The organism is Acidimicrobiales bacterium (assembly GCA_040219085.1).
Taxonomy (GTDB): Bacteria; Actinomycetota; Acidimicrobiia; order Acidimicrobiales; family JAVJTC01; genus JAVJTC01.
The window spans coordinates 1-111716 of the sequence record JAVJTC010000021.1; the positions used below are offsets into that span (position 1 = coordinate 1).

Annotated in this window: 83 protein-coding genes and 1 pseudogene; 32 read left to right on the forward strand and 52 right to left on the reverse strand. The window is 67.2% G+C overall.

Annotated features, from left to right (window positions below; translation table 11 throughout):
- Positions 1-134: 134 nt before the first annotated feature.
- Positions 135-1196 (reverse strand): patatin-like phospholipase family protein, encoded by a 1062-nt coding sequence (locus tag RIE08_08835; protein ID MEQ8717702.1) that lies wholly within the window; start codon positions 1194-1196, stop codon positions 135-137.
- 160 nt (positions 1197-1356) lie between these two features.
- Here RIE08_08835 and RIE08_08840 point away from each other — a divergent pair, with 160 nt between their 5' ends.
- Complete coding sequence (locus RIE08_08840; protein MEQ8717703.1) at positions 1357-1686, forward strand: hypothetical protein; 330 nt, start codon at positions 1357-1359, stop codon at positions 1684-1686.
- Positions 1687-1709: 23 nt separating this feature from the next.
- Here RIE08_08840 and RIE08_08845 read toward each other — a convergent pair whose 3' ends face one another.
- The 10 genes from RIE08_08845 to RIE08_08890 form a co-directional block, all read right to left on the reverse strand.
- Positions 1710-3113, reverse strand: coding sequence for an ADP-ribosylglycohydrolase family protein (locus RIE08_08845; GenBank protein ID MEQ8717704.1), 1404 nt, complete (start codon positions 3111-3113; stop codon positions 1710-1712).
- Between the two features lie 96 nt (positions 3114-3209).
- The gene (locus tag RIE08_08850) at positions 3210-4589 is read right to left on the reverse strand and encodes a hypothetical protein (GenBank protein MEQ8717705.1); all 1380 of its coding nucleotides are present in this window, start codon (positions 4587-4589) and stop codon (positions 3210-3212) included.
- A 243-nt stretch (positions 4590-4832) separates the two neighbouring features.
- Positions 4833-7418: an SEC-C metal-binding domain-containing protein gene (locus RIE08_08855; GenBank protein MEQ8717706.1), complete on the reverse strand. Its 2586-nt coding sequence runs from the start codon at positions 7416-7418 to the stop codon at positions 4833-4835.
- A 271-nt stretch (positions 7419-7689) separates the two neighbouring features.
- Entirely contained in the window at positions 7690-8826 is a 1137-nt protein-coding gene (locus tag RIE08_08860) for a Fic family protein (protein MEQ8717707.1), read from the reverse strand.
- Between the two features lie 126 nt (positions 8827-8952).
- Positions 8953-9870 (reverse strand): hypothetical protein, encoded by a 918-nt coding sequence (locus RIE08_08865; protein MEQ8717708.1) that lies wholly within the window; start codon positions 9868-9870, stop codon positions 8953-8955.
- A 50-nt stretch (positions 9871-9920) separates the two neighbouring features.
- Complete coding sequence (locus RIE08_08870; protein MEQ8717709.1) at positions 9921-10376, reverse strand: hypothetical protein; 456 nt, start codon at positions 10374-10376, stop codon at positions 9921-9923.
- Positions 10377-10415: 39 nt separating this feature from the next.
- Positions 10416-10724: a hypothetical protein gene (locus RIE08_08875; GenBank protein MEQ8717710.1), complete on the reverse strand. Its 309-nt coding sequence runs from the start codon at positions 10722-10724 to the stop codon at positions 10416-10418.
- 103 nt (positions 10725-10827) lie between these two features.
- Positions 10828-13668, reverse strand: coding sequence for an SMC family ATPase (locus tag RIE08_08880; GenBank protein ID MEQ8717711.1), 2841 nt, complete (start codon positions 13666-13668; stop codon positions 10828-10830).
- Positions 13669-13685: 17 nt separating this feature from the next.
- Complete coding sequence (locus RIE08_08885; protein ID MEQ8717712.1) at positions 13686-14870, reverse strand: exonuclease SbcCD subunit D; 1185 nt, start codon at positions 14868-14870, stop codon at positions 13686-13688.
- 6 nt (positions 14871-14876) lie between these two features.
- Positions 14877-16637, reverse strand: coding sequence for an ATP-binding protein (locus RIE08_08890; GenBank protein ID MEQ8717713.1), 1761 nt, complete (start codon positions 16635-16637; stop codon positions 14877-14879).
- 152 nt (positions 16638-16789) lie between these two features.
- On the opposite strand from RIE08_08890, the gene RIE08_08895 reads away from it, so the two are divergent.
- Positions 16790-18070 (forward strand): Fic family protein, encoded by a 1281-nt coding sequence (locus RIE08_08895; protein MEQ8717714.1) that lies wholly within the window; start codon positions 16790-16792, stop codon positions 18068-18070.
- 646 nt (positions 18071-18716) lie between these two features.
- On the forward strand, positions 18717-19766 hold the full coding sequence (locus RIE08_08900) for a hypothetical protein (protein MEQ8717715.1): 1050 nt from the start codon (positions 18717-18719) through the stop codon (positions 19764-19766).
- 19 nt (positions 19767-19785) lie between these two features.
- Here the strand turns inward: RIE08_08900 and RIE08_08905 are convergent, their stop codons facing one another.
- Positions 19786-20073 (reverse strand): dual specificity protein phosphatase family protein, encoded by a 288-nt coding sequence (locus RIE08_08905; protein ID MEQ8717716.1) that lies wholly within the window; start codon positions 20071-20073, stop codon positions 19786-19788.
- A gap of 63 nt (positions 20074-20136) precedes the next feature.
- Between RIE08_08905 and RIE08_08910 the strand changes: the two genes are divergently transcribed.
- Positions 20137-20946, forward strand: coding sequence for a histidine phosphatase family protein (locus RIE08_08910; protein ID MEQ8717717.1), 810 nt, complete (start codon positions 20137-20139; stop codon positions 20944-20946).
- A 72-nt stretch (positions 20947-21018) separates the two neighbouring features.
- Entirely contained in the window at positions 21019-22116 is a 1098-nt protein-coding gene (locus RIE08_08915) for a hypothetical protein (protein ID MEQ8717718.1), read from the forward strand.
- Here RIE08_08915 and RIE08_08920 read toward each other — a convergent pair whose 3' ends face one another.
- Positions 22117-23094, reverse strand: coding sequence for a metallophosphoesterase (locus RIE08_08920; GenBank protein MEQ8717719.1), 978 nt, complete (start codon positions 23092-23094; stop codon positions 22117-22119). It lies immediately after the preceding gene.
- The gene (locus RIE08_08925) at positions 23091-23768 is read right to left on the reverse strand and encodes a hypothetical protein (protein ID MEQ8717720.1); all 678 of its coding nucleotides are present in this window, start codon (positions 23766-23768) and stop codon (positions 23091-23093) included. Before RIE08_08925 ends, RIE08_08920 begins: the two co-directional genes overlap by 4 nt.
- A 183-nt stretch (positions 23769-23951) precedes the next feature.
- Here RIE08_08925 and RIE08_08930 point away from each other — a divergent pair, with 183 nt between their 5' ends.
- The 3 genes from RIE08_08930 (at position 23952) to RIE08_08940 (ending at position 32039) form a co-directional block, all read left to right on the forward strand.
- Positions 23952-24626, forward strand: coding sequence for a MarR family winged helix-turn-helix transcriptional regulator (locus RIE08_08930; GenBank protein MEQ8717721.1), 675 nt, complete (start codon positions 23952-23954; stop codon positions 24624-24626).
- A gap of 609 nt (positions 24627-25235) precedes the next feature.
- The gene (locus tag RIE08_08935) at positions 25236-26840 is read left to right on the forward strand and encodes a DEAD/DEAH box helicase (GenBank protein ID MEQ8717722.1); all 1605 of its coding nucleotides are present in this window, start codon (positions 25236-25238) and stop codon (positions 26838-26840) included.
- Between the two features lie 111 nt (positions 26841-26951).
- Positions 26952-32039: an AAA domain-containing protein gene (locus RIE08_08940; GenBank protein ID MEQ8717723.1), complete on the forward strand. Its 5088-nt coding sequence runs from the start codon at positions 26952-26954 to the stop codon at positions 32037-32039.
- Here the strand turns inward: RIE08_08940 and RIE08_08945 are convergent.
- The 3 genes from RIE08_08945 to RIE08_08955 form a co-directional block, all read right to left on the reverse strand.
- Entirely contained in the window at positions 32036-32713 is a 678-nt protein-coding gene (locus tag RIE08_08945; GenBank protein MEQ8717724.1) for a hypothetical protein, read from the reverse strand. The two genes, RIE08_08940 and RIE08_08945, sit on opposite strands and share 4 nt — an antisense overlap.
- A 431-nt stretch (positions 32714-33144) precedes the next feature.
- A complete protein-coding gene (locus RIE08_08950) occupies positions 33145-34401 on the reverse strand; it encodes an endonuclease NucS (GenBank protein ID MEQ8717725.1) in 1257 nt (418 codons plus the stop codon).
- Between the two features lie 80 nt (positions 34402-34481).
- Positions 34482-35189, reverse strand: coding sequence for an endonuclease/exonuclease/phosphatase family protein (locus tag RIE08_08955; GenBank protein MEQ8717726.1), 708 nt, complete (start codon positions 35187-35189; stop codon positions 34482-34484).
- Between the two features lie 87 nt (positions 35190-35276).
- Between RIE08_08955 and RIE08_08960 the strand changes: the two genes are divergently transcribed.
- Complete coding sequence (locus tag RIE08_08960; protein MEQ8717727.1) at positions 35277-37625, forward strand: AAA family ATPase; 2349 nt, start codon at positions 35277-35279, stop codon at positions 37623-37625.
- Complete coding sequence (locus RIE08_08965; protein ID MEQ8717728.1) at positions 37600-38823, forward strand: hypothetical protein; 1224 nt, start codon at positions 37600-37602, stop codon at positions 38821-38823. Before RIE08_08960 ends, RIE08_08965 begins: the two co-directional genes overlap by 26 nt.
- On the opposite strand, the gene RIE08_08970 is transcribed toward RIE08_08965, so the two are convergent.
- From RIE08_08970 to RIE08_09005, 8 genes are read right to left on the reverse strand one after another with little or no spacing between them, the layout of a single operon-like run.
- A complete protein-coding gene (locus RIE08_08970) occupies positions 38804-39799 on the reverse strand; it encodes a hypothetical protein (protein MEQ8717729.1) in 996 nt (331 codons plus the stop codon). The genes RIE08_08965 and RIE08_08970 overlap by 20 nt on opposite strands.
- A 9-nt stretch (positions 39800-39808) precedes the next feature.
- Complete coding sequence (locus RIE08_08975; GenBank protein MEQ8717730.1) at positions 39809-40624, reverse strand: hypothetical protein; 816 nt, start codon at positions 40622-40624, stop codon at positions 39809-39811.
- Complete coding sequence (locus RIE08_08980) at positions 40621-42747, reverse strand: AAA family ATPase (GenBank protein ID MEQ8717731.1); 2127 nt, start codon at positions 42745-42747, stop codon at positions 40621-40623. Before RIE08_08980 ends, RIE08_08975 begins: the two co-directional genes overlap by 4 nt.
- Positions 42747-48974 (reverse strand): DEAD/DEAH box helicase, encoded by a 6228-nt coding sequence (locus RIE08_08985; GenBank protein MEQ8717732.1) that lies wholly within the window; start codon positions 48972-48974, stop codon positions 42747-42749. Before RIE08_08985 ends, RIE08_08980 begins: the two co-directional genes overlap by 1 nt.
- Entirely contained in the window at positions 48971-49144 is a 174-nt protein-coding gene (locus tag RIE08_08990; protein ID MEQ8717733.1) for a hypothetical protein, read from the reverse strand. The genes RIE08_08985 and RIE08_08990 overlap by 4 nt, the downstream gene beginning before the upstream one ends.
- On the reverse strand, positions 49144-53898 hold the full coding sequence (locus RIE08_08995) for a hypothetical protein (protein ID MEQ8717734.1): 4755 nt from the start codon (positions 53896-53898) through the stop codon (positions 49144-49146). The genes RIE08_08990 and RIE08_08995 overlap by 1 nt, the downstream gene beginning before the upstream one ends.
- Positions 53895-55931, reverse strand: coding sequence for a helicase-related protein (locus RIE08_09000; protein ID MEQ8717735.1), 2037 nt, complete (start codon positions 55929-55931; stop codon positions 53895-53897). Before RIE08_09000 ends, RIE08_08995 begins: the two co-directional genes overlap by 4 nt.
- Entirely contained in the window at positions 55832-56737 is a 906-nt protein-coding gene (locus RIE08_09005; protein MEQ8717736.1) for a DEAD/DEAH box helicase, read from the reverse strand. Before RIE08_09005 ends, RIE08_09000 begins: the two co-directional genes overlap by 100 nt.
- Before the next feature lie 259 nt (positions 56738-56996).
- Here RIE08_09005 and RIE08_09010 point away from each other — a divergent pair, with 259 nt between their 5' ends.
- Positions 56997-60263, forward strand: coding sequence for a hypothetical protein (locus tag RIE08_09010; GenBank protein ID MEQ8717737.1), 3267 nt, complete (start codon positions 56997-56999; stop codon positions 60261-60263).
- Positions 60260-65287 carry a DEAD/DEAH box helicase gene (locus RIE08_09015; GenBank protein MEQ8717738.1) on the forward strand — a complete coding sequence of 1676 codons (5028 nt, stop codon included), beginning with the start codon at positions 60260-60262 and terminating at the stop codon, positions 65285-65287. The genes RIE08_09010 and RIE08_09015 overlap by 4 nt, the downstream gene beginning before the upstream one ends.
- A 23-nt stretch (positions 65288-65310) precedes the next feature.
- Here RIE08_09015 and RIE08_09020 read toward each other — a convergent pair whose 3' ends face one another.
- Positions 65311-65517, reverse strand: coding sequence for a hypothetical protein (locus RIE08_09020; GenBank protein ID MEQ8717739.1), 207 nt, complete (start codon positions 65515-65517; stop codon positions 65311-65313).
- A gap of 131 nt (positions 65518-65648) precedes the next feature.
- On the opposite strand from RIE08_09020, the gene RIE08_09025 reads away from it, so the two are divergent.
- The 4 genes from RIE08_09025 to RIE08_09040 all read left to right on the forward strand — a co-directional run bounded on the left by RIE08_09025 (position 65649) and on the right by RIE08_09040 (position 69965).
- Entirely contained in the window at positions 65649-67973 is a 2325-nt protein-coding gene (locus tag RIE08_09025; protein ID MEQ8717740.1) for a hypothetical protein, read from the forward strand.
- A gap of 152 nt (positions 67974-68125) precedes the next feature.
- Positions 68126-68941: a hypothetical protein gene (locus RIE08_09030; GenBank protein ID MEQ8717741.1), complete on the forward strand. Its 816-nt coding sequence runs from the start codon at positions 68126-68128 to the stop codon at positions 68939-68941.
- 380 nt (positions 68942-69321) lie between these two features.
- A complete protein-coding gene (locus RIE08_09035; GenBank protein ID MEQ8717742.1) occupies positions 69322-69570 on the forward strand; it encodes an AbrB/MazE/SpoVT family DNA-binding domain-containing protein in 249 nt (82 codons plus the stop codon).
- Complete coding sequence (locus RIE08_09040) at positions 69567-69965, forward strand: PIN domain-containing protein (protein ID MEQ8717743.1); 399 nt, start codon at positions 69567-69569, stop codon at positions 69963-69965. Before RIE08_09035 ends, RIE08_09040 begins: the two co-directional genes overlap by 4 nt.
- Before the next feature lie 143 nt (positions 69966-70108).
- On the opposite strand, the gene RIE08_09045 is transcribed toward RIE08_09040, so the two are convergent.
- The 6 genes from RIE08_09045 to RIE08_09070 form a co-directional block, all read right to left on the reverse strand.
- Positions 70109-70399, reverse strand: coding sequence for a hypothetical protein (locus tag RIE08_09045; protein MEQ8717744.1), 291 nt, complete (start codon positions 70397-70399; stop codon positions 70109-70111).
- 103 nt (positions 70400-70502) lie between these two features.
- Positions 70503-71483, reverse strand: a complete 981-nt coding sequence (locus tag RIE08_09050) for a hypothetical protein (protein MEQ8717745.1) — start codon at positions 71481-71483, stop codon at positions 70503-70505.
- Positions 71484-71585: 102 nt separating this feature from the next.
- Entirely contained in the window at positions 71586-71786 is a 201-nt protein-coding gene (locus RIE08_09055) for an AbrB/MazE/SpoVT family DNA-binding domain-containing protein (GenBank protein ID MEQ8717746.1), read from the reverse strand.
- 214 nt (positions 71787-72000) lie between these two features.
- Complete coding sequence (locus tag RIE08_09060) at positions 72001-72351, reverse strand: DUF5615 family PIN-like protein (protein ID MEQ8717747.1); 351 nt, start codon at positions 72349-72351, stop codon at positions 72001-72003.
- Complete coding sequence (locus tag RIE08_09065) at positions 72348-72770, reverse strand: hypothetical protein (protein ID MEQ8717748.1); 423 nt, start codon at positions 72768-72770, stop codon at positions 72348-72350. Before RIE08_09065 ends, RIE08_09060 begins: the two co-directional genes overlap by 4 nt.
- Positions 72771-72866: 96 nt before the next feature.
- Positions 72867-74285 carry a hypothetical protein gene (locus RIE08_09070; GenBank protein ID MEQ8717749.1) on the reverse strand — a complete coding sequence of 473 codons (1419 nt, stop codon included), beginning with the start codon at positions 74283-74285 and terminating at the stop codon, positions 72867-72869.
- 405 nt (positions 74286-74690) lie between these two features.
- On the opposite strand from RIE08_09070, the gene RIE08_09075 reads away from it, so the two are divergent.
- Positions 74691-78131 carry a TM0106 family RecB-like putative nuclease gene (locus RIE08_09075; GenBank protein MEQ8717750.1) on the forward strand — a complete coding sequence of 1147 codons (3441 nt, stop codon included), beginning with the start codon at positions 74691-74693 and terminating at the stop codon, positions 78129-78131.
- A gap of 8 nt (positions 78132-78139) precedes the next feature.
- Positions 78140-78421 (forward strand): DUF1971 domain-containing protein, encoded by a 282-nt coding sequence (locus RIE08_09080; protein MEQ8717751.1) that lies wholly within the window; start codon positions 78140-78142, stop codon positions 78419-78421.
- A gap of 32 nt (positions 78422-78453) precedes the next feature.
- On the opposite strand, the gene RIE08_09085 is transcribed toward RIE08_09080, so the two are convergent.
- Positions 78454-78963: a nuclear transport factor 2 family protein gene (locus tag RIE08_09085; protein MEQ8717752.1), complete on the reverse strand. Its 510-nt coding sequence runs from the start codon at positions 78961-78963 to the stop codon at positions 78454-78456.
- Positions 78963-79853 (reverse strand): MBL fold metallo-hydrolase, encoded by an 891-nt coding sequence (locus RIE08_09090; GenBank protein MEQ8717753.1) that lies wholly within the window; start codon positions 79851-79853, stop codon positions 78963-78965. Before RIE08_09090 ends, RIE08_09085 begins: the two co-directional genes overlap by 1 nt.
- A 97-nt stretch (positions 79854-79950) precedes the next feature.
- On the opposite strand from RIE08_09090, the gene RIE08_09095 reads away from it, so the two are divergent.
- Entirely contained in the window at positions 79951-81207 is a 1257-nt protein-coding gene (locus RIE08_09095; protein ID MEQ8717754.1) for a YncE family protein, read from the forward strand.
- A gap of 112 nt (positions 81208-81319) precedes the next feature.
- On the opposite strand, the gene RIE08_09100 is transcribed toward RIE08_09095, so the two are convergent.
- On the reverse strand, positions 81320-82348 hold the full coding sequence (locus tag RIE08_09100; GenBank protein MEQ8717755.1) for a zinc-dependent alcohol dehydrogenase: 1029 nt from the start codon (positions 82346-82348) through the stop codon (positions 81320-81322).
- Between the two features lie 253 nt (positions 82349-82601).
- Between RIE08_09100 and RIE08_09105 the strand changes: the two genes are divergently transcribed.
- The 6 genes from RIE08_09105 (at position 82602) to RIE08_09130 (ending at position 88203) form a co-directional block, all read left to right on the forward strand.
- The gene (locus tag RIE08_09105) at positions 82602-83282 is read left to right on the forward strand and encodes a flavin reductase family protein (GenBank protein MEQ8717756.1); all 681 of its coding nucleotides are present in this window, start codon (positions 82602-82604) and stop codon (positions 83280-83282) included.
- A gap of 65 nt (positions 83283-83347) precedes the next feature.
- Positions 83348-85429, forward strand: coding sequence for a DEAD/DEAH box helicase (locus tag RIE08_09110; protein ID MEQ8717757.1), 2082 nt, complete (start codon positions 83348-83350; stop codon positions 85427-85429).
- Positions 85426-86451 carry a DNA-processing protein DprA gene (locus tag RIE08_09115; GenBank protein ID MEQ8717758.1) on the forward strand — a complete coding sequence of 342 codons (1026 nt, stop codon included), beginning with the start codon at positions 85426-85428 and terminating at the stop codon, positions 86449-86451. Before RIE08_09110 ends, RIE08_09115 begins: the two co-directional genes overlap by 4 nt.
- Before the next feature lie 60 nt (positions 86452-86511).
- The gene (locus RIE08_09120; GenBank protein ID MEQ8717759.1) at positions 86512-86730 is read left to right on the forward strand and encodes a ribbon-helix-helix domain-containing protein; all 219 of its coding nucleotides are present in this window, start codon (positions 86512-86514) and stop codon (positions 86728-86730) included.
- Complete coding sequence (locus tag RIE08_09125; GenBank protein MEQ8717760.1) at positions 86730-87077, forward strand: type II toxin-antitoxin system PemK/MazF family toxin; 348 nt, start codon at positions 86730-86732, stop codon at positions 87075-87077. Before RIE08_09120 ends, RIE08_09125 begins: the two co-directional genes overlap by 1 nt.
- 55 nt (positions 87078-87132) lie before the next feature.
- Positions 87133-88203 carry an ADP-ribosylglycohydrolase family protein gene (locus RIE08_09130; protein MEQ8717761.1) on the forward strand — a complete coding sequence of 357 codons (1071 nt, stop codon included), beginning with the start codon at positions 87133-87135 and terminating at the stop codon, positions 88201-88203.
- A 32-nt stretch (positions 88204-88235) separates the two neighbouring features.
- Here RIE08_09130 and RIE08_09135 read toward each other — a convergent pair whose 3' ends face one another.
- The gene (locus RIE08_09135) at positions 88236-88541 is read right to left on the reverse strand and encodes a hypothetical protein (GenBank protein ID MEQ8717762.1); all 306 of its coding nucleotides are present in this window, start codon (positions 88539-88541) and stop codon (positions 88236-88238) included.
- 152 nt (positions 88542-88693) lie between these two features.
- Here RIE08_09135 and RIE08_09140 point away from each other — a divergent pair, with 152 nt between their 5' ends.
- Together RIE08_09140 and RIE08_09145 are read left to right on the forward strand one after the other, a co-directional pair.
- The gene (locus tag RIE08_09140) at positions 88694-89656 is read left to right on the forward strand and encodes a hypothetical protein (GenBank protein ID MEQ8717763.1); all 963 of its coding nucleotides are present in this window, start codon (positions 88694-88696) and stop codon (positions 89654-89656) included.
- Complete coding sequence (locus RIE08_09145) at positions 89657-90565, forward strand: HNH endonuclease (GenBank protein MEQ8717764.1); 909 nt, start codon at positions 89657-89659, stop codon at positions 90563-90565.
- Positions 90566-90614: 49 nt separating this feature from the next.
- Here RIE08_09145 and RIE08_09150 read toward each other — a convergent pair whose 3' ends face one another.
- A complete protein-coding gene (locus RIE08_09150; GenBank protein ID MEQ8717765.1) occupies positions 90615-90983 on the reverse strand; it encodes an antibiotic biosynthesis monooxygenase in 369 nt (122 codons plus the stop codon).
- Between the two features lie 238 nt (positions 90984-91221).
- Between RIE08_09150 and RIE08_09155 the strand changes: the two genes are divergently transcribed.
- Positions 91222-94323, forward strand: a complete 3102-nt coding sequence (locus RIE08_09155) for a DUF3427 domain-containing protein (GenBank protein ID MEQ8717766.1) — start codon at positions 91222-91224, stop codon at positions 94321-94323.
- Here RIE08_09155 and RIE08_09160 read toward each other — a convergent pair whose 3' ends face one another.
- The 3 genes from RIE08_09160 to RIE08_09170 form a co-directional block, all read right to left on the reverse strand.
- Positions 94324-94734: a type II toxin-antitoxin system PemK/MazF family toxin gene (locus RIE08_09160; protein ID MEQ8717767.1), complete on the reverse strand. Its 411-nt coding sequence runs from the start codon at positions 94732-94734 to the stop codon at positions 94324-94326.
- A 210-nt stretch (positions 94735-94944) separates the two neighbouring features.
- A complete protein-coding gene (locus RIE08_09165; protein MEQ8717768.1) occupies positions 94945-95664 on the reverse strand; it encodes an FxLYD domain-containing protein in 720 nt (239 codons plus the stop codon).
- On the reverse strand, positions 95661-96311 hold the full coding sequence (locus RIE08_09170) for a VWA domain-containing protein (GenBank protein ID MEQ8717769.1): 651 nt from the start codon (positions 96309-96311) through the stop codon (positions 95661-95663). The genes RIE08_09165 and RIE08_09170 overlap by 4 nt, the downstream gene beginning before the upstream one ends.
- A gap of 249 nt (positions 96312-96560) precedes the next feature.
- Between RIE08_09170 and RIE08_09175 the strand changes: the two genes are divergently transcribed.
- Together RIE08_09175 and RIE08_09180 are read left to right on the forward strand one after the other, a co-directional pair.
- Positions 96561-96851, forward strand: coding sequence for a transposase (locus RIE08_09175; GenBank protein MEQ8717770.1), 291 nt, complete (start codon positions 96561-96563; stop codon positions 96849-96851).
- Positions 96848-97720 carry an IS3 family transposase gene (locus RIE08_09180; GenBank protein MEQ8717771.1) on the forward strand — a complete coding sequence of 291 codons (873 nt, stop codon included), beginning with the start codon at positions 96848-96850 and terminating at the stop codon, positions 97718-97720. The genes RIE08_09175 and RIE08_09180 overlap by 4 nt, the downstream gene beginning before the upstream one ends.
- A gap of 148 nt (positions 97721-97868) precedes the next feature.
- Here the strand turns inward: RIE08_09180 and RIE08_09185 are convergent.
- Positions 97869-98888, reverse strand: a pseudogene (locus tag RIE08_09185) (IS110 family transposase).
- A gap of 293 nt (positions 98889-99181) precedes the next feature.
- Between RIE08_09185 and RIE08_09190 the strand changes: the two are divergent.
- Both RIE08_09190 and RIE08_09195 read left to right on the forward strand, forming a co-directional pair.
- Positions 99182-99805, forward strand: a complete 624-nt coding sequence (locus RIE08_09190) for a hypothetical protein (GenBank protein ID MEQ8717772.1) — start codon at positions 99182-99184, stop codon at positions 99803-99805.
- Between the two features lie 5 nt (positions 99806-99810).
- The gene (locus RIE08_09195; protein ID MEQ8717773.1) at positions 99811-100005 is read left to right on the forward strand and encodes a hypothetical protein; all 195 of its coding nucleotides are present in this window, start codon (positions 99811-99813) and stop codon (positions 100003-100005) included.
- Here RIE08_09195 and RIE08_09200 read toward each other — a convergent pair.
- The 11 genes from RIE08_09200 to RIE08_09250 all read right to left on the reverse strand — a co-directional run bounded on the left by RIE08_09200 (position 99992) and on the right by RIE08_09250 (position 111598).
- Positions 99992-100207 carry a hypothetical protein gene (locus RIE08_09200; GenBank protein ID MEQ8717774.1) on the reverse strand — a complete coding sequence of 72 codons (216 nt, stop codon included), beginning with the start codon at positions 100205-100207 and terminating at the stop codon, positions 99992-99994. The two genes, RIE08_09195 and RIE08_09200, sit on opposite strands and share 14 nt — an antisense overlap.
- A gap of 5 nt (positions 100208-100212) precedes the next feature.
- Entirely contained in the window at positions 100213-100692 is a 480-nt protein-coding gene (locus tag RIE08_09205; GenBank protein MEQ8717775.1) for an STAS domain-containing protein, read from the reverse strand.
- 233 nt (positions 100693-100925) lie between these two features.
- A complete protein-coding gene (locus tag RIE08_09210) occupies positions 100926-102005 on the reverse strand; it encodes an NAD(P)-dependent alcohol dehydrogenase (GenBank protein ID MEQ8717776.1) in 1080 nt (359 codons plus the stop codon).
- 59 nt (positions 102006-102064) lie between these two features.
- Positions 102065-104515 (reverse strand): CoA transferase, encoded by a 2451-nt coding sequence (locus RIE08_09215; GenBank protein MEQ8717777.1) that lies wholly within the window; start codon positions 104513-104515, stop codon positions 102065-102067.
- On the reverse strand, positions 104515-105261 hold the full coding sequence (locus RIE08_09220; protein MEQ8717778.1) for a maleylpyruvate isomerase family mycothiol-dependent enzyme: 747 nt from the start codon (positions 105259-105261) through the stop codon (positions 104515-104517). Before RIE08_09220 ends, RIE08_09215 begins: the two co-directional genes overlap by 1 nt.
- A 14-nt stretch (positions 105262-105275) precedes the next feature.
- The gene (locus RIE08_09225) at positions 105276-106052 is read right to left on the reverse strand and encodes an SDR family oxidoreductase (protein ID MEQ8717779.1); all 777 of its coding nucleotides are present in this window, start codon (positions 106050-106052) and stop codon (positions 105276-105278) included.
- Between the two features lie 96 nt (positions 106053-106148).
- On the reverse strand, positions 106149-107354 hold the full coding sequence (locus RIE08_09230) for an acyl-CoA dehydrogenase family protein (protein ID MEQ8717780.1): 1206 nt from the start codon (positions 107352-107354) through the stop codon (positions 106149-106151).
- A 4-nt stretch (positions 107355-107358) separates the two neighbouring features.
- Entirely contained in the window at positions 107359-108471 is a 1113-nt protein-coding gene (locus RIE08_09235; protein ID MEQ8717781.1) for an acyl-CoA dehydrogenase family protein, read from the reverse strand.
- On the reverse strand, positions 108459-109496 hold the full coding sequence (locus RIE08_09240; protein MEQ8717782.1) for an LLM class F420-dependent oxidoreductase: 1038 nt from the start codon (positions 109494-109496) through the stop codon (positions 108459-108461). Before RIE08_09240 ends, RIE08_09235 begins: the two co-directional genes overlap by 13 nt.
- Positions 109493-111055, reverse strand: coding sequence for an acyl-CoA synthetase (locus RIE08_09245; protein MEQ8717783.1), 1563 nt, complete (start codon positions 111053-111055; stop codon positions 109493-109495). The genes RIE08_09240 and RIE08_09245 overlap by 4 nt, the downstream gene beginning before the upstream one ends.
- Before the next feature lie 60 nt (positions 111056-111115).
- A complete protein-coding gene (locus RIE08_09250) occupies positions 111116-111598 on the reverse strand; it encodes an acetate--CoA ligase family protein (protein ID MEQ8717784.1) in 483 nt (160 codons plus the stop codon).
- Positions 111599-111716 lie beyond the last annotated feature (118 nt).

Here is a 111716-nt window from a genome sequence, read left to right on the forward strand (position 1 = left end):
ATCGACGAGTGGACCTCACACTGGAACGAGGACCCGCGACCGTTCGTGTGGACCAAGCCGGCCAACGACATCATCACCAAAGTCCGACGAGGCCGCGCCGCCCTGACCCACCAGACCAATTCCGCGACGGACCACTAGCAGCCATCGTCGTCTTCGGGCAGGACCGGTCCGGGGCTCTCGTCGAACAGCGATGAGGGCCGCCACGAGGAACGCTCGCCCAGGTCGTCGAAGTGCTGGCCCAACCAGTGCTCCGCTGCCCGCCGGCCGATGTCGTGGAGGTACCGCAGGAACGCCCACTCGGAGTTGAGCTTGCTGGACACGCTCAACTCCAGCATCTTCTCGTCGCACTGGACCATGTGCAGGCGCCGATCGCGGTACGCCTGGAACTCGGGCCCCTGGTCGACCATCCGCCGCAGCAGCGACACGGCCCGCAGCTCCTTGATCAGGCTGGCGTTGAAGGTGATCTCGTTGAGCCGGTTGGTGATCTCGTAGGCCGTCCGGGGGACCTCGGACCGGGTGATCGGGTTGATCTGGACGATGACGATGTCGAGGGCCTCTGTCTCGTCGATGAGAGGGAAGATCGGCGGATTGCCCGTGTAGCCGCCGTCCCAGTACGCCTCGCCGTCGATCTCGACCGCCTGGAACAGGAACGGCAGACACGCCGACGCCATGGTGGTGTCGACCGAGAGTGACGGTTGGCGGAACACCTTGGGACGCCCGGTCCGCACGTTGGTGGCGGACAGGAACAGCCTCGGCCGCGTGGCCCGGTTCACGACGTCGAAGTCGAACGACTCGGCGACGACGTCGCGCAGGGGGTTGATGTTCAACGGGTTGAGCTCGTAGGGCGAGAACGTCCGGGTGAGGCTCTCGAAGAGATGGAAGCCGGGCGAGAGGTCCAGGCTCCAACGCCCCGTGAGAACGTCGAAGATCGACCGCTGGACCGGGCTCACCCGTCCGAGGTCGCTCACCTTCTTCCAGAAGGCCGAGAGGAGCTCCTGGGCCTCTCGCCGTCCGCCTGCCGCGAGGCCCTGGGCCAGGGCGACCGCGTTCATCGCCCCTGCGCTGGTCCCGCTGATCCCGTCGATCTCGATGCGCTCGTCGTCGAGGAGGCGGTCCAGCACGCCCCAGGTGAAGGCGCCGTGAGCGCCGCCGCCCTGGAGTGCGAGATCGATCCTCTTGACGCCGCTGTCCTTCACCGTTCGCCTCCGTCCAGAGCGCCCCGTCGGCTCCCAGCGTCGACGATACGGGCCTTCACGATGCGGGTGTGCCTCACATGGGTCGTCGCGACCCTGTCACGGCGAGGCCGTACAGGAGGGCGGTAGGTTCGCGACGCGACTGTGGTCGAACGGAGGTCCCATGGCGGAACCGGATGAGATGCTCGAGGCGGGTTCCGGAACGCCCGCCGGTGACCTCCCGTGGCCGACCGGCGAGGACCGTGTTCTCTACTCCCCGGGTGATCCGTGTCCACGGTGCGGGTCCGACCGGGTCGTCGAGGTGGTCTACGGGATGCCCGGTCCCGATGTGGCCGAGGCATCCAGGCGGGGCGAGGTGGCGCTCGGCGGGTGCTGTATCGGCTTCGACGACCCGACACATCGCTGCCTCGACTGCGAGGCGGACCTGTGGGACCGACCCGACCGCATGGCTGACATCACGCCCACGCCGTCCGCAGAGGACCTCCGACCCTGATCCCGACGATCAGGCTCTGAGGTTCAGGACCGGGCCGACAGGAACCCGCTGAAGCTGGCGTTCCACTCCCCCAGGTGGGGCCAGCGCTCGCGCAGGTGGTCGGTGGCGGTGGCTTCGTCCCAGCCGTTGGTCCCCATGAGCCAGGCGCGCAGCACGAGCCCGGTGCGGCTCGCCCCGCCGTGGCAGTGCACCACCACCTGACGGCCCTCGGCCCTGAACGCGTCGAGGGTTGCGACCGCGTCGGCGACGACGTGACCCAATCCGATGTTGTGGTCCCCCTCCTTGTCGATCAGGTAGACCGCGCGGCGTACGGGGTGGTGGGCGAATGTGTCGCCGACCCGGCACAGCGAGATGACGGCCCAGTCCTCTGGAACGGTCGCTGCTCCGGCCAGGTCTGCCGCGTGGATGCCGGGCGCGATCTCGGTCGGTCCGAGCGGTAGGCCCGGCTCCTGGGCCGGCACCGGGTCTGCTCCGATCAGCCGCAGCGTGAGGTCCTGGAGGTCGGCGAGGCGCCAGGTCCGCGGACCGTCGGGGGTGCTCACGTGGCCGTGGAGGTAGGTGGTCCACCGGCTCGGGATGGACTGGATGCCGTAGATGGCCCCGGCGAGACCGCCGGTGACGGCGGCGACGGTGTCGGTGTCGTCACCGAGGTCGATGGCGGCGGTTACCGCCTCCGCGAACGTGCTGCTGCCACGCACCGCCCACACAGCGGACGCCAGGCAGCCCCAGACACTGCCGTTGCCGACCTCGGCCGACTCCGGCTGCCACGACGGGGCGAGCATCCGCCGGTAGCGGTCCTGGTCGGCGGGGAGCATCTTGAGGCCCTCGGCGAGCGCGGCCTCGTGGTCCTCGCCGCGCACCGCGGCGCCGACCATCAGGTGGAAGAGCGCGGTCCCCCAGCCGGCCGCCGGGTCGCCGTGGGTGACCGCCGAGGTGGCGCGGGCGGCGTCGACGGTTTCGGCGATGGTGGCCGTGGCGTAGTGGACCGCCGTCGGCGTGGACCGCATCAGCGATCCGTTGCCCGCTGCGCCGCGGGGGTTGCGTTCGTAGTGGGCCGCCGCGGCCGTCTCCCACCCGGCGGCGGAGTTCAGGACGCTTCGGGTCTGAACGCCCACATCGGACGCATCGCGTGCCCATGTGCCGAACCGTTCGAACAGGTCCGCCCCGTCGACACCGCCGCGGTCGAGCAGGGACTCGGCCTGGACGACGGCCATCTGCGTGTCATCGGTGAACTCACCGGGCGCCCACGAGTAGCCCCCGCCGCCGACCATCTCGCCGATTCCGCCGAGCACGGGTTGGGGGAAGCGGCGCGAGTACTCCCCCGCCGGGCCGAACTCGAAGGGCGCGCCGAGCGCGTCACCCACCGCCGATCCGATGACCGCCCCCAACGCCCGCTGGCGCGCCGCCCTGTCTCGACTGATGTCCATACGAAAAAGGTAGGCGGCGCCTGTGACACGCGTACCGGGGGCGCCCCCCGTGAGGAGCGCCCCCGCAATCATCGGCTCGGGATCCCCGGCGAGCGGTCAGCCCACGCGGGTCCAGGTGCCGCAGCGGCTGGATTCGAAGCCGACGTCGCCGGCTGCGATCGTGACCACGGCGGGCCCGTCGCCGATGTTGTTGGTGATGATGTCGTCGAAGTCACCCGAGAAGCCCGAGAGCCGAGCCCAGTAGCAGCTCTCGCCGCCGTTGGTCCGCCAGGTTCCCGGTGTCATCTGCCGGCCGACGATCCAGATGCCCTCGCCGATCGCGGGGTTGGCGGGCGCCTGGGAGACGGGGCGCCACGTTCCGCAGCGGCTGGTCTCGAAGCCGACGTCGCCCCCGGCGATGGCGACCACACGCTGGCCGCTGCCGAAGTCGTTGGCGATGATGTCGTCGAAGTCACCCGAGAAGCCCGACAGCCGAGCCCAATAGCAGCCGTCGGTGCCCGTGGCGAAGTAGGTGCCGGGGGTGACGTCGACGCCGACCGAGAAGGTGCCGGATCCGCCGATGGTGGGTCCGGTGGCGGGCGGTGCGGGAGCGGGCGAGGGGCTCGGAGCGGGCGCCGGGGCGGGGCCGGGTGCAGCCGGCGAACCGCCGGATGCGACGACGACGTCCGCGCAGCCGAGAAGCGGGTTGTTCCCGTCCTGACCACCGGTGGCGTCGAGGCCGAGGATGAACACGCACATCTCACGCAACCCGGGCGATGCCGGCACCGTCCAACCGAACCCGTGGTTGCCGGACACGCCCAGCGCGGCGTTCACGTCGGGGCGGGCGCCGGCGGCGGTGCGACCGTCGGCGTAGGCACCGTCCACGTAGACGTGGACGGCCACGCTCTTAGCGGGGGCGTCACGATCCAGAGCCCAACCTGCGATGGCGACACCGCCGTTGACGCCGTCGGCGCGGTCGAGCCAACCCTGCGGTGAGTTCGTGCCCGGCGGCGCGGTTGGGCTGGGGGGCGCCGACGGGGACGGGGCCGACGGGGCCGCTCCCCCGCCGAGATTCGCGCAACCCAGCAGCGGGTTGTCGCCGTTCTCGTTGCCGGCGGCGTCGAGTCCGAGCGCGAACACGCACACCTCACGGGCGCCGGGTCCGGCCGGGACGATCCAGCCGAAGCCGTGGTTGCCGGACACGCCGCGTGCGGCGTTCACGTCGGGCCGGGCACCGCTCGCCGCTCGACCGGCGGCGTAGGCGCCGTCCACGTAGACGTGGACGTTCACGCTCTCGGCCGGGGCGTCACGGTCCAGGGCCCAACCTGCGATGGCGACTCCGCCGCCGACGGCCTCGGCCCTGTCGAGCCAACCCTCCGGTGAGACGCCGGACTGCGCCGACGCGGGGGACGACCCCAGTGCGAGGACGCCCGCCAGGACGGCAAGGGTCGCCAGGGTCGCCAGGACCCGGGAATGGATACGTCTGCTCGTGCTCATCTGCGCCTCCGGATGTCGACGGTGCCGACATGTGCTCGGTGTCTTCTGCTTCGGAGACCCGGTAGGGGGCGGCTGTGACATCGGTCCGACGCACGGGCACGCGGCCGAGCACGATGATCGCTGAGCCGGTCGATGTCCTGGACCTGTGTCGGCGCCAACGTCGTAGCGAATCGCAGCTGGAGCCGGCGGTAGCTGCCGCACGGCGCGGGCGCCGCGAGCACCGTCGGCGCCGCGGCAGGCGCGTCAGGACCCGACGTCGATGCCGAGCAGCGCCTCAATGCGGTCGGCCGACATGGCGACGCCCCCGGCGCCTTGCGCTCTCTCTCGGCGCCTCATGTCGCGCAACAGCGCGAACAGGTCTTCGCGCCGGGTCGGGTCGTCGAGGGCTTCTCGGGGCGTCGATCCGCCTAGCGCGGGGATGGGCTCGTCGACCCAGCGTCGTTCGTGGTCCTCGATGTAGGCGAGCAGCGCTTCGCGGATCTCCGGTGGGGCGTCCTCGGGCGCGATCAGACCCGACGGCGCTCCGTCGGCACCCGACGCATCACCAGTCCCTTCGGCCGCTCCGTCGGCTCGACGTCGGGCAACCGCCTCCATCGCCGGCTGGCGCTCGTCGTCGACGACCCACGCGTCGAGGATCTCCTCGAACATCGAGACGAGCCGGTCCTGGCGTTCCTCGGAGTTGGACTCCACCACGAGCGACGTGCCGTCGAGACGGATCGTCCCGCCGATGACCGTCTCGCCTCCGACGTCCACGGACTCGTGCCAGGTGGTCTCCTCCCCGTCGCGGGTGAACAGCGCGTCGAAGGCGAGCGCGACCGCCCCGGGTTCCTCGTCGGTCTCGAGCTCCGTGCGGCACAGCACCATGTCGTGCCCCTCACGGTTGGTGAGCGTGGGCAGTCTGTACAGCGATCCGTACCACTCCGCGAAGGTTGCGGCGTCAGGCGTCGCCTCGAGCAGGGCGAGGACCCGCTCACGCTCACCGAGGGGCACGATGATCGGCACGCCCGCCATCACCGAGTCGTCGCCGACGTGGACGACCCGGAGCATCACCAGCTCGCCGGCCTCGCGGCCTTCGGTGCCGGACCGCTCGGCGACGTCGACAGTCTCGCCGGTGGCGGTGTCACGCAGGACGAGGGCTTCGCCGGGGCGCACCTCGGTGATCTCCCACAGCCTGCGCGGCTCGTCGAGGATCGAGACCACGAGCCGCCGTTCGTCGTCGGGCAACAGGTCACCTCGTTCGGCGAGGTAGGCCAGCGCGAGGCCGCCCTCGTGGACGGCCACGTCGATGACGAACCCGTCGTCGCGGAACCGGTCGAGTCCGTCGAGGGCGACGTCACCTGAGGCGCCGACGGCGGTCACAGCGAGCGTGAAGACCCCCACCTCGTGGTCGGGGTGGGTGGCGAACCGCACGATGCGGCCCTGGACGAAGGGCATCCGGTCCAGCAGCGACGGCGCGCCGCCCCTTCCGCAGCACTGCTTGAACTTGCGGCCCGACCCGCACGGGCACGGCTCGTTGCGACCCGCCCGTGGTCGAAGGCCGGCGCGGCGGTCGCGTTCGCCCGCGAGCCAGTCGACCCGCGCCTCGTCGTCGTCATCGCGCACCGCCAGCGCGTGGGCCCGCGAGATGTCGCCCCGGTCGGCGGCGAGCTCGGCGAGCTCGCCGGCGGCCACGGCGCATGCGGGGTCTTTGCCGAGCGCGCGGCCGAAGGCCGCCTCGGCGTCGAGCGCGTTTCCGGTCCACCGGTGTGCGAGACCGGCGAGAGCATGAGCGTTGGCGCTGTTGCGGCCCCCGGCGGCCGCGATGGTGTCGGCGAACTCGACGATGGCCGGGGCGTACCCCCGCTGGAGGTTGACGAAAGCCCGCGCCACGTCGCCGTGGCCGAGATCTCGCGCCACCGCCGCCAGGTCGACATCGCCGCCTTCGCCCTCGCGGAACTGCAGTTCCTCGAACGCGGCCCGGACCCGTTCGAGGGCGCGCGTGCAGCAGGTGTCGAACCCGTAGGAGGACATCGTGTAGGCCTCGTTGAGGTCGCGTCGCTCCTGAACCGTCGACCAGAGCTCGTCAGCCCATCCCCACTCGTGGCCACGGCGTTCGAGGCCGGCAGCCTCGAGGAGCTCGCCGACGGGCGGTACCGGCTGGGAGAAGAGCAGCTCGTCGTGCGCGATCGCCTCCATCACGATCGGCGTCTCCTCGCTGCCGCGCCCGTCGCCGACCCAACCCGTGGCGTACTCGCGCAACGCGTCCACCTCGGCGGCGCCGTCGCCGAGGGCTTCCACTGGGTACACGTCGACGTCGATGTCGACCCGGTCGAAGGCGATCAGGTCGCCGGGTTCGAACCCGTCGAGCCATCCGGGGGGTCCCCACACGACGGTCGGGCCCCACGGTCGGTCGGGGTCGGTCGACTCGGCCGGGCCGGTTCGCAGCCTCCCCCCGCCGCGCAACCGGAGCTCGTCGTAGGCGTTCCATTCGAGCACGGCGAGGTTGGGGCTCTCGACGACCTCGCCCGACGCGATCTCCTCGGCGCTCAGGCGGTGGGTGAAGACGACGCCCTCGGCGAGACGGGCGGTGATCGACACGACCATGTCGTCGTCGCGCACCCACGTGTCGTCGCTGGTCGTGACGATCTCGTCGACGAGGTCCCACGCACCGTCGACGTCCGCATCGTGGTCGCCCGTAGGCGTGTAGAGCCCCGAGTCGACGAGCTGTTCGGCCAGATCACCCGCGTCCCGGGGCCCGACCTCGAGCCATGACATGACCGCATCACGGACGCGCTCGAAGGTCTCGTCGCCGATCTCCCCGTCGGGGTTCCCAGCAGTGTCATCAGCCATGGGACGGACGCTAGTCCGACCCGGTGACAGGGCGGACCGCCGTGAGCTGTGCGCGCGGCTGACGCGGGTGGCAGACAGATCCTCGGCACGGCGACGACGATCAGGTGGACGTGTGTTCGGCGGCTCAGCGCTCTGCATGAGCCCGGCCGTGGGTGGGTGCGAGGCGAGGGTCTCGGCGATGAACGGTTCCTCTCGGGCGAGCAGGTGGTTGTGGGCTGCCTGCGCGGTCTTGGGGGCGTCGTGACCGTGCGCCCGTGGCTCAGCCGCAGGCTCACTCGCCGTCGAACGCTATTCGCGCCTCCGGGTCCAACACGTGGAAGACGTCTCCTGCCACCCACCGCTTAGAGCGCCCAGGGAGTCCCTGAGCCTCGCTGACGATCCCTTCCGCCTCGAGACGCCGGACGTGGTTGAGCGCGCTCTGGAGCGTGACTCCGAGCTCCTCGGCGATCCTCGTAGTCACGAGGACGGGGTTGCGAAATACAAGGTCGACGACCTCGATGGCCCGCGATCGATCACCTGTGAGTCGGCCCCTGAAGTCTTCGCGAAGGTCGGCCAACGCCTCGGCCCTCTTCACCGCATCCGTTGCCTGCTCGGCGACCCCGACCAGGAAGAAGACAAGCCACTCCTCGAGTTCGCCACGCTCCCGCACCGCCTGTAGCCGGTCGTAGTAGTCACCACGGCGGCGCTCGAAGTAGGCACTCAGATAGAGCAGGGGTTGTGGGAGCAGTCCGTGCTCGACGAGCAGGAACGCGATGAGCAGTCTGCCCAACCGTCCGTTGCCGTCGAGGAACGGGTGGATCGTCTCGAACTGGTAGTGGACGAGTGCGATCTGGATGAGTGGCGGAACCTGCGCTTCGGCGTGCAGGTACTGCTCGAGTTCGTCGAAGCACCTGATCATGACGTCGACCGGGGGAGGGACGAAGACGGCCGTGTCGGGCCGGTTGTCGGGTGAACCGATCCAGTTCTGGGATCGCCGTATCTCACCCGGTCGACGTTCGCGGCCACGGACGTCATCGAGCAGTATCGAATGCACTTCGCACAGGAGCCGCTTCGAGACGGGTAGCGAGGCGATCCGCGAGAGGCCGTGCTCCAAGGCGCGAATGTAGTTGGTGACCTCGCGTACCGGTCCTTCGGCAGTCGCCCGCGCCTGCGCGTCGAAGACATCCGAGAGCGAGGCCTGGGTTCCCTCGATCCGACTGCTCGCGAGGGCCTCACGTGTCACGTAGGGCTGAAGGAGAAGATGCGGGTTGGGCAGGAGCCGGCCGGCTCCCGCGAGTCGTCCAAGAGCCCGGTCGGCTTCCGACAGAAGCATCACAGTCCGGGGCTGGAGCGGGAGTGACCGAGGTACAGGTTCAGGGTGGTACGCCCAGTAGCCGTGGTGCCCCGGCGTCTTGACCGGCCTGCCCATCTGCGGAGCTACAAAGGTATTTGGGTCCACCGGGACAACCTACAACGATTTCGCTAAAACTTTGATGCTTGGCCGCGAAGCCCCAAAGCGCTTTGGAGCTTGCTCCCACTGCGGTGAGACCGCTGTTCACGACGCCGCGGCGAGCCGTAGCGATCTCTCGAGCAGCAGTGCGTCACCGAGGCGGTGACGGAGGCGGTGTTCGAGCCCGGCGATCGGGTAGAGGTTCTGGGGCGCCCGGGACTCCTTGTGCGCCTCGGACGCGAACCGGGGCAGCGCCGCCGACACGACCTCGGCCCGCTCGACCGCATCGGCCACCGTCCCCACGCCGGGCAACTCCAACCGCACGATTCCCGACAACGGCTGGTTCCTCGGACCGGGCAGGCGCAGATACCAGCTGTAGCGGGTGAAACCCCGGCCGCTCACGAGGAACAGGGGCGTGCGTTGGCCGTCGTCGAGCGCTGCGAGGATCGGCGCGACCGGTTCGGGCAGGTACTGGACGTGTTGGGTCTTGACGTAGCCGACGCCGTGAGGGTCGTTGCGGCCCCGCAGTGGCCCGTCGAACACGACGAGTTCGCAGTCGTGGCCGGCCGAAACCCCGAGCTCCAGCGACGTCATGCGTTCGTGGATGGCCAGGTAGGAGGCCTCAGGCGTCTCATCGGCAGTCGGGGCGAACGCATAGGTTGCGTGGCGGGTGACGACGGGCCCCGCCCCTGACGTCGCCGCGGCGAACAGCCCCCGCCCCACCTCGACAGCCGTCACCTCAGCCGTGGCGCCCCGGCACGTCACCGCGCCGGCCGCGTAGGAGGCGCACACCCCGGCGTGGGAGCCGTCGTCGTGGTGGATCCACACCCGGGCGTCGATGCGGCGCACCCCGTCGATGAACATGATCGAGTCGGGCACCGACTCCGGCGACGGCACGATCGGCGCCCAGTCCCCGACGTCACGCTCGAGCTCCACCTCGACGCGTTCGGACACGTCCTCGAGCTGGTCGGCGTCCGCGCCGATCCCGTACTCGGGCGCCCACGTCTCGACGCTGAAGCGCATCAGCGTCTCCGGTCCGGCTGGTTCATCGAGCGGGCGGTCACGGCATCGCGTCAGCGGACCCGGCTTGCCAGGTCCCCCAGCGCCGTCGTGAAGGACTCGATGTTCGAACGGTCGGTGATCGCTGCGACGTGTCGGAGCCACTGCTCCCCCAACATGAACAGCAGCCACCGTCGGTCGGGGCCGACCTCGCGCTGGTCCCACCACTCGAGACGGATCGAATCGATCGGCGCTTCCACCACGAGCTTCTTCGGCCTGACGCCGATCACCCCACCGACGCCGGCGAACATCAGCCGGAGGTCGGTCACGATCACGATCATCTGCGTGTAACCCTGGCCGACCTGGGCGGCTGGGTCGAGACCACGCTGGTCGATGTACTCGTCGAGAGCGCGACTGGAGTGGCTCGAACCCGCGCTCGGGTAGCCGAGGATCGCCCAGTCGGTCAGGGACTCGCCGTCGCCGGTGACCCCGCCCAGCCAGTCGACGACACGGGATTCGGTCTTACTCATCGCTGAGGGCACCGGCCCACGTCGCACGTCGTCACGGGCTCAAAAACCTGCTTCACACGCACCGCGCGCATTGATCACCTGCCTGGCGACGCCCTCTGTGGCGAGGACCTCTTCGCCGTCGCCAACCGCCTCGAAGAAGTCGAAGAGCTCATTGGCTGTCACGTTCTCGAGCTTCGCGGCGACGCACTCGGCGTCCTCCTGCGGGGCGCCCAGGTCGACCATCACCGCGGTCAGCGCGTCGACGGAGGTGCTCTCGCCGTCGGCCGGCCCGTCGTCGCCACCCCCGCACCCGACCACCAGGGTCAGGGCCATGGCGGCGGCACACACGGTCAGAATTGCTCGCTTCAACGGAGATTCCTCCTCGGGACGGACCCGATGGTCGTCGTACGCCGCACACGATCCCACGCGGACCCCCCTGCCCGGCGGATCGTGCAGGCACCTGAACACTCCCTCACAGCACCACCCGTTCCACGGTGGACGCGCCGCCGCTCTTGGTCACCTCGAGGCGCACGGGCATCCGGTCGGCGAGCTCGCGGATGTGGGTGATGATCCCGACGAGGCGGCCGCTCGCGCCGAGGTCCTCGATGGCGGTGGCGACCGTGTCGAGCGTGTGGGCGTCGAGGGTGCCGAAGCCCTCGTCGAGGAAGATCGATTCGATCTGAGGCGCACCCTCGGGGGCCAACTCGGCGGTGGCGTCCGCGAGGGCCAGGGCGAGCGACAGCGACGCCAGGAACGTCTCGCCGCCCGACAGCGTCCGGGCCGAGCGGATCTCGTCCGCGTTGGCGTGGTCACGCACGACGAAGTTCGCGTCGTCCAACTCGAGCGAGTACTGGCCGCCGGACAGTTCGAACAGCCGCACGGTGGCCCGGCTGACGAGGTGCTCGAGCGCCTCGCGCATCAACCACCGTTCGAATCCGTCGGCCCGCAGCAACCGCCCGAGCGCCTCGGCGACCTGCCCGCGTTCGGTGAGGTCGTCGATCATCTCCTGCCGTTCGGCGAGGCGGTCACAGCGTTCGTCGAAGGACCGCAGACCGGCGCGCGTTTCGGCGACGGCGGCGGTGATCCGGTCGGCGATGTCGCTGAGGGGTGGCGCCTCGTCGGCCAGGTCCACGACCTCACGGACGCGGGCCACGAGCGCCGCTGTGCGGGTGTCGGCGGCTTCGACGGTCCCGGTCCGGGTGCGGTGCGCCTCCTCCCGGCGGGTCGTGGCCGCGGACCGTTCACCGGCTGCCCAGGTGGCGAGGGTCGCCCAGTCGGCGGCGACCTGTTCGCCGCCGAGCGCAGGCGGTTCGAGCGCGGCGACACGGTCACGGGCGGCCTGCAGCTCCGTGCGGGCTGTCGCGGCCGCGACCCGGGCGACCCCCAGCGCACCAACGGCCTCCTCGGCGGCCGTCTCGGCCTTCACGACCTCGTCGACCGCGGCCTTCGCCAAGGCCCGGAGCCGCTCGGCTTCGGCCGCTGCCCGCTGCAACGCCTCGACGTCGGGCACCCCGTCGAGTCGCCCGGCGAGGGCCTCGACGCGTTCACGCGTGGACGTCTCGGACTGCTCCACACGGATCCGAGTCGCCTTGGCTTCGTCCTCGGCCGAGAGGACGGCACGCACGTCGTCGCTACGGCGGTGCTCGTCGGCAGCGAGCCGGGCCCGCATCACCTCGGCGCGTGCGGCGGCGACCGCGGCGTCGGCCGCTTCGGTCTCGCTACGGCGACGGGCGATCTCGTCACCGGCGGGGACGGCCCCGACCCGCTCCGCGAGCCCCCGCAGCTCGTCGGCCGCGGCGTCACGGCGGGCCTCGGCCCGGTCGGCGTCACGCTTGGCCGCGTCACGGGCGGCGAGTACCTCGTCGCGTGACGCTCGTGCCTGCGTCTCGCGCTCGGCGGCTGCCTGCAGGTCGTCACCCAGGCGGTGTTCGGGCAGGGTCTGCACCGTCTGGTGACACAGCGGGCACTGCTCCCCCACGGCGAGCAGGTCGGCGTGTGCGGCGACGCCCTCCTCGCGGCGCAGACGCGCCAGCTCCCCCGACGCCGCCTCGAGCGCGGCTTCGGCATCGGTCACCGCGTTCTCGAGCGGTACGAGCGCGGCGGCCGCGTCGGCGTGGGCGGCCCCGGTGGACCTCTCCGCTTCGACAGCGGCGGCGTGGCGTTCCCACAGTTCGGCCCAGGCGTCGAGCTGTTCACTGCTCGTGACGGTCCCGGCTGTGGCCAGCGCGTCCTCCTCGACGGCCTGCGCGGCCGCGACGGCGTCGTCGCGGCGTTCCTGCTCGAGTCGCACTGCGTCCGCGGCTGCGACCGCTTCGTCCTCCGCCGTCCGGGCAACCTGGAGCTGCCCGCTCAGCTCGGCGAGCTTGCCGGACGCTTCGACGTGGTCGGCCCGCAGCCGCAGCTGGGCGGTGACCTCGGCGAGGTCGGGGCCCGCAGCGACGGCTTCGTCGGCGGTGCGGCGGGCATCTCGTGCGGCCTTCACGACCTCCGAGGCCGTCTCCGCCGCGTCCCGTGCCCGCCCGAGCCGCGCGTCGATCTCGGCGACGCCGTCGGGCACGTCGACGCCGCGCAGCTTCTCGAGCCGGGCGTCGAGCTCCGCTATCTCCGCCCCGAGCCTCTCGGCCGCAGCACGGGCCTGTTCGATCTCGACCCGCTGCGCGATGAACTCACCCTGCACCGTCTCCAGCGCCTCGATCCGCCCGGCGATCCCGGCCCGCTTCTCGTCGGTGAGCTCCTCGGCGTCGGTGGCCAGGTCCGCCTTCAGTACGACGGCCTGGTCCCGACACGTGGTGGCGATGGACCGGGCCTCGCCGCCGAGGCGGCGGTAGAGCTCGAGGCCGAGGAGGTTGCGCAGGGTGGCCTGGCGGTCCTTGGGGGTGTCGTGGAGGAAGTCGGCGAAGCGGCCCTGGGGCAGGACGACGGTGCGGTTGAACTGGTCGGCGTCGAGGCCGAGCAGCTCCTCGACGGCGGCGGTCATGGACCGGGCGTCGTCCGCGAGGATCCGCTCTCCCTGCTCGAGGCGGGCCTCACGAGTCGTCGCCCCCTTCGCCGTGCGCCGGACGACCCGCACGGCGGTGTGGGGCCGTCCGCCGATCTCGAAGTCGAACGCCACCCGGGCCTCTTGGGAGGTCTGGTTGATGACGGGGGCGACGGCGCGATTGTCCTGGTAGCGGGCGACCGAGCCGTAGAGGGCGAAGGTGAGCGCGTCGATGATCGTGGACTTGCCCGAGCCGGTGTCGCCGACGAGGGCGACGAGGTCGATGTCGGTGAAGTCGATGTCGGTCGGCTCTCGGAACGGACCGAACCCCTTCATCCGGATCCGCAGCGGCCTCACGGCGCCGCCTCGCCGGCACCGGCGCCCGAACCCGCCCCGGTCTCGTGGGCGTCGTCGAGCAGTTCGTCGAACAGCGCCGGGATCCGTTCGTCGGCGACGCCTTCGAGGGCGAGGTACTCGTCGAAGAGCTCCCGGGGCGAGCGGCTGCGCATGTCGACGCTGCGGCGGGTACGAGGGGCAGCGGTCGATTCGACCCGCACGTCCACCACACCCTCGCCGAGCATCTCGCGGACGTCGGCGGCGAGCCCGGCCCGACCGGCTTCGCGCACCACCACCCGCAGGAACGCGTCGTCGGGCACCTCGGCGGCTCGGAGCTGTTCGAGGCTGCCGGTGAGGGTGCGCAGCGGTCGGCCGGAGGTGAGCGGTACGGGCCGGACATCGGCGGGAGCGCCGGGTTCGAGGGTGACGACGTTGACCTGTTTGGCCTGGTCGGCTTCGCCGAAGTCGAGTTGCAGCGGGGAGCCGCAGTAGTGCAGCGGCGCGCCGGCGGGGATCTTCTGGGGCCGGTGGAGATGCCCGAGCGCGCCGTAGCTGATGGTGGCGGGGAACGACTGGGCGGTGACCGCGTACTCCTCGACCAGGTGCGCGGCCCGTTCACCGCCACCGCTCTGGGCCCCGAGGACGAAGGCGTGGGCCGCGAGGACGTTGACGGTGTCGGCCCGGAAGGACCCGGCGAGGACGTCGATGAGCATCCGCAGCCGGGCGCTGTACTCCTGGGCGTGGACGAAGGCGTCGCCGTCGATGAGGTGTTCGGCCCGCACGATCCCCCGCTTGGACACGAACGGCAGAGTCGCGATGAGGACCTCCGCCCCGTCTCGGGCCGTGAGCGAGATGACGCCACCCGCGTCGGGGCGGGTCGGTTCGGCGACGAGGTGGACGCGGCCGAGCTCGAGGATGGGGGCGACGGCACGCAGGCGTCGGGCGTTGTCGTGGTTGCCGGCGATGACGACGACATCTGCCTCGGTGGCGGCGAGATCGAGCAGGGCCCGGTAGACGATCTCCTCGGACTCCGGCGACGGCGACGCGGTGTCGAAGAGGTCTCCGGCCACGACGATCACGTCCACGTTCTCGTCCCGGGCTACCCGGGCGATCTCGGCGAGCACGGCGCGGTGTTCGTCCGCGCGCGAGATGCCGCGGATGGCCTTGCCGACGTGCCAGTCGGATGTGTGGAGCAGCTTCACCGTCGCTCAGGTGAGCCCGTCGAAGGGGTCGGCGGGCGCGCCGCCGTCGCCACCGGAGCCATCCCCCGCAGCCCCAGCCCCGTCGGAGCCGCCACGGCGGCCACCGCCGGAGAGGTCCGCTTCGGCGGAGCGGGTGGCCCAGGCGGGGAACGGGAACTCCAACAGCAGCGGCACCGGCAGGCGGGGCTGGGAGACGAACATCGTCCCGGGCTTCAAGATGGTGGCCCGCTGGCGTTGCGCGGCCGGCAGGAACCCGTACTGGTCCCGGCCGGCTTCGGCCGAGTCGAGGCGCCCGACGACACGGATGGCGGAGTTGGCGACGACGCGCCGCTCCACCTCGCTGGCGGTCTGTTGGGCGCCGATGAGGATCATGCCGAGGCTGCGGCCGCGCTCGGCGACGTCGAGGAGGATCTCCTTGATGGGGCTCGAGGAGTCCCGGGGCGCGTACTTGTTGAGCTCGTCGAGGACGACGAACTGGAGCGGCTCGGCGGTGCCGGAGGCCTCCTTCGCGTCGAAGGCCTGACGCAGGACAACACCGACGACGAAGCGCTTGGCCCGGTCGTGGAGCAGGTGCAGGTCTATGACGGTGACCTGTTGCGCGTCGAGGTCCACGGCGTGGGTGGCGGCGTCGGCGAGGTCGGCCCGCACGAGGTGACCGACGTGGCGACTGGCCGACGCGAGGCGGCGGACGAACGCGTTGATGGTGCCGGCGCCGATGGCACGGCCGCTCCAGCGGGGGTCGGTCGTGTCGTCGGGATCGTCGGGGATGAGCTTGGATTCGATGATGGCGACGAGCTGGTCGAAGGTGCGGGCGGTCTGGCCTTCGATGCGGACGGCGCCGTCGGAGGTGTCGTTGTCCCGGGCGCATTCAGCGAGGCGGGCGGCGACGGACTGCACGACGATCGTGTAGTGCTGGCGTTCGTCCTCGGCATCGGCGAAGAGGTAGGGCAACAGGCCCTGTTCGCAGAACTGGGCGATGGTCCAGTAGAGGGGGCGCACGCCGTGTTGGCGGGCGCCGGTGGCGGGGGTGCCGTTGGGGTCGCCTTTGCGGGGCGGGGCGAGGATGCGCACCGAGTTGAACGGCGCGGCGGCGAGGCCGAGCTGCGCGTAGCGGGCCCGCTGGTCGTCGTCGAGGCGGGTGTTGGCGTGGTCGAGGAACAACAGGTCCTCGCCCTTGACGTTGAAGATGAGGCCCTTCGTGTTGGCCGACGCGGCGCCGAGGACCCCGGAGTTGAACAGCGAGTAGAGAAGGAAGGTCGCGTAGCTGGTCTTGGTGGCGACGCCGGAGATACCCGAGATGTTGACGTGGGCGCCCTTGGTGCCGTCGATGAAGTCCAGGTCCAGGTTGACGGGTTCGCCGTCGCGGGACAGGCCGGCGGGGAGGCGCCGCTCCACGTCGGTGAGATCGAGGGCCTCGTCGCGTTCGGCGTCCACGGCGCGGCGCACCGCCGTGCCGGGCAGCGGCGGGACGAACGTCTCGGGGACCACGCGGGTGACCTGCACGAGGGCGGACTCGGCGACCTCGGCGGGCAGCACACCGCGGGCGACGAGGAAGACGTCGGTGTCGAAACGGGCGCCCTCGTGGCGGGCACGCACCTGGCCGACGATCCCGTAGATCGACACCTGCTCGCCGTTGGGCAGCGTCCGGTCCAGCGCCACGACGTCGTCGAGTTGGAGGTGGTGGCCCGGCTCGACCGCCACCCAGAACTCGAGCGGCGTCGAGTCCTCGGTGCCGAGCACCCGCCCGACGTTCGGCTGTTCAGACATCGGACGCCCCGGGCCGCTCTTGCACGCTCATCTGAAGCATTCCGCCATTGGTAGCAGGCGGCTGTGACGTGAGACCCGATCAGCTCCAAAGGTCCGTTGGCATCAACCCACTCTAAGTTACAGTTAGGCAGCAACCGATACTTAGAGGAGTCATGGCCTCACACTTGCGGAAGCGCCGGGAGGCGAACTTCCAGGGGATGAGTCGCCGCGATCGCCGCGGCTGCGATTACGACGCGTACCTCCCCGACCCGCTTGTCGGCTGGGACCCGTCGATCCCCGCCGACGTCGCCGCGGACATCGCCGACGCCGAAGCGGCCGTCCGTGCACTGAACGACGCCGGCACGACGCATGTGAGCCTCGAGGGTCTGGCCCGGTTTCTGCTCCGCGCCGAGTCTGTCGGTTCTTCCAAGATCGAAGGGCTGGAAGCCGCGGCCCACCGACTCGCCCGAGCCGAGGCCGCGATCGCGCTCGGCGGGGACGCCGACGATCGCGTCGCAGTCGAGGTGATCGGCAACATCGCCGCGATGGAGTCCGCAGTCGGACTTGCGGCGAGCACCGACCGGTTCGAACTCGACGATCTGCTGTCGGTCCACCGCACGCTCATGGACAACTCCCCCACCCCCGTGGTCGGCGGTGTCGTCCGACAAGAGCAGAACTGGATCGGCGGAAGCTCGTTCAACCCGTGCAGCGCAGCCTTCGTCCCACCACCTCCTGAGCACCTCCCAGACCTGCTGGCTGACCTGCTCGACTACGTCAACGGCGACGCCCACTCCCCCCTGGTGCAGGCCGCCATCGCCCACGCCCAGTTCGAAACCCTTCATCCTTTCGCCGACGGAAACGGGCGCACCGGCAGAGCGTTGATCCATGTCGTGCTGCGCCGGCGGGGCCTCGCCCCGTCCTTCGTGCCACCGATCAGCCTCGTGCTGGCCACCTGGTCCGACGACTACGTCGACGGATTGACGACGTTCCGCCACCTCGGCGAACCCGACAGCGCCGAGCGCTCCACCGCTGCGGTCGAGTGGCTTCGAATGTTCGCCACCGCCACCAGTCGCTCCTGTCGAGACGCCGAGGCATACAGCGACGACATCGACGAGATCACCGCGACCTGGCGCTCGAAGCTCGGCCGCGTCCGCGCCAACTCGAGCACCGAGTTGCTGCTGGGAGTCCTACCGGGGGCCCCGATCGTCACAGTCGGCTCAGCCAGCAAGCTGATCGGACGATCCAAGGCGCGCACGACTGACGCCGTCAACACCCTCGCCCGAGCAGGAGTGCTGCGACAGCGCAACGTCGGCCGGCAGCGGTATCGGGTCTTCGAGGCAACCGAAGTGCTCGATCTGTTCACCGGCCTCGAGCGGGCGCTTGCCAGCCCGACGGGCGACACGAGCAGTGACCGACCCGTCAGGCTCGTGCCCCAGCGACCCGAGAGGGACTGAGGACCGCCGGGCTCGACGCGAGGCGACGTCGATGCGGGGGCCTTCGACGAGGCGGGCACGATTGGAACAGGGTCACGTCTCGAGGAGGACCCGGCGGTCGTCGAACACGGCAGTGATCTCGACCTCGCCGCCGAGTTGGCGGACGATCGATTGGAGCATCTCGATCGAGAGGCCGATCTCGCCATGTTCGATCTGAGAGATCGCCGACTGCGACTTGCCGATCAGAAGCAGTCGCCGTCGGTTCCCAACACGACGAGGGGCCGCCCGACAGCATCCTGCTCAACTGCGCGCCGACCCGGTCTCGCACGCGCGAGAAACCTGCGAAGCCACTCCGCCACGGGTGTCACGCCAGGCCGATACAGGAGGGTGACGTGCCTCATCAGTTCCAGACCAGACGAGCCCTCGTGGCCGACCGCGACAACACCGAGACGGCGGTGCAGGTTCTTGAACAAGGGCTCGATGATGGTCGGAATGTCCGACGTCTCGGAAGGTGTCAGAGGTCCCTCGCCGGCGGTTTGGCACCCGTGAGACCTTTGGATGCTCACCGTGTTCACCGGGCGCCTCGAACCGCCATCGCGTGTCACGGTGTGGCGATATAGATCACTGGAAGACAACGGAGACGACGGCGGAGGGAAGGAATCGCGCTATGGCAGCGCTCGAAGATCTGACAGAACGGCTGGCGAAGGCTCTGGCGCGGTTGCCCGCCGAGTCACTCTTCACCATCTACTGCGAGCGGCCGGACGCCCACTCCTCCGACGAACAAACGGAACGGCACTTCCAATTCGCCCGGTACGACGGCGGCGATATCCGCGCCGAGACCATCGGGCCGGGGTATCTCGGCGACGGCGACGACTACACCGACGACGACCTGGCGACTCTCAGCAGGCTCGGCTGGATGGACCCCGACGGGGGCGGCAACTTCTGGCGTCGGTGGGAATCGTCGGTCCCATGCGACGGCCTGGCGGCGATGGTGCTGGCAACGGCCGAACAGGTCCACGGCGTCGCCGACCTGAGTCAACTCGCCTTCGGCGGGCCACCCGGCGTTCTCGACGCTCTCGGCGCGACTAGAAGGCCTTCCCAGGCCGCTAAAGGGGCCGAGCCGTCGAAGACGGAGACCCCGAGCCCGGAGGCCGCTGCGACGACACCATCGCCGGCTCCGGCGCAAAGCGCGGAGCCCGACCGAGTCGAGCCCAACGGGTGGTATGTCCACTCCAGTTTCGGCTCGGTCCTACGGACGTTCGGCAGCCCCATCGACCGGATCGAGGTGTTCCGGCGCGGTTCCTGGGTCCCGTGGAGCGGCGACTACTGGAAGTTCATGCAGAGCATGGACTACGACTCGATCTCCGAGGAGAAGGCTCGGGAGATGACCGGGGAGGGCAACAGCGACGACCGCGCCATGACCCCTGAGGACTACCTCAACGCGAGGACCGAGGACGATCTCTCCATCGAACTCGAACGGGGCATCATCACCGTCGAACAGGTCGTGGAAGAACTACGCACGTCGAACGATCTCTACGTCTACCCCGCCGCGGAGTACGACCCGGAGACCGCCACGATGGACGACGTCGAGAACGCGGCGAGCGGGTCGACCCTGCAGTCCGATCTGTTCAGCGCGGGGGCGACCGAGGAGCAGCGCGACGAGGTGGGACGCAACATCGTGCGACTCCGAAAGCTCGGCAAGATCATCAGACTCTGACGAATCAGGGTCTGAGGACTCAGGACCAGGACGCCAGGAACTCGCTGAACCCGTCGTTCCATTCCGCCAAGTGCGGCCACCGTTCGCGCAGGTACTCGGTGGCCGTGGCGACGTCCCACCCGTTGGTCCGCATCAGCCAGGCGCGCAGCACGAGCCCTGTGCGGCTCGCCCCGCCGTGGCAGTGCACGACGACCTGACGGTCCTCGGTCCGGAATGCCTCGATGGTCGCGACGACGTCGGCGACCACGTGATCGAGGCCGATGTTCTGGTCGCCGTCCTGATCGATGAGGAAGACCTCGCGGCGCACGGGGCGCCGACTGTGACATGTGCTCACGGGATCCGGAGTCGCTGAGAGTGCAAGAATCCCGAGATGCAGAAGCCGCAGACCGAAGGCATGCCCGAAGACCTGGTCCTCGTCCGCCACGGCCACTCAGAGGGCAACCGTGCGCTCGATGCGGCGAAGGGTGGAGACACCAGTCTCATGACCCCCGAGTTCCGGCGCAGGTCGACCGCAGAGTGGCGTCTCACCAACAAGGGGCGCACCCAGGCCGCCGCAGCGGGCGATTGGCTGAAGAACAACGGCCTCGAGCACTTCGACCGGTACTACTGCTCCACCTTCGCCAGGACAAGGGAGACAGCGGCGCTGCTCGGTCTCGCCGAAGCCCGCTGGCAACTCGAGCCGCTCGTGCGTGAGCGAGACTGGGGTCTGTGGGAGGGCCGCTCCAGGGACCTCACCACCGAGATGTTCCCCATTTCGTCAGAGCAGAAGCGACGCAACGCGTTCCTCTGGCGGCCCGAGTGCGGCGAAAGCATCCCCGACCTCGACCTCCGAGCTCGGGAGATGTTCGCCACCTTCGCCCGGGAACTGGCCGGAGGCAGAGTCATCTGCATCACGCACGAGGACGTCATGTGGGCGATGCGGTTCCGGCTGGAGAAGATGAAGGTGAAGGAGTGGATCGACCACGACGACAAGATTCCGAACTGCGGCATCCTGCACTACACGCGCCGCGCCGCGGACGGAACAGTCGGCCCGAAGTTCGAGCGGGTGCGGCTCGTCGACCCGACGGATCCGGAGACGTTCGAAGCCTGGCAGCCGATACAGCGGCCCCGCTTCTCGAACGAGGAGCTGATCGCTGACGTCAGGAAGATCGAGCCCCTCTGGACCGACAGCGCAAGCTGAGAGCGACGTAGCCCTTGGCAACCTCGGTCGCCGTGCCACACCTTCGCAAGCGAAAGGCAGAAACCGGTGGACTTGGATCGACTCGAGAGACTGTGCGCGAAGCTTCACGAGGAACCCTTCCTCCACCTCTCGCTTCACTCCAAGGAACTCTTCCATTCCAACTTCCTCGGCTGGCTCTGTGAGGCGTACCCAGGAGAGATGGCGGCCGAACTCGAACGATGGGTCCCCTGCCGTGACGGCAACGACACGAAGGTGCTTCGGGAGAAGGACCAGCTCGACCTCGCCGTTCAGCTGCCGGGACTCGCGCCGTTCATCGTCGAGAACAAGGTGTTCGCACCTCCCGACGAGATGCAGCTCGACAGGTACGCGGCTGGCAATCTGGCCGGGTTTCATGACCCGACGCTCATCCTGCTCAGCCTCACCGACCCAGGCTGGCGGGAGTACCACAGCTCGCCAAACGGACCCACCTGGCACTACCGGTCGTTCACGGACCTTGCGGACCTGATCCGCGCCGTAGCGGACCGGCTTCACGAAGGATCGGCGCCGAGCTACCAGCGAGATCTCGTCGACCACTACAGCGAGTTCCTCCGGATGCTGACGGAGCTGGTCGGCGTCGCAGGGCGGCTCAAGACCGACGATCCCATCAGCTTGCCCTCTGACGCCGCTGGGCTACTCCAAGAGATACGGCTGCACGACGGCATATCGAAACTTCGCGCACGATCTGCCATCGCGCTGGTGCAGGAGGCCGCCGAGGGTGCCAGGAACCCGGCGGTGGACTGGGAGGCGGGATTCACCAGGGGCAACCCTCTGCTGGCCGCGTTCGTGGAACTCGCCAACGGGGATCGTCTCGGCTGGCAATACCAGGCAGGACAGTGGCGGTTGGCAGTCATCTGCGGACGCGAGGAGCTCGTCGGCCGCACTGGGGATCAGGGCGATGCGCGGAAGAAGTACGTCCAGCGCAACTACGGGGACTGGTTCGATTTTGACCCGATCCCCGAACTCGTCGACCGACAGGTCAATGGCGTGCCGAAGCTCGAAACCGCCGGTGACTTCAACAGCTACAAGCCCGACTTCGTGTACCGCTACCGGAGGCTTCCAGACCTCACGACCACCGAGATCTGCAAGCTCTCGAACTACTACCTCGACAAGGCCCAGAGCTGGCCAAGCTGATCAGATAGGGCTCCTCGAACTCTCGAAGTTGTCCGAGTCGAGGTGGGTTTCGCCGCTCCACCGGTAGGCGACGAGTGCTTCGCCGTTACCTGCGGAGTAGTCGACGCAGGCCGTCTTCGGACTGGTGAGTTCGGGCACCCCGGTTTCCCAGTAGTGCCCGTAGATCACCGGAACTGCGTCGGTGTACGGGCGCATGGGGGGATCGATCGGATCGTCGGGCAGAGGCGGGTAGTCGCCCCCGTCGACAGTCTTGGTGCCGGAAGGGATGAGCGCGCCACGCCGGAGCGTGTCCGCGTCGGGACGCCACCACTGGAAGCGGGCGCGCTTTCGCTCCTTTCCGCCTTTGTCCTCGTAGGCGGGATCGATCGGGACCTCGGGCCCCTTGAGAAGATGCTCTATGGCACGCCATTCCGGGGTGCGTGATCCGTCATCCGCGCGGCCCTCGGTCGCCTTCACGACAAGCTCGGGAGTCAAGGTGTTGCCCGCTCCCAGGGTGGCGGAGTCGCGGAGCACGTCGATCGCATGCTGGTCCCAGGCCGCGTGGACGACACGCAGGCCATCGAGCTCGAGCCAAAGCGGCAGTGTCTGGAACCAGCCGATCCACTCGTCGTGTTCGGCGCTGGACAGACCCACCGCCGCCAGGAAGGCCTCGTGTTGATCGCGGTTCTTCTTGATGTGTGGCCGGCAGAACCCACCGCCCGGCCGGGGCGTGTGGAACGCGACAGCGTTGAACTCGTGGTTGCCGGCGATCGCGAGGGCGGCACCCGAGTCGACCATCGCACGCACGGTTTGGAGAACATCGATCTGATCGGTGCCACGGTCGATGAGGTCGCCGACGAAGATCGCCCGTCGGGTGGGGTGCGACCAGTGCCCGGCGTCATCCGTGTAGCCGAGCCGGGCCAACAGGGCGACGAGCTCGCCGTGGTGCCCGTGAATATCGCCGATGACGTCGAATCCGTCTGCTGCCGCCGCGTTCATGCGCTCGATTCTGACCCGAAAGGGCTCACTGGTGCCACCGCGCCTCGACTGGTCTCCTCTGGGGTCGGGTAGACGGCGATCAGGATCATCTCGCCGCAGTCCGGGCAGCTGACATCGAGGAGGTCGGTGTGCGGCTCCTCGTGGTCGCCGGCCCGGCCAGTCCAGCCACAGAGGGGACAGCTCACGGTGGCATCGGGGTCGTAGTCCGAGTACTCGACCCACGTCGGTCCCGAACGGTGATCCGGGTCTGTCTCGAAGCGTGCACCCACTGCGTCGAGAACCTCCGGCGGCCCATCGAAGCCGAGTTGGCCGGGGTGAATCGCACCGTGGACGCGCTCCAGGGTGGCCAGTGTCACCGATGCCACATCGTGGAAGTCGACCGGGACTTCCCAGTGGCGCCAGTAGTTGCCGCCTTCGTCGGGGTCCTGCCAGCCGAGTCCCCTCAGCACGGCAAGGTCGTCGGTGCTCAGCCCGTCGCCGGCGGTGAGGTACATGGGCCCGACGCTCTCGGCTCGGATGTTGCCGCCGAAGTGGGCGAACTGTACGAAGCGGTTCCGGCCCTCGTCGTCGACGTAGTTCTCCGAGCCTGGCCGAGAGATCGTCAGGTGCGTCTCGTCGGTCAACTGCCCGATGGCCGCTGCCAACCGTCCTGTCAGATCGTCCAGTCCTGCCATCGTCCGGCCCCTTTCATCCACCGCTTCGTATCGAACCAACCAGTGGCATGTACCGCCTCCCCGTGACAAGTGGCGATCACGGCAGAGGGCGATCGCGAGAAGGGCAGCCCATCCGTGCAGTTCAGGCCGCCTCAGCCCGCATGAACCACCCCGAGAATCACGCCGCGGGACTATCTTCTCCGCATGGCGGATGATCAGGCCGACTCACCGGCCCTGCTGTCGAATCACGCTCACGTGTTGCTGTCGATCGCGGCCGACCCCGAGATGCGGCTCCGCGACATCGCCGATGCGCTCGATGTCACCGAGCGCACGGTGGTCGGAATCGTCGGCGAACTCGAAGATGCCGGTTTCCTCACACGGCAGCGAGTCGGTAGGCGCAACCAGTACATCGTCCATCCGGAAGTAGCCCTGGTCGATCCACACCTGGGACACCATGTCGCCGGCGAACTGATCGGCGCGATGAGTCACCGGTCCGATACAGAACCGCCTCCCCGGCCACCGGTTCCGAGGCCCGGCCGGGTCAACCTCGACGTTGCCGACCCCGAGCGGTCGGCTGCCTTCTACGCAAGCTTCTTTGCCTTCGACGGCGACAGGAGAACCCTGCCCACCGGCGCCGTGGTCGTCACCAGCCAGGATGGCTTCGAACTCGCGTTGCGACCCGCGGGGCCATTTACGACACCCACGACCGGCGTCCAGCTCGGGTTGCCCTGCTCTTCACGCCGGGCAGCGGTGGATCTGATCGACTGGCTTCTCGGGGCCGGGGTCCCGGCGACGGACCGGCACGAATCCACAACCTCCGTGTCAGCGACGTTCACCGATCCCGACGGTCACGACGTCGGCGTGTACTGGCGCGAGTAGCTGAGGGCCCTGTCGCTGTCGGGTTCTGTGCGCATCGGCACCTAGGGCCTGAAATCGAGAGAGACCCCGTCGTGGTCGCTCATGCGAACGCCTCCTGCATCGTGCGGCGACGCGTCGACGGCCTCGACCGTCAGACCCCCGTGCGGAGGCTGGTTCATCGGCGTGAAGTGGGAGACGGACCAGTTCATGTCGATCTGCTCGCGCGGTTGGAGCTACGACGCCGAACTGAACTCGGTCGTCATGACACGGGGTGTCGGGACCTCTACGACGACCGCAATCGATCGCCCCAACACGAGGAAGCCACCACCCCCTCGGTCGGACTGGCCCGACCGCTCCAAGCTAGGCCCGGCCTGGCGTTGAGAACCTCGCTGACTTGACGCTGCCGATTCAAGAACCGAACCGCTGTGCCGATATTCCGGATTCAGGACGCGGACCAGGTTCGGGGTCGATTCGCCAATGGGAAACGAGTGGGAGCTGGCGCATGAAATCAGCGAGCTTCTCGACCGGAAGCGGTCGCTGACCGCCAAGGAGGTCGTGAGGCTCCTCCAACACAAGGGGCTGCAGCTCGAAAAGTCGCAGGTGAACTCAGCGTTGTATTCCAACGGCGACATGTTCGCGAACGACGGTCAGACCCCTCCGCGGTGGCGCTTGAAGGCAGCGGCCGCCACACCGGCTGTGAAGCGGGATGAACCACAGCGAGGGCCGGCCAGCGTCCCGTCACGTCGGTCTACGTCCCGGCGTCGACTCTACGCATGGCAAGCAGAGGCGCTCGCAGCCTGGCAGGCGGCGGAGCACCGAGGCGTTGTCGAAGCGGTGACAGGTACCGGCAAGACAGTCGTCGGAATGGCAGCCGCCCGTGCTTCGATCGAGGTAGGGGGCCATGTCCTCGTGGTCGTGCCGTCGATCGAGCTGCAGCGCCAATGGGCGGATCAGCTCCGGTGCGAGATTCCGCGAGCGCGGGTGGGACTACTCGGGAACGGGCGGTCAGCAACGTGGGCCCGTTCCGACATCATCGTCGCCGTCGTGAACTCCGCCCGATCCCGCGACCTCGGCGACCCAGGCCGCGGGGCTCTCCTCGTCGCCGATGAGTGCCACAGGTACGGCTCCGTGGAGAACGCCAAGGCGCTCGATGAACGCTTCGCATGGCGGCTCGGGCTCAGCGCGACGTATGCACGTTCAGACGACGGCAACGCCTCGCACCTCGATCCATATTTCGGGTCCACCTGCTTTGAGATGGGCTACGACAGGGCCATCGATGACGAAGTCACGGCCCATTTCAAAGTTGCGCTCGTTGCTGTTCCCTTCGCTGCGGGGGACCGGGAGGCGTACGAGGAGGCGAACGACGCGGCCAACGATGCTCAGTGGTGGCTGATCGACAAGGGGCACGCCCGGGCCGAGCCATTCGGTGAGTTCATGAAGGACGTCCAGGCCCTCTCGGAGGAGTGGCACGGGAACCAAACCCTCAAGGCCCGGATCTTCTTGAAGAACTTCGCGGAACGGCGCAGGATCCTTGCGGAGACGGCCACGAAGCGCGAGCACCTCGCACGCCTCGTCCAAAGCTTTCGTGAAGCTGACCGGTCGATCGTCTTCACCCAAACCGTCGACGCTGCCGACGATGCTGCCCGTGCCCTCAGGGAGCATGACATCAGGGCGGAGCCGATTCACTCGAAGCTCGATGCTCAGCGACGCCGACAGGTCCTAGAACAGTTCGCGAGTGGCGGGCTCCAGGTCATCACGGCACCGAAGGTGTTGGACGAAGGCATCGACGTGCCGGCCGCCGACCTCGCAGTGATCCTGGCCGCGAGCAGGTCACGGCGACAGATGATTCAGCGGATGGGCCGCGTCCTTCGGCGCAAGGACGATGGGCGCCTTGCTCGATTCGCAATCCTCTACATCCACGACACCTCCGAGGATCCGGGACGGGGCGCACACGGCGAGTTCCTCGATGAAGTCACAACGGTTGCCGACGACGTCCGAGACTTCTCTCTTACCGCTCCTCGAGAAGAGCTGTGCGACTACCTCAACCAGATGACGCCCGGCTCTCCGCAGCCGGCACCACTCCTCGCGACCGCCGACCATGCCTTCGTCATGCCGCCCCCACCCAGGCCGACGGATGGGACAGCTCAGAACCGCACGGGGGGAACGAAGACGGCAGGGCGCCTATTCGTCTCTCGCTCCGCTCCGCGCAGGCACAAGCCCCGGAAAGTCAGCTGATGCCGAGCTCGCAGTCCTCGCCGGACGAGGTGGGGCGTGTGTCACGGCTCCCCGGTACCGCGCGTTACGTCGGCTCCAACCCGGCTGTTCTACGGTGCAAGAAGTCAAGCGATGCAGATCGACTCGGAGTGGTGGGGCGTGGCAGAAGGAACGATTGAGGAGGGCCCGGATGGGCTCGACAACGTAGCCGCCCTCATCGACTTTCTCGAGGCCTACTACCGCCTTGCGCGACCTCCGATCCGAGACATCGCAGACTTCGGCGAGTTTCGAAGCCGTGAGTCCAATCTGCCCGACGGTCCAGGGGTGCATCTATCCCCGAGTGCAGACGCCTGGTTGACGGCAGAGCTCGTCCAACACCCATCCAGGCCCGAGATCCCAGATCATCTTCTTGGCTGGATCGACAAGTCGCAGCTCTCGCCGCACCAGCCACCAGACATCAGCCTGGACGACGACGCCACCGAAGAAGCGCTCGACGCCGCGATTGCGTTGGATACTTGGATCGACAACGAGTGGGAGCAGTGGTCCCGACGCTGGAAGCGGGTCGAGCGGTCTCGCGTCTTCTACAAGGACCTCTATGCCGTCAGGTCTCGCCTCGAGCGGGACCAGGACAGCTTCGAGCTCGTCTGGGGGTTCGGGCGACTCCGTTGGACAGTTGAGCAGGGCCGCATCGACCACCCACTGGTCACAGTCCCGGTCACCATCGACGTCGACTCGAACGGGCGCCTTCAGGTCTCGCCGGATGGCGCCCCGGTTATCGAGGCGACGTTCCTCTCGGACGTGAAGCTTGCCGACCACGCAGGGTTCCTGAAGGTCCGGACTGACCCAGCAACACTCGATGTCGATATCTGGGGTCCGGAGGAGCGCGGTGCGCTTCTTGACCACCTCCTCCGCCTCATCGACCACGATGGCGAGCGTGACCCGACGGGCCCGGCCGCCGGGTCAGCGATCGTCCACGACGAATGGGTCATCTACCTACGACGCCGCCAGGCCGACTACCTCGGCTTCCTCCAGGCTCAACGACAGCTCTATGAGTCGGGAGAGACCCCATCGCTCCCCTTCGCGTCACTCGTCACGGAGCGTCCGTCCGAGCTACCCATCGAGCTCTTCGAGTCGACATCCACATCCGCGACTCCACGCGACGACACCCTCTATCTACCCAAGGAGGCGAACAGCGAGCAGGAGCGCATCCTCAGGCTCGCCCGGGACCGGCCGGGCGTGACAGCCCAGGGCCCACCCGGAACGGGCAAGTCGCACACAATCGCGAATCTTGTCTGCCACTTCGTCGCTCAGGGGAAACGGGTCCTCGTAACGGCGGAGAAGGAACAGGCGCTCGCAGTTCTCAACGAAAAGCTTCCCCCGGCCGTGCGCGAGCTCTCGGTGACCATCGGCGGGGGCGGCACTGCAGCCAATACGGCGATGGAGCGTGCAATCAGCACGATTCAGGACAGGGTCTCGGCCTATGACGAGCGCGAGGTAGCTCGCGACATAGATACATACGCGACCGAAATACAGGAAATCGACGCCACCGTGGCCCTCGCAACCAATCAGCTACGTGAGGCGCGAGCGGCAGAGACACAGCGCCTCACCGGAGCCTTCCCGGTTGGCGATCCGGCAACGCCCAGCCGGGTAGCCGAGTGGGTTGCGGAACACCAGGGCGAGCTGTCGTTCATCCCGGACGTCCTCCCACTCGACCGACCATCGGTTCTGGACCCCGGCGAATGGGCGACCCTGTTGGATCTCTTGGCGCATCTGGATGTCGACGATGTCGCCGCATGCGCACTCGAGCGTCCGATACCCGCAGACCTCGCCTCCGGCGGCGAACTCGCCCGGCTTGCACAAGAACTTCGCGACCTGCGGTCCACCCTCGCAACGGTCGAAGATGGCATTGAGTCCTGGGAACAACTCGATGCCGGGCACGAGATGCTGACAGGGCTCCACGAGGACGTCACCGAATGTGCCGACTGGATGAGAAAGGTCAGTGGCACGTGGCTCGACAAGGTGCGCCAGGAGTCCGCTGCGGCCATCGGCCGCGGAGAGTGGCAGGAATTCGCCGACGGCATCAGCGCCGCTCGGGAAGCGGCCGTCACGTTTCGACGACAGACAGCTGCGCACGAGGTGGCCGTTCCTGGCGATCGAGACCCTGAGCTGGATGAGGGCCTACGGGATGCGCGGCAGCGGTATTCGGCCGGCAAGGGCGTGTCGTGGGTGCAGCGCACAGCATCACGTGCGCTCGACCAATGCACCGTCGACGGTCACCTTCCGAGGACGGCTGACGAGGTCGATCTTTGTGTCGCGGCACTCGACCGGCAGGACCGGCAGCGCGAACTCACACGGCGGTGGCACAACGGAACCAGCCGGGTCGGCGGGCCGGAGCTCGACGGCGGGCGCCCGGCTGAGGACGCTGTCCAAGAGCACCTCGACGGTCTCACCCGAGCGATCAACTGGATCCCGGACGAGTGGCCCGCCCTCTCCGAGCGAGTCCGCGCCATGGGAATCCAGTGTCCCGCAGACCCCGATGTCGAGGACCTCGACCGGCTGGCAGAGACGCTGGGCGTTGTGAGCCGGCGAGCCCGTGAACGCGCACTTACCGCCTACTTCGACGACCTGAGGCGATACCTCGCCAACAAGAGCGGCGGCGAAGTCTCACCACTTTGGAACGAGCTGCGCGAAGCCCTCGAAAGTGAGCGGTGGGAAACGTGGGACCAGACGGTAAGCGAGGCTGCGCGCCTCGCAGCGCTGGAAACCAGAGCGGAACGTCGCCGGCAGCTGAGCGATCGCTTGCACGAAGTTGCTCCGAAGTTCTTGAGACAGCTCGAGACGATGGGCCAGCCCGACCTTCCCCAGCCAAGCATCGTCGAACGCGCATGGACCTGGCGCCAACTCGAATGCTGGCTCGATTCGATTGCTGCACTTCCGTCGACTGGCGAACTCCAGCGGCAGTTGGAGCACTTGGCACGCCAACGCCGCACCGCCATGGAGCGGCTCGTTGCTGCGAAGGCATGGAGAGGGCTCGCTCGGAACTTCACAGACGCCAATCGCATGGCCCTGAACAAGTACCTCACGGCCGTGAAGCGCTACGGGAAGACAGGCGGCAAGTACGCAGCCCGGTGGCGGCGCGAGATGCGGGACGCGCTCAACGAGTCCAAAGATGCTGTTCCCGTCTGGATCATGCCCATCAGCCGGGCGCTGGAGAGCTTTCGCCCATCGTCGCCCACTCCCTTCGACGTCCTGATCGTCGATGAGGCGTCGCAGATCGGCCTCCTCGGGACTCCCGTTCTTGCTCTTGCGAACCGAGCGATCGTGGTCGGCGACGACCAGCAGACGAGTCCGGAGAACGTCGGACTCGAGCGGCAGGGAGTATTCAACCTGATCGATGCCCATCTGAACGAGGTGCGCGATTCGCGCACTCTCTTCGACGGCGACAACAGCCTCTATGACGTGTCGAAGCAGAAGTTCCCCGAGGTCGTCTCACTCCGCGAACACTTCAGATGCCTACCGGCGATCATCCGGTTCTCGAACGGTCGCTACTACGGCGACATGATCCCACTGCGGGACAGGGCACCTTCTCCGAGCTGGCAGCCGCTCGGCACTGTCTTCGTTCCCGATGGATTCCGGGACGGCGACGTCAACGAGCCCGAGGCACTCGCGACCGTCGACCTCATCGCGGAGCTCATCGCCGACAGAGACTACGACGGGATGACCTTCGGCGTCATCGCACTGCTCGGCAAGCGACAGTCGTTGAGGGTTCAGGAGCTTCTCATCGACCGCCTCGGCCCCGAAGTCCTCGAGGAGCGCCGGATCCGCTGTGGCGAAGCGGCGGACTTCCAGGGTGATGAGCGCAACGTGATCGTGTTGAATACCGTCGTCGATCGCCCCGAGGGTCGACGCATCGGAACGTTCACCGACCGCAAGTCTGAGCGACGAATGAACGTGGCCGCGAGCCGGGCGAAGGATCAGATGTGGGTCGTCCACTCGATCCCTCCCGAGGACTTCCCGAATGGCGACCCTCGCGCAGAGCTCATCCGTCACTGCACGGACCCATCAGCGCTCGACGAGACGATGGCGAACCTCGACGAGCTGACGGAGTCGCCCTTCGAGTCAGCTGTCCTCCGCGAGATTCTCGAGCGGGGCTACCGGACCGTGCGGGTCCAGCACGAGGTTGGGCACTACCGGATCGACATCGTGGTCGAAGGACCGAGCCGGTCTCTAGCCGTCGAATGCGACGGCGACCGGTGGCACACCGCTGATCAGTGGGACGCCGACCGGGCCCGTCAGCAGATCCTCGAGCGTGCGGGATGGACGTTCGAGCGGATTCGCGGAAGCAGCTTCTATCGAGACCGCAAGGCGGCGTTGGAACCGTTGTGGGCAAGGCTCGATGAGCTCGAGATTCCCACCGGCGACTGGGCGAGCGGCGGTGTGGAGCTCTCAACGCGACGAGTTGCCCCCACCATGGCCGAACGGCGCGAGATCGACCCACCTGAGCCGGTCGGTACGCCGGTGGCTTCTTCGGTCGAACCGGGACCGCAGCCGCCTAGGCTCGCAACAGAGGCCATCGCCGCAGCGACAGAGGTCGAACACGCTCCCTCCGCTCCTGACGACGCTGCTCCTGCAATAGCGCCCCCGACTCGCGAGGTGGCGCCCGAGCTAACCGAGGACCTCGACCCAGGATCCTTGAAGAAGAGCAGCAGGCTGCTCTCGGAGTATTCGCCATGGACACCGCGGTCGCTGCACTCGGTGCACGATGGCGCCATCTCCCGGATAGGCGAGGAGCTCGTCGAGATCGCGTCAGCCGAGGGCCCGATGCACGTCCTCTTCTTGTTCCAGGTACATGCCAAGGCATCAGGAAACCGCAGGGTTGGCCGCGAGATGAGGAGGTTCTATCTCGACGCATTCCGTGCGCAAGAGCAGCGTGGCCATCTCTCCACGCTCAACGACGACGTGGAGGACGACCTCGAGAAGACAGTCGTCGTTCCGGGCCGCCCGTTCGTCATCGTGCGGCAACTCGGTCCTCGCCAGATCCACGAGGTTCCCCGAAGTGAGATCAAGACGCTCGCGGAGTCACTCGGCTTCAGCGGACGGCTGAACGAGTCTGAGCAGCGGCACGTTCTTCGGGAGTACGGCTTGAAGAAGCTCACCCAGAAGACGGAGCACTACCTCGACGGGTGCATCGCCTATCGGTGGTCCCCACCGAACTTCTAGCCTTCGACGCACCACGACAACCGCCGAGACTCCGCCGACCCGACGGCCACGAGTGGCGGTAGGCCGTCTATCTCGAAGTCCTCATGCAGAGCCGGGGCGCCATACAGGCCCCCCATCGCCCGGGCGAGGCGCCCGAAGAACGCGAGGAGCTCATCGCCGGCCGCGGCGACCTGCTCGGCGTACGCTGTCCCTTGGCGGCGCGCAGAGGGCAGCAGGTCATCCTTCCGCTTGAGTTCCATTACAACGAGACGTCGATCTTCTGGACGGACGCCGACCAGGTCGACGCGTTGCCCGCTCGGTAGTCGCCACTCGTTGCAGACGAACAAGACGCCGTCGAGCGGCAGTGTCAGGCGCGATCGCAATGCCGCCGACATCATCGAGATGGAGAACTGCTCCTCGGGCTTCACCTCTGCCCTTGGGGCCTCGACGCGCCAGCTGGCGACAGCAGTCGCCAACTCGATCGGGTCTACGGACAAGCCGCTGGAAGAAGTCACCTCCCTGCCGATCCCCACCAGCTTCGGCGAAGTCGGAGCGAGAGGGACAACCGTCAGGCCCCGTTCAGCCGGGCGGAGGTAGACCGGGCTACCGAGCTCCGCCTCGTAGCGGTCAAGGAACAGACGCACGTCGGCCGTCGCCTCCAACAGCTGCAGTGACCTCCAGTGTCCTGTTCGCACGGGCGGCCTGATCTCATTCGGCTCATTGCATTGGGCGGCCCCCCTCTTCCGCCAAACCTGAGCCCCGCGACTCCTCCGGTCGACCTTTTCGATGCCGACCTCGTGCGCCATGTTGCTCAGTGCGATAGCGAACTGCGACCGGTCTACATTCGGGTGAGCTCGCATGACGCTCGGATGCTCGATCACGTCGTGAGAGGTGAACTCGTCAGGAAGGTCACGGAGCGCCTGTGCCACAAGCTCGGGGCGGATGATCACGGCCGTGCTCTCATTGCGCTCAGATTCCTGCTGACGATGCCCCGGCCACTCGCCGGCAGCGCCGACACGTGTTCACCGTCCCCGATTGCAGCGCGAGGTGCTGCTACCGGCTCCGGCAGTTCCCAGACATCTCGGCTACCAGAAGCTTCGAGACTCAAGTGCCCACCAGACCTTGTTCAGCTGTCGTCGGAGTGGGTGACGCGCGAGGCGAGCACATCCACATCGAGCCGCTGCTGGGGATCCGCTGAACCATCTTCGAGGAACTGGACTCCTTCCGCCTCGAGACGCCTCCGGCACTCCTCCGGACCCCCTCCATCTTGTGACCTCCATCCAGGAGGAACTGCACCACGCACATTGAGAACGCGATGCGGGTTCGGGAAGTCATCATTGTTGGCTGCCATGTTGCCGATCGACATTGCGGCGGACGAGCCCCCAATCGCCACTCTCGAGAGATCTCCGTAGGTGGTCCACTCCCCTGGCTCCACACAGGCTGCGATCTTCGAAATCGTCTCGAAGTTGGCTTTCGCGCCATTGTCGGGCGCGTCCTCGTCCGGCAGCTCTGAGAGGAAGTCAACGTAGAGAGCGGCGATCTCCATGAGCTCCGGGCCGGAGTACCACCGGTTACCAGATGGCCCGAGCGCTGACTCCACCGACTCAGCCGTGACCCCGTCGAAGAACTCCGCGAACGCTTCTGGGCCGTGGTTGACGCGCAGGCCCTTTCCCGCCTCGGGCGTCAGCACAATGAGGAACCGGTTGCGGTGACTGGCGGGCGTGATCATGATGCTCCGCGTGTAGGGGCGCGGGAAGAGACCCGCCTGCTGGGCTGCGTCGACAATGCAATCGAAGCCTTCTTGGAGCCCTGCGCTCGCTGCAAGAGCGCGGATGTCGTCGACGGAACGCTTCTTGGTCTTCTGCTTCGTCGGCTGGTCCTCTTCGTCCTCGATCACCTCGCGCACGAGGAGCTGCTCGCCGCTCGCGAGCTCGAACACCTCGAAGGAGATGACCCTCAGTGGAAGGTCGAACGCTGCAACAAGGTTCGCGACGCGCTCCAGCCCAGGGTCTACCCCGGCACCGGCGACGATGATCGCGATCTCCCGCTCGTCCTCTTCGTCGTTGGCCAACTGGGTATCGACTGCAGACATGACGTCGGTAGGCCCCGCAAGCTTCCCTGCACCAGATGCGCAGAGCTCGCGTAGAGCCTCTCCGTCGAGATCCCTGATGCTGGCTGCGTAGTCGAGCGCCTGCGCGACGACCTCCCGGTAGAGACGGTCGCGCTTGAGTTCGACGACGACCCAGCGATCATGCACGTCGAGGCAGAGCAGGTCGAGGTATCCCCCATCGACCTTCAGCTGCCGGCCCACTACCCGGAGGCCATCCGAGAGCATCGTGGGGTTCGCCGCCACCCAGTCCTCGAAGTCGAGCTCCTTGGCCATCGCTGACCGCTCGACCCGGCTCGGCTGATCATCGCCGACAGCCCATATCCGCACTTGTGAGGCCATAACCGGAGGGTAGGTCAGGGCCGTGACAGGTGCCTGAGATCCATGACGACGCCGTCGTGGTCGCTCATCCGCACGCCGCCAGCGTCGTTGGGCCACGTTTCGACGGACTCGACAGTCAGGCCCCGAACGGCGACGTGGTCGATGAGGCGCCGTTCGACTCCCGGAACCTCACCGGCCGTGGGGATCGCGAAATCATCGAGGATCGCTGCGAGACGTTCGGCGACATCTCGGGGCTGGCGCGTGCGTGGGATACGCTGGTTGAAGTCCCCGGCGACGATCACCTTCTCATTCGGCGACAACGCTGAGATATACCTGCCCAGCGAGTCGAGGTACCGGCGATGGTCGGCCCACGCTGTGGCCTCTCCCGATCGGACCCGGCTGTGCGACCACGGGATGCAGACGCCCACGGTGCGAACCGGGCCGAACGGGGAGTCGACCGACGCCGCTACGAACCTGCCAGGAACGCTGTCGTCACACACGGACGTCTCGACGTCGTTGAGCGGCATGCGGCTCGCAATGACAACCTTGCGCTCGTCGTCGCCCAGGTGCGACAGACCGGCAGGCCCGGCCGATGCGCGGTGCCACCCATCTCCGAGATGATCGAGATGCGCCTCGGTGAGCACCGCCACATCCGGTGCCACGGCCGCGAGATGTGCGAGAGCAGCGCGCCCCGTCGGCGTCGTCGGCCGCCTCCGCTCGAGGTTCCAGGTGGCAATCCTCACCCTGTGACCGTACGCGTCGGAGAGGACACGACACATCCGTCACGATGATCGGCTAGAAGGAGTCAACGGCCGGGCGAGGGAGCGACGATGGCGCGAATGCGGGAAGCGGACAGACAGATCGTCTACGAGGAGGGCGAGGCCCTCCGGGAGGAGTGTCTGATCGCAGGCCGCTCCCTCTTCATCGAAGGGGCCGAGGTCTGGACCAGCGACAGGTTCGCCGAGCTGATGGACCGCTTTGTCAAGGCCCCAGAGCACGGTGATGCCTCGTTCATGGCGAAGCTGGAAGGCCAGATGGCGGACGTCTCGCCCGCGGGTCGACAGCTGATGGCAGAGCTTCTCTACGTCTACTTCCTGGCCGCGCACCAGATGACCGCAAATACGAAGCAGGAGCAGCTCGACACGATTCTCGGCTGGGGCGCCCCTCTTGATTCCGTGCCCGATGCGAAGTTGGAGCTACTAGGGACCGGCCTGGTCCACACGGGCACGTACTTCATGACGAAGCGTGACCTCCAGCTCAAGTTCCTGGTCGAGCTCGGCTCGCACCTTTGGACTCTCGACACCAGTCAACGCCGGGACCTTGTCGAGGACCCGTGGGCCTTCTCGGAACTCACGGCGGACCTCGCCGGCAATCCGGCGTTCCCTCAGAGGTCAGGCCTCCTTCACCTCATCCACCCTGACCAGTTTGAGGCGATCCTCTCGCGGGACCACAAACGTCGAATCAAGGAGGCGTTCTCCGCTCGGCTTTCCGTCGTTCCAGGTGACCTGGACAGGGCCCTCTACGAGATCCGGCAACAGCTCGAACCCGAGTTCGGACCCGGCTTCGACTACTACGACCCGACCATCGAGACGAAGTGGAACCCGAAGAAGATCGGAGCGTGGGACAAGGTCGTCGAGCTGGCCAAGGTGCAGTTCGACGACACGTTCGACGCCGACGAGCGGGAGTACAAGCTGGAGATCGCAGGCCGTCTGCGAGACGTCCGGTCCGCGCTTCTCGCCGGCGACGACGAATGGCCGCAGCTGTTCCGCCGGGCGATCCAGAGCGGTTCCAACAACTTGACCGCGTGGCGTTCCACGGATGACCTTGCGAAATGGGCCATCGCCGAGCCGGAAGACGCCGGGGATGCCCTGAGGGCAGTCTGGGGCGACAACGAGGCAGACCTGGATGACATGGCTGCGTTCCTCGACCGGCTTCCTGAGACCGTCGTCTCGGGTCCCGGGACGCGGGCGTCGTTCGGAGCGCTGATGTTGTTGGCGTTGGACCCGGAGAACTACCCGGTCTACCGGGCGACGGCGTTCGGCGATCTCTACAAGCTGACAAGCACCACGCCACCGCCGGACGGGTCCGATGAGGTCGCCACCTATGACCACGCGATCGCGCTTCTGGATCAGATGCTCGAGGAGTCCGCTAGCCGGGGGCTCGAGCTGCGGGACCGCCTCGACGCGCAGGGCGTGTTGTGGAGAGTCATCCACCACGAGAAGGAGGCGGCCCAGCCAGCGCCACCGGACGGCGACGACCAGACGGATGGACCCGAGACCACGGCCGACTCGCTTCTTGTCGGTGATCTCAGCAAGCTCGCCTCCGACCTGCTGATCGATGTCGGCTTCCTCGACACGTTCACCTGGCTTCTCGAACATCGCTCCCAGGTCATCCTCCAGGGACCGCCCGGAACCGGCAAGACGTACCTCGCGCGGCGGTTCGCGAAGCACTTCGCCGGCGAGGACGGCTCGGTGGAGCTCGTGCAGTTCCATCCGTCCTACGCCTACGAGGACTTCGTCCAGGGCTTCCGCCCGAAAAGCGACGGTGGGTTCGAGCTCCGGTCGGGACCGCTGATCAGAGCGGCCCGCCGGGCACAGAAGGCGCCCCGGGCCCCGCACTTCCTGATCATCGACGAGATCAACCGCGGCAACATCGCCAAGGTCTTCGGCGAGCTCTACTTCCTCCTCGAGTACCGGGACGAGACGGTCACCCTCCAGTACGACGAGGAGCCGTTCGGCCTTCCGCGCAATCTCTTCGTGATCGGGACGATGAACACGGCGGACCGGTCGATCGCACTCGTGGACTCGGCGCTGCGACGCCGCTTCCATTTCGTCGACCTCTTCCCTGACCGGCCACCGGTAGCCGGGCTGCTCGACCGCCACCTGGAGAAGACCGCTCCGGACCTCCAGTGGATCGCGGAGGTTCTCGACCTCGCGAACACAAAGCTCGGTGACGCCGACGGCGCCGTCGGCCCCAGCTACTTCATGCGGGAGGGACTCACCGCGGAGGAGATCCCCCTGCTGTGGAGCCACGCCGTTCTCCCCTACCTCGCTGAGCGTTTCTTCGGGGATCCGGATCGACTCGATGCATTCTCGCTCGAGTCCCTCCGCCGCGAGCTAACAGGCCAGCCACGAAGCGACGTCGAAGCCGAAGATGATGCGCCACCTACGGCTGACTGAGCACCGACCGTCGACGACATCGCTCACTTCCGAGGAGCTGAGTCGACTCCGCAAGCTCGTCCCGTCCGTCTCCACCACACCCGGTGACCGGGACGGGGAATGGATACTGAAACCGGGGTCATCGGTCGGCATCGTGCGCGACGATCACCTCGTCGTCGAGATCCAGCCGAAAATCGGGATCGAGCGCCTGCTCTTTCTCGTGTCGTACTCACTTCAGCCGGACATGTGGGCCGACCTCACTGCGCCAATGCGCTCGGACCAGACGCTCGTGGACGCGATGGCGACGATCCTCACCCGAGCGGTCCGCTCCGCGTTGCGAGCCGGGGTCATCCAGGCCTACGAAGTGAGAGAGGAATCCCTCCTGACCGTGAAGGGCCGAGTCCGGTGGAGCGACCAGATGAGGACTCACCACGGGCGGCTTCTCCCCATCGAGGTGTCCTACGACGAGTTCACCGAGGACAACCTCCTCAACCAGATCCTCAAGTCGGCGCTCATCGAGTTGGAGAGGCTCCCCTTCCGAGATGAGACGGCAGCTCGTGAGCTCAGGTCGACCGCACAGCTTCTTGCAAACGTCTCCTACCGACGGTTCGATCCGAACCGTCTGCCGACGCCGGCCTTCAACCGCCTGAACGCCCACTACAAGACGGCGGTCCTGCTTGCCCTCGTGGTCCTCGGTCGGTCTTCGAGCGAGGCGGGCGCTGGATCGGTCAGTACCGCGACCTTCCTGATCAACATGAACCAGGTGTTCGAGGACTTCGTCACCGTCGCCCTGCGTGAGGCGCTCGGGCTAACCGAGTCGCAGTTTCCCCAGAATGCGGCAGGCCGACGCCTCTTCCTCGATGCTGACCGGAAGATCGGACTGGAGCCGGACCTCAGCTGGTGGGAGGGAGAGCGCTGCGTCTTCGTCGGCGACGTGAAGTACAAGCGAACGAACGCTGCCGGGATCCTGCACCCAGACCTCTACCAACTCCACTCCTACGTCACTGCGACCAAACTCGAAGAGGGGCTCCTCGTCTACGCAGCCGGGGAAGAGACCGACGCCCTCCACGAGGTGCCCGGTAGCGGGAAACGACTACGGGTGACGACCCTCGACCCCTCCGGTCAGCCCGACGAGATCCTCCGAGCTGTCAGCGACGTCGCAACTTCGATCATCGAGATCCGCGGCGCCGAGCTGCCCGTCATGGCGTACAGTGCGTAAAGGTCTTCTTCGCCTTGCCTGAGACGTAGGCGACTTCGACGTCGACCGCTCGAAGAAAGTCGAGGTTGTCGTCACTTGGCTTTCTTGGGAGAAGGAGCCGGAGCGTCGGACGCGTGTCGTGAAACCTCGCGTAGTCGAAGAGCTGACCAACGGCCCCTCGGACGGCGCCGGTGGTGCTCCGGTTCTTCGCTTCGATCAGCACCTCGCCATCGATGTCATAGACGTCGGAGATGTACGGCCTTCCACCTGCCTTCCGCTGGTAGTAGGTACGTCCGACGGATGTCTTCGACCAAAGATGCTTGATGTATCGCTGGACCAGCTCCTCTTCGAGGTTCATGGCCCGCGAGAACATCGAGACTCCGGGCTTGTCGACGATCCGCTTTACGGTGACGCGCTTTCCTAACCTCGGCAGCGGCAAGGCCGACGGCGGGACCCTGAGCCCCTGGACGTCAGCCTGGTCGGCTGCCGAAGCCTGATCGAGAGGAAGAGCATCGCTGATTCCAAGGCGACTGTGAGCGGCCCATAGCTGCTCGACTGTCGCCGCCACGTCCTCCGGAACCCGGGTGCCGCTCTTCATGATCCACCAGTGCCAGCCGGTCCGGTCCTTCAGGACCTCGACCGGCAGCTCCGCGTCGAGCGGCTCAACCCGGTCCCACTCGATGTCGACGTAGGGAACCTGCTTCGCCGACCGCTCGGACTCCCACGTTCGATCGAAGTACAGGTCGGACGTGATGTGACCGCTGGCGAGAATCCCCCGAGGCGCATGATCCCCAACCCTTAGAAAGAAGATGCGATCACCAATCTGGACGTCGGAGTTCTCAGTGGCTGTGCCGAAGGACCAGCTCGTCGTCCAGACCTCTGAGTCGATTCCAGCGGCCATTTCATCCCAGGCCTGCTCGAACTGCTCGAGGTCCTCCAACGGTGGCCACTTCTTCGGGTTCCAGATCAAGAGAAACGTTCTGTCGTACGTCGCCATGTCCGCCTCCTAAGCGTGATCGACGTTGGTGATGCCCATCTGGTGATAGCGATGGCGCCCAGAGAACCAGCGGCCGCTCTCACGCGACAGTCGAAATTCGCCGAGTCGGCCGACGTCCTCGGCAACCACGTGCACCCGCCACGACCTCCCGTCGGACCGCTTCGGCATTTCACTCCGAACCGCATCCATCCCTTCCAGCACGGTTCTCAAGCTCCGAGCGAAGAAGACCATCGTTCGCTTCGAAGATTCGCCGATAACGAGGCCAGGGCTTCCGGAGGAAGGGTCCCCAGGGAATCCGTTCGGCGGATCAAGCAGGTGCATCGAGAGGTGAAGCGCGTCGCTCCCACCGAGGAGTGGTGTATGAGATTCCCTTTGCGCTCTCTCTTCCACCCCGCGCAACCAGCGTTGGTCAACATCCACTCGCTCGGTCAGCGAACCGTCGAGCCACGGCTTGCCAGCGAGGTATTCGGCCCCGAACTTCCAAAGCCAGGCCGCGTAGTAGTCCAGTCGGTCGCCCCAGAGCCGGTTGAGAACCTGAAAGCGGATGTCCCAGTCGGGGCGGCCCTGGTCGTACCAAACCTTCAGCCCCGTCCCGGGGTCCGACCATCCGAGGGAGACAACGAGGATCGAGGTGATCGGGCCATACCAGGCGACTGCCGCGTCGAGGCTGCCGGGCGGTCCCGGAAACCGGTAACGCCCGCTCCCGGTGGAGATCATTCGCCACACTTCAGGTGCCCAGAGGCCGTAGTCGAGCTCGCAGATCAACCGGTCGCGCTCGGGATCGAAGAACTGAATCTCGAGGCCCCCGAGCTCTGTGTCGTTCATGGGAGGAATTCGCTCGGCTTGCCGGCCCAGCCGATCCAGAGGTCGTCACGGGCTCGGGTGCACGCCACGTAGAGGAGGCAACGCTCCCGCTTCACGTCGAGGTCATGTTGGAGCCGGTCGACCCCTGCAGCGGTTATCGCCTTCTGCGACGGAACCGAGTTCGCGTCCACGTCGGGCAGGGCGACGCAGCGGAACTCGAGCCCCTTCATCCGATGCATCGTTGCCACCCGCACCCCGTCCTTGGAGACGAGGTCACTCCTCAGCTTCAGCGACGGGAACCCGGCGGCCTTCAGGGCCGACTGGATCGTCTCATGTGACCCACCCGCACGGGTTGCGATACCGATGTCCTCCAGCGCTACTCCGTTCTCGTGCCACCGCTTCACGCGCTCGACGAGGGCATCGAGTTGCTCCTTGCGTGACCCGAACCCTTCGACCATCGGCTCGGGACCGGAGAGGAACGAGTGATAGCCGGCGAGCTCGTGGGTGTCGGCCCCTTCATCAAGGTCGTCGAAGCTCTCGCCCTCCAACAGATTCAGGGACCAGCGCAGGATCTCGAAGGTGGTCCGGTAGTTGATTCGCAGCTTCTTGGACCTCCCGACGATGTGAATGCCGACCTTGGCGAGGGAGGACTGCCGGTCGTAGATCCGCTGGTGCGTGTCACCGACGATGAACATGTCGTCGGGCCCCTCGTCCACCGCCGCCCGCAGCATCCGCCACTGCGTCTCGTGGAGGTCCTGAGCCTCATCGACGATCACGTGGCGGTACGGCTTGACGCTCCGATTCGCCAGGTAGCCGGCGGCGTCCTCGGCGAGCTGGAGCATCGACCGCTGATCACTGGAATCGAGGCGGCGCTTGAGTTCCTCGACCGCCTTCCACAGCCTCGCCCGACTGCGACGGTCGAGTCGGACGCCGCGGCCGGCCCGGCTCGCCTGGAAATACTCATCCCGTGATTCGATCCCCTGGGCAAGGATCACGTGCTCCCACTCTGCGGCGAGGAACTCGGGCGTGTGGTCGATTCCGTAGTCATCGACGATCTGCTGCCAGACCTCCCGCAGGTCCGAATCAAGGATCTTCCCCGGGCCGGAACCCTCCGCTCCCTGCACGATGCGGTGCGAGAGCGCATCGACGTTGATCACGTCGATGACTTCGAGCAGATCCGACCCGCCGAGGAGCCTGAGTTCCCGCTCGATCACCTGGGCCAGGTTCCGGGTGAAGGTCGTGAACAGGATGGGCTTGCCGCTGCCGCTTCCGTCCAGCTGCTCGGCTAGGTGCTTCGCTCGGTGCATGGCAACAACGGTCTTGCCGGTTCCGGCGCCACCGGTCACCCGGGCCGGTCCGGAGTAGCTCGGCCGGTAGGCGACCTCCTTCTGCGTGTGGTGGAGGAACGTCCGCCACTGCGCGAGCGGCAGCGCCAGCATCTCGGCGAGCTCGTCCTCATCGGTGACCACATGGAAGGACTTCTGTGATGCTGGCGCGTTCAGCGCGGCGGCGACGTCGGCGGTGTCGACCTCACCGGGCACCAGGCTGCCGGCGAGCTCGCGATACAGAGCTTCGACGGTGTCGTCGCCGGTCAACATGATGAGCGCCTCGGCGACGGTCTGGGGAAGAACGCTGATGAGCGCCTCCAACTCTCCTTCGGTGGTGAGTGCCCGCACCGCCGGAAGAAGATCCCCGTCGACACCGAGGTTGGTGAAGTCCTTGTCCTCGCGGTGGGCGAAGAGACGGTCGGCTTCGGGCTCGGGTTCGGACACCCGACCCACGGCTTCTTCGATCTCGACCAGGTTGAGGATCTCGAAAGCGCCGGTCACCTCGTTCACCCGGAAGGTGTTCTGGCGCATCCACCTGTCCACCTCGTCATGGGTGCCGATGGACGTCAGGACGTAGTGCTCGTCGTCACCTGCGTCGAAGACGATGCCGCGATGGTTGTCGTCGATGCGGATCGTCCGTGCCCGGGGGTCCGCCGCATCCTTGTAGGCCTCGAGATGGAGGCCTTTCAGGTCCCGAAGCTGCTGGGCGGTACAGCGTTGGAAGGTGTCCGCTATCTCCGCAAGCTTGGTCTGTGCTCGACGTTCGAGCTTCGCGAACTGCCCGAGCATCTCGACTGACAACGCGAGCGTGGCCATCAGCCGTTCGCCTTCGTCGCTTCGACCAGCTCGTCGACCGTCCAGTCCCCGGCGGAGCGGACATCCCAGCCTTCGACGGCGATGTCCACCTCGTCCGGGACGACGGCGATGCGCTGCTCGGGCCAGGCGGCCTCGAGCGCATCGCCGTCTTGAGTCTCGTAGCCGGCGGTGAACACAGGGGCTCCGGCAGCCAATGCCACCCGCGCGAGGGTCCGCACTGCGTCGTCCACGACGAACTCCAGCTCCTCTTCCATCTCGGCGGTCAGCTCGACCTCATCGACGGGCGACTCGTCCTCGGGAACCGTGACCGCAGACGATGCGTGCGCGGCGATCCAGAGCTCGTCGAAGGGTTCCAGATCTTGTGTCGCCGTTCCGATCACCACGTCGCGTCCCACTCCTCGGATGAACTGTGCCAGGTTCGCCCACTGGAGCCAGTCCTGCCAGCGCGTCCGGTGCTCGTCGGACGCGACGGTCTCGTCGTCGTCGGGCAGGATCGACAGCACCGCCCAACGCTCCTCGGTGGACTTCGCACTGTCGAACAGCAGAGCAAGCACCAGGTCATTCTCGGTGACCGGCCGGGCGAGGACGACAGCGCCTTCACCCGGGATGAAGTCGACGGCCTGACCGGCCAAGACGGCCTCCCCGACGCGCACCAACTCGGACTCCGGCAGGTGTTGCGGAGCAGCATCGGCCCACAGGCCCGCGCACAGCGACAACGCGAGGCGCTCCCATGCGTCGCCGTCGGGGTCAGCCAGGTACTGCAACAGCAGCTGGTACGGGTTACGTTCGGCGTCGTCGATGCCGAGGCGGCCGTGGTTCTGCTGTTGGACGACCTTCGCCTTGTTTCTCGCTCCCGGTCCGAACAGCCGCCGACGCCGGGGCTCCTTCGACAACTCCTGTTCCACCGAGCTGTGGAACGCCTCCACGTCGTCCCAGGTCAGGTTCCACACCAGCATCCCCGTCGAACGCAGGCCCGCACGCTTCGCGGCGTCCTGGCCGATCACGTTGTGGTCGCTGGAGGCGTGGAACTGGAACCCGTCTAGATAAACGGCGACCTTCGGGGCCTTGGCGTCCTGCCGGGTGATGACGAAGTCCGGGACGGTGTTGGGCGAGGTCATGATGCCGTCCACCTGTTCCTCGATCTTGTAGCGGACGGCCTGACCATCAGGGCCGGTCAGCCGTAGCTCGAATGCCTCCGAACCGCTGTCGGCGGGCACCGGCTTCAATGTGACCTTCTCGTCGCCCTCCTTGCCGGCCCATGCCCGCAGCGCCACCTTGAAGCGCCTCTCCAACTCGGACTCCTCGACTGCGCCGATGTCGATGTCGGCGAGGGCGGCAACGGGCTCGGGGTTCCAGTCGCCGAGGAGGTCGTCGAGGAGGGCGATCGCGAGGTCACGCCGGGCCAGGTCGTACTCCCACCGGTCGATCACGCCGAGCAGGCACCGGTGACACGCGGCGCGGCCCTCAGCCTGGCAGGGGCACTTCGAGACGATTTCACGAGCAGACGTGAGGATGCTCCGCAACCGATCGGGGTCGGCGAGGCGGCTGAGGTACCCGGTGCCGCCGGGGACGTTGTCGAAGAGCACAAGGAACTGGCGGCGGCCCTGACCGCCCCGGTTCGGGAGGTCGGTCCGGGCGATCTCGAGGTGGTCGGGATCGCCGCCGAAATCGGCCCGGAGCCCGAGCAGCAGCGCCCCTTTGAAGCTGACGAGCCGTTCATCGATCTCGAACATCGAGACCGGCAGCAGCATCCGGACGGCCTCGGTTTCGAGCTCGTGGTAGAGGACGATGCTGTCCCACCGCTCGCGCGCTGCACCGGACCGCACCTTGCACCAGCCCTGGTGGAGGCGGTCGGGGCGCTCACCTCTCTTGTCGTCGCGGGCGTCACGAGCGGCCCCGCAGTGGCGACAGATCTCGAAGCCGGTGACGTGGCGGTCGGCGCCGGCGATCGGGATGCGATCCCCCGGGCGCTCGGCAAAGCCGAAGTTGTAGGTGCGGAGTCGTGCGACGTCGGCCCGTTCGGCACCGAAGACCTTGTCGCCGAGACGCCATGACCCGCTGGTGTGGGCCGGGTCGATGTCAACACTGGTGAGGGTCTCATAGTTCTCGCGGTCGCGGTCGTCCCGCTCGTCGTAGACGCGAGCCCGCTCCTCGGAGTCGGTGGACAGCGCCGCCTTCATCGGCAGGAGCGTCTGGCGAGACCCGACGTCGAGGATGGCAGCAGCGCCACATCGCGGACACGCCGTGGGTGGCTCTTCGCCTTCGAGGGTGCCGAACCCGCAGTCGGGACAGAGCCGCCACGTCTCGTAGAGCGGCTCGTCCGCGGTGCCGATCTCGAGGGCGTCGACCACGTGGCGGTGGCCGCCGGCGTAGAAGCTGTTACCGGGTGCGAACTCTCGGACGGCGAGGCCGGCTGCCCGGGCGTACTCGGTGCTCTCGGACTCGTACTCACCCTCGGCGTCGGTCCACCACAGCGTGGCCGTGAGCGTCGCCGTGTCGTCGACCAGCGTGTAGTTGGGCAGGATTCCGAGCCGTTCGAGCGCGCTGAGCGTGTACTGGTTCCGGTGGTCAGCCAGAAGCCGACGCACGACGGTGCGCTGACCGAGCAGTGAGCTGACCACCTCAGATTCCTCGCCTGCTTCCGTCGCCCGGTCGATCCCCTCGGTGAGACGGCGTTGCCGGTTGACCAGGTCCCGCTCGTGGTCGCGCCACCGGTCGATTGCGGCCTTGATGGTCTGTTCGATGCCGCTCGACGCCCAGTCCCTGAGCCGATCGGCGGTCTCGTCGCTCAGACGGTCTCCGAACAAGTCGAGGAATCCGGCCACCGCATCGGGGTCCAGCGCGGACACCTCGACGATGCGACGCAGCAATGAACCCTCGTCGATGCCGGCGGCCATGAGCGAGCGGATCTGGGGCTGGATCGGCGGCGCGTCGATCGAGAGGTCCGCCACGCGGTCGAACAGGTAGGCCGTGTACTGACGGCGCAGAGTCTCGGCGGCGTCGAGGTAGCAGTTGGGCGGCCGGACGTCGCCGGCGATCATCGCCTCGGGTTCGGCCAGGTAGTAGAGGCCGTGGGTGTCAGCGGTGACGAACGTGGTGATGAGTGAGTTGCCGGTCTTGCGCCCGGCTCGCCCGACCCGCTGGATGTAGGACGAGGCCGACGGCGGGACGGAGGTCAACATCACGGCCGACAGGTCACCGATATCGATGCCCATCTCGAGGGTCGGTGTGGCGACGATGACGTTCGGCGAGTCGGGCGCGGTCCCGGAGCGGAACGCGTCCTCCAGTTCTTCCCGGTTCTGGCGATCGAGCAGACCGGTGTGTTCCCCGGTCACCACACGCCGGGTCACGCCACTGCGATACAGGTCCCGGTAGAAGCGGTGTGGGGGCGGCGGGTCGATCTCGTAGGCGCCGGTGCACCGGTAGCGCAGGCACGGCGTGTCGAGCCACGTGTCGACAACGGCGACCGGAGCGGGGTGGCGTGAACCGCACAGACCACATCGCACGCCCACCGGGTCGTCGTCCGACGAGAGGTCGTGGATGGTGATCGCCTCGGCGGCCAGCGCGTAGACCTTGCCGGCCTTCGTCTGGCGTTCCGAGACTGCCTCGGTCTGGTGGGCCAGAAGGGCCATCACCCGCTGGAGCATCGTGGCGGCAACCGGGTCCTCGACGCCGAGGCTACGCACCGTCCAGTCGACGAGCCACGTCCGCGTCGAACCCCTCGCGGTGAGCGAGTCGAAGTCCCCCTTCCCGGCGGTCGTGAAGAAGAGCGGCCGGCCTTGACCGGGCGTGAACGGCGGCAGACCGCCGGGCCGGCCTCCCCAGACGAACCAGAGCCGCCCGTCGTCCTCGACGTACGGGCGGAGCCACGGATGGTCGATGCCGCCCCGCAACCGGAGGCGTTCCAGGAGGCCGCGCAGCCAGGTGTCGAAGGGCGCGTCGGCCGGATAGTCGTCGCCGGGCACCGCTCGCAGGTCCTCGGCGAGCAGGCTGAGTACGGCGTCGAGGTCCGGAAGGTCGACCGTGGCTGCGGCGACGCCGGAGAGCTCGAGGGTCCGACCGACCCGGGACCGGAGCCCGAACTCGATGTCGGCCTCGAAGCGCAGACGCCGGCGCAGCATCTCGAGCCCGGCGGGATCCGGCTCGTCGCTCCAGGTGGTCCGGGCGAGAGGGTCCCGCATCAGATCGGGCGGGATGAGCGCATAGCGGTCATGCTGTGTGGCAGCGGCTACATGAAGCTCGTCACCCAGCTCGGCCAGCGAGACCTCCACCCTCTCCCGGATGATCCCGGCCATGAGCGATCGCAGGTTGATGCGGTGGGTCCGTCCGGCGAAGAAGGAGGCGCGGTGGGAGGCGTCCTGTACGGAGTCGGTGAAGGCGAGGAGCCGGGGCTCTTCGTCGGCGACGTGGGGCGATCCGAACATCGTGTTGATCGACACGGAGGCGAGACTGGCCACCTGCGATCCGAGGAACCGGATGGCGTCGCGTTCGTCGCATGCCGGGCATGTCTGGTTCTTGGCGTCGTCCTCGCTCTTGGTGACGTGCACGGCCACGACAGCTTTGTCGGGCCCTTCGACGAGCGAGCGGGATCGGGCGTCGAACCACGAGACGGCCGGGTCTTCGGGGTTCCCCCCTATCAGCGCGCGTACCGTCGGCTTCCGCTGGACCGCCGCTCGGTAGATGGTCTCGGCGGAGGTGATGAGCGTGTCACCGAGCTCTGACTGGACGGCCATCCATCCGGACAGGCCGCAGCGACGGCAGTAGACGGCTGGGAGCTCGAGAACCGGCGGTGACCCGTCCTCGTCGTCGCCGGGCAGACCGAGGGCCGCCGAGTCGCGCCACCGGAAGCGCCGTGTGTCGTCGACGGAACGGAGGAGGCGGGACACCTCACGGATCCACAGCTGCACCTCGACCGACAGCAGGGGGCGCAACTGGGATCCCTGTCGGCGCCGTGCGATCGAGAGCAGCCAGAGGAAGCGGCTGAGGGCCTGTTCGACCCGGCCTGGGTCGGTCATCGCCACACGGCCCCACTCGGGTGCGCGGGTCACCACCTCCTGGACGGTCTGGGCCCAGCTGCGGGGACGCTCGCCGACAGCGGCGAGAACGGCCCGTGTCAGTGGATGAGCCAAGAGAGCCTCACCGAGCGCGACGACATCGTCGACCGTCGGGGACTCTTCAGTGTCGACCCTGCGGCAGAAGGCCGCGGCCACCTCGTCGAGCTCGGTCGCGTCGACGACCTCGTCGACCGCGGGAATCGACAGGTTGAAGTCGATCGGGCCGAGTGCCTCCTCGACGCTCTGGCGCCGCTCGGTGATGACCGACTCTTCGTCGAAGTCGACGCCGAACACCTTGCCGGCAAAGTCCCGCAGTTCGGCGATCGAAGTGGCGCCGGTGCCGAGCGTCGCCGATGTGGCTACCGGTGCGGCCGTTCCGAGTGGCCGGTCGGGCGTCGCCGTGCCGAGGGTCCGGCCGAGACGGCGGAGCAGCATCGCGACGTCGGTGCCCTGAGCGCCGTCGTAGGTGTGGAACTCGTCGAGGACGACGTAGCGGAGGGTGTCGGCCTGGTTCAGGGCCCAGAGGTCCCGGTCCTCGGGTCGGAGGAGCAGGAAATCGAGCATCTTGTAGTTGGTGAGCAGGATGTCCGGCGGGTTAGCACGCAGCACTTCTCGCTGATCCACGAGGTGGTCCTCGCCGGCGGAGCTGTGTCGTCCCGTACCGCCGACGTAGAGGCCCGCTGTCACACCGGCGAGTCCAGGCTCGGTCCACAAGAGCTCGGCAAGACGGTTGGCCTGATCACTGGCCAACGCGTTCATCGGGTAGAGGATCAGCGCCTTGATCCCCTGCGTCCCCTTCGCTTTCTCACGCGCGCAGTGGTCAAGGATGGGATAGAGGAAGCACTCGGTCTTCCCGGAGCCAGTTCCGGTCGTGACGATCGTCGGCTCGGGGTCGCCTCCATCGGCTGAGGCCAGCCGTTCGAACGCAGCGGCCTGATGAGCGAACGGGATGAACCCATCGCGGTTCCACTCGAGCGGGGACTTCCAGGTCCCGCCGACGGGCAGGTAGGGAGTGCGGACGCGGAGGTAGGGGCCGCGGAAAATGCCTTCACGCCCATCGGCAAGAAACTGCGAGAGCGCGTCCCGAACCTCGTCGTCGGACAGTGCGAACGTGCTGGCCAGGTACTCGACGAGTGCCTTCCGGATGTCGCCAACGACGAGAGAAGGGATCATGCGAACGCCCGGAGCTCCGGGGCCTCCCGATCGAGAACGTCGGCGGCCCTCACGACCAGGTCTTCCTCGTCGCGAGAGATGTGGCGGGTTCGTCCTTCTGAGTAACGCTCTGCGAGGCCGAGCAGCGCTTCGGCCAACGACAGGCCTGCGTAGTCCGTGCGGGAGGGCATCAGTCGTACTCCCCGGCCTCCAGCCGCCGTTGGAACTCCTCGTAGGCTTGGGTCATCTCCCTCTCACGGTCCGGGCGGTAGAAGGGCGGCTCGTAGTAGCCCATCCAGTCGACCCCCTCCGGCTCTTCCTCGTAGGTCTCGTAGAGTGCCCAGATCCGTTTCCAGTCGTCTGGAAGCGAACCTGCCTTCGCCATCTCCTGAATTTCCGCCTGCAACACGCCTGCTGCTTGGTGGTGGGCCGAGATCCTTCGGCCATTTCGGTCAAATACCGTCCTGCTCTCGTACTTCCTCAGGACTGGAAAGCTTGTCCGAAACACGGATGTCAACTGGTCTGCCGAAATCCCCAAGCAAATCGCAACTAAGGCATCACACTCGACCAGGGCTCGCCGCCGGTCAATATCACGCCTCAGAGGCGTCGCTAGATCCCAGGGATTAGTGGCGACACTCGCTGGCGCTGTGTCATACCCCTCAAGCACCCATGACTCATCCGCCCAGCCAGGATCGAGAAGCTCGTTCCAAAGCGGCGCATAGACATCGGTCAGGCAGTTAAGTCGCAGGGCTCGGTAGATCAAAGGCCGAACAAGTTGACTACGAACGATGGCGGGCGACCTGCTCACAGTCGTATCCTGAATGTTTGACTTGCCGATCATACGAACTCTCAAGTCCATCAAGAGACTAGACCATAGAGCGGCCGTTACCACCGTCTGGGTTACATCTTCAAAGGCAATCGTGTGCACTGCATTGACGTGGGCCGGGCCCGGCGGAATGATTGCTGCATGCAGCGACCGTTCTAGACTGGGACTAGTCATCGCTCGATAAGCCAACCGCCAGAAGTCAGTCTCAATGCGCCCTTCCCAGGAGTTGAGACGGGACTCGAACACGCTCTTCTGACATGTGATCTGATAGTTGGTCCGGGGAATAGGATTAATACCCAGATCTTCCAGGTTCCATTCCGTGTAGTCAAGGTTGTTCTTACAGTTCTCATTCGGATTCTTGAAGAATGGGGACGCAACTGAAAGGTGCGGTCCTTGAAGGATTACACGACTCCAGTCCTTGGCTTGTCCCGTGCGCCTGATTATCGTCCCATCAGTCTTTGCACCCTTCTCATGAAGTCCAGAACTGCGGAAGCAGTCGACATCGTCGAGAACGTGACCATAGCGGGCGAGCGAGGCAAGCGTCGCTGCATCCTGACGCGTGACGGTTCGCAGAAGGCGCGCTTCGACCGGACTGTCGCTGAAAGAGCTAAAGAGCGAAGACCAGCTCCTCAGGACTCCCTCATCGACTTGCACGATTCTGTCAGCGTGCCCACGAGTATCCCAACCGCCCTCGGTGTGCTGAATGCCGGGCGTAGGCCCTGAACCATCGTGGACGAGCGAGTCGACGAGAGTCTGCGGCGTGAAGAGGCTCGCCATATGTATGAAGTCGATATCACTTGGACTCCCGTAGACGTTGACTGCAAACTCCGTGTGATGGTCTACGTCCTCAAAAAGCTGTAGCTCGTTCTGGAATACGAAATGACGCCGCAAGCGATGGTACGATTCACTTCTCAGGCGTCCCGCTTTCGGGTCAGCTATGTGCGTATCGGGATGGAGGAGTCCAACTACGCCCCTGGGCGGACAGCTACGCCACGTCTGGTCCATAAAGACCATAAACAGGTTGGCCTGGAGGCCGGTCACTATCGGCCGCATGAGAGCTGACGACAGCGCCGCCAAGTAGCCTTCCGTCAAAGACAATTGAGTCAAGTAGTGTGCAGCGCTTTCGGGGCGACGGAGTTGCGCCTCTCGTCGTTCTTGAAGTCGGCCTTGGTCCTTTTCGTCTGACAGCACCCACCATGGGTCCTGCTCGGCGAGGACAAGTGCCTCGTACCATCGCGGACGAACCCATGGCGGGTTTCCGACTTGGATGGTGAACCCGGCTTGCCGTCTGAACAGGTCCGAGAACTCTAGTTCCCAGTGCCACGCCCCTTCGCGGCGGGCCGCGCTCGTAGCCGTGCGGAGCCACTCGCTTCGGTCGAGCAGGTCCTGCGTTGACGACCCAACGCGGGCGAAGCCTTCGTCAGCCTCGACCAGAGTGTTCACGTCGTCAAAGAGCTGGGGCTCGCTTGCTGACCCTGGTGCGGCATCAAGCCGGAGGATCTCGCCGGCAGCGGCGAGCCACTCGTCCCAAGATGGCGGCTCAACACCCTCGCCAAGTGGCCAAAACCACAGGCCCACCCAAGCATCCATCAGCAGGCGGAGTCGCCCGAGCGGGGATTCACGGTCCGTGAGGATCCACTCCGCTTCGGCTCGGGAGACCGCCTGTTCTCGTGGTCCGACGCAGACGCCATAGACCTCGATCGGTCGACGGAGCGCCTCCTGCGTCAAGCGAACCCGCTCGCTTGCAGCGACCCACAGCCGCTCCACTGCATCGGCCAGGGCTGAGAGGCGAGCGCCGTCGGGCCTCTTCGGAGCGGCAAGGATCCGCTTCCGCCAGGCCTTGAGCTTCTCGGTCTCCTCCGGCCTCAACTCCTTCGCTTCCTTGCGGTCGGCGATTGCTCCCCACCCGTGGCCGGGCAAGAGGAAGTGGTGAATCTCGTCTGCGTCCAAAGGTCCTTCTGACAGGGGACGGTCGACGGGCGGCTGAACATCGCCCTTCTTGGTGCTCGCCCAAGGTCGATCGCCGAGCTGGCCCAGCCGCCACGTCGCGCGGCGGCACCCGATCAGGCTGTTACCCCTTCGAAGCTGGAGCCCAAGCCAGGGTGCCTTCAGACCTGGGTACATGCAGTTCAACCACAGGCTGATCTCAGCAAGCTCCACCGCCGTGGCGTTAAGGTCCACGCCGTACGCTTGGTGAAGGGCGAAGTGGGCCTTCACCTTCTGGAGCTCGCGCCGGTAGGTCTCCGGATCGAGGCTCTCACTTAGCTCGGCTTGGCGGCGCTTGAGGTAGATCTCCGAGAGCTGGTTGATCGCCTCGTTTAGGAAGGCTCCGGAACCGAGCGCAGGCTCGCAGACCGTGACGTCGAGGATGTCACGGGCCTCGGTGATGCCCGAACTGCCATTCTCGGGGCCGTAGTCGTCAGTACCGAGCAGCTCGGCCAGTGCGTGCTTGACGACACACCGGGTCAGGACCTCGGGCGTGTAGTAGCTGGCCGACCGCTGGCGGTCTCTGCCGGAGAGCCGGAAGACAAAGCTTCCCTTCGGGTGCCGGACCCGCTCCTCCTTCTTCTCTAAGAGCGGGTCCTCCCGCATCACGAAGACATCGTCCGGATACTCGCCTGCGTCTTCGACTGGCAGGACCCAGGTCCCATCGGAGGGGTCTCCGTCCTTTGCCACCTCGTACAGGTCCTGGTCGGCGAAGAAGCCCGTATAGGCCATCAGGCCCTCGTAGACGGCGCCGATCTGGTTGATGCCAAGCTGGGCGTAGGAAATGAAGCCTCGGTCCTTGCCCTTCCCTTCGGGTGAGAGCATCAGCAAGGCCAGCACCTTCTGAAGCGCCTCGTTGCGGAGGGTGACCGTGTCGAGGAGTTCCGTGCTCTTCTCCTCGAACAGTGCGGCGTCGAGCCCCGGGAACAGCAGGTACTCCTCATGCGACCGCTGATCATCCGCCCCTGCATCGAAGACGAAGGACTGCTCCGCCTGGTCGGCGTGGTAGCCACGGTTGACGAGCTCGAAGAGCAGCCGGAGTGACTCGTGGAGGTGGGAGCCGTTACGTGCCCGCTCGGTGTCGAGGTCGACGAGGCACAGCTCCCGGAGCCGATCCAGTGAGTAGCCCGCCATGTACTCGTTGTCGTCGACAGGGAGGACACCGAGCTCGGGCCGGGACTCTGCGTAGAGCAGGACGACGAGGCGGTAGAGCCAGCGAAGCGACTGGCGCGTGAGATCGTCGGCCTTGATGGCGTTCGGGCCGTCGTAGACCCCCCGCTTCGCCGTGAGCCGCTGGTCAATGACCTCATTGGCAAGGATCTCGATGGACTCGCGGATGGCGTGCCGCAGCTCCTTGGACACGCCGACGGCGTGCCGTTGGGAGTTCTCCGAGAGCTCGTCGAGGACGACCTGGCCGTCGTCGGCGATCAGGGCATCCGACGAGAACAGCGCGGCGATGGTCTCGATCTCGCCGGCCTTCTTGTCGTCCATCCGCTCGAGTGCGAGATCGAGGTCGACGGCAAGGAACCGACCTTCGGCCCACTTGGCCCGCTCGGCGAGCATCACGATCCGCCCGCCGCAGACGAGCACGAACCTCGGGGGCTCGTCGCACGAGAAGATCTCGCCGACTGCGTCCGCTGCGGAGCGGACCGACCTCTTGTCGCCCTCGCGCCACAGAGGATCCGCAAGGGTTCCGGCACCGCCCTCGGTCTCGTCGAAAAGGTCGTCGACTTCGGTGGCGAACCCGGCATCGAGCGCCACGAGTTGGAGCCCGGTACCCGTCTCGACGTTCGTCGCCACCGAGACCCTCAGCTCGTCGGTGGTGGTGCGGACGAGTGTGAGCTCCTCCCGGCTGGGCGGGAACCCGAGAGCCGTCAGGACGACGTCGTTCAGCGCCTTCAGGGCATCGCGGTTGGCATCGCGGTTGTTGGTGCCGTGCGCCTCGGACGCCGCAGCCCGGGCCTCAAAGAACCTGGCGCTGAGCTTGCGGAGGCGGGACTTGGCCGACTCCTCACCCGAGTCCTCGGCGTCCTTCCACTTCGAACGCAGATCACCGAGGTCGCTGCCCATGACCGCGTCCAGGTAGTGGTTGGAGAAGAACTCACCCCGGTTTGTGATGCTGTCGAAGCTCACGTGCCTCTCCCCACCAGGACGGCGACCACACGAACGAGCGGCTCGCCTTCGGTGCGCATCGACTCGATGAGCTCCTCGGTGTCGTCCCTGACCGACCCGGCGTACTTCTCACGGTCCCGACGCCGTCTCTCGTCAAGTCCGAGCGAGAGCTGGTCGTGGCGCTTCTTCCAGCTGGCGAGGCGTTCCGCCGGTTCCGCGAGGAGGTCTTCGATCTTCTGGTCGTGTTCGGTCCTGCGGCGGGCGAGCTCGTCTCGCGCGATGGTGACGACGGCGTCGAGATGTGCCTCGAGCGGGTCGGTGCCAAGTTCGGTCCCGGGGTTCGGGGTTCCGCTGGTGACGCCGGCGTCCGTGAGGGCCTCGAACATGTCATCGACGCGCTCGTCGTCGGGGCTGATGGCCATCCACTCGACGATCTGGGGCTGGCCCCGGCCGTTCGAGTACATGCCCTGAACGAGATAGGTCGGACGGTCGACCTTGGCGACGATGACGGGGGCCTGGTTCCGGCCGATGTCCACAAGAACCTTGTCGACCAGCCAGTCGACGAACGGGTGCAGCGGGGAGAGGAAGCTGACCTCGGGCCACGAGGACTCGGTCGATGCCCGGGCTTCGTCGAGCTGTGAGTTCGCCACCTCGGGCGAGGCCGTGACCTTCAGGCGTTCGGCGATCCTCTGCTCGGTGAGGTAGCTCTGCGGAAGTGCCGACAGGCGGTTGACGAGATCCCTCGGTGGCTCGAGCGAGAGCAACGACGGGTCCTTGTCGTCGGTGCGGATGTCGAGTTCGGTGACAGGGTCCACGAAGGCCGCGTGGAGGGCCTCGTCGACGAAGGCGAAGTCCGAATCGAACAGGGAAGGCGGGCGGTAGGTCGGGACCTGGTCGCCGCCGACGGTGCCTGCGAGCAGGGTCATGATGTCGAAGGCCTTCTGCGGCTCGTCCGGGATGAGCGCGTCCGCGTCGTCGGGCCGGGTGCGGTCCCGCAGCCACTTCATGACCTGCTCCTCCTCGGCATCCGGCGCGTGCAGGCCGAGCAGCGACCCGCTCTCCCCGAAGGCGCGGTGGGCGTGATGCTCGCGTTCGAGCAGCCGGGTGATGATGCGGACATCGCCGGTGGACGCGGGGTGGTCAGGGGTGAGCAACAGCGCACGGACATCGGGCCGCTCCGTCTGGCCGTAGCGGTCGATGCGGCCGTTGCGCTGCTCGATGGTGATGAGCGACCAGGGCAGGTCGAAGTGGATGAGGTGGCTGCACTCGCGATGGAGGTTGACGCCCTCGGAGGCCATGTCGCCGGTGAACAGAAGCCTGACCGGGGCGCCGGAGAGGCCGAACTGCTCGATGACGTCCATCTGGTTGACGTCGGAGAGGCCGCCGTGGAGCTCGAGGACCTGGTCCGTCTTCAGCCCGAGTATCGGCGGGACCGTCCGGGCCAACCAGCGCAGGGTGGCGATCCGCTCGGAGAACACGACGACTCGGATATCGGAGCCCTTCCCCACACCGATGCCACGGAGGTTGTCGACGAGAACGGCCAGCTTGGAGGAGGAGTCGTCCTCGATCTTCGCCGCGAGGGCACCGAGCCGTTCGAGGGCCTCGTCTTCGACCGCCTGTTCGGCGGTGAGCCCGCCGTCCTCATCGGCGGCCCGGGCCAAAGTCTTGCGCCGGCTCTCCACGGTCTGAAGCAGCGCGAGGTGTGACGACAACGCCGCTTTGAACAGCGTCCACGGGAACAGCGACGACCCCGAACCCGAGGACGGGGACTTCCCCTCGACCGGGTGGGTCCACGTGTCGGCGAGCTCGGCGAACATGGCGTTCTCGGCCGGGCTGGCGTCGACCGTGATCGGCTGGGGCTCCTTGCGTTCGGCCCACTGGGAGCCGAGCTCGTGAGCGACCTCCTCGTGGGCCTTGTGACGCCGGACGTAGAGGTGGGCGATGTCGTCACCCGTCAAATCATCGGCATCGACCACAGCGGTCGGGTCGAGCAGTCGGATGAGCTCGGCGAAGCTCTCAGGGTCGCCGTTGTGGGGCGTCGCACTGGTGAGCAAGAGTGCCTCGGTGCGGGGGCGAGGACCCGGGCGAGCTGGTTGTTGAGGGTGCCCTTGTTGACGAGGTTGTGGCACTCGTCGATGACGACGGCGTCCCAGCGGATCTTCTCGAGGTGGTGGCGGTAGCGGCCGGCGTTCTTGATGGTGTCGATGGAAACGATCGCCCGCTTGTAGACGGTGAACGGATTGCGGTTGGCGGGGATCTTGCGGCGGAGACGCTGGATGCCCTCCGAGTCGAGCCGGACGAGCGGAATCGAGAACCGGGTCCAGAGCTCGTGCTGGAACTGCTCGAGGATGTGGCGGGGGGTGACGACGAGGATCCGCTCTCCCCGACCACGACGGATGAGCTCGGAGAGAATCATCCCGACCTCGAGGGTCTTGCCCAGCCCGACAGCGTCGGCGATGAGGAGGCGGGGGCGGAGCCCGGTAAGGGCCTTGTGAGCGGCCTTGCGCTGATACTCGAGCTCGTCGAGGAGCTGGCGATGCGCGACGGCGAGGCTGGTCTCAGTTGCCGGGAGCGGGGTCTTGCGCAGCACGGCCTCGAGGTAGAGGCGGGACGTCCGGAAGTTGGGTGAGTGGTCGGCGACGAGCTCGGTGTCCTCCGGCCTCAGGGGCGTGATGACGTCGAGGTTGGTGAAGAAGGTGGCCTCGGTATCACGGACGAACGAGGAGGTTCCGAGGCAACGGACGAGCATCCCGTCGGAGGGAGTCTGCTGGGTCTGGCGGACGAGCCACTCCTCGTCGCGAACCTCGACGAGGCTGCCCGGGGCGATGAGCGAAAGAAGGTCGGCGGGGGTGGTCTTCATCGAGTGGCCAGGCTCAGAACCATGTCGGGGTGTCTGTACCCGGCATTCGTGACAACCCGGTTGGAACCACTTCGCGCCGCCTGACTCGCTCCATCGGGCCACCGTAGCAACACGACCAGCGCCGGGAGGGAAGGCGACTCCGGCGCGCTGCTGCCGGGTTCGCGATACTCACATGAGCCCAGAGCATGCCGACGGGACATGTCACGGCACTCCCGTACCGACGGTGCGAAGGGAAGGCAAGGCGGATCGAATGACGCTCGTGGATGACGACAGAGACGTATCGGCGCTCCAACCGGTGGCGTTCGAACGGCACCTGAGAGACCTACTCGCGGGCGTACGACTCATCGGCGAAGTCGACGTCGAGGGGCCCCTCTACGAGCGGGCGCGGGAAATCGCCGAGGGCGTTGTTGCGAACGAGCTCGCCGTCGCGGGGTTCGCCCGCTCGAGTCCCGCGACTCTCGCCTACTACCTCGTCGCGACCGCGGCACAGCACGCGGACGGCGGCGAACTGTGGCCATACGTCCCCTTCGCCACGGACGACGGCAAGCTCCAGGGCGCCACGGGCAAGGGCTTCCGTGATGCGCTCGTCAAGTTCGGGCTGGAGACCTTCGACGATCTCGTGCGCGGCGGAGCCCGCCGGAACCTCACTCCCATTCTCACTCACGCCATGGTCAACCGGCCCGGCTGCGGCCGACTGCTCACCGAGTTGATCGACGAGATGAAGAAGGGCGCCCGCGGCGCCTCCGAGGTGCTGATCACGTGGCGGCAGACAGAGACGGGAATGGACGGGCTGAGTACACCCGTCCGACGGTTCATCGAGCGCGGCGACGAGGTCGCTCTCGACATCATCGACCGCTACATCGACTATCTGACGGCCAGGGCGAAGGGAACCAACCTCACCAGCCGGGACTTCGGCCTGCCGGGTTTCGTGGACGAAGAGTACGACGAGCTCGACAGTCATACCCGAGCGTCGACGCCCGTTCCGAAGTCGCCGGTTCCATGGGTGGAGTTCGACCCCTGGTCAGGAGAAGGACCCCAACTGGTCCTACCCGAAGCTCACCGGATCGATGAGTGGGTTGTCGCTGCGGGCGGCGAGCAGTACCGCTTCTCTGCCGGCATCCGCAACAGGTCCGTCGACATCGAACCGAACCGTGCCCTGCGGGTTGACGCGCTCCAAGGTGGAGCAGTTGACCGGCGCCAGAGTTTCTCCCTCGACTCACCCGTGCTTCTCTTCGACTACGAGACAGGCGTCCTCCTCGACCGTCAGGACGTGGTGACGACTGACCACGTCACCGTCGTGCACACGGCCGGCATCGAGCTCCGCGTCGATGCGATGACGGGCTCGGCTGTCCCTTCGGAGGAACACCCCGAACTCTTCGGCGTCTGGAGCGCCTACCGGTCAGCGACCCTCGACCTCCGGACGGTGAGACGGATCTCCGTCTACGACACGGTTCTCCACAACGAGGTGGCGACGATCACGGCAACCGCCGCGAGCCGGCGAATAGAGCTGTACGGATCGAGCGTCACGGGAGTCACCGACGCCAGCGGCCGACAGGTTTTCGACGAATTGCCACTCGTCTCGGCATCGACGACGACGCCCGAGCAGGTGCGTGTCCAACTGACAGTCGAGGGCACCGAGACGGTGACCACACTGGCCGACGTCACCGAGGCGGCGCCCGGCCTCTACCGGATCGCGGATGCAGCGGAGAACGTGTTCGGCAAGGTGACCATCCGGATCATCGGCCCACTCGGCACCGACCTCCGGACTGAGATCGTCGTGGTTCCGGGCCTCGAGTTGGACCGCCCGACGTCGGTCGTCGAACCGCGGGCGGCGCTTCGTGTCGGCTTGAGGGCAGACGAGTCCATTGAGTTGGTCGGCCTCTCGGACGGAACGATCGCGTTCCCGCCCGGCGATTCCAGTGCCCAGATAGTCGCAGCGCGCGGTGGAATCGACCGAGCGCTGAGCGTAAGAATTCCGCGTCTCGCCTGGTCCCTCGGGTCCGCCACAGCCACCCACGAGGGATTCCACACGACGCCGATCATCGTCGACCGAGACGACTTCGACGCGACGACCACATCGCTGTTCGTGCGCACGGGAATCTCCACCAGCACCGCGATACGTCTCACCGACTCCGGCGGAGCTCTCCTCCAGGAAAGCGACCGGACGAGGACGGGAAAAGCCCAGGGGCGCTGGCGCTTCGGACTCGAGCGCTTCAGCGACACCGCTCGCCACCATGAAGGCGACCTGACGTTCCAGGTGGACGTGGCAGGCCGGATGTTCGACGTCTGCCACATCCGCTCGATCCACCGGGTGCTGTCCGTGGCGGCCGATGTCGTGTCGGAGGCCGGCGCCAGTGTCCTCTCCGTGCTCATCGAGGAGCCCTTCCCGGCGGACCACACGATCCGACTTTGGTCTCTCGATCGCCCGTGGGAACCACCGACGGAATTCGCCGGCGAGACGTCCAGCGAAGGCGAGCTCAGGCTCGAAATGGACGAGACCCCTGTCTCGGGGCGCTACGTGGTCGAGGTCGCGACGGACGGCCGGGATCGGAGGCTGCCATCGCACGGTGACCCGGCCACGACGCAGATCCAGATCGATGGCGCGGATCCGGAGCCCTGTCCGATCACAGAGATCGTCGGAGGCACAAAGGCGATCGGCCGCCTTTCAGATGACGACGTGACTCCTCACGCTCCGGCACTGTTCGCCGTGATCGAAGCGGCGGTACGTCGGCTCGAGCCGGAGACCGTCTCGAGAGCCGAGAAGGCGGTGGAGGCGCTCTTCCTACCTGACGACCTCTTCGCACGCGTGGTCACCGCGGAAAGTCACGGACGAGACTTCAGCCCGACCGACCGGACGCGTCTCGGACTGCTCGCCATCACATCCGCCGTCGACATCCCTGCCATCGACCTGGGGCAGAGAGAACTCGAAGACCTCTGGGAGACGAACCGGCTGCTCGCTGCCGCCATCGACAGACCACGCGACTCCTCTGCGCAGGACCGCTGGACAGCTCAGACCGGTTGGAGGCCGTCGCCGACAAGCCCGAGCCTGTTTGCACGTGACGACCCGGAACTCGTCAACCTCACGCTCGCCCAGCTTCGGGACGAACTCGCCCTCGAACCGACTCCGCCACCGCGACTCCTCGAACCCGACTTCTTCCACACCGCCCAGCTCGACTGGCTGATGAGAACCGTGGCCGATCGACAGCCGGTGGAACTCTGGGTCCGGCGGTATGGCGACCTGGCCGGATCGAAGACATGCGAGAGGTTCAACGTCCCCCAGTTCGCGGTCGAAGCGCTGAAGTCGGGGCGCAGCCTCTGCGGCCCCCTGACCGGCAACGTCGCGCACGCCGCTTCCGCCGCGGCGCTCCACCTCGTCGCGTTCGGCGGCGACGAGGCCCGCGGACGCCTGGCACTCTGGGAACTCGCAGAACTCGCGCCGCTCCTCGTCCAAAGGCAGGTCATCATCGCCCTCCTCCTGCACCTCGTCGCCACCGGTCAGCTCGATCTGCGGCCGACTGACTCATGACCGCCACCACGGTCACCCTCGATCCGCTCGACGCGGCGAAGACGATCAGCCGGCGCTACGAGAGCTACCTGCGGGACACGTTCATGCCCCAGCGAGAGGATCTCGCTGGTGAGCTGATCGGCGCGCTGCGCAACAAGACGTTGACGAAGGGCCCCTACCTCGAGGCCTCGGCGCCATTCGAGAACGGCGCGCCGATCGCCGGCCTCGTCGCCGAGGGAGTGCTGTCCGAGCTCTTCGGCCGCTTCGGCGACGAGCTCCCCGAGGATCGGCCGCTCTACGTCCACCAGGAGCAGGCCATCCGCAAGGCCGTCGTCGACCGGCGGAACCTTGTGGTCTCGACCGGCACCGGATCGGGCAAGACCGAGACGTTCCTCGTCCCGATCATCAACGACCTGTTCCGGGAGATCGAGGAGGGAACGGTCGAGCGTCCGGGCGTGAGGGCCCTGCTGCTCTATCCGATGAACGCCCTCGTCAACGATCAGGTCAAGCGCCTCCGTCGCCTCCTGTCCCCGGCACCGGAGATCCGCTTCGGCCGGTACGTAGGGGAAACTCAGGAGAAGGCGTCGAAAGCGGAGGAGGACTTTCGGGCCCGCTACCCGAACGAGCCCCGCATCGAAAACGAGATGATCTCCCGCGAAGAGATGCGGGACCGGCCCCCACACATCCTCATCACCAACTACGCGATGCTCGAGTACCTGCTGCTCCGCCCCCAGGACAGCCCCTTCTTCGATGGGCCCGGTGCCGAGCTGTGGCGGGCGCTCGTCCTCGACGAGGCACACGTCTACAGCGGGGCGCAGGGAGCGGAGGTCGGCATGCTCCTGCGCCGCCTGCGCGACCGGGTACTGAGGAGCGAGCGTGGCCGCATCCAGTGCTTTGCCACCAGCGCCACGCTCGGCAAGGGCGAAGAGGACTACCCGGACCTCGTCCGCTTCGCCTCCACTCTCTTCGACGAGACGTTCGATTGGGAGGCCGACGACCCGGAGCGACAGGACATCGTGGTCGCCGAGCGGAGGCCACTCGCGGTCGGCGACGGCTCGCTAACGCTCGATGTCGAGACGATCCGCGAGCTCCGGCAGAGGTTCAGGGCGGGAGCCGGAGTGGCAGAACTCGCTGCGATAGCCGGCGACGGGACGGCTCCACAGCCCACCGACTCTCCGCAGGTCTTCCTGGCGACGTTGCTTCGGAACGAGACCCACGTCCTGGCCGTTCAGAGGATCCTCGAGGACGATGGGGGCGTCGAGCTCGATGACGTGGCCAGACGAGTCTTCCCGGACTACGGGGATGCCTCGGAGGCCCTCGTCGACCTCATCGACCTCGCCATCGCCGCCCGACACGACAGCGCCGACGCTCCCCTCATCCCCGCCCGCTACCACTTCTGGGTCGGATCACTCGAAGGCGGCTTCCTCTGCCTCCATCGCGGTCACCCCGAGGGACATCCCCGTCTTCTCCTTGCCCGCCACGACTCGTGCCCAGCCTGCGAGAAGGCGGGACTGAGTTCTGCGATGGCCGAGCTCGGCGTCTGCCGACGATGCGGGATCGAGTATCTCGTCGGCTCTATTCGAGACCGAGGAAACGGAGATCGGCTGGAGCTCGTCAGTGATCGATCGACCAGTCACGACTACCTACTACTCGCAGACTCCGTCGCCGACGTCGACGACGACTCGATCGCCGGACTCGAGGGCGACCTCGAATCCGCGACGGCAACCTACTTCGACCCCCCGACCGGGTCAGTCACGACAGAAGCCGGTGAGGGGCGCATCCGGGTGCAGCACATCGGGGTTCCTGAGAGGGGCCAACAACTGCACCGCTGCGCTGCGTGCAGCTCCTGGACCTCGAACGAGATCGTGATGCGGCTGCTGACGGGTACCGATGCACCCGTTTCGGTGGTCGCAACCGCCCTCTATCAGGCGACTCCCCCTTCGAGCGACCGTCGTCAGCAGGCGGAGATCGGTGAGGGGCGCAAACTGCTCGTCTTCGCCGACAGTCGCCAGGACGCCGCCTACTTCGCGCCGTATCTGGAGAGGACGTATGGCCGGTCGACGGCGCGCCGTCTGATCGCCGACGCGATCGAGGAAATGACAGACGATCACGGCGCGCCGCGAGTGCCGGACGTCATCGACCACGTCTATCAGGCGGCCGAGAAGGCTCTCGTCCTCGACCGCGACGACGGCCGGACGAACAACCGGCGAGTCGCCGCCGAGTGGGTCGTCCAGGAGCTCATCGCCATCGACCGGCGCCAGAGCCTCGACGGTCTGGGCCTCGCCGACATCACGGTTGCGTTCCCTCGCCGCTTCGAGAGCTCACCAACCCTCGATGCCCTGGGACTCGACCGCGACGAGGGGGCCGAGCTACTCCGAGCGCTCTTCGAGACCATCCGCCAGGCGACGGCGATCACGATGCCGAGCCAGGTGGACATCCGTGACGAGAGGTTCGCACCTCGGAACCGCCAGATCGGACTCCGGGAGCAGGGAGCCGAGTACGGCGTGATCGGCTGGGTGCCATCGGGAAGCTCGGTCAACAGTCGCACGGACCTCCTGAGGAAGATCTTCGCCGCCCGGCGCATCGACGCTGACCCGGTCGACGTGCTGCAGCGGCTGTGGCGTGACGAGCTCACGACGCCCACTGGCCTGTGGTCCAACGTCCTGCTCAGCGAGAACGATTCGAAGACCGGCACGACCTGGCGTCTCGACCACGAGCGCATCGAACTCGTGGCCCGGCGTGCGGATCACATCCCTCGCCGGTGCGGCACCTGCATGCGCATCTGGTGGCACTCGGTGTCCGACGTCTGCCCCGGGTGGCGGTGCGACGGCACGCTCGGTCCGGAGGACGGCGCAGCGCTCGACTCGAACCACTACGCGCAGCTCTACCGGTCGATCCAGCCAATCGGGATGGCGGTGCAGGAACACACCGCCCAGTGGGCCACTCAGAAGGCCTCCCAGATCCAGGACGACTTCGTAGACGGCCGCCTCAACATCCTGAGCTGCTCGACGACCTTCGAGCTCGGTGTCGACGTCGGCGAGGTCCAGGCGGTTCTTCTCCGAAACGTGCCACCGCAGGCATCGAACTACGTCCAGCGGGCCGGACGGGCCGGCCGACGCATCGACTCGGCGGCGCTCGTGGTGACCTACGCCCAGCGGCGCTCCCACGACCGCAAGCACTTCGACGACCCGACCCCAATGATCGAGGGGACGATCGATCCGCCGGTGATCATCATCGACAACGAACCGATCGTCCGGCGCCACATCCACTCCGTTGCGTTCGCCGCGTTCGAGCGCGCCGTCGTGGACTCAGGCCGGCCGGCCCACCACAACGTTGGGGAATTCTTCCTAACCGGGGACGAAGGCGCGACCCCTGCCGACATCGAGTTCGTCGAATGGCTCGGGACACAGCCGGAGGCTCTTGGGGACGCGATCGAGCGGATCACCCCGGCAACCATCGCCGACCGCATCGGTGTACGGAGCTGGGACTGGGTGGGGGCGCTCGCCGAAGAGCATGAGGACGAGCCCGCCTTCGGATGGCTGGGGCGAACCCAGCACGAAGTGCGGGAGGAGATCGGCCACCTCGAAGAACTCATCGAGAACGCATTCGCCGAGAAGAACGAGCGCCCCATCAACGCGCTCCGGAGGCTGCACAACACGCTCACCGGCCGTCAACTCCTCGGCTTCCTGAGCAGTCGGAACATCCTTCCCAAGTACGGATTCCCCGTCGACGTCGTCGAACTCGACCTACGGCGAACCGGCAGCAGCGTCGCGGCGAACCTCGAACTGCAGCGCGACCTGCGACTCGCCATCGGCACCTACGCACCGGGCGCTGAAGTGGTCGCCGGCAAGCACACCTGGCGTTCCATCGGTCTCAAGACGAGGCCCGGGCATGCCCTGCCGCGCTACAGCTGGCGGGAATGCAAGGAGTGTGGCGGGTTCCGATCGAGCCTCCACGAGGTGGAACCGGCGTGTCCGCACTGCGGAGGAACCGACGCGAGCGACGGCGGCCGCTACGTCCATCCGCTCTACGGATTCGTCGGCACCGAGAAGGGCGAGACCGGCGAATCCCGCCCCTTGCGCTCGTCGATGATCGACACATGGTTCGGCGCCTACGGCGCCGACGTGCCCGACTTCACCGAACTCGACGGACTCGGCCGTGCCCTCGTGCGGTACCGGGCGAGCCGCCAGGGACGGATCGTCGCCATCAACCGCGGCCCGGGGCGCCGCCCCTTTCGGATCTGCAGCCGGTGCGGGCACGGCGACGTCGCACCCCAGGGGAAGCGGGCCAAGCCGAAGCCCCACAACGATCCACGGTTCCCCGGCCGGGAGTGTGACGGCCAACTGACCCCTGTCGGAATCGGCCACGAGTTCCTCACCGACGTCGCAGAGATCCAATTCGGCGGCATCAACAAGCGCCTCTGGTCCGCGAACGCGATGCGCAGCCTCCTGTATGCCGTGCTCGCCGGGGCCGCACGGCGTGGCATCTCCGCTCGGGACGTCGACGGGACGCTGCACATCTACTCCCGGTCCGAACCGCCCGCCCTGATCCTTTATGACGCTGTTCCGGGTGGAGCGGGCTACGCACGGTTCCTTCTCGAGGACCTCGAAGCACTGTTCACAGAGGCGCTCGCCGTAGCCGAGTCATGTGAGTGCGCCGAGAACGAGTCCTGCTATGGCTGCCTGCGGACGTACTCGAACCAGCTGTTCCACGACGAGCTGGCGCGTGGCGATGCAATCCTCCTCCTGCGGGAGATCCTGGGCGAGGCAGCTGACCACGGGTCCGATGATCTAGACATGTTCAGCCCACTCGTACGCCCCCTGCTAGCTGCGGTGATCAGCTCCGGCGCCGAAATGCCAATCGCTGGTTACGAGGTCGAGGACCCCGACAGTTCAGGGTGGATGCTCGAGGCGGCATGGCCGACACCGCGGATCGCCATCACGCTAGAACGTGATGAACAGCGCGACCGCTGGCTCTCAGCCAACGGCTGGGACGTACGGCACGTCCACGATTGGACGCCGCCGAGCCTCCAGGCGGCGCTGTGAGCGGGGCGAACGGGCGAAGTACCTCAGCAGAAGACCCGGAGGTTCGGGATCTCCACCCCGTTCCTCCTCAGGTCGGCCGCGAACTCCTTCATCGCCCGATGGTCAGATGGCGAAGACGAACCCACCACCATGCGCCCGTTGGGGCAGCGGACCTTGATGTGGCCCGAACCGGCCCATTCGACCTCCAACCCAAAGTCCTTCAGCTTGCGCAGAACCTTCTTCGCTCTCATTTCCGACCTCTCGGTCCACGGCAGCCGACTCGCCCGGCCGTCCTGATGAGGTCCGTTCTCCTCGCTGAGGTCGCAGCGGCCCACCGTCCTGCGACTGGCAACCGTCCTGCGACTGAGTTGCGGGCAGGAACATGAGCCATTCGGACCAGGAAGTGCTTCGGAACCAATGGTCAGAGCTGATTCGGCGCGCAGCCGAGGAGGCCCGATCCCGCGACTCCTCTCACAGCCGGAAACAGCCGTGGACCGTTGCCGCGGAGCAGATCCAGTCCGGCAACGACGGCAAGTGCCCTGCGTCGAACACCGTGAGGGGCTGGATCGAAGAGGGCACCGTCCCTCACGCCGACTTCCGCGACTCCGCATGCGCGTTCATCGGTCGATACGTCAGGAAGGAGGCGCGGGAAGAGGCGACGACTCTGATCCTTGCCCTCGACACGGACAACAAGACCGCCGCACGGCGAGGAAGATCCGAACAGGCTTCGCGTAGCTCGGACGAGTTGAGGCAGTCGCCGATACCTCCACGTCCGGACCCTCGCGACCGGGCACGACGGGATTTCCTTCACCTGCTGGTCAACGGAGAAATGCCGCTTCTTGCGGACCTCGACCTTAGTGCGCCGCATTATCAGTTGGGATCGGCGTTGACCGACGGGCAGGCACCTCCTTACGTGCGCAGAAGGCTCCAGGACACGGTCGAGGCACGACTGGCCAACGCTGTCCAAGCCCCACGCGAAGGTCGGCACCCCTGGACGCGAACCGTGATACTCCACGGGGCGCCAAAGACTGGGAAAACCCGTCTCCTGCTTGAGACACTCCGCGAGCTACAGCCCATCGACGAGTGGGGTTCGGGAAACACGCGGCTGATCTATCCACGTCGCGGCAAGCTTCGAGAGGTCGCTGAAACGACATTTCATGGGGCCCAATGGGAACGAGAACAGTACCTGTGGGTCGTCTTCGTCGAGGACATCCACAATGAGCTCGATCAGCTGACGATGCAGCTTCTCCGAGAACTCGTCGCCGGCAACCAGCCGGTGGTGCTCACTGCGACCTTGTGGACGCATGAGCTACCTGCGCGAAAGCCACACATTGAGGCCCTCGGTTTCGACCCAGCAGTGGTCATGGGCATTCGAGACTCGTGGGTTGGCCCCCTGTCGGTGGCTCTGGATGCTGAGGAGCGCGAAGCGGCAAACGAGATGTTCCGCGGTAGCGGCATTCCCGGCGACTCATTGGTCGAACTTGCACCGCTTCTTGCCTCGCGTAGCAGCCTGGCAGAGGCCCTTCTCGGCGATCTCGAGTCCATAGACCCCAGCTCTCAATGCCTAGCGCAAGCTCTACTTGCGCAGTCGTTCATCGCTCCCGACGGGCTTCGCAGTGACGAAATGTTCGCGATCTTCGAGGAGCTGTTCTCGCTTACGGCGCCAGGAAGGACGCCGCCGAGCTGGGATGCCCTCCACTCCGAACTTGTTGAGCGGCAGGCTCCACTCGCACCAAGAACGAGCTACTCGGTGGTGGCCGAGCCAGAACCTGGAATCTGGGCGCTCCACGACGTCCTGGTACCGGTGGCGGCCGAGTTCAGCTCTGAGCCGTGCCCGGTCGCCCTTGCGCCGATGTGCGATGTGAAGACGCAGTACGAGACGGGACGACGGCTAAGCCAAGCCGGGTTGTCCTCCAGCGGTTCTCACTGGTTCGCTGCCGCGGTAGACGCTGCGCCTGAGGTCGTCCTCTGGTTAGAGGAGGATTCGCTCTACGGCGCGCAGGAGGCCGACGACGAGTTGCACCGTGGAGCCCTGGTGCAGCTGGCAGAAGCCGGGAATAGTGATGCCATGTACAGCCTCGGCGTAGTCGCAAACCATGAGGAGGACCGGGACGAGGCCATTCGATGGTGGTCGAAGGCTGCGGAACTGGGGCAACCAGACGCGCTGGTGTCCTTTGGCGCGATCTGCTTCGACGACGGAGAGGAAGACACCGCCCTAGAGATGTGGCGGCTCGCGTCGGCTGACGGGGACAGCCGTGCCGTCGTCCTGCTCTACGCCGCAGCGGTGATCTTCGGCGATGGCGAACGGTCGATTGGTCTTCTCAACGAACTCATGTCGTCCGGACATGAGCGGGCGCGGCCGGCCCACAACTCGGAAGCGCCAACCAGCGACTCGGCACCAATCATTGTCGAGAGATTGCTAGCGGATGCAGGAGGCTTGGGACTGTCCAGCGCGTTCATGTACCTCGCCGATGAGCTGATGCACAACGACGGACTTCCGGGCAGCGAATGGGGCCAGGGCGGACACCGAAACGCCGGCATCGCCGCATACGACTATGCATGCCGTGCCGCTGAACTCGGAAGCGACGAAGGAGCTGCACTCGCGGAGTGGCTCCAAGATGTGCTGTTCTCGGGCGGCTACGACATCGACTCGATGAACGACGGAGGCGTCGAAGAGTTCAAAGGGCTTGACGAATTCTTGGAGTAGCTGTGCTGGCCAGTGACACTAGACAGCGACCGTGGCTTCGGCGCGACCTGCTCGACGCGTTGGAGGGGGAGCTTCTCCGCTGGGGGGGCTACCTCGACGGCTTGATCGTCGCTTCGTCGGAAGCCTGGAGGCAGCTCCGCTACCGTTCCGAGATGGCGAAAACAGGCAGTTCTCAGAAGACGTCCACCCGCTCAAGCGTCCGGCTGCCGGCCAAGCTCAAGTCAGAGGTGGCAAAGGCGCTGGGCTTCTACGTGTACGCACTCATCGATCCACGCAACAACGAGATCTTCTACATCGGCAAGGGCAAGGGTTCCCGTTTCCTCGCCCATCAGAGCGAAGCCGTCCGGCAATCTGGAAAGTCCGCGAAGGCGGAACGGATCCGCAGCATTCTCGATGCCGGGCATACGCCGAGCGTGGACATCATCCGCCACGGGTTGAAGGACGAGAAGACGGCCTTCCTCGTCGAGAGCGTCCTCATCGATGCGCTTCCCGGGCTGACGAACAAGGTGTCGGGCCACGACGCTGATCGACTCCCGCTCGACGAGCTGATCGTCCGGTATGCCGCACCAGAGCTCTCGAACGACGCTCCCCCGGCAGTCATGATCAGGCTGCGCGCCTGGCAGGACGCCCCCGAGAAGGTCGAACGGGGTTACACCCGCAAGGGCCATGGGTGGCGAAGCGGAATGCCCCTCGAAGAGTTGGCCGACTCGACCCGTGCCTGGTGGAAGATCAGCCCGGACACGGTCGACCGCAAGGGGGCACAGCACGCCGTCGCCGTGTGCGAGGGCATCACCCGCGGGGTGTTCGAGATCGGGAAGTGGATCGGCCCACGGAAGGACGGCCGACGCGCGTTTCACGCTTTGCCGGTCGTCTCCGGCCCGGTATTCGATTCCTACATCGGCGATGTGGGCAAGCGGCTCCCCGCCGCCCGTGGCTCCCAGAATCCCATCACCTACTGGCCGGCCTGACAGCCGTCGCCGCTACGGAGCGGTGTTGCAGCGAATCGCACACGAGTCCTTCGCGATGTCGCCCGTCGTCCCCGAATTCGCTATGACACCGCTCGGATGTCCAACCCGGTGCCCGCCTCGGACGGCAGTGGATCAACCCGACCCACGCCACTCAGCGGACCCTCACCTGCCCGACTGTCCCGTACGTTCAACGCAGGTCGCGCCACCGCCAACGGGACCCGTCGACCAACAACTCGGGGTCGCCGGTCCACAGCTCCAGGTCCTCGGCGACGACGTTCGCGGCGGGCGCTGTCGTACCCCGGGGCTACACATGCGCAATGGCACGACAGGAGAACGGCACTACGGTGTCCTTACCTCAGCGCATAAGTAAGGAGACCCTGGTGGAGGTTGCCGCGAGAGTCACATCGAAGGGCCAGATCACCATCCCGAAGGCCGTCCGGGACGCTCTGGGCATCAGCAGCGGCGACGACGTCGTGTTCAGGATCCATGGCAACCGGGCGGTGCTGGCCCGGACACCGGACTTCCTCGAGCTCGCAGGCTCGGTCGACGTACCCGCCGCCAAGCGCAACATCGCCTGGGACGACGTGATCCGCGCCGCACGTGAGTCGAGAGCCGCCCGGCGACGATGACGGCCTTCGTCGACACCAACGTCATCGTCCGACATCTCACCGGCGAACCACCCGAGCTCGCCGAGCGGGCGACGAGATACCTCGCCTCGGGCGAACGCCTCCTGCTCACCGACCTGATCCTCGCCGAGACCGTGTACGTCCTCGAGTCCTTCTACGAGGTGCCCGTCGCCGACGTGGCCCGGGCGGCCCGCTCGCTCGTCACCTACGGATCCGTCACCTGCGTGGACGTTCCGCTGCTGTTGCGGGCGATCGAGACCTACGAGTCCGAGCGGCTCGACTTCGCCGACGCCTACCTCGTCGCCTGCGCTGAGTCCACCGGGGTCGGGCGGGTAGCCTCGTTCGACCGTGCGATCGACCGGGCTCCCACGGTGGAGAGGGTCGAGCCGCCTGCATGACCCAAGCCGCAGCGACCGCCGGTTGTCGGCCCGATCTCTGTAGCGAGTCGAGCGTGGAGTACGCCGCCGACGCTACGAGTCGCCGTCAGCGCCACGAGCACCGGCGTCGTCGGCACCCCGGCACTCTGGCGCGCCAGCCTCGCTCACACCGTGCCTTCCGTACCTCGAAGGGACCTCTGGGATTCGGCTTCCTCATGAATCAGACACGGCCGCAGCTTCCGCGTTGTCACCGACACGTGCGGCCTTCCCGCGGGCGATCCCGTAGTGCCGTCAGCGTCAGGCCTCGGCACGAACCGCAGGAGACTCCACCTCGAGGCGTACTCGCACCGGCCTCCGCTCGCGATGATGCGCGCCACGCGGGCCGGGTCGTGGTTGTGGAGCCGGACGGGAGGGCCACCGTCGTCGGCGAGGAACTCGATGACGTCGCCGGCCATGGAGGCCATCCCTGCGATCCCTGCCTGTTCCGATTCCATCACGCGCTTCCACTGGATCCAGTGGACGTTGTGGCCGGAGTGGTAGCTAGAGCACGTCACGCCCTCACCCCAGGGAGAGCTGGACGCCGTCGTTGTCGATCAGCTCCTGGCCGGTGAAGGCGAGTTCGCCCCGCCGACCCTGACGATCGCCGATCAGGTACGTCGAGTCGAGGTCGAGCTCCGCGTACGTGATCGAGAACCGGCCCGACAGCTCGCAACCGAGAAAGGACTCGAAGGAGGCGTCGAGGCTGGCGATGGAGATGACGTCGCCGAACTGGTCGGTCATGTTCATGATCATCCCCTCGCGGATGTCGCCGTAACCGCCGTCGCCCTCGCATCCGCCGAGGATGTCGTAGCTGTACTCGTCGCCTTCTGTGCCAAGGAGCGTGAATGACACCTCCACTCCGCCGGAGGGGCGGCGCTGTTCGCCGTCGGCGTCGAACGAGGCGGCGCACGCGCTCGGATACCAGTCGGTCGGCGACAGCAGGTCAGCCACCACTTCCTCGAGAGCGTCGAAGTCGACGTCGCCCGCATCATCGGTCGCCTGTGTGAGTGCGCTGTCGATGAGGTCCTCCCGCTCGTCGCCGCCGATGCCGATGTCCTCCGCCGCGTCGAGAACGGCACCGGTTTCGGCCTGACACGCCTCGTTCTGCGCGCCCGTGAGGTCACCGGTTGCCGACGGCTCGTCCCGGACGAAGACCACGTCCCCACCGCTCTCGGAGATCTCGACGACGACGCAGTCCGTTGCATCCACCTCAGTGGTCACCTCGTCGAACGACTCGCTGCCCGCGGTGGGCCGGCTCCGGGTCTCACGCGACACGACGAATCCTTCGTCATCGAGAAGGTCGTAGCGGAACTCGTACTCGTCGACCTCGAGCTCGGTCAGCTCGGCGATCCGCCCGTCGCCCATTTCGAAGTCGACATCACGATTCGGCAGATCGTCGGTCAGGTCGACCGTGCAGGTCATCGCCTCCTCGGTCCCCGAACCACCGCCACATGCCGCCGCCAACACGGCCACCATGATCAATCCCGCCACCCGCTTCATCTCCACACCTTCCCGTTGCGCTTGTCACGCTCCGGTACGGCGTCACCGTGACACGGCCGGCAGGGAAGTCCCGCAGCGGCGACGACGCCTGCCCAGAGCCGCTCAGCGCAGGTCGCGCCACCGCCAGGGCGACCCTTCGACCAGCAGCTCAGGGTCGCCGGTCCATAGCTCTAGGTCCTCGGCGACGGCGACGTGGTCCCCGTGACGCCAGAAGCTGACCTCGTCACCGGGCTCGATGCCGAACTCGTCGCGCAACTCCTTTGGGATCACGACCTGCCCCTTCGGCCCCACACGGTGAGTCATACCGATGAGTATGACTCTGCGTCACGGCCGCACGGACATGAGGCACACCGTCGCCCCGTTGACACATCAGCCGACTCAACTACAGTCTCAGGGGACGGCAGCAGTAGCGGCCGTAAGTAAGTCCGGTCAGCCTGCGGATGCGTGGGGGGCCGGACTTTGCGCTTTTCAGCCGAAGAATTCGCTATGACACCGCTCCGCCCCCCCTTCGGAGCCCTCAGCCGAGCCAGTGGGCATGGGCGTACGGATCCTCGTTGTCGGCGGCCCAGCGATCGATCTCCGTGGCGAGTCGTGCGTGGAGTGCACCGCTGACGCCACGGCTCGCCGTGAGCGCCACGAGCACCGGCGTCATCGGCAACCCGGCGCTCTGGCGCTGATCCAGCAGCGGCAGGAAGTCGGACGCGTTCTCAGTGACGAGAGTTCGCCGGTCTTCCACCGCACGGGCGAGAACATCGCCGTCGGAAGCTCCGCCGAGGCCGATCGCCCGGACGTGTAGAGCATCGTGGCCCCGGGCGACGAGCAACTCAGCGACCTGCTCGCTGTACATCTCGTCGAGCAGGAACCTCACTCCGCCAGCACGGCCGAGCGGGCGGCGGACAACCGGCGGACCCGCTCGAGCGCACGCTCGTTCTCCTCCAGGCGTCGCTCGATCTCGTCGAGATGCTCGGCCGCGTAGTCGATGGCCATGCGGACCAGCCGCGGGTCGAGACCCAGACTGTCGGCGGCGGCAGTCACCGCCGCATCACCCGAGGCGCCACTCGACCGGACGGCCCGCACGATCTCGTCCACATCGGGACCCCCTGCAACACCCGCACGCCAACCGCTCGGGCCCGGGCGGTAGACGATGCCCGGATGGTCGATCCCTGCGAGGCCCTGCTCCAACAGTCTGGTCACCAGCGCCGTCTCCGAGACGCCCTCCGCCTCAGCCCGACGGGCGAGCCGCGCCTTGAGATCGGAGTCCAGACGGTACGAAGTCGGCGTAGCCATGACCCGAGCGTAGTGCACTAGCACTACTCCGCGGCTGGGCAAGGGCCACCCGGGCCAATGCCGATCCGACTGTCACTCCCCGCGAGAGCGCACGACTCAGGCGCGGCAGATCACGTAGCTGCGGAACAGCAGACTCAGAACCGTCGTGTCCTGCGTGCGGGTGCCGTCAGGAAGACGACAGGTATCGCCGGACTCGAGGGCGCGTTGCCATATCGGCACACTGATCCGCGCCAGTAGCAGCTGCCTTCCACCGGCCTCCACCAGGACCGTCGAATTCGTCGTCGACACGTCCGACACCGTCGTAACCGTGCAACCGAATCCGGTCGAGATGCCGAAAGCCTCGGGCTCCACCGCAGACTCGGAATGGCAGTCCAGGTTCGGGACCGGCAGCAGCGCTTCGAAACACCCGGGCGACCACTCCGGGCCGAAGTTGAAGGATGGAAACGCCTCCCCACTCGGCGTCGAGGCGACGTAGCGGTCGGTGCCGTCAGGTTTCGCGACGTAGACCTGCCGGGTGGATCCATCGTCGCCGTCCCAGGCGACGAGAGTCCCGTCCGGGGTGAACTTCGGCTGCTGGTTGTCGGTCGGGTCGGCTCCCGCGCCCACGTTGGAGATGATCGAGCGGCTCGAGCCGTCCGCGTCTGCGACGAAGACGTGCTTGTCAGGACCGATCTCCCCGGACCAGGCGACCTTGGTCCCGTCCGGATACCAGGTGGGGAACCGGTTGTTCGTCGGGTCCGCCCCTGCGCCGACCGTCGATACGACATCCCGGTTCGTGCCGTCGGCATCCGCCACCCAGATCTGGCGCACCGAACTCGAATCGTTGCCGTCGAAGAGGATCCGGGACCCGTCCGGTGACCACGCCGAGTAGATCGACACACCGGGGTCGAAGCCGTCGTCGACGCTCGAGAGCTCGATGCGATCGGTCCCGTCCGCGTTCGCCGCGAAGATCCGCTGACCGGCGACACCGGTGCCGGACCACGAGATGCGTGACCCGTCGGGCGACCAGACGGGGGTCTGGTTGTCGGTGGGATCCGGATCCGCGCCGACCGACGAGACGATGGTGCGACCGGTGCCGTCGGGATCGGCGACGAAGATGTGCCGGTCGGGCCCGTCGAAAGCGCTCCACGCGATCTTCGAGCCGTCAGGTGACCAGGCCGGCAAGATGTTCGTCTCGGGATCCGGATCCGCGCCGACCGTCGAGATCTCGACCCGATTCGCCCCATCGATGTCAGCGACGTAGATCTGCGGTGTCGACCCGTCGTTGCCACTCCACGCGATCCTCGTCCCGTCGGGCGACCATGCAACGTGCTGGCTGAACTCCGGATCCGGATCCGCTCCGACCGTCGACACCTCCAACCGGTCCGAGCCGTCGACACCTGCGACGTAGATACGCAGCGTGGTCGAGTCGTTGCCACTCCACGCGAGACACGAAGCGGCGGGTTCGCCGGCGGCCGGGGACGACGAACCGACGAGCGCGAGCCCAGTCGCGGCCATCATCCCCGCGACTGCCAAACAACCGAATCGACCCTTACCGGTCCGCCATCTGGAGAAGTCCGCCATCTCAGTTACCTCTGGTCCCGCTATAGGTCCGATGTCTGCCGGTAGTTCGACACGCGTCGCACGAATCGTATGTTCTGATTCTTCTCGCCTGGTGGATGTTGTGCCGGCTACGCCAGCAACCCACCGCTCTCGAAGATCTCGACGATGGGGGCAGGGCTAGGCCGCTGCAACGGCTCACTGCATCGTCGCGTGGACGTCCTTCACCAACAGCACAGATGGAGCGGGTCGGTCGGCAACGAATTCGCTATTACACCGCTCGAATGCGGACAGACTCGCGCTCCCAGGCCCGCCGACTCTCCGCCCCGGCGCAGCCTGTCACGCCCGTCGGCTACACCATTGACCGGAGGCGGGTGAGCCATGCAGGTCATCGACGGGACCACGATCTACAGCGCGAGCGACCTGACGTCGTTCCTCGAATGCCGCCACAAGGTCGGCCTCAAGCTCGCCGCGGCGCAGGCCCGGGCCGGCGGTGACCCGGTGACCGACGGAGCCGACGGCGCCTACGGAACCGACGGCGCCCTCGGAACGGAGCGAGCCGACGACGTCGACCTCGTCGCCCGCCACGGCCTCGCCCACGAACAGCGCCACCTCGAATCACTACGGGCGCGGGGCCTCCACGTGGTCGAAGCGCCCGAGCCCATCGAACGCTCCCTCGCCGGATTCCGCGCCGCCGCCGACGCCACCGTCGAGATCATGCGGGCCGGCCCCGACGTCATCTTCCAGGCCGTCCTCTTCGACGGCACCTGGCTCGGCTACGCCGACTTCCTCACCCGGGTGGACCGCCCGTCGGCCCTCGGCGGCCACTCCTACGAGGCCCGGGACACCAAGCTCGCCCGCTCCACCAAGATCAGCGCGCTCATCCAACTGGCCGACTACAGCGCACACCTCGAACGCCTCCAGGGCGCCGCCCCCGAGACGATGCACGTCGTCCTCGGCGACGACACCACCGAATCCGTGCAGGTCCGCATCGCCGACGCCTACCACCGCCGGCTGCGGCGCCGGTTCCTCGACGCCGTCGGCACCGACCTGCGCGCCGAGTACCCGGTGCCCGTCAGCCACTGCGACATCTGCGAGTACGCCCAGCGCTGCGCAGACCGCCGCACCGCCGACGACCACCTCTCTCTCCTCCCCGGCGTCCGCCGTGACCAGGTGGCCAAGCTCGAGGAGGGCGGCTACGCGACCGTCGCCGCGCTCGGCACCGCCACTCCCCCCGTCACGGTCCCCCGCCTCGCCGACGGCACCACCGAGCGGCTCCACAACCTCGCCCGCCTCCAGGTGGACGCCCGGGCTGCGGGCGAACCGCTCTTCGAGCTGAAACCGCCCTCCGACGACGGCGTCCGCACCGGCTTCGACCTGCTCCCCGAACCCAACCCGGGAGACCTCTTCTTCGACCTCGAAGGAGACCCGTTCATCGGCGACGAAGGCCGTGAGTACCTGTGGGGATGGTGCGACGACCGCGGCGAACCCGGCTACGTGTCCGCGTGGGGGCACACGGCACAGACCGAGCGGGACGCGGCGGTCGCCTTCATCGACATGGTCACCGCCCGCCTCGCCGAGCACCCCGGCATGCACGTCTACCACTACGCCTCCTACGAGATCACCGTGCTCAAGCGCCTCACGGCGGTCCACGGCCTCCGCCAGACCGAGCTGGACGAACTGCTACGCACCGAGGTGTTCTGCGACCTGTACACGGTGGCCCGCCAGGGGCTGGCCGTGTCGGTGCCGTCGTACTCCATCAAGAAGCTCGAGGCCTTCTACCGCGCCGGACGCAACACCGACGTGACCTCCGGAATGGAGAGCGTCGTCGCCTACGAGGACTGGCTCGACACCGGAAACCAGGCCCTGCTCGACGACATCGAGGCCTACAACCGCGACGACTGCGTCTCCACCCTCGAACTGCGGGACTGGCTGGTCTCGATCCGCCCGCCGGCCGCACCCGCCGAACCCGACCCGGACGACGACGGCGCCGAAGACACCGAGCCGACCGACAATCAGCTGCGCGACGAACGCCGAGCGGCACTCGTCGAACGCCTCCTCGACGGCACGGCCGCCACAGAACCCGGCGGCGGCGGCCCCATCGACCCGACCGTCCTTCTCGCCGGCCTGTTGGGGTTCCATCGCCGCGAGGCCCGCCCCGCCTCATGGCAGATCTTCGCCCGCCAGAACATGACCGACGCAGAACTCGTCGACGACAGCGAATCCATCGGTCAGATCACCTACGAAGGCCCGGTCGACACCGAGAAGCAGTCCATCATCCACCGCTACCGCTTCGACCCGGACCAGTCCCACAAGCTCGGGGCCGGCGACAAGGTGCTGGACCCCGACACTCTCGACGGCGTCGGGGCGATCCGGGCGCTCGACGACACCGAGGGCACCGTCGACTTCAAGGTGGGCAAGAACCGGCCGGCACCCACCCCCCGTGGGCTGATCCCCGGCTGGGGACCCCCCACCGCTTCCCTCGAGGAGGCGCTCCTCGAGATCGGCGAGTGGGTGGCCGACAACGGGATCGCCACACCAGGGCCGTACCGGGCGGCGCTGGACCTGTTGCGCCGCGTCCCTCCCCGACTCGGCGACCACACGCCCGGCGCCCCGCTCGTGCTGGACGATGACCCCTCGGGCGCGCTCCCCGGCCTGGCCGCCCGCCTCGACCACTCCCACCTCGCCGTCCAGGGTCCACCGGGCTCGGGCAAGACCTACGCAGGCGCCGAACTGATCTGTCACCTCGTGCAACTCGGCCGCAAGGTCGGCGTGACCGCCAACTCCCACGCCGTCATCGAGAACCTGCTGACCGAGACGTGCGAACACGCCGACGGCGACATCCGGGCGATCAAGATCGGCGGCGACCACGACCCCGAAGAGGTGGACTTCGAGTGCGCGGGGAACCACCCCGGCACCCGCGACGACATCGTCAGCCACGAAGGCGGGCTCGTCGTCGGCGGGTCGGCGTGGTTCTTCAGCCACGCCGACATGCGTGACGTCTTCGACGTGATCGTCATCGACGAAGCCGGGCAGCTGTCGCTCGCCAACGCCGTGGCGGTGTCGACCGGCGCCGACAGCCTCGTCCTGCTCGGTGACCCCCAACAGCTGGACCAGCCGATGCAGGGCTCGCACCCGCCCGGCACCGCCACCTCCGCTCTCGGCCACCTCATCGGCCACCACGACACCCTCCCGCCCGAACTCGGCGTGTTCCTGGACCGGACGTGGCGCATGCACGCCGACGTGTGCGGCCCCGTCTCCGAGCTCTCCTACGACGGACGGCTCCGGAGCCGGGACCTCTGCGCGGCCCGGCGCCTCCTCGACCACGGGACCGGCATCCGCTGGGTGCCCGTCGCCCACGAGGGCTGCCGCAACGAGTCCCCCGCCGAGGCCGAACGGGTGTCGGAGATCGTGGACGCGCTCCTCGCGGACGGCTGGGTGAACGACGACGGCGCCAAGGTGGCGCTGACCGCCGCCGAGATCCTGGTGATCGCGCCGTACAACGCGCAGGTGCGCCGGCTCCGCAGCGTCCTCGGCGAGCGGGCCCGGGTCGGCACGGTCGACAAGTTCCAGGGGCAACAGGCCGCCGTCGCCATCTTCTCGATGGCGGCGAGCTCCGCCGAGGACATCCCCCGCGGCGTCGAGTTCCAGTTCAGCCGCAACCGCCTCAACGTGGCGATCAGCCGGGCGAAGTGCCTCAGCATCGTCGTCGGCAGCGAACGCCTCCTCGACGCCCGCTGCCGCAACCGGGACCAGCTCAGCCTCGTCAACGCCCTGTGCCGCCTGGTCGAGACCGCGCAACGGCTCCCGGGCGGACTATGAAGGTCTGCATGCTCGCCGATCTCGAACTGCCCGACCATGTGAGCTTCGTGCGCGCCACCGCGGGGTTCACCGCCGACACGGTCCCCGTCGGCCTGCTGAAAGCGCACCGCGTAGCCGCCGGGAACTGGGGGCTGCTGCGGGTGATCGCCGGGACCGTCACCTTCGTGCTCGAGGAGACAGGCGAGTCCCGCGAGCTGCACCCCGGCGACGCGCAGGTCATCGAACCCGACACCGCCCACCACGTCGAGCCCGACGCCGACGCGGTCTTCGTCGTCGAATTCCACCGCTGACGCGGGCACCCCGCGCAGCCCGACGACCCCGCCTACCGGTAGACGGGGTCGTCGGGGAACCGGGCGCCGTGGGCGAAGACGTCGAGATCGAGGGCGATCGTCGCATCGGCAACCGGCACGTCGCCGCTGAAGTCGTGCACCACTGTGCGCTGCGCTATCCGCCACTCGCCGTCACGGCGGGCGAGCACGTCCACGTAACGACCGACGAACAACTGGAGGTCGTCGGGTGCGGCCTTCAGCCGGCTCGCCGCCACGAAGTACGTCTCGGCCGAAGCCGTGCCGGACTCGGCGTCCACCTCGATCAACATGTTCCCGACGTGGTGGATGGAGAACAGCGCTCCGGAGAGCTTCGACGCGACGATCATCTCCGCGAACTCCCAGCCGTTGCCCTTGAATGAGCCGTGGTCGTCGACGGCATCGGGGTGGTAGACGCTACGCAACAGCTCGAGATCGCAACGGTCGACACCCCGGCAGTACCGCAACAACACGTCCCGGATCTGCTCGCGGGCCACGATCCACTCCAACGCTTCATCCCGGATCATCAGGGTGTTGCCACCTGCGCGGGGTCGAACGTCAGCCGCTTCGTCCCGTCGGCCTGGACGAGGCGGCCGAAGATCAGGTCGGGGAAGTGGCCACCCGCGGCGATCGTGTCGGGCGCTTCGAGCTCACGGATGATGCGTTCCTTGGTCCGGCGCGCCAGGTCCACGTCAACGTCGAACACGAAGTCCAACTCGAGCGCCGAGATCTCCACCGGGCAGTGGATGGCGTCGCCGAGGATCACCGCACGCTGATCCCCCGACGACACGACGAAGCTGCAGTGCCCCGGTGTGTGACCCGGCGTGGACATGAACTGCACGCCGGCCACGGGCATGTGGCCGTCGTCGACGAGCTCCAGCCGCTCCCCCATCACCGACCGCTTCACCTCGCTCGGCGCCAGCGGCACCTCCCCACCCGGCCCCTCGAACCAGTAGTCCCACTCGGACTGCGCGACGTAGTGCGTCGCGTTCGGGAAGACGGCCTCACCGCGGGCGTCGTCGCACACCCAGCCGACATGGTCGGGGTGCAGATGCGAGTAGAGGACGCCGTCGATGTCGTGTGGCGTCAGGCCGACCGACGCGAGGCTGACGAGAAGGCTCCCGCCCACCAGGTCGCCCTCGAAACCGCCGCCGACCACCGCGCCCAGGTCCACATGGGCGGGACCGAAGGCGAGGTCGACGAGCATCTTCTCGTCGCCGGACTCCACGAGCAGCGACCCGAGGCTCATCACCAGGAAGCCGTTCTCGTCCACCACCTCCGGGTGGATGGCGAAATGCTCCTCGGTCGAGCCGCCGTACTGGGCCAGCGGACGGACGTGATGAACGCCGTCGGGCAGCCAGGTCAACGACACCTCACCGACGGTCGTCGAACAGATCGACGCAGCGCGAACAGACATGGGACCTCCCCCTTCAGAGACCCATCGTCGCGTGGAATCGGGGCGGCGGAAGAACGGCCCCAGCGGCCGTCATCGCAGGCCCGCTAACTTTCGGGCGATGCATCGCCGTCGAACCGTCCTCGCCCTCGCCCTGGTGGCCGGTCTCGTCGCGGCGGCGTGCTCCAACAGCGGATCACCCACGCTGACGCCCGTCGACGACGGCGCCACCGGGCAGAGCACGCCGACACCTGAGCAGACGGACACGCCCACCCCCGAACCCACCGTCGAGCCCACGACAGCGCCCACCACGGCACCCCCGACCACGCCGACGACGCTGATCCCCCAGATCCCCGGGATGCCGCCCGTCGCCGACCTCGCCAACATCTATTCCGAGACCGCGGCGGGGATGATCTCCACCGCCATCGCGGACGTGCCGGCCTACGTCTACGTGCCGACGAACGTGGCCGGCACCGTCACCGTCATCGACCAGGAGACCTTCGAGATCGTCGAGGTCTTCCAGATCGGCGGCGAGCTGATCCAACACGTCGTCCCCTCCTGGGACCTCACGACGCTCTACGCCTCGGCGAGTGGCACCAACCGCCTCGTCCCCTTCGACCCGACGACCGGACGGCCCACCGGCGACGAGATCCGCGTCGACGCGCCCTACAACCTCTACTTCACCCCCGACGGTGCCAAGGCCGTCGTCATGGCCGAACGGCTCAACCGCATCGACTACTACGACCCGGCCACCTGGGAGCTCCTGTCGTCGGTGCCCACGCCCTGCGACGGGCCCAACCACGCGGACTGGTCCGTCGACGGGACGTTCTTCATCGTCACCTGCGAGTTCTCCGGCCAGATGGCCCGTGTCGACACCCTCACCGGCGAGATCATCGACGTCCTCGACCTCGACGCCGGCGCCCGCCCCCAGGACGTGCGCCTCGGCCCGGACGGGTCGACCTTCTACGTGGCGGACCTGGCCGCCGGCTCCCTCATCCTCATCGACGCCGCGACGTTCACCGTGTCCGGCACCATCCCCACCGGCGCCGGCACGCACAGCGTCTACCCGAGTCGCGACGGGACGCGCCTCTACGTGGCCAACCGCAATGCCGGGACCGTGTCCGTCGTCGATCCGTCGACCAACACCGTCGTCGACGAATGGGTCATCCCCGGTGGGGGCTCCCCCGACATGGGTGGCGTCTCCGCGGACGGCTCCACCTTCTGGCTGGCCGGACGCAACCACGACGAGGTCTACGCCTTCGACACCGCCACCGGCGAACTCCGGGCACGGATCCCCGTCCCCGGCGAGCCGCACGGTCTGGCCGTGTACCCCCAGCCCGGGCGCTACTCGATGGGCCACACCGGCAACTACCGCTGAGGCGCTCGCCATGGCGGTCGTCATCGTGGCCCTCGCCTCTCACACGGTGTACCGCTCCCGAATGCCCGCGCTCACCTGAGCCCGCGACTCACCGGTGCCGCTCGAAAGACAGTCAGGCGTCGGAGCCGTCGCGGAGGTCGAACACGAGCCGCGCGGTGACCTCCCCCGACAGGACCTCGTCGATGCAGGAGTTGACGTCGTCGAGGCGTCGCGACTCACGGACGATCTCGGTGAGCCCGGCGGCGTGGAGCTCGAACACCTCGCGCAGGTCCTGGCGGGTCCCGACGATCGAGCCGATGATCGAGATCCCGCCGAGCACGGTCTCGAAGACGGGCACAGAGATCTCGTTGTCGGCCGGCAGGCCGACGAGGACGAGGCGACCGTTGCGTCGCAGCGACCGGAACGCCGATTCGATCGCGGCGGGTGTCACGGCCGTCGAGACCACTGCGTGTGCGCCACCGAGGCGCTGGATCTCCTCCGCGGGGTCCACCTTCGACGCGTTCACGGCGTGGGTCGCTCCGAGCCGTTTCGCCATGGCGAGTTTCGGTTCGGTCACGTCGACGGCGATCACCTCGGCACCGGCGAGCGCGGCGTACTGCACGGCCAGATGGCCCAGTCCGCCGATCCCGAACACGGCGACGCGTGTGGCGGGCCGGGCGCCCGCCATCTTGACGGCCTTGTAGGTGGTGACACCGGCGCAGGTGAGCGGGGCCGCATCGAGCGGGTCGATCCCCTCGGGGACCACGACCACGAATCGTGCGTCGGCGACGACGAACTCCGCGAAGCAGCCGTCGACGCCGTAGCCGGTGTTCACCTGCGACTCGCACAACGTCTCCCACCCCGACACGCAGTGGTCGCAGTGGCCACACGCAGAGCCGAGCCACGGCACGGCGACCCGGGCGCCGACCTCCACGACGTCGACGTCGACGCCCACCTCCGAGACGATGCCGACCCCTTCGTGGCCCGGGATGAACGGCGGCGTCGGCTTGACCGGCCACTCACCTCGCGCGGCGTGAATGTCGGTGTGGCACAGCCCCGACGTCTCGAGACGGACCAGGACCTGGTGCGGTGCCGGCTTGGGCCGTTCCGTGTCGGTGACGTCTAGCGGTGAGCCGAGCGCGCGGACGATGGCGGCCTTCATGAAAGTCTCCTCGGGCAGGGCGAGATGCCGGACTTCTTCTTCTCCGGTCCACTGAACCCGCGAACGGCCCTCCGGACCAGGGGACTACGTCCTGACACTGCGCCGCTACCTGAAGCTGACCGGGACTCGCCCACTTCGGTCTGAAGAACTCCCGACACCCGGGATTCTGCGACGGACCGCCGCCGACGCAATACTGGTGCCTCACGGCGCGAGGTGCCGAGGCCTCACGACCGCCCGGAAAGGGAGACCCCCGATGACCTCTGAGGACTGGATCACGTTCGACCCGGCGGACAGCGACCCGATGTCGTGTCAGCTCACGCTGTCGCAACTCATCGTCCCCCGACCGATCGCGATGGTCTCGACCACCAGCCCCGACGGGGTCCACAACATCGCTCCGATGAGCTACTTCCTGCCGATCACCGGCGATCCGATGCTCGTCGGCATCTCCATGGGTCTGCGCGAGGACGGCGGCCAGAAGCACACGTACGAGAACGCCATGGCGTCGGGCGACTTCGTCATCAACGTGTGCTCGGAGGTCTTCGCAGACCACATCGAGACGGTGGCCCTCGAATGCCCACCCGAGGTGGACGAGTACGAGCTCGCGGGGTTCACCCCGATACCGGCCACGAAGGTGTCGTCGCCCGCCATCGCCGAGGCCGTCGCCCGACTCGAGTGCCGGGTCAGCCAGGTGGTCGAGCTCGGCACGCCCGGCCTCCCGTTCGGTGAGGTGCACCTCGTGATCGCCGAGGTGGTCTGGGCGTGCTGGTCACCGGAGATCCTCAACGAGAGGGGCCGGATCGACCCGGAGCGCCTCGCCCCCATCGGCCGACTCGGCCTGCGGGCCTTCGTGCGCACGGTCCCCGACGGCGTCTACAGCATCCCCCGGGTCCCCTGGACCGAGTACGCGACGAAGGCGGGCCTCGAGACGCGCTGACCGGCACGGCGATGTCACCGCCGTCTGCGAGAGTGGCGGGGACCGATGGCAACCCGGGAGACGCGGTGACCGAGGCGACGACAGCCGACACGGCCCTCGGCGACGAGGCGCTGGCACTGCTGCGCCGCCTCACCGGGAACCCGCAAGCCGTGTTCCACGACGACCAACTGGGGGCGATCGAGGCCCTCGTCGGGGACCGCCGCCGCGTCCTGCTCGTGCAGCGCACCGGCTGGGGCAAGAGTGCCGTCTACTTCATCGCCACCCGGATGCTGCGCGACCGCGGCGCCGGCCCCACACTGCTCGTGTCGCCCCTTCTCGCTCTGATGCGCAACCAGATCGAGGCGGCCGAGCGCATGGACGTGCGGGCCGTGACCATCAACTCCACCAACCGCGGCGCGTGGTCCGCCATCGAGGAGCGCCTCGACGCGGGCGAGATCGACGTCCTGCTGATCTCGCCGGAGCGGCTCGCCAATCCGAAGTTCCGGGCCGAGGTGCTGCCGTCCATCGGCGCCCGCAGCGGTCTGCTCGTGGTCGACGAGGCCCACTGCATCTCGGACTGGGGTCACGATTTCCGGCCCGACTACCGCCGCCTCGTGCGGGTCCTGGACCTGTTGCCCACCGGCGTGCCCGTGCTGTGTTGCACGGCGACGGCCAACGACCGTGTGGTCGAGGACGTGACCAGCCAACTCGGCTCGGACCTGGCCCCCATCCGCGGCCCGCTGGGGCGTGAGGGTCTACGTCTGCACGCGCTCGACATCGCCCACCCCGCCGAGCGTCTGGCATGGCTCGCCGAGACGGTCCCCACCCTGCCGGGCACGGGGATCGTCTACTGCATGACCATCGCCGACGTGGAGCGCGTCGCCGCGTGGCTGCAGTTCAAGGGGATCAGCGCCGCGGCCTACAGCGGCCGCAGCGACCCCACCGACCGTGTCGCCACCGAACAGGCGCTGCTCGACAACGACGTGAAGGTGGTGGTGGCCACCTCCGCGCTCGGGATGGGTTTCGACAAGCCCGATCTGCACTTCGTCGTGCACTTCCAGTCCCCGGGCTCCCCCATCGCCTACTACCAGCAGGTCGGCCGGGCCGGGCGCGCGCTCGACGAGTCATGGGGCGTGCTCGTGCGCGGCCGCGAGGACCGGGCGATCCAGGACTTCTTCGTCGACTCCGCGTTCCCCGACGCCGCCGACGCGCAGCGTGCCATCGCCGTGCTCGAGGAGGCCGCCGTGGCGCTGGCGCCCGACGAGATCCTCGGCGCCGTCAACATCGGCTGGGGCCAGTTGGAGCTCTTGATGAAGGTGCTCGAGGTGGAGGGCGCGGTGGAGCGCGACGGGTCGCGGTGGCTGCGGACTCTCACCCCGTGGACATTCGACCACGACCGCGTCGAGTCGGTCACCGCGCTGCGCCGAGCCGAGCAGACCCAGATGTCGGACTACATCTCCGCCGAGAAGTGCCGCATGGAGATGCTGCGGGGGTTCCTCGACGACCCGGCGCCCGAGCCGTGCGGGTTGTGCGACAACTGCACCGGCGACTCGCTCGCGTCGGCGCCGTCACCGGCCGCGGTGCAGGAGGCCGTCGAGTTCCTGAGGGGCTCGGACCTCGTCATCGAACCCCGCAAGCAGCGCCCGCCCCGCAAGAAGATCCCCGACCACCTCCGCAACGAGGTCGGACGGATGCTCGCCGTCTGGGGCGACGGAGGCTGGGGCCGCCTCGTGATGCAGGGCTGTGACGCCGGCGCCTACGACGACGAACTCGTGGAGGCCGCGGCCGCCCTGATCGGCCAACGGTGGAAGCCCGACCCGGCCCCCACCTGGGTCACCGCTGTTCCGTCGCGTCGCCACCCCGGATTGGTCGAGGACGCCGCGGAGCGTCTGGCAGCGGCACTCGGCCTGCAGTGCCAACATGTCGTGGTGAGGACCCGGGAAGCCCCACCGCAGGCGACCATGCACAACACGCCGATGCAGTACGAGAACGTGCGGGGCGCGTTCGCCGTCGAAGGGGACGTGCCGACGGGGCCGGTGCTGCTCGTCGACGACACGGTCGATTCCCGCTGGACCCTCACCTCGATCGGCTACGGGCTACTCGCCGCGGGTGCGGGTCCGGTCCACCCGTTCGTGTTCGCGTCCACCACGGGAAGATCGACGGGTTGAGGAACCAGGACTCGCTCGCCACCATCTTGTTGTGTGGCCGTCTCGGCGGTGGCGCGGTCACGCCCCTGAAGGCCTCGGAGTTCTGGAGCCTGTGCGACCGCGTCCGTTCGCCCGGCCCGCTGCTTGGGACGTCAGCTGGTGAGCTCGCCGAGACTCTCGACATCGACGCCGTCCGCGCGGCCTCGGTGGTCGGGTTGTTGGGCCGGGGCACGGCCGTGGCCTTCGAGTTGGAGCGCCTGACGTCGTCGGGGATCGCAACCCTCACGCCGTTCGACGACGGCTACCCGCACCGCCTCGTCGAGCGACTTGGCCACGGCGCTCCCCCGGTGCTGCACACGGCGGGGCCGGTCGAGCTGTGCGGGTTGTCGGGTGTCGCGATCGTCGGCGATGCCGCTGCGGGGGCGTCGGACGATGCGTCCGGTGTGTCGGCCGAGGCGGCTGAGCGACTCGTCGCGGCCGGCGTAGTGGTCGTCTCGGGGGCCGGGGTCGGGATCACCCGCACGGCGATGGACGCGGCTCTCGCCGTGGAGGGAACCGTGGTCGCCGTCCTGGCAGACTCGCTGACCAACACGCTGCGCCGGCCTGAGATCAGGCGGGCCGTCCTCGCCGGTCATGCCGTGATGTGCACGCCGTACGGGCCCGACACGCTCCGCCGGCCGGCGACCGAACGCGGCCGCCGCACGCTGATCCACGCCCTGGCCGACGTGACATTCGTGGTTGCGGCCGACCCGGAAGGTGGCGCGTTCGCCGCCGCCGTCGAGGCGCTCGATGCCGACGTCGGCCGGGTGGCCGTGTGGCGGGGACCGGGAGAAGGACCGGGGAACGCGGCGCTGGTCGAACTGGGCGCTGTGGCGGTCACGTCGCTGGACGGGCTCACGGCTCTGGTGGGTGGCGGCACCCCAGCTCCGAATGTGCCCGACGCTCCGCCCGAACCGTCCGAGGTCGCCCCCGCCGAGCCACCGGCGTCATCGGTACCGCCGGTGACGGAGCAGGCGTCACTGTTCGATCCACCGGACTCGTGAACAGCTAACTCGAAACCACCAGTGGTAGTAGTGCTTTGCTACCACTAGTAGTATCAAGGTATGAAACTGAGCGTCAGCCTCCCCGACGAGGATGTCGAGTACCTCGACGCCTACACGAAGTCCCAGGGCCTCGATTCACGTTCGGCGGCAGTCCGGAAGGCCGTGCGTCTGCTGCGGGCATCAGAACTCGGCGCCGCGTACGAAGACGCCTGGACGGACTGGGCCGATGGGGACGACGCGGAACTCTGGGATGCTGCCACGGCTGACGGTCTCGGCTGATGCGCCGTGGCGAAATCCGTTGGGTGGACCTCGATCCGGCCCGCGGCGCGGAGTCCGACAAGAAGCGGCCGGCGATCATCGTCGGCAATGACGGCGCGAATACATCGGCCAGCCGCTTGGGCCGAGGCGTCATCACCGTCGTGCCGGTAACCACCAACACCGACCGGGTCTACCCGTTCCAGGTGCTGGTCAGCACACAGGCGAGCGGCCTGCCGCACGACTCGAAGGCTCAAGCCGAGCAGGTCCGATCGGTCGCCGTCGAGCGGATCGGCGCCAGGGTCGGGGCCCTGTCGGCCGACGAGCTAGCGGCTCTCGACGACGCTCTACGACTGCACCTCGCACTATGAAGCACCTCCCGAGACCGCCGATCGAGGCCGTTCCCATGTCACGACCAACCGGTACATGACACTGATGATCTCCCATACCGCCCGTGACTCTCTGACCGCCCGCCACCTCCTACCGGAACCGCCGAGCGCCACAGTGGCCGAGCTCGGACTGGAGTCCGATGACGGCGTCGACCTCGCCGACCGCTACCGCGGATGTCTGCTCGCCGGAGCCATGGGTGACGCACTGGGTCGCCCTGTCGAGGGGATGCCCCGCGAGGAGGTCGTGCGGCCGGTCAGTGAGTTCAAACCGTGGCGAGGCTGGGAGCAAGGCCCGATCGGCACGATCACCGACGACACGCAGCTGACGATGGTCGTGGCCGAATGCCTCCTGGCCAACGGCGGACGGATCGACCCCGCCGACCTGGCCGCCAGGTTCGTCGAGTGGCTCCCCGTGGCCCGTGGAATCGGGCACGCGACCAGCATGGCCGTGTCGTCTCTCGCCGCTGGCACACCGTGGTGGGAAGCGGGCGAGGCCTCCGCTGGGAACGGGGCCGCGATGCGGGCCGCCCCGGTGGGGCTGGCGTTGCGAACCGACCCGGCTGCGCTGCGGGAACAGGGCGCCCTGTCGGCGATCCCGACCCATGCGGACCCGTTGGCCGTTACGTCGACGGTGTTGATGGCTTCGGCGGTCGCGTGGTGTGTCGGCCGGGCGCCGGGGACCGACGCCATCGGCCTGTTGGACCACCTCGCTGTCGCAAGCGAGGGCCTGTGGGACGAACCGGTGGAGGAACGCCACCTCGAACGGTCCGGAACGGTGCGGTTGTCGGAGCGGATCGCGGAGATCGGCGACATGGTCGACTGGCCCTCCGGCCGGGCCTTCGACCACCTCTACAACGGCGCGTTCGTCCTCGAAAGCTTCCCGGCTGCGCTGTGGTGCTTCCTGTCTGCGCCCGACGACCCGGAGGCCGTCGTGGTGACAGCCGCGGGCGGCGGCCGCGACGCGGACACCGTGGCGTCGATGGCGGGCAACCTCGCCGGAGCGTTCAACGGCACGCACTTGCTGCCGCAGCGGTGGCTCGACGAACTCGAGTACCCGGACCACCTCGTCGAATTGGCGGATGGCCTGCTCGCTCTCAGCCAGACGTGAGGAGCGCACCGGGCCGAGTGACCGCCATCCGCTCAGCTGGCGGTCTGGTCGTCTCCATCAGCATCGTCAGCCGGCTCGACCGAATCGAGAAACTCGGTCAGGTCGTCGTCGATGGTGTCGTACCCGTAGTCGCCGAGGATGGCGTGATAGCGCAACATCACCCGGTCCTCGTCGAGCGAGATACCGACCTCATCGGCGACCTCGGCGACTTCCTCGACAAGCGCCCGGCTCCACGCAGCGAACACCACCCACATGACGTCCCCGATCTCCTCGAGGCGCCCGACTCGAGCAATCAGATCGCCCGGGTTCTCGACCACGCGTCCTTCGGTACCTGCCATCAAACCGCTTCTCCTTCTCGAACAACCCTCACAGACATGTACGCGGAATCTGTGACATCGGTCAGCGCCGTCGACCGCCGTGCGCGTGCACTACGTTGGCCAACGAGGCGGAGCGACACGGGTCTTCGAATCCCGGCGCTAGGAGGACTCTGATGGCCGACCGGCCCACATTCGTCGTCATCTGGAACCCTGAGATCTGGCCGGCGTCGAACCGAGACAAGAAGACGTTCCGGAAGGAATGGACCCGGACAGTCAGGGCCACCCGGCGCAAGAAGGCCACGGACGTCGTGTGGGGGTGGTCGTTCGGAAGAGCGACCGAGAACTCTGACATTCAGGTCGGCGACCGGGTCTTCTTCCTTCGAGTCGGCGAGAGCGAGGAGCGGGGTTTCCTGGCGGCCGGTCGCATTCACAGCGACTCCGAGGGAAGTCCCGTCTGGTTCGACGCGCACTGGCACGGCACGGGGAAACCGCAGGCCTACGTGGACATGCGGCTCGACTCTGCGGTGCCACTCGACGACCCGCTTTCGAAGGCCACCGTCGATGCCGCAATTCACGACATCGCCAAGCCGCTCAAGATCCAATCGAGTGGAACCCGGCTCAAGCCCGACGTCGCCGACCGGCTCGAGCGGCTCTGGGCGGCGCACACCGGCGGCGCATCAGCCACCCCCAAGATCGAGTTCCGTCAGTACGACCCGGAGACGGTCGAGGCTCTGAGGCCGAGGAGGAAGAAGGGCGCCAAGAAGATCGAGCGGAGAGTCCAGGACCGCTACGCGATCGCCCTGGGAAAGGCACGCCACGAGGTCACACGACCGGCCTACACGATCGATGGCATCCCGGGGAAGAAGCTGGCTGACTTGTTCGATCGCAAGACGAACACGCTGATCGAGGCGAAGGTGAGGCCACAGCCAGCCGTCGTCGCTGCAGCCATCGAACAACTCCGTGAGTACGCCTCGTTCCACCCGGACAGCCCGAACCTCGAGCTGCTCTTCGCGCGGAAGCCGAAGCCGGCCGAACTGGAACTGATTCTCTCGCAGGGCATCCGGTGCACATGGCCGAGCTCCTCGAGCACTCGGATCAAGGGGTTTCGATCGGCGGAACCTGAAGGCTGGCGGTAGATGGACCGGGAACTCCGCGTCCGGCAAGCAGCCTTCGAGTTCCTCGCCCAGCGGTGCCCGGAACCCGACGACACGATCCACTGGCGAGACCTTCAGAGTCGCTTCATCGTCGACGGCGAGCCGGTCATTCTGATCGGCCAGAAGGGGATCTGGAAGCCGAAGCAACTCGATCTCCCGATCAGCCTCATCACTGCCCCACCCAAGCCCAACAAGCCGGCCCCATATGACGATCACGTCACCGATGACGGCCTCCTCGCATACCGGTACCGGGGGGACAATCCCAGCCATCCCGACAACATCGCAGTTCGCCGGTGCTTCCAAGACCAAGTTCCGTTGATCTACTTCCACGGAATCGAGAAGAGCATCTACCTGCCGGTCTGGCCCGTTTTCGTCGTGGCCGATTCGCCCGGAGCGTTGACTTTCACAATTGCAGTCGAAGACCCGATCGCTCTGAGGCCCGATCTCACCATTGAGCAGATCGACCCAGCCCAGAGGCGCTACACCACTCAGCTGGTGAAGCGCCGCGTTCACCAGGCCGCGTTCAGGGAGCGGGTGCTGGCGGCCTACCGGCGGACATGCGCGATATGCAGACTCAATCAGGCCGAGCTCCTCGAGGCCGCCCACATCATCCCCGACTCGAGTTTCGACGGGGACCCTGTCGTCCCGAACGGACTGTCGCTATGCACCATTCACCACGCGGCGTTCGACCGTCACATCCTCGGAATCCGGCCCGACCTCGTCATCGAGCTTCGCCAGGACATCCTCGACGCAATCGATGGCCCGATGTTGCGGTACGGACTCCAAGGCTTCCATGGCGAGAAGCTGCTCATGCCCCGCTCTGCAACGGACCGGCCAGACGCTGATCGGCTCGAGCGCCGCTATGAGGAGTTCCGCACCATCGCGGCTTGACGCTCGGCAGCTATCGGATGGCAGCCGGCGGGGTCGTCGTCGGTTCAGTTCAGCGGCGGATGCGGCGGGCGAGGTCGTCGACCAGGTCGCGTGCGCGACTTGCAGCAGCGGACGCTGTCTCGGTGACTCCGCCAGGTGCCTGGCGTGTGCCGACCTCGTACCACCAGGTCTCACCGTCGGATTCCTGGAGCGCGTCGAGATCGGCCCGGGTGGACGCGAACTCCGGATCGTCGTGCCACGCCTCCCAGTCCGCGCGTGTGTTCCAGGTTCCAACGATCACCCTGGCGTTCTTCTCGTCGACCGGGAACAGAATCTGAGCTCCGGCGAAGCCCTCGCGGTCCGCCGCGCCGGCAAGTCGTTCGGCCATCGCCGCGTCCCAGGCGGCCTCTCTCCCTTCGACCACCCGAACCCGTGTCATCACGGTCATCATCTTCGCAACCCCTCATTTGAGTGTCAGTCATGAGGAGGTACCCAGATCCTCATCGCCCGAACCACCGCGACCTCGAGCAGGAACGAGACACTGTGGTCCTCAGACCGGCGAGTTCCGTCACGGCATTCGAGTAGATGGTCAGGGCGCACCTGTTCGACTGCGGTACGGTCGTGCAAGCGGCGGCCACTCACCGGAGTCATCTTGCAATGAATCGGCGAGCCAGGACATGAACGATCTTCGAGAGGGCCTCTACGACCAGCTGGTCGATGAGCTTCTGAGTACACGGCTCGGGGCTCTGAAGACCAACCGGCGCGGTTCCGAGACCAAGCCCACAGAGAGCGCAGAACTGCCCAGCCGAGTCGCCGACGTGGTGCGGACCTGGGTTCACAACGCACTCGCGACGGTCGGGTCCGCGCAGCGGCCTGAAGCAGCCGTCGCCCTTGCCGCCAATGTTCTCGATGCGATCCGCTCTCTTCACCCCGACGCGCTGGAGGCTGAGCAGGAGCTCGTTGATCCGCTCGAGCGGCTCACCGCTGTCGCGGCGCTCACCCCTGACGGGTCACTCGCCAGCGTTGCCAGGCCGCTCACGCCGCTCCGCGACACCGTCCTCATGACGAACGCTCGTGGCGAGCCCTCCGTCGGCAACGAGATTGCGGCCGAGATCGAATCGGCCGACCGCATCGATCTTGTCCTCGCCTTCATTCGCTGGAGCGGAATCCGCCAGCTCATTCCGCTACTGCGGCGCCACGTTGAGGCCGGCAAGGCGCTGCGCGTCATCACGACTACCTACACCGGGAGCACCGAACTCCGAGCTGTCGAGGAACTCGCCGACCTTGGCGCCGAGGTCAAGATCTCCTACGACACGACATCGACCCGGCTCCATGCGAAGGCATGGCTCTTCCATCGCGAGACAGGCTTCTCGACGGTCTACATCGGGTCGTCGAATCTCACATTCTCAGCGCAGGTCACGGGACTCGAATGGAACGTCCGAGCGTCACAGGTCCCGAACCCGGACCTGATTTCAGCGTTCGAACGAACCTTTGCCACCTACTGGGCTGATCCCCACTTCGAGGCCTTCCGACCTGAACAGTTCCGCCGCGCGGTCGAAAAGATCACGACCGACGACCGCGATGAACTGCTGACCCCATTCGACATCGAGCCATACCCGTTCCAGCGCCAGATCCTCGAGCGCCTAGCCGTGGACCGTCGGCGAGGTCACCCTCACAACCTTGTTGTTGCCGCAACGGGTACGGGCAAGACCGTTGTCGCGGCCCTCGACTACCGGCGACTACGTCGAGAGCTCAGCCGTGCTCGGATCCTCTTCGTCGCCCACCGCAGCGAGATCCTCGAACAGGCTCGTACGACGTTCCGCCACGTGCTCAAGGACGGCGCATTCGGCGAGCTGTGGGTCGGCGGAGAACGGCCGGACCGATGGGACCACGTGTTCGCTTCGATCCAGTCGCTCACAGCTCACGACGCACAGCAGATCGACCCGGCCCACTTCGATGTTGTTGTTGTGGACGAATTCCATCACTCGGCCGCCGACAGCTACGTCGCCCTGCTCGACCACGTCCGGCCACAGCATCTCCTCGGCCTCACGGCAACGCCGGAGCGAACTGACGGCCTCGACGTCTTTAGATGGTTTGGTGGGCGGATCTCCGTCGAGCTCAGGCTCTGGGATGCTCTCGAGCAGGGCCTGTTGTCGCCATTCCACTACTTCGGAATCCACGACGCCACCGATCTGACTCGCGTCACATGGCGTGGGGGCACCGGCTACGACCTCGAGGAGTTGACGAACGTCTACACGGCCGACGATTTCTGGGTGGCGAAGGTGATCCAGGAGGTCCGCAACAAGGTCGGCGACCCACTTGCCATGCGTGCACTGGGCTTCTGCGTCAGCATTCGCCACGCCGAATTCATGGCGGACCGATTTCGCCGGGCCGGTTTCAACGCGGCCGCCCTGACATCGCGAACCAGTTCCGAGGACCGCGCAGATGCTCTCCGCAGACTGAGGAACGGCGAGATCCAGGTTGTCTTCACGGTCGACCTCTTCAACGAGGGCGTCGACATCCCGGCTGCCGACGTAATCCTGATGCTCCGGCCCACCGAGAGCGCAACGATCTTCCTCCAACAGCTTGGCCGCGGGCTACGCCGCTCCGAGGGAAAGGATGTCCTCACCGTCCTCGACTTCGTCGGCCACCAATCCAAGGACTTTCGTTTCGACCTGCGCTATCGGAGCCTCCTCGGCCGCACGCGGCGGGAACTCGAAGCCGACGTGGAGTCTGGGTTCCCCTATCTGCCGGCAGGCTGCCGCGTCGATCTTGACCCAGTCGCCCAAGAGATCGTGTTGGCGAACATTCGCTCAGCGCTGCCGACAAACTGGCGGGACCGGATTCGAGAGGCTCAGACGCTTGGGGACGTCTCTCTTCGGGAATTCCTGCAGGAGACCGGACTCGATCTGGACGACATCTATCGCGGCAACCACACCTGGACCGAGCTGCGACGAGCAGCAGGGATTTGCGACGTACCGGCTCTGGAGGACGAGAAGGCCGTCGGGAAAGGCATCGCTCGCCTCCTACACGTCGACGACGAGGAGCGCCTCGAGACGTACCGGCAACTTCTCTCAAACCCGACGGCGCCAAGATCGCACGACCTGGACGAACGCGCCCGGCGCCTCCTCGAGGGTCTCATCCTCACAGTCCTCACGATTCGAAAAGGCGACTATCAGTCACTCGACGCAGCTGCGCTCGACCTCTGGAGGCACGACGGCCTTCGACGTGAACTGCTCGAGATCCTCCCAATGCTCGAGGACCAGATCAGCCATCTCCATGAACCCCTGGGCGTGCTGGGCCCCGTCCCGCTCCAGGTTCACGCCACCTACACCCGTGAGGAGATCCTGGCTGCGTTTGGCGCATCATCGGTGACTTCGCCGCTCCCACTGCAGGCTGGCGTGTACTTGCACGAGCCGACGAACACAGAGCTGTTGTTCGTCACGCTCGACAAGGCAGAGAAGGAGTACTCACCGACGACGCGGTACCTGGACTACGCCATCTCGGACTCGCTCTTCCATTGGGAGTCGCAGGGGAACACTTCGGTCGACAGCAAGCGAGGGCAGTCCTATCTCAACCACCGAGCGCTCGGTAGGAACATCGCGCTCTTCGTGAGAACAACGAAGAAGGACACCAACGGCCGTACCCGTCCGTACTTCTCCGCCGGTCTCGCCGACTACGTCGAGCATCGGTCGGACCGTCCCATTCAGATCACGTGGCGGCTCCACCACCGGCTGCCGGGTGACGTCTTCGCCGACTACCGAGCGACCGTGGCGTAGTCAGACGAGAAGCCCGACCGCTTCGGCGTCGCGCTCGCTGAGATGCCCGGCGATGGACAAGATGTCGATGCGGTCGACGACGACGCTCGGCGTCATTCGGATACCGCACGGCCGGTCCAGGCCGGTCGGCTCGAGCTCGGAGAGCTCGACGTAGCGGTCAGGCATGTCGAAACGACGCAGCGAGCTGGTCAGCGCGAGCAGCTCGATGTCGCGCCCGTCGCGGTCCAGAACCACGGCCGGACGGGTCTTGTACCCCTCGCTCTCGACGTACGGGACGTGGGCCCACACGATGGTCCCGGCCGTCAGCTGGGTCAGGGGAACATGGATGACCGCCCTGACACTTGCGACAGGTAGCTTGCCGAGGAACGGGGGCTCGTGACCGCACTTCCGGGAGCGCCGGGTACGCCTCACCTCGCCTCCTTCCCGCCGCTAGGGGGTCGTGCTGCGGCAGTCATCCTCTGGCTGGTGAATCGAGTCTGAAGGTCGACCCGCTCGCCGACTAGGGACCTCGGTCCGTAGGTCGCGAGCGCATCGTCGACACACCCGCAATCACTGACCGATTGGCCAGAGGGGCTGGATAGCCGAACCGATATCCGCCATGCGGACCCGCGAAGGTTGCACTCACTCATCGAAGATCGAGTAGCGGACCTCGACGTCGCAGGCCACCGACGGCGAGACGTCGTCGAACACCGACGCCGACCAGCGCGCTGTCCGGCCGGGTGCCAGGCCGTCGACGAACTCGAGGCCCTCACCGACGAGGACGCCCCCGTCGACGAAGTCGACCCCCACGCGGAAACCCTGCTGCTTCCCCGAAGTGTTCGTGATGGTCCCGGTGGCCTCGGCGCCGAACGAAGACGGCCCGCAGGTCTCGACGATGACGTCCACGTCGCCGTCGTCCACGATGTCGTTGGAGAACGCCTCGTCGAGGTCGTCGAAGACGTCGTCGACGATCGCCACGCCGATGATCCCGAGGATGATCGCGACGAGACCGAGCACGGCGCCCCAAGTGGCCATCTTGCGACGCGGCTTGCCCTTCTTTCGCCCGATCAAGCCGAAGATCAGGGCCAGCCCGCCGAGGATGAACGCGAGGAAGAAGAACAGCGGAATCAGCCCGACGACCGCGCCGATGATCCCCAGCACCAGCGCGGCGACGGCCAGACCGTTGCCGCCCGTCGACCCGTCCGCAGCCGGGGGCGGAGACGGCACAGCGGCCGAGGCCGGCGGGGGCGGAAGCGTCGATTCTGTCGGGGGCGGCGGGAGGTAGTCCGGGTGGGACTCGGGCGGATACCACTGCCCATCCGACGCCTGCCACCAACCCTCGCCCTGTGATGTGTCGCTCACGCCTCGCCCTCCTCGAAGAAGTCATCGCGGGCGGCGAGGCGGTCTTCGCGGGAACGGCCACGGAACTCGGTGACCCGGTCCGCGACCAGCGAGAACGCCAGGTCGATGCCCTCGGCCGAAGCGTCCCAGTTCGCCGTCGAGCCTCCGGCCAGACCGATCGCACCGCCCGCGGACATCGCGTCCTGGTTGGCAGCGAGGAACGCGAACGTCCAACCCCGGTCTCTCAGTTCTGTGATCCGCTCGAAAACCTGTTCACGGGTGTAGTCCGACGACGAGTTCTCGAGACCGTCGGTGATCACCACAACCAGCGGGTCGACCTCGCCGTCGGCTGCGGCCAGTCGCTTCTCCGCGTAGACGAGTGCGTTCCCGAGCGCGTCGTAGAGAGGGGTGCCACCACGCGGCTCGTAGGTCGCGGTGGTGAGCCCGACGCACTCGGCGACGGGCAGATCGTCGATTACCACCTCGAAGGGGTCCTCGGAGTCGAACTGCACCAGCGTCAGCCGGCACTTCCCCGCCGACGCGGCCTGATCCGACAGGAACCCGTTGAAGCCGGCGATCACCTCGTGGGTGATCGCGGCCATCGAACCCGACCGGTCCAGGACCACCGTCACATCCGTGGCCGTCACCGCATTCGTCTCGTCACTCATCGCCGCCTCCTGCGTCGTCATCCGTCGCAGCCCTGTACGGGGCGGCTGTGACGGTTTCGACGGCGGGATCGACCGATGCTCCTCTGGCGTGTATTCGGTCAAGCGGCGTGGAGCCACTGGTGGTAGCGGTGAGCGAGGTCGGTGTCATGGGTGAGACCTCGTTCGAGGCGTGAGATGGCGATGGAAGTCCCCCGGGTTGACGGACAGCGACTCTGAGGCGACCGTGGTCGTCTCGGGAAGGAAGTCCAGATGCCCCGTCCACACCCGCCTGAGTTCCGTCATCGCGCGGTCGAGTTGGCCCGGCTCCGTGAGAAGCCGGTCGCGCAGATAGCGGAGGATCTCGGGATCTCTGACAGCTGCCTGCGCGGCTGGATGAAGCAAGCCGACATCGATGAAGGCCGAAGGGCCGATGGCCTGTCGACCGCTGAGCGAGAGGAGCTCGTGAAGCTGCGCCGGGAGTTGAAGGTCGCCAGGCTCGAGAACGAGATCCTCAAGCGCGCGGCCGCGTACTTCGCTGCGGAGAACGTCCTCCCAAAATGACCTACACCTTCATCGCCGAGCGTTGCTCGGACCTGCCCATCTCGACGTGCTGTCGGGTGATGGGGGTGTCAACGTCGGGCTTCTATCAACGACGGCGCCAGCCGGTCAGCGACGCCGAACTCGCCGAGGCGTGGGCGGCGAACGAGGTGTTCGACATCTGGAAGATGTCCCGGCACTCCTATGGGGCGCCCCGAGTCCGCAACGAGCTGCGCTTGGGTCGTGGAGTGCGTCGCTCCAAGACCACCTGTGAGCGCCTGATGCGGGTGTGTGGGGCTGTTGGCATCCATTACCCGGCCAAGCGCGGCAAGAACGGCTGCACCCGCCGCGACGGCACCGACCCGAACCCGGACCTGGTCAATCGGTCCTTCGATCCCGACGGACCCGATCGGCTCTGGGTGATGGACGTCACCGAACACCCCACCGACGAAGGCAAGGTCTACCTCGCGGCGGTCATCGACGCTTGGTCACGGCGTGTCATCGGCTGGTCGATCGCTGATCACATCCGCGCCGAGCTCGTCGCCGACGCCCTGCAGATGGCGACCTGGCGGCGCCGGCCGCTCGAGGGCCACACGATCGCACATTCCGATCACGGCTCGGTCTACACCTCATGGCTGTTCGGCCACAGACTCCGATCAGCCGGGATCTTGGGCTCGATGGGATCGATCGGCGACGCCTACGACAACAGCGTCGCCGAGGCCTTCTTCTCCAGCCTGCAGCGCGAGCTGCTCGACCAACACCACTGGACCACCCGTGACCAGCTCGCCGCAGCGATCTTCGAATGGATCGAAGCCTGGTACAACCCGCAGCGCCGCCACAGCTACAACAACGGGCTCAGCCCCCTCGACCACGAGACCGCACACGCGGCATGATCACCCCACACCCACCCCGTCCGTGAAACCGGGGGACTTCCACGATGGGCCAGCTGTTCATGGCGGTGGCAGCCTGCTCCAGGGTCTGGTTGTTGGCGTGGCGGGCGGCTCGGAGGTCGGCGCCGGTGATGACGGTGTGGTCGTTGACGAGCAGCGAGTGGATCTCTCGGGCGACGTAGCGTTGCAGGCAGCGGATGATCTCCTTTTTGGTCTTGCCTTCGGCGGTGCGTCGGGTGACGTAGGCGCGGGTGCGTTCGCAAGCGGTGAGGCGGACGATCACGATCCGCCACAAGGCGTTGTTCGCTTGTCGGTTGCCGCCACGGTTGAGCCTGTGGCGGGTGATCCGCCCTGACGACGCCTCGATGGGAGCTGCGCCGCAGAGCGCGGCGAAGGCGGCCTCGGAGTGCATCCGTTCGGGGTTGTCGCCGGCGACGACGAGCAGCGTGGCGGCGACTTCGGGTCCGACGCCTTTGGCGCCGAGCAGCGCAGGGTTGATCTGGGCGCATTGGCCGGCGATCACCTCGTCGAGATCGGCGATCTCGCAACTGAGGGCCTGGCAGCGGCGCGCCAGGTGCCGCAGGGCGAGCTTGGTCCCTTGGGTGACATCGGCGGGGTCGCCGGGCCGGAACCGGGCACAGATATCGGAGCGATCCGACGCCGAGAGCGGTTCGAGGCGGCCGCGGAGCTCGTCGGGGGCGGTCAAGATCAGGTCCCGGATCTGCAACGTGGCCTGGGTGCGGGCTTTCACCGCGGAGCGGCGGGCGATCCGCAACGCGCGCAGGGCCTCGACCTGGCCGTCACCGGACTTGGGGACCGCGGCCGCGTCGCCGTTCAACGCCGCTCGCGCGGCAGCCTCAGCATCGACGGTGTCGGACTTGCCGCGCCGACGCCGAAGTTGGCGGTCGGGCCGGTTCACCTCGACCACCTCCACGTCCTCGCCGGCCAGGAACCGGGCCAACCCCGCCCCATAGGCGCCGGTGCCCTCGACACCGACCCGAACGAGGCGTCCGTGACGTCGCATCCAGCCCAGCAGCTGTCGATACCCCCCGGTGGTCGTCGGGAACGACGCCGTGGCCAGGATCCGGCCGATCTCGTCAACAACCGCGGCGACATGGGCTTCGAGGTGCGTGTCCACACCCCCGACGACATCGGGATCGTTGTCAGCCATGATGGTGTTCTGCCTTCCTGTCTCGCTGATGGGTCTGGCACCACCGGCCGGGCCGGACGGACAAGACATCGACTGGGAACCACCAAGCTCCTATGAGGTCACGTCCGCTCCGACCGGTCGGTGCGCGAACGACACGACCGGGCCACAGGCCGACAAATCAGCCACAAGGCACACGGGCCAGTCACACCGAGGGTCAGACCCGCGGCCCAGCCGCATCCCACGCATCCTCCCGAACCCCAACGGGACACGGATGGATCCTTCGATGTCACACCCGACGCCTACGGTCTGGTTGCGTGGCCTACAGATCCTCCGTTGCGCTCACTCGGTGGCTCGGCGATCGCCGCGCCGCGATCGACACAGTCGCGATCGCCCACGCGGCGACCGGCGAGGTCGACGGACCGGGACGCCCGCTCGAGATCGGGCGCCCGCTCGCACATGCCTACATTCTCCGGGTCGTCGCCGAGTTCCAGGCGTTCGCTCGCGACCTACACGACCTCGCCGCGGAAAAGAGTGTCGAGATGGCCGGGGTGACCACCGGCTACCAGGCGCTGCTCGTCACCGCTGCGACCGAGGGTCGATCGATCGACCGGAGCAATGCTGACCTGCGGAGCCTCACGAACGACTTCAGACGCCTCGGACTAACCGGGCTGAAGGGCAAGCTCGCAACTCGCGATCGTTTCTGGGAGACGACGGCTTCACGACGGGGTGACGCGGCTCGCTACGCGGACCTCATCCAGCTACGGAACTGTCTCGCACATGGGAACCAGACGCAGCTCGACCTACTCCGACACGCAGGGGTCACGGACACGGTCACATGGTGCCGAAATCGCCTTCCCGGCCTCGATCGAACCGCGAGGGCGCTCGACCGCGTGGTGTGGGAACATCTCAAGGCAACGTTTTCGCGGGAGCCGTGGTGAACCCGATGGTCGACAAGCTCGAGGTTGGCAACGAAGTCCGAGTCCCCTGGGGGTCCGACCGCTCTGTCGCTGCGACGATTCTCGAGGTCTGGGGAGACCCGCCCCAGCACGTCCGCGTCATGCTTCACCTGGACGGGAGCGACGAGGGCGAGGAGCCGATCGTGATCCTCGTCTCACCGGCTGTCCTCACTGCAGCTTGATCGCCCGCGCCTCGCGGTCGACGAGACGCACAACCACCGACTCCCCGGCGGTGAGATCGACCACGTCATCGGCGACGAGACGCACCGTGGCGTCCCACCACGGTGACCCTGCCCGGTCCACCCACGACGTCACCGTCCCGACGGCGTCGATCGTGTGATCCTCGTCGGGCGAGATGGCGATACGGCCCCGGTAGACACCCATCGGCGTCAACCTCCTTCTCCGCGCTCTTCCCTTCGCCGCGGCTCGACCCGCCTGCCCGGCCCCGCCACCGTCCCGCGCGGCCGCCACCGCTTCCCCTCGTCGTCCACGTCGAAAGACTGCGAGATACGGGTCCGGTCGAAGATCCGCACAACCGGCGCACTCGGATCCGTCAGAACGAGTTCCACGTCGTGGTCTTCGCAGTGCTGACGCAGACCCATCAGCGAACGCGCGCCGTGGGCGTCGCAGAACGAGACATCGGACAGGTCGATGATCAACTGCCCGTCAACATCGTCGAGCAGGTCCTCGATCGCCGTGACGACACCTGCGGAGGTAACCAGACACAGGCTGCCCTCGATGACCGCCGCGACGACATCGCCGCGCGGCTCAGCCCGGACCTCGCCATGGGCCGGACCGACGCCTCCCGACCACAATCGGCGCGGTTCGGACTCCGCCACCACCGCCCGGTGCTGGCCTGACTGAACCATCGGCGTTCCCGTTCTGGAGGCCTCCGCGGTGGAGGACCCGATCCGGGGGGCGAACACGCCCGAGGGCGCAACGCCCCTCCGAATCGCACGGTACGCCCATCGCTCCCGCGATAACAGGGCACTCCGTAACTCAGGAACGGCAGGATCTTGTCGAACCCGCGTCGCTGAGACGAACTACGCCGACGGCATCGGCGAACACGTCGACGGCCAGCCTCAGGGTTGACGCAACCGCTCTACCCGCCGGGAACGAGGACTGGCTTCACGACCTCGCCGGACGATGCGAGCCGCTCCGCCTCGTTGATCTCGCTGAGAGCGAAAGTCCGGATCAGCTTGTCGAACGGGAAGCGGCCCTGCTGCCACAGCTCCAGCAGCTTCGGGATGAGCGTCTGTGGGTTGCTCAAGCCCTCGATCAGCCCGACGACAGTGCGGCCCGCCATGATCACCGACGTGTCGAGAACCGATGGTCCGACCGGGATTCCGATGAGACCACACACTCCACCGCTGCAAAGAGAGGCGACTGCGTCCGCCACCACAGCCGGCACCCCGGTCGTCTCGTAGGAGAAGTCGATGCCCTCTCGTCCTGTCACCGTCTTGATCTGCGCAGCGACGTCCTCGCCACCGATGATGGTGTGCGTTGCCCCGACCTCGGTTGCAAGCGCCAGGCGCGACTCGTGGAGGTCGACGGCGATGATCGTCGTGGCACCGGCCACCCGGGCCGCCATGACTACAGACAGGCCCACCGACCCCGCGCCGAACACGGCGACGCTCGATCCGGCGCCGACTTCGGTTCCCACCAACACCGATCCGGCACCTGTGATGACACCACACCCGAGGGGACCGAGGAGCTCGAGCGGCAACGCCTTGTCGACGACCACCGCGTTGCGAGGTGAAGCCAAAGCGAATGTCGCGAACGAGGACTGGCCGAACCAGCCCGCGGTGACGACGTTGCCGTCGCCATCGAGCACTGAAGACTGGTTGCCGACGAAATTCTTCTCGACGAAGCTCGCGCACAGGGCGGGGCGAGCATCGAGGCAGCGCGAGCAGAGACCGCAGCTGTCGAATGCGAGAACGACGTGATCACCCACCGCCACACCTTCGACAGCTGAACCGACCGCCTCGACCACACCAGAACCCTCGTGTCCGGCAATCAAGGGAAGCGCGCCCATTCCGTGACGGGCGAAGAGATCCGTATGGCACATCCCGACACCGGCCAGGCGGACCAGGATCTCCCCCTGGTCCGGCTCGCGCAGCGTCACGTCCTCGATGACGAACGGGTCGTGTGCCGACCTCAGGATCGCAGCTTCGATCTTCATGTTGGCCTTTCCGGGGAGGTCATCGGCCGACCACTCGCCACAGCGAGCGACATGCCATCTCAGACGAGGACGCCGAGCTCGTCGAGCTCGGCCATTCGGTCGATCGAATAGCCCAGCAGGCCCTGGAGGACCTGTCGGCGGTGCTGGTGGAACATCGGAGCCGGCGCCCGCACGACACCGGGGGTGCGAGACAGGCGGTAGCGGGGCCCCTCGACCGCGACCTCGCCGAACCGTTCATGTGGCACGCGCACCAGATGACCTCTGTGCATGATCTGGGGGTCCTCACACCAGTCCGCACTGATCACCGCCACGTGGGCTGGCACCCCGGCAGCCTGCAGGCGGCGCTCGACGTCCGGGGCCTCGAGTTGCGACGTCCAGCTCGAAATGACCTCGTCTAGCTCTTCGCTCACAACTCGTCGCCGCTCGGCACCCTCGAACCGCGACTGAGCAGCCAGTTCGGGTCGATCCATACATGCAGCGAGAGCCGCGAAGTCGGCGTCGTCGCGCACCGCGATCGCCACCCACCCGCTTCCGTCGCCACCCGGGCGACAGGGGTACACGCCGTGTGGGGCGAAGACGCGGTCGGCATTTCCGCACCGTTCGACAATGGTCCCCGACTCGAACCAGTCGGCGAGCTCCGGGGACAGCATCCACACGCCCGCCTCGACCTGACTCACATCGAGCAGACAGCCCTGGCCCGTGCGACGCCGATCGTCGAGGGCAGCGAGGAGTGCAACCAGCGAGAACCTGGGCCCGACATAGTCCGTATAGGGACCGTAGGGACCTATCGGGACACGATCCTCCCAGCCGACGAGGTGCTGGAACCCCGAGAGAGCCGCACCGACATTCCCGTAGCCCGCCAGGCCGGACCACGGTCCGCTCTGGCCGCACAACGTCGTGGTCAACACGACGAGGCCCGGGTTGACGCGCTGGAGGTCCTCATAGCCGAGACCCCAGCGTTGCATCGTCCCCGGAGAGAACGAGTCGACCATGACATCGGCCCACTCGGCGAGGTCCCGAACCACGGCACGCCCCTCGTCTCTCGACAGGTCGAGACACAGGCCGAGCTTGCCTGCGTTGCAGGTCTGATACAGCGCCGACCCCTCGGGGTCGGGCTCTGCGTCGTGGAACGGCGGCATCACGCGCGCCGTCTCGATACGCCGCGACGACTCGACCCGGACGACGGTTGCCCCGAAGTCCGCGAGCGTCCGGCCGATCACCGGGCCGGCGACGACCCACGAGAGATCGAGGACCTTCAGTCCCTCCAGAGGTGGCCCATCGGGCCCGGACGCAACCGGCCGCCGCGCTGAGGCCGAAGCCGTCCACTCGCGTCTCACCTCATCGGTGTGTTCCCCGACCAGAGGCGCAGGCCGTCGGTACTCGAACGCCGGCCTGTCCACCGCGACGAACGGCCCCGGAAGGGTCCGTTGCCGGTCGCCCTCGCCGAGGGCGACGAAGTAGTTCCGATCAGCGAGTTGGGGACTGGATCCGATGTCGGCGAGGTCGAAGACGCCCACTGACAACAGCTTGTGCTCGACGGCCGCCTCGGTGACCTCCAGCTTCGTCCGGTCCGCGAGGAACTCCGTCACCAGCGCCCTGAACTCCCCGACGTCCTCCTCGACGATCTGGCCGGCCTCCATATCCTCGGGCAGTCGTGTCCAGTCCCACTCCCCGAACCTGCCCAGTTCGACAGCTTCGTGCCGCATCCACGAGAGCAGGTTGTTCGTGAACCGACCCGCCGCAGGACCCATCGCGAGGTTCAGTTCGACGAGGCCGTCGCTCACGCGCCACTTCGTCAGCCCCGGTGCGGAAGCACTACCGCTCCCGCTGAGATCCGAACCGCGATTCGTCGCGCCTGTCGCGTCGCCCTCCCACGCCGCGGCGAGGATCCGCCCGAGAGTCGCGATGGACAACGAGACCTGCGCCGACACGTCGACATGCTGTCCCCTACCCGAGCGGGCACGGGACGCGAGCGCCAGGAGTACGCCTGCGGCGGCGTCCGCACCGGCGTGCAGGTACGCCTGGGGGATGCTGGTGCGCAACGGCGGCCGGCTTCCGTCCCGGTGCGCCCCCAACGGACCACCGGCGGCCCAGACCGTCAGGTCCGTGTGCTCGTAGTCCGCCTTCGGCCCGTCCAGACCGAAGGCGGAAATCGAGCACCAGACGAGAGCCGGATGCGAAAGCATCGCCGAGTCCCTGTCGACGCCCAGGGTCGCCCCCGCTCGAGGGCCTGCCGACTCGATCACCACATCTGCTGCGGCGACGAGCTCCCCCAGGAGCTGTCGGCCGGAGACGGCGGACGGGTCATAGGCCACGCCGCGCTTGTTGGCTGCGAAGGCATCCCACAGAAACGATCGGCCACCACCCTGAGGTGGGGAACTGCGCGCTGAGGAACCTCCCACGGGTTCGGCCTGCACGACGTCGGCACCGAGATCCGCCAGGATCCTGCCTGCCAGGAGGCCGGTGGCGTCGGACAGGTCGAGGACCCGGTAGCCGTCGAGGAACCCCACTAGAGATACGCCTTCAGCACGTCGAGTGCCGCGTCGGCCAGCGGCCCGTGGGCGTGAAGGGAACGAGCGTCGGAACGAGCCAGTCTCCGGACCCCCACGCGCGCGAACTCCCCGGCATCGCCCACGATCAGCTGAGGGGCATCCTCGGGGCCGAGCAGCCACAGGTCGCCGCCGGGCGACGTCAACTCGACGCGCAGCTGGTCGAGCGGCCCGAGCATTTCCGTGCCCCCGGCCTTGAATGCATAAGGAAGAGCGCGGTAGGCGATTCGACACACGTGCAACAGCCGGGCGGTGTCCACGGGGCGAGCCCCGAGCGCGTCGAAGCAGTCGAGTCCGTGCGCGAACGTCTCCATGAGCCTGGCAGTGCAGAGGCTACGCACCGCCATGTGATTGGGTCCCCACGGAACGCGAACCGACGGATCCACCGCCCGAAACGCCTCGGCCTGGCCGGCGCGTGCCGCGCGCCACCAAGCCAGAACCTGGGCTCCGGTGAGACCCTCACCGGGCTTTTCCACCTCGGTTGGGTTCGACTGATACACGGCGGCAATCGCTCGGAAGCGTTCCTCTCCGCGACCAGCCAGGGACTCCTGGGCCACCTCGTCGAAATAGGCCAGGTGCGCGATCTGGTCCCGGACCGTCCAACCGTCCGCCGGCGTCGCAGTCTCCCAGCGCTCCTCGGGCAGTGGGGCGACGAGCTCATCGAGCGCCACCTGCTCCGCAACGAGGTCATCGACCACGTCACCCACTCCGGTCTCCCCCACTACCAGACGTCCTCGCCGCGCGTGAGAGCGTCGTAGCCCCCGTCGGCGAAGAGAACCTGTCCTGTGATGAAGCCGTTCTCTGCGCTCGTCAACCAGGCGAGCGGCCAGGCGATGTCATCAGCCTGCCCATAGTCGGCGAGGGGCATCGGGTACGTCTCGATTGTCTCCTTCCGGCGATCGGTCTTCAGCAGGTAGTCGGTCATCGGCGTCTCGATCAGCCCCGGACCGACGGCGTTCAAGGCGATCCCGGCACCGGCCCACTCAGCAGTCGGAGCGGCGCGCCGGACCCACCGGGCGATCGCCCTCTTCGTTGCGGCATAGGCCCGACTCCCCCGCTCATCGTGCGCAACCATCGCCACGGCGGCTTCCTCGTCCTCGTCGAGACAGGCGAGCATGACGGGATCCTCGACGTTGGACTGGAGAACCGCGACCGACGCCACGACCACAGCACGTGGCGCGGGACTCGCAGCAAGGAGGTGGCGCAGGCCCCGCAGGCTGGCGAGCGCGCCGAAGAAGTTCACGCGGATGATCAACGCCGGATCGTCCTGGCCGCCCGACAGGCCCGCGGACACGATCACTGCGTCGACGACGCCGTGCGAGGCCGCTTCGACGCCTGCGACCATCGCCGCGCGCCCGTCAGGCGTCGACAGGTCGGCGACGACGTCGGCGCCATGGCGGTCCACACCGATGACCCGGTGCCCCTGATCCGCCAGTATCGCCGCGGTGGCTTCGCCGATCCCCGACGCGCTCCCGGTGACGACATAGGTGCGGCTCATCGATGGTCCCTCCCCACCCTGCGGACCGACTCCATGCAGATCATTTGACGACCCTATTCGGACCGGTGGGCGTGCATCGCTGCAGTGGCGGGCCGTTCACTGGCCGGACTTCACTTCGCGGAACGGGATGTCCCGGTCCACCTCCGGCTCGCGTGGAAGTCCCAGAACGCGCTCGCTGATGATGTTGCGCTGGATCTGATCGGTCCCACCGCCGATCGACGTGACATAGGCGTCGAACGCCCGGTAGTTGACGTCTGCGGCGTCACGATGTTCCGGACCGTCGAAGATGCCCGACGACCCGAGGATCTCCGTACGGACCGCAGCTTCGGTGTGCAGGATCCGCGACATCGCGAGCTTCCCGAGCGACATCAACGGCGACGACGTGCCCTGGGCGAGGTCGGCTCCGGCCCGCGCCATGTTGAGCTCGTTGAGCCGGCGGTATCCCAGCGCCCGGGCGATCGCCTGCCGGATCAACGGATCCCCCAGGCGCCCGTGCTCGCGCGCGAATGCGATCAGATCAGTGGCGGGATCGCCCTCCTCCGACGTACGCGAACCCCCACCCTCCCCGAGTACCGAGCGTTCGTAGGCGAGTGCGGTGAGAAGGACCTTCCAACCACCGTTGCGCTCGCCGAGCAGGTTGCGGGCGGGTATCTCGACGCGGTCCAGGAAGACCTCGTTGAAGTGGGACTCCCCTGTGATCTGATGGATGGGACGCACCTCGATGCCGTCGCCGCCCATCGGGCAGAAGAAGAAGCTGAGGCCCGCGTGTTTGGGGAGGTCCCAGTCCGTGCGGGCGAGGAGCAGGCCGTACTCCGCGTGCGCGGCCCCGGAGGTCCAGATCTTGTGACCCGTGACCGTCCACGTGTCGTCGTTCAACTCGGCCCTCGTCCGAACGGCTGCGAGGTCCGAGCCCGCCTCCGTTTCGCTGTAGAGCAGACACGTCCGGATCTCGCCGCACAACAGCTCGGCCAGGACGTCGGACCTGAGATCGTCGCGACCGAATGCCATGACGGTGTTCGCGATGAGGTTCGTCCTGTCCTGCCCGGCACCGGGGGCGCCGACGTTCTCGAACTCCGTCTCGATGATCTTCGCCTCGCGGTCCGACGACCCTCGGCCGTACCACTCGACCGGCCAGCGGGGAACGGCCCAGCGCGCCTCGAGAACCCGTCGCAACCACCCGACGTAGGCCGGATCGGGCTCTGCGAACGGCAATGGATCGGAACATGACCGGTCCCAGTTCTCTGCGAGCCACCTACGCACCTCACCGCGGATTTCGTCGTCGGAGCGGATCTCGTCGGTCATGGCCTCATCCACCCAGCTCTGCGAGATAGCGCTCGCGGTACGTCGACGGACCGCCCAACATCCACGCGGTGACCCGTGCGCGCCGCAGGTAGAGGTGCGCCGGGTACTCGGCGGTGTAGGCGATGCCACCGTGCATCTGGACACTGTCGGCTGCAATACGTGAGTACGCGTCCGCGCATGCGAACGATGCGAGGTACACGTCCGCCCTCGCCGTGGACGAACCCGCTGCGAGCGAGGCAGCTGCACAACGCGCAGCCGACAGCGCAGACTCCTTCTCGAGGAGCAGGTCGGCCGCCATGTGCTTCAACGCCTGGAAGCCGCCGACCGGGCGTCCGAACTGGTAGCGGCCACGGATGTAGTCCACCGTCATGTCGAACAGGAACGCGGCACCGCCGGCCTGGTCCCCGACGAGGGCCACACGTGCGATATCGAGGGCCTCCTCGACGGCGTCCCACCCGCGTTCGCCCAGGCGGGCAGCCGAGACCCGGGTGAACCCGACGCGCGCGAGCCGCTGGGTCCGGTCGAGGCACGGTTGGGCAACGACGGACACGCCCTCCGACATCGGGTCGACCTCGAAGAGCCCGAAGCCGTCGCCGGTGCGGGCAACCACCAGGAACACGTCCGCGTTCTGGCCGTGGATCACGAAGTCGGATGTGCCGTCCAAGAGGGCAGTCCCGTCCGTGTCACGCGCGACCACGTCGACCGATGCCGAGGTCCAGTCCCCACCGACACCGGTGAGGCACGCTGCCGCGATCGTCGAGCCGTCCGCGAGCCCGGGGAGTACCCGCTCACACGCGTCAGCGTCACGGGTTGCGTCCAGCACGGCCGCCGCCAGCACCGACGACCCGAACAGCGGCGAGCACAACAGCGAGGCACCGACCTCCTCCATCACGCCCTCCAGCTGCTCGGGCCCGAGTCCGGCACCACCGTGAACGGCGGGCGTGACGATGCCGGTCACGCCCATCTCCGCCAGTGCCCCCCAGAGCTCGGGGTCAAATCCCAGGTCGGACTCCATGGCGGCGCGCACATCGGCGTGTGTGCTCATGTCCGCGAGCAGTCCTCTGACCGCGTCGCGCAGCGCACGGCTCTCCACCTCGTCCGGGTTCAGTCCACCCATGATCTGACCAACTCGATCAGGCCGGGCCAGTCGTCCCCCATGGGATCCACGTGGAGTCGCGTCACGCCTGCAGCCTTGTATGCGAGGACACGCTCCCGCACGAATCCCTCGTCACCGACCAGGGCGGTCGCCTCCAGGTACCCGGTGGGCACTGCTGCCGCGGCTTCATCCTTGTGGCCCGCCAGGTAGAGGTCCTGGATTTCCTGGGCCTCGCGCTCGTAGCCACACCGGCGGAAGATGTCGTTGTAGAAGTTCTTCGACCGCGCCCCCATGCCCCCGACGTAGAGCGCCGTCGCGGGACGGGCCATGTCGCGGATCCGCTCGGCGGTCTCCGAGTCGCAGATGGCGAGTGGCCCACCGGCCACGACCTCGAGAGGCGCACGGCTCGGGTCCCGACGATTCCCCCCGATCTCGAGGTCGGGCCCGAAGACGTCGCCGGCCCTGTCCGGATGGAAGAAGGCCGGTAGCCAGCCGTCGGCGAGCTCGGCGGTCAACTGGACGTTCTTCGGCCCGATCGAGGCCAGGTAGATGGGGATCTCCTCGCGAAGCGGCCGGTTGATGAGCCGGAGCGGTTTTCCGAGGCCGGTGCCCTCGTCGGGTGGGAGCGGCAACCGGTACGCCTCACCGTCGTAGACCACCTGCTCCCGGCGCCACAGGATCCGGCAGATGTCGATGGTTTCGCGGGTCCTGGTCAGCGGCCGGTCGAACGGCACGCCGTGCCAACCCTCGATCACCTGCGGCCCCGACGTCCCGAGACCGAGCACGAAGCGACCACCCGAGACCGAGTCCAGGCCTGCCGCCGACATGGCGATGAGGGACGGGGTTCGAGAGAAGAGGGGAAGGATCCCCGTCGCGAGCTCGACCCGCTCGGTATGTGCTGCGAGGTACCCGAGAAGGCTCACTGCGTCGAATGTGTAGGCCTCGGGCACCCAGATCATGTCGATTCCGGCAGCCTCGAGGTCCCTTGCGCGCCTCGTGGCCTGCGACGGTTCGAACGGGAAGCTGATCGCGGCGCTGATCTTCATGAATCCCCGCCCGGTTCCCCGATGGACGAAAAACCGAGCTGTGGCTCGTCCCGGTATTCAGCGCGCAGAAGCCGCTTCATCAGCTTCCCCGTCGGCGATCGCGGAAGCTCTTCGACGAAGTCCACCGAGCGTGGACACTTGAACCTCGCCAGCTCGAGCCGGCAATGGTCGATGATGTCGGCGGCGAGTTCATCGGATGCGACAGCCGTGGGGACGAGCTGCACCACCGCCTTTACCTCTTCACCGAACTCGCGGTTCGGCACCCCGAAGACCGCAACATCGGACACCGCAGGATGGACGAGGAGCACGTCTTCGACTTCGCGGGGATAGATGTTCACGCCCCCCGAGTTGATCATGAAGTCCCTGCGGTCAGTGAGATAGAGCCAGCCGCCCTCGTCGAGATACCCGCAGTCGCCGGCCGTCCGCAGCCCTCCGGGAAGACAGGCAGCAGCGGTCTTGTCGGGGTCCCCCTTGTAGACGAGGTCCGGGCCGCCGGCGAAGTACACCGTGCCGATCTCACCAGGCGGTAGTTGGTTGCCGTCGTCGTCGATGATGCGGACGTTGCCACGGCCCACCGAGCCCGGGTGGTCGAGCCACTCGGCACTGTCGATGATGGTCATGCCCCCGCTGTCGGTCCCCGCGTAGTACTCGGTGAGGATCGGACCCCACCACTCGATCATCCGCCGCTTCACATCGTGGGGACACGGCGCGGCGGCGTGGATGGCCATGCGGTGCGACGAGAGGTCCCGACCCAGCCGCTCGTCGTCGGGAAGCCCGAGCAAGCGAATGAGCATCGTCGGCACCCACTGGCTGTGGGTCACCCGCAGGGACTCGATGAGGTGGAGTGCCGCGGCGGCATCGAACTTCTCCATTACGACGACAGTCCCACCCAGGGTGTGGACGGGGAGGGTGAACAGGAGCGGCGCCGCGTGGTACATCGGTGCCGGCGACAGATAGACGCTGTGTTCGTCGAAGCCGAACCGCGCGGCAACTCCGAGAAGCGCAGGGTCGGGATCCTCCCCCTGCGCCGTGGAGAGGGGAGGCAGAACTCCCTTCGGCCGACCCGTCGTACCCGACGTGTAGAGCATCAACGAGCCCGTGCTGGCATCGGCGAGGGGCGTCGGCTCATACGAATCCAACGTGGCGTCGTAGTCCTCGAAGCCCGGCGGGCTGCCTCCCACCATGAGTCGCGCTCTCACACGCGGCAGCTGTTCCCAGTCGATCGCGGTCGTGGTGCCGGCCAGCGTCGCCGAGGAGATGACGATTCGGGCCTCGCAATCATCGAGGATGTAGCCGACCTCGTCCGATGTGAGATGCCGGTTCACCGGCGTGAAGTAGACACCCGAATGGAGAGCGGCCCACAGGACCTCGAAGAACTGCGGACAGTTCTCGAGCACGACGGCGACATGGTCGCCTCGCTCGAGGCCCATGTCGCGGAAGAAGCGGGCGAGCTGACAGGACCGGGCCGCGAGGTCCGAGTACGAGGTCACGTTCCCGGTTGCGCCCATCACGATCGCCGGCCGGGTCGGTTCCACCCGCGCCCAGTGGTCAGGACGCACGGCTATCCCCGCGAAGTCGGCGCCGACAGCGGATGCAGCGCGCCACCACAGGCGTGCTTCCTACACTGGATCCGTGCGCCAACTGACGAGCGCATCGAGAGCCTCGATCCTGTTTCCGTCCACGACGAGCGGATTCACTTCGAGCGCCTCGAGCTTCTCGCCGACGAAGGATGCTGCGTCGGCGATGGCGAGGACCGCGTCGACCAGCGCCTCCCTTTCGACAGGCTCTCGCCCGCGTACGCCATCGAGGATCGCCGAGCCCTCGAGCTCGCCGAGCATCTCGTGCACGTCTGCACGGTCCACAGGGAGCCGCCGCAGTGACGTGTCGGCCCGGATCTCGGTCAGGATGCCGCCGAAGCCCACGGCGAGAACGAGGCCCCAGCCAGGAGCGTTGGCGACACCGACGATCAGCTCCGTCGCCGGCTCACGCATCGGCATGACCAGGAAGCCGTCCATCGGATGGTTGCCTAGCGAAGCGACGATCGCCGCGCATGCGTTCCTCACATCGCCCTCGCTGGCGAGACCTAGTGCCGTGTCAGGCAACGTTTGCGCGGTTGACGAGTTCTCGTAGTGCTCGGTCCTGAGCGTTGCGGTTCCGCCAGATGATGTAGCGGCGGATCATTGAGGCCTGCTCGCGGTGCGAGCCGTGGTCGGTGCCGTC

Coding starts and splice junctions, on each gene's coding strand:
- RIE08_08840 (MEQ8717703.1), top strand. CDS start 1,357: ATGGCGGAACCGGATGAGATGCTCGAGGCGGGTTCCGGAACGCCCGCC.
- RIE08_08845 (MEQ8717704.1), bottom strand. CDS start 3,113: ATGGACATCAGTCGAGACAGGGCGGCGCGCCAGCGGGCGTTGGGGGCG.
- RIE08_08850 (MEQ8717705.1), bottom strand. CDS start 4,589: ATGAGCACGAGCAGACGTATCCATTCCCGGGTCCTGGCGACCCTGGCG.
- RIE08_08855 (MEQ8717706.1), bottom strand. CDS start 7,418: ATGGCTGATGACACTGCTGGGAACCCCGACGGGGAGATCGGCGACGAG.
- RIE08_08860 (MEQ8717707.1), bottom strand. CDS start 8,826: ATGGGCAGGCCGGTCAAGACGCCGGGGCACCACGGCTACTGGGCGTAC.
- RIE08_08865 (MEQ8717708.1), bottom strand. CDS start 9,870: ATGCGCTTCAGCGTCGAGACGTGGGCGCCCGAGTACGGGATCGGCGCG.
- RIE08_08870 (MEQ8717709.1), bottom strand. CDS start 10,376: ATGAGTAAGACCGAATCCCGTGTCGTCGACTGGCTGGGCGGGGTCACC.
- RIE08_08880 (MEQ8717711.1), bottom strand. CDS start 13,668: ATGAAGGGGTTCGGTCCGTTCCGAGAGCCGACCGACATCGACTTCACC.
- RIE08_08890 (MEQ8717713.1), bottom strand. CDS start 16,637: ATGTCTGAACAGCCGAACGTCGGGCGGGTGCTCGGCACCGAGGACTCG.
- RIE08_08895 (MEQ8717714.1), top strand. CDS start 16,790: ATGGCCTCACACTTGCGGAAGCGCCGGGAGGCGAACTTCCAGGGGATG.
- RIE08_08900 (MEQ8717715.1), top strand. CDS start 18,717: ATGGCAGCGCTCGAAGATCTGACAGAACGGCTGGCGAAGGCTCTGGCG.
- RIE08_08910 (MEQ8717717.1), top strand. CDS start 20,137: ATGCAGAAGCCGCAGACCGAAGGCATGCCCGAAGACCTGGTCCTCGTC.
- RIE08_08920 (MEQ8717719.1), bottom strand. CDS start 23,094: ATGAACGCGGCGGCAGCAGACGGATTCGACGTCATCGGCGATATTCAC.
- RIE08_08925 (MEQ8717720.1), bottom strand. CDS start 23,768: ATGGCAGGACTGGACGATCTGACAGGACGGTTGGCAGCGGCCATCGGG.
- RIE08_08930 (MEQ8717721.1), top strand. CDS start 23,952: ATGGCGGATGATCAGGCCGACTCACCGGCCCTGCTGTCGAATCACGCT.
- RIE08_08935 (MEQ8717722.1), top strand. CDS start 25,236: ATGTTCGCGAACGACGGTCAGACCCCTCCGCGGTGGCGCTTGAAGGCA.
- RIE08_08940 (MEQ8717723.1), top strand. CDS start 26,952: ATGCAGATCGACTCGGAGTGGTGGGGCGTGGCAGAAGGAACGATTGAG.
- RIE08_08950 (MEQ8717725.1), bottom strand. CDS start 34,401: ATGGCCAAGGAGCTCGACTTCGAGGACTGGGTGGCGGCGAACCCCACG.
- RIE08_08960 (MEQ8717727.1), top strand. CDS start 35,277: ATGGCGCGAATGCGGGAAGCGGACAGACAGATCGTCTACGAGGAGGGC.
- RIE08_08965 (MEQ8717728.1), top strand. CDS start 37,600: ATGATGCGCCACCTACGGCTGACTGAGCACCGACCGTCGACGACATCG.
- RIE08_08970 (MEQ8717729.1), bottom strand. CDS start 39,799: ATGGCGACGTACGACAGAACGTTTCTCTTGATCTGGAACCCGAAGAAG.
- RIE08_08975 (MEQ8717730.1), bottom strand. CDS start 40,624: ATGAACGACACAGAGCTCGGGGGCCTCGAGATTCAGTTCTTCGATCCC.
- RIE08_08980 (MEQ8717731.1), bottom strand. CDS start 42,747: ATGGCCACGCTCGCGTTGTCAGTCGAGATGCTCGGGCAGTTCGCGAAG.
- RIE08_08985 (MEQ8717732.1), bottom strand. CDS start 48,974: ATGATCCCTTCTCTCGTCGTTGGCGACATCCGGAAGGCACTCGTCGAG.
- RIE08_08990 (MEQ8717733.1), bottom strand. CDS start 49,144: ATGCCCTCCCGCACGGACTACGCAGGCCTGTCGTTGGCCGAAGCGCTG.
- RIE08_09005 (MEQ8717736.1), bottom strand. CDS start 56,737: ATGAAGACCACCCCCGCCGACCTTCTTTCGCTCATCGCCCCGGGCAGC.
- RIE08_09015 (MEQ8717738.1), top strand. CDS start 60,260: ATGACCGCCACCACGGTCACCCTCGATCCGCTCGACGCGGCGAAGACG.
- RIE08_09020 (MEQ8717739.1), bottom strand. CDS start 65,517: ATGAGAGCGAAGAAGGTTCTGCGCAAGCTGAAGGACTTTGGGTTGGAG.
- RIE08_09025 (MEQ8717740.1), top strand. CDS start 65,649: ATGAGCCATTCGGACCAGGAAGTGCTTCGGAACCAATGGTCAGAGCTG.
- RIE08_09030 (MEQ8717741.1), top strand. CDS start 68,126: ATGGCGAAAACAGGCAGTTCTCAGAAGACGTCCACCCGCTCAAGCGTC.
- RIE08_09040 (MEQ8717743.1), top strand. CDS start 69,567: ATGACGGCCTTCGTCGACACCAACGTCATCGTCCGACATCTCACCGGC.
- RIE08_09045 (MEQ8717744.1), bottom strand. CDS start 70,399: ATGGCCGGCGACGTCATCGAGTTCCTCGCCGACGACGGTGGCCCTCCC.
- RIE08_09050 (MEQ8717745.1), bottom strand. CDS start 71,483: ATGAAGCGGGTGGCGGGATTGATCATGGTGGCCGTGTTGGCGGCGGCA.
- RIE08_09055 (MEQ8717746.1), bottom strand. CDS start 71,786: ATGACTCACCGTGTGGGGCCGAAGGGGCAGGTCGTGATCCCAAAGGAG.
- RIE08_09065 (MEQ8717748.1), bottom strand. CDS start 72,770: ATGGCTACGCCGACTTCGTACCGTCTGGACTCCGATCTCAAGGCGCGG.
- RIE08_09075 (MEQ8717750.1), top strand. CDS start 74,691: ATGCAGGTCATCGACGGGACCACGATCTACAGCGCGAGCGACCTGACG.
- RIE08_09080 (MEQ8717751.1), top strand. CDS start 78,140: ATGCTCGCCGATCTCGAACTGCCCGACCATGTGAGCTTCGTGCGCGCC.
- RIE08_09085 (MEQ8717752.1), bottom strand. CDS start 78,963: ATGATCCGGGATGAAGCGTTGGAGTGGATCGTGGCCCGCGAGCAGATC.
- RIE08_09090 (MEQ8717753.1), bottom strand. CDS start 79,853: ATGTCTGTTCGCGCTGCGTCGATCTGTTCGACGACCGTCGGTGAGGTG.
- RIE08_09095 (MEQ8717754.1), top strand. CDS start 79,951: ATGCATCGCCGTCGAACCGTCCTCGCCCTCGCCCTGGTGGCCGGTCTC.
- RIE08_09100 (MEQ8717755.1), bottom strand. CDS start 82,348: ATGAAGGCCGCCATCGTCCGCGCGCTCGGCTCACCGCTAGACGTCACC.
- RIE08_09105 (MEQ8717756.1), top strand. CDS start 82,602: ATGACCTCTGAGGACTGGATCACGTTCGACCCGGCGGACAGCGACCCG.
- RIE08_09120 (MEQ8717759.1), top strand. CDS start 86,512: ATGAAACTGAGCGTCAGCCTCCCCGACGAGGATGTCGAGTACCTCGAC.
- RIE08_09125 (MEQ8717760.1), top strand. CDS start 86,730: ATGCGCCGTGGCGAAATCCGTTGGGTGGACCTCGATCCGGCCCGCGGC.
- RIE08_09130 (MEQ8717761.1), top strand. CDS start 87,133: ATGACACTGATGATCTCCCATACCGCCCGTGACTCTCTGACCGCCCGC.
- RIE08_09135 (MEQ8717762.1), bottom strand. CDS start 88,541: ATGGCAGGTACCGAAGGACGCGTGGTCGAGAACCCGGGCGATCTGATT.
- RIE08_09140 (MEQ8717763.1), top strand. CDS start 88,694: ATGGCCGACCGGCCCACATTCGTCGTCATCTGGAACCCTGAGATCTGG.
- RIE08_09145 (MEQ8717764.1), top strand. CDS start 89,657: ATGGACCGGGAACTCCGCGTCCGGCAAGCAGCCTTCGAGTTCCTCGCC.
- RIE08_09150 (MEQ8717765.1), bottom strand. CDS start 90,983: ATGACACGGGTTCGGGTGGTCGAAGGGAGAGAGGCCGCCTGGGACGCG.
- RIE08_09155 (MEQ8717766.1), top strand. CDS start 91,222: ATGAACGATCTTCGAGAGGGCCTCTACGACCAGCTGGTCGATGAGCTT.
- RIE08_09170 (MEQ8717769.1), bottom strand. CDS start 96,311: ATGAGTGACGAGACGAATGCGGTGACGGCCACGGATGTGACGGTGGTC.
- RIE08_09175 (MEQ8717770.1), top strand. CDS start 96,561: ATGCCCCGTCCACACCCGCCTGAGTTCCGTCATCGCGCGGTCGAGTTG.
- RIE08_09180 (MEQ8717771.1), top strand. CDS start 96,848: ATGACCTACACCTTCATCGCCGAGCGTTGCTCGGACCTGCCCATCTCG.
- RIE08_09195 (MEQ8717773.1), top strand. CDS start 99,811: ATGGTCGACAAGCTCGAGGTTGGCAACGAAGTCCGAGTCCCCTGGGGG.
- RIE08_09200 (MEQ8717774.1), bottom strand. CDS start 100,207: ATGGGTGTCTACCGGGGCCGTATCGCCATCTCGCCCGACGAGGATCAC.
- RIE08_09205 (MEQ8717775.1), bottom strand. CDS start 100,692: ATGGTTCAGTCAGGCCAGCACCGGGCGGTGGTGGCGGAGTCCGAACCG.
- RIE08_09210 (MEQ8717776.1), bottom strand. CDS start 102,005: ATGAAGATCGAAGCTGCGATCCTGAGGTCGGCACACGACCCGTTCGTC.
- RIE08_09225 (MEQ8717779.1), bottom strand. CDS start 106,052: ATGAGCCGCACCTATGTCGTCACCGGGAGCGCGTCGGGGATCGGCGAA.
- RIE08_09230 (MEQ8717780.1), bottom strand. CDS start 107,354: ATGACCGACGAGATCCGCTCCGACGACGAAATCCGCGGTGAGGTGCGT.
- RIE08_09235 (MEQ8717781.1), bottom strand. CDS start 108,471: ATGGGTGGACTGAACCCGGACGAGGTGGAGAGCCGTGCGCTGCGCGAC.
- RIE08_09240 (MEQ8717782.1), bottom strand. CDS start 109,496: ATGAAGATCAGCGCCGCGATCAGCTTCCCGTTCGAACCGTCGCAGGCC.